Source organism: Cobetia sp. MB87, from assembly GCF_011319755.1.
In the GTDB taxonomy this organism is placed as follows: Bacteria; Pseudomonadota; Gammaproteobacteria; order Pseudomonadales; family Halomonadaceae; genus Cobetia.
Map to the genome: position 1 here is coordinate 340,398 of NZ_VFBC01000008.1, position 115,343 is coordinate 455,740.

General features: G+C 63.7%; 78 protein-coding genes and 2 tRNA genes (2 of these 80 cut by a window edge). 47 read left to right on the forward strand and 33 right to left on the reverse strand.

Features of this window, described 5'->3' with window-relative positions; all coding sequences use genetic code 11:
- Positions 1-143, forward strand: the 3' portion of a protein-coding gene (locus CDPAHKCJ_RS10945) for a hypothetical protein (protein ID WP_054555349.1). It extends 85 nt beyond the left edge of the window; the window shows 143 of its 228 coding nt (coding positions 86-228); its start codon lies off the left edge, out of view; the stop codon is at positions 141-143.
- 130 nt (positions 144-273) lie between these two features.
- Here CDPAHKCJ_RS10945 and CDPAHKCJ_RS10950 read toward each other — a convergent pair whose 3' ends face one another.
- A complete protein-coding gene (locus tag CDPAHKCJ_RS10950; RefSeq protein ID WP_240916763.1) occupies positions 274-1,887 on the reverse strand; it encodes a peptidoglycan DD-metalloendopeptidase family protein in 1,614 nt (537 codons plus the stop codon).
- Positions 1,888-2,396: 509 nt separating this feature from the next.
- Between CDPAHKCJ_RS10950 and CDPAHKCJ_RS10955 the strand changes: the two genes are divergently transcribed.
- Together CDPAHKCJ_RS10955 and CDPAHKCJ_RS10960 are read left to right on the forward strand one after the other, a co-directional pair.
- Positions 2,397-3,302 carry a LysR family transcriptional regulator gene (locus tag CDPAHKCJ_RS10955; RefSeq protein WP_166019802.1) on the forward strand — a complete coding sequence of 302 codons (906 nt, stop codon included), beginning with the start codon at positions 2,397-2,399 and terminating at the stop codon, positions 3,300-3,302.
- 158 nt (positions 3,303-3,460) lie between these two features.
- Positions 3,461-4,471, forward strand: a complete 1,011-nt coding sequence (locus tag CDPAHKCJ_RS10960) for a glutathione S-transferase family protein (RefSeq protein ID WP_166019803.1) — start codon at positions 3,461-3,463, stop codon at positions 4,469-4,471.
- Positions 4,472-4,527: 56 nt separating this feature from the next.
- Here the strand turns inward: CDPAHKCJ_RS10960 and CDPAHKCJ_RS10965 are convergent, their stop codons facing one another.
- Positions 4,528-5,049 carry a YaiI/YqxD family protein gene (locus CDPAHKCJ_RS10965; RefSeq protein WP_205700848.1) on the reverse strand — a complete coding sequence of 174 codons (522 nt, stop codon included), beginning with the start codon at positions 5,047-5,049 and terminating at the stop codon, positions 4,528-4,530.
- Positions 5,050-5,640: 591 nt separating this feature from the next.
- Between CDPAHKCJ_RS10965 and CDPAHKCJ_RS10970 the strand changes: the two genes are divergently transcribed.
- From CDPAHKCJ_RS10970 to CDPAHKCJ_RS10980, 3 genes are all read left to right on the forward strand, one after another.
- Positions 5,641-7,347 carry a DEAD/DEAH box helicase gene (locus tag CDPAHKCJ_RS10970; protein WP_166019804.1) on the forward strand — a complete coding sequence of 569 codons (1,707 nt, stop codon included), beginning with the start codon at positions 5,641-5,643 and terminating at the stop codon, positions 7,345-7,347.
- Positions 7,348-7,538: 191 nt separating this feature from the next.
- Positions 7,539-8,111 (forward strand): hypothetical protein, encoded by a 573-nt coding sequence (locus CDPAHKCJ_RS10975; protein WP_166019805.1) that lies wholly within the window; start codon positions 7,539-7,541, stop codon positions 8,109-8,111.
- Positions 8,112-8,164: 53 nt separating this feature from the next.
- Positions 8,165-8,932, forward strand: a complete 768-nt coding sequence (locus CDPAHKCJ_RS10980; protein ID WP_166019806.1) for an endonuclease V — start codon at positions 8,165-8,167, stop codon at positions 8,930-8,932.
- Positions 8,933-8,938: 6 nt separating this feature from the next.
- Here CDPAHKCJ_RS10980 and CDPAHKCJ_RS10985 read toward each other — a convergent pair whose 3' ends face one another.
- Positions 8,939-12,457, reverse strand: a complete 3,519-nt coding sequence (locus CDPAHKCJ_RS10985; RefSeq protein ID WP_166019807.1) for an AAA family ATPase — start codon at positions 12,455-12,457, stop codon at positions 8,939-8,941.
- Entirely contained in the window at positions 12,454-13,854 is a 1,401-nt protein-coding gene (locus tag CDPAHKCJ_RS10990) for an exonuclease SbcCD subunit D C-terminal domain-containing protein (RefSeq protein ID WP_166019808.1), read from the reverse strand. The genes CDPAHKCJ_RS10985 and CDPAHKCJ_RS10990 overlap by 4 nt, the downstream gene beginning before the upstream one ends.
- Positions 13,855-14,275: 421 nt before the next feature.
- Between CDPAHKCJ_RS10990 and CDPAHKCJ_RS10995 the strand changes: the two genes are divergently transcribed.
- The 8 genes from CDPAHKCJ_RS10995 to CDPAHKCJ_RS11030 all read left to right on the forward strand — a co-directional run bounded on the left by CDPAHKCJ_RS10995 (position 14,276) and on the right by CDPAHKCJ_RS11030 (position 31,595).
- Complete coding sequence (locus CDPAHKCJ_RS10995; protein WP_043333122.1) at positions 14,276-14,695, forward strand: DUF1499 domain-containing protein; 420 nt, start codon at positions 14,276-14,278, stop codon at positions 14,693-14,695.
- 584 nt (positions 14,696-15,279) lie between these two features.
- The gene (locus tag CDPAHKCJ_RS11000) at positions 15,280-16,617 is read left to right on the forward strand and encodes an MFS transporter (protein ID WP_166019809.1); all 1,338 of its coding nucleotides are present in this window, start codon (positions 15,280-15,282) and stop codon (positions 16,615-16,617) included.
- Between the two features lie 205 nt (positions 16,618-16,822).
- Positions 16,823-20,890, forward strand: a complete 4,068-nt coding sequence (locus tag CDPAHKCJ_RS11005; RefSeq protein ID WP_166019810.1) for an exodeoxyribonuclease V subunit gamma — start codon at positions 16,823-16,825, stop codon at positions 20,888-20,890.
- Positions 20,887-25,179: a UvrD-helicase domain-containing protein gene (locus CDPAHKCJ_RS11010; protein ID WP_166019811.1), complete on the forward strand. Its 4,293-nt coding sequence runs from the start codon at positions 20,887-20,889 to the stop codon at positions 25,177-25,179. The genes CDPAHKCJ_RS11005 and CDPAHKCJ_RS11010 overlap by 4 nt, the downstream gene beginning before the upstream one ends.
- Positions 25,172-27,316 (forward strand): exodeoxyribonuclease V subunit alpha, encoded by a 2,145-nt coding sequence (recD, locus tag CDPAHKCJ_RS11015; RefSeq protein WP_166019812.1) that lies wholly within the window; start codon positions 25,172-25,174, stop codon positions 27,314-27,316. Before CDPAHKCJ_RS11010 ends, recD begins: the two co-directional genes overlap by 8 nt.
- 112 nt (positions 27,317-27,428) lie before the next feature.
- The gene (gene nosP, locus CDPAHKCJ_RS11020) at positions 27,429-28,619 is read left to right on the forward strand and encodes a nitric oxide-sensing protein NosP (protein WP_166019914.1); all 1,191 of its coding nucleotides are present in this window, start codon (positions 27,429-27,431) and stop codon (positions 28,617-28,619) included.
- Positions 28,609-30,039, forward strand: coding sequence for a hybrid sensor histidine kinase/response regulator (locus CDPAHKCJ_RS11025; protein ID WP_166019813.1), 1,431 nt, complete (start codon positions 28,609-28,611; stop codon positions 30,037-30,039). Before nosP ends, CDPAHKCJ_RS11025 begins: the two co-directional genes overlap by 11 nt.
- A 239-nt stretch (positions 30,040-30,278) precedes the next feature.
- The gene (locus CDPAHKCJ_RS11030) at positions 30,279-31,595 is read left to right on the forward strand and encodes an Nramp family divalent metal transporter (RefSeq protein WP_240916764.1); all 1,317 of its coding nucleotides are present in this window, start codon (positions 30,279-30,281) and stop codon (positions 31,593-31,595) included.
- Between the two features lie 50 nt (positions 31,596-31,645).
- Here the strand turns inward: CDPAHKCJ_RS11030 and CDPAHKCJ_RS11035 are convergent, their stop codons facing one another.
- Complete coding sequence (locus CDPAHKCJ_RS11035; RefSeq protein ID WP_166019814.1) at positions 31,646-32,443, reverse strand: response regulator transcription factor; 798 nt, start codon at positions 32,441-32,443, stop codon at positions 31,646-31,648.
- Between the two features lie 364 nt (positions 32,444-32,807).
- Here CDPAHKCJ_RS11035 and CDPAHKCJ_RS11040 point away from each other — a divergent pair, with 364 nt between their 5' ends.
- A complete protein-coding gene (locus tag CDPAHKCJ_RS11040) occupies positions 32,808-34,328 on the forward strand; it encodes an aldehyde dehydrogenase family protein (RefSeq protein ID WP_166019815.1) in 1,521 nt (506 codons plus the stop codon).
- A gap of 305 nt (positions 34,329-34,633) precedes the next feature.
- On the forward strand, positions 34,634-35,662 hold the full coding sequence (adhP, locus tag CDPAHKCJ_RS11045) for an alcohol dehydrogenase AdhP (protein ID WP_205700850.1): 1,029 nt from the start codon (positions 34,634-34,636) through the stop codon (positions 35,660-35,662).
- 180 nt (positions 35,663-35,842) lie between these two features.
- On the opposite strand, the gene CDPAHKCJ_RS11050 is transcribed toward adhP, so the two are convergent.
- From CDPAHKCJ_RS11050 to CDPAHKCJ_RS11065, 4 genes are all read right to left on the reverse strand, one after another.
- Complete coding sequence (locus CDPAHKCJ_RS11050) at positions 35,843-36,334, reverse strand: pyridoxamine 5'-phosphate oxidase family protein (RefSeq protein ID WP_166019816.1); 492 nt, start codon at positions 36,332-36,334, stop codon at positions 35,843-35,845.
- Positions 36,335-36,525: 191 nt separating this feature from the next.
- Complete coding sequence (locus tag CDPAHKCJ_RS11055) at positions 36,526-37,017, reverse strand: CreA family protein (RefSeq protein ID WP_107335524.1); 492 nt, start codon at positions 37,015-37,017, stop codon at positions 36,526-36,528.
- 73 nt (positions 37,018-37,090) lie between these two features.
- Positions 37,091-37,432, reverse strand: a complete 342-nt coding sequence (locus CDPAHKCJ_RS11060) for a DOPA 4,5-dioxygenase family protein (RefSeq protein ID WP_166019817.1) — start codon at positions 37,430-37,432, stop codon at positions 37,091-37,093.
- Positions 37,433-37,546: 114 nt separating this feature from the next.
- A complete protein-coding gene (locus CDPAHKCJ_RS11065) occupies positions 37,547-38,317 on the reverse strand; it encodes a sulfite exporter TauE/SafE family protein (protein WP_233593414.1) in 771 nt (256 codons plus the stop codon).
- A gap of 257 nt (positions 38,318-38,574) precedes the next feature.
- Here CDPAHKCJ_RS11065 and CDPAHKCJ_RS11070 point away from each other — a divergent pair, with 257 nt between their 5' ends.
- Positions 38,575-39,600, forward strand: a complete 1,026-nt coding sequence (locus CDPAHKCJ_RS11070) for a succinylglutamate desuccinylase/aspartoacylase family protein (protein WP_166019818.1) — start codon at positions 38,575-38,577, stop codon at positions 39,598-39,600.
- Between the two features lie 144 nt (positions 39,601-39,744).
- Here the strand turns inward: CDPAHKCJ_RS11070 and CDPAHKCJ_RS11075 are convergent, their stop codons facing one another.
- On the reverse strand, positions 39,745-41,142 hold the full coding sequence (locus CDPAHKCJ_RS11075) for a peptide MFS transporter (protein WP_166019819.1): 1,398 nt from the start codon (positions 41,140-41,142) through the stop codon (positions 39,745-39,747).
- A gap of 418 nt (positions 41,143-41,560) precedes the next feature.
- Entirely contained in the window at positions 41,561-42,568 is a 1,008-nt protein-coding gene (dusA, locus tag CDPAHKCJ_RS11080; RefSeq protein WP_166019820.1) for a tRNA dihydrouridine(20/20a) synthase DusA, read from the reverse strand.
- 152 nt (positions 42,569-42,720) lie between these two features.
- Here dusA and CDPAHKCJ_RS11085 point away from each other — a divergent pair, with 152 nt between their 5' ends.
- Positions 42,721-43,893 (forward strand): DUF4263 domain-containing protein, encoded by a 1,173-nt coding sequence (locus CDPAHKCJ_RS11085; RefSeq protein ID WP_166019821.1) that lies wholly within the window; start codon positions 42,721-42,723, stop codon positions 43,891-43,893.
- Positions 43,894-43,963: 70 nt separating this feature from the next.
- On the opposite strand, the gene CDPAHKCJ_RS11090 is transcribed toward CDPAHKCJ_RS11085, so the two are convergent.
- A complete protein-coding gene (locus tag CDPAHKCJ_RS11090; RefSeq protein ID WP_166019822.1) occupies positions 43,964-44,569 on the reverse strand; it encodes a TetR/AcrR family transcriptional regulator in 606 nt (201 codons plus the stop codon).
- Between the two features lie 293 nt (positions 44,570-44,862).
- Between CDPAHKCJ_RS11090 and CDPAHKCJ_RS11095 the strand changes: the two genes are divergently transcribed.
- From CDPAHKCJ_RS11095 to CDPAHKCJ_RS11105, 3 genes are all read left to right on the forward strand, one after another.
- Positions 44,863-45,417, forward strand: a complete 555-nt coding sequence (locus CDPAHKCJ_RS11095; protein ID WP_166019823.1) for a carboxymuconolactone decarboxylase family protein — start codon at positions 44,863-44,865, stop codon at positions 45,415-45,417.
- Positions 45,418-46,344: 927 nt separating this feature from the next.
- Positions 46,345-47,406, forward strand: coding sequence for a magnesium/cobalt transporter CorA (gene corA, locus CDPAHKCJ_RS11100; RefSeq protein WP_166019824.1), 1,062 nt, complete (start codon positions 46,345-46,347; stop codon positions 47,404-47,406).
- Between the two features lie 440 nt (positions 47,407-47,846).
- Positions 47,847-48,746: a LysR family transcriptional regulator gene (locus tag CDPAHKCJ_RS11105; RefSeq protein WP_166019825.1), complete on the forward strand. Its 900-nt coding sequence runs from the start codon at positions 47,847-47,849 to the stop codon at positions 48,744-48,746.
- 20 nt (positions 48,747-48,766) lie between these two features.
- On the opposite strand, the gene CDPAHKCJ_RS11110 is transcribed toward CDPAHKCJ_RS11105, so the two are convergent.
- The 3 genes from CDPAHKCJ_RS11110 to cydD all read right to left on the reverse strand — a co-directional run bounded on the left by CDPAHKCJ_RS11110 (position 48,767) and on the right by cydD (position 53,350).
- Positions 48,767-49,579: an SDR family NAD(P)-dependent oxidoreductase gene (locus tag CDPAHKCJ_RS11110; protein ID WP_166019826.1), complete on the reverse strand. Its 813-nt coding sequence runs from the start codon at positions 49,577-49,579 to the stop codon at positions 48,767-48,769.
- Between the two features lie 61 nt (positions 49,580-49,640).
- Positions 49,641-51,515 (reverse strand): thiol reductant ABC exporter subunit CydC, encoded by a 1,875-nt coding sequence (cydC, locus tag CDPAHKCJ_RS11115; protein WP_166019827.1) that lies wholly within the window; start codon positions 51,513-51,515, stop codon positions 49,641-49,643.
- Entirely contained in the window at positions 51,512-53,350 is a 1,839-nt protein-coding gene (gene cydD / locus CDPAHKCJ_RS11120) for a thiol reductant ABC exporter subunit CydD (protein ID WP_166019828.1), read from the reverse strand. Before cydD ends, cydC begins: the two co-directional genes overlap by 4 nt.
- Positions 53,351-53,607: 257 nt before the next feature.
- Here cydD and gltX point away from each other — a divergent pair, with 257 nt between their 5' ends.
- The 3 genes from gltX to CDPAHKCJ_RS11135 all read left to right on the forward strand — a co-directional run bounded on the left by gltX (position 53,608) and on the right by CDPAHKCJ_RS11135 (position 55,450).
- Positions 53,608-55,083, forward strand: a complete 1,476-nt coding sequence (gltX, locus tag CDPAHKCJ_RS11125; protein WP_166019829.1) for a glutamate--tRNA ligase — start codon at positions 53,608-53,610, stop codon at positions 55,081-55,083.
- A gap of 197 nt (positions 55,084-55,280) precedes the next feature.
- Positions 55,281-55,356, forward strand: a tRNA-Ala gene (locus tag CDPAHKCJ_RS11130).
- A gap of 18 nt (positions 55,357-55,374) precedes the next feature.
- Positions 55,375-55,450, forward strand: a tRNA-Glu gene (locus tag CDPAHKCJ_RS11135).
- A 529-nt stretch (positions 55,451-55,979) separates the two neighbouring features.
- On the opposite strand, the gene CDPAHKCJ_RS11140 is transcribed toward CDPAHKCJ_RS11135, so the two are convergent.
- Positions 55,980-56,867, reverse strand: a complete 888-nt coding sequence (locus CDPAHKCJ_RS11140) for an NAD(P)-dependent oxidoreductase (RefSeq protein WP_166019830.1) — start codon at positions 56,865-56,867, stop codon at positions 55,980-55,982.
- 244 nt (positions 56,868-57,111) lie between these two features.
- Positions 57,112-58,398 carry a citrate synthase gene (gene gltA / locus CDPAHKCJ_RS11145; RefSeq protein ID WP_166019831.1) on the reverse strand — a complete coding sequence of 429 codons (1,287 nt, stop codon included), beginning with the start codon at positions 58,396-58,398 and terminating at the stop codon, positions 57,112-57,114.
- A 391-nt stretch (positions 58,399-58,789) separates the two neighbouring features.
- On the opposite strand from gltA, the gene sdhC reads away from it, so the two are divergent.
- The 10 genes from sdhC to CDPAHKCJ_RS11195 all read left to right on the forward strand — a co-directional run bounded on the left by sdhC (position 58,790) and on the right by CDPAHKCJ_RS11195 (position 71,374).
- Positions 58,790-59,167 carry a succinate dehydrogenase, cytochrome b556 subunit gene (gene sdhC, locus CDPAHKCJ_RS11150; protein WP_043333108.1) on the forward strand — a complete coding sequence of 126 codons (378 nt, stop codon included), beginning with the start codon at positions 58,790-58,792 and terminating at the stop codon, positions 59,165-59,167.
- Positions 59,161-59,508 carry a succinate dehydrogenase, hydrophobic membrane anchor protein gene (sdhD, locus tag CDPAHKCJ_RS11155; RefSeq protein WP_043333107.1) on the forward strand — a complete coding sequence of 116 codons (348 nt, stop codon included), beginning with the start codon at positions 59,161-59,163 and terminating at the stop codon, positions 59,506-59,508. The genes sdhC and sdhD overlap by 7 nt, the downstream gene beginning before the upstream one ends.
- A gap of 3 nt (positions 59,509-59,511) precedes the next feature.
- Positions 59,512-61,284 carry a succinate dehydrogenase flavoprotein subunit gene (gene sdhA, locus CDPAHKCJ_RS11160; RefSeq protein WP_166019832.1) on the forward strand — a complete coding sequence of 591 codons (1,773 nt, stop codon included), beginning with the start codon at positions 59,512-59,514 and terminating at the stop codon, positions 61,282-61,284.
- 157 nt (positions 61,285-61,441) lie between these two features.
- Positions 61,442-62,146, forward strand: a complete 705-nt coding sequence (locus CDPAHKCJ_RS11165) for a succinate dehydrogenase iron-sulfur subunit (protein ID WP_043333105.1) — start codon at positions 61,442-61,444, stop codon at positions 62,144-62,146.
- A gap of 227 nt (positions 62,147-62,373) precedes the next feature.
- Positions 62,374-65,208 (forward strand): 2-oxoglutarate dehydrogenase E1 component, encoded by a 2,835-nt coding sequence (locus tag CDPAHKCJ_RS11170; RefSeq protein WP_166019833.1) that lies wholly within the window; start codon positions 62,374-62,376, stop codon positions 65,206-65,208.
- Between the two features lie 51 nt (positions 65,209-65,259).
- Complete coding sequence (gene odhB / locus CDPAHKCJ_RS11175) at positions 65,260-66,831, forward strand: 2-oxoglutarate dehydrogenase complex dihydrolipoyllysine-residue succinyltransferase (RefSeq protein ID WP_166019834.1); 1,572 nt, start codon at positions 65,260-65,262, stop codon at positions 66,829-66,831.
- A gap of 113 nt (positions 66,832-66,944) precedes the next feature.
- Positions 66,945-68,384, forward strand: coding sequence for a dihydrolipoyl dehydrogenase (gene lpdA / locus CDPAHKCJ_RS11180; protein ID WP_166019835.1), 1,440 nt, complete (start codon positions 66,945-66,947; stop codon positions 68,382-68,384).
- A gap of 108 nt (positions 68,385-68,492) precedes the next feature.
- On the forward strand, positions 68,493-69,659 hold the full coding sequence (gene sucC, locus CDPAHKCJ_RS11185) for an ADP-forming succinate--CoA ligase subunit beta (RefSeq protein WP_043333999.1): 1,167 nt from the start codon (positions 68,493-68,495) through the stop codon (positions 69,657-69,659).
- Positions 69,659-70,531 (forward strand): succinate--CoA ligase subunit alpha, encoded by an 873-nt coding sequence (gene sucD / locus CDPAHKCJ_RS11190; RefSeq protein ID WP_043333998.1) that lies wholly within the window; start codon positions 69,659-69,661, stop codon positions 70,529-70,531. Before sucC ends, sucD begins: the two co-directional genes overlap by 1 nt.
- A 300-nt stretch (positions 70,532-70,831) precedes the next feature.
- Complete coding sequence (locus tag CDPAHKCJ_RS11195) at positions 70,832-71,374, forward strand: DUF302 domain-containing protein (RefSeq protein ID WP_166019836.1); 543 nt, start codon at positions 70,832-70,834, stop codon at positions 71,372-71,374.
- A 146-nt stretch (positions 71,375-71,520) separates the two neighbouring features.
- Here the strand turns inward: CDPAHKCJ_RS11195 and glpQ are convergent, their stop codons facing one another.
- From glpQ to CDPAHKCJ_RS11230, 7 genes are all read right to left on the reverse strand, one after another.
- Entirely contained in the window at positions 71,521-72,681 is a 1,161-nt protein-coding gene (gene glpQ, locus CDPAHKCJ_RS11200; RefSeq protein WP_205700851.1) for a glycerophosphodiester phosphodiesterase, read from the reverse strand.
- Positions 72,682-72,815: 134 nt separating this feature from the next.
- On the reverse strand, positions 72,816-73,820 hold the full coding sequence (locus tag CDPAHKCJ_RS11205; protein WP_166019837.1) for a lysylphosphatidylglycerol synthase transmembrane domain-containing protein: 1,005 nt from the start codon (positions 73,818-73,820) through the stop codon (positions 72,816-72,818).
- A gap of 63 nt (positions 73,821-73,883) precedes the next feature.
- The gene (locus CDPAHKCJ_RS11210) at positions 73,884-74,726 is read right to left on the reverse strand and encodes a polysaccharide deacetylase family protein (protein ID WP_166019838.1); all 843 of its coding nucleotides are present in this window, start codon (positions 74,724-74,726) and stop codon (positions 73,884-73,886) included.
- The gene (locus tag CDPAHKCJ_RS11215; RefSeq protein WP_166019839.1) at positions 74,719-75,843 is read right to left on the reverse strand and encodes a glycosyltransferase family 1 protein; all 1,125 of its coding nucleotides are present in this window, start codon (positions 75,841-75,843) and stop codon (positions 74,719-74,721) included. The genes CDPAHKCJ_RS11210 and CDPAHKCJ_RS11215 overlap by 8 nt, the downstream gene beginning before the upstream one ends.
- 713 nt (positions 75,844-76,556) lie before the next feature.
- A complete protein-coding gene (locus CDPAHKCJ_RS11220; protein ID WP_166019840.1) occupies positions 76,557-76,934 on the reverse strand; it encodes a hypothetical protein in 378 nt (125 codons plus the stop codon).
- Between the two features lie 291 nt (positions 76,935-77,225).
- Positions 77,226-79,172, reverse strand: a complete 1,947-nt coding sequence (locus CDPAHKCJ_RS11225; RefSeq protein ID WP_166019841.1) for an exoribonuclease II — start codon at positions 79,170-79,172, stop codon at positions 77,226-77,228.
- Between the two features lie 184 nt (positions 79,173-79,356).
- A complete protein-coding gene (locus CDPAHKCJ_RS11230) occupies positions 79,357-80,022 on the reverse strand; it encodes an NAD(P)-binding oxidoreductase (RefSeq protein WP_166019842.1) in 666 nt (221 codons plus the stop codon).
- A 286-nt stretch (positions 80,023-80,308) separates the two neighbouring features.
- Here CDPAHKCJ_RS11230 and CDPAHKCJ_RS11235 point away from each other — a divergent pair, with 286 nt between their 5' ends.
- A complete protein-coding gene (locus tag CDPAHKCJ_RS11235; RefSeq protein WP_166019843.1) occupies positions 80,309-81,460 on the forward strand; it encodes an oxidoreductase in 1,152 nt (383 codons plus the stop codon).
- Positions 81,461-81,591: 131 nt separating this feature from the next.
- Here CDPAHKCJ_RS11235 and CDPAHKCJ_RS11240 read toward each other — a convergent pair whose 3' ends face one another.
- The 7 genes from CDPAHKCJ_RS11240 to CDPAHKCJ_RS11270 all read right to left on the reverse strand — a co-directional run bounded on the left by CDPAHKCJ_RS11240 (position 81,592) and on the right by CDPAHKCJ_RS11270 (position 92,538).
- A complete protein-coding gene (locus tag CDPAHKCJ_RS11240) occupies positions 81,592-82,782 on the reverse strand; it encodes a TIGR01620 family protein (protein ID WP_240916765.1) in 1,191 nt (396 codons plus the stop codon).
- Positions 82,779-84,266 carry a YcjX family protein gene (locus CDPAHKCJ_RS11245; RefSeq protein WP_240916766.1) on the reverse strand — a complete coding sequence of 496 codons (1,488 nt, stop codon included), beginning with the start codon at positions 84,264-84,266 and terminating at the stop codon, positions 82,779-82,781. Before CDPAHKCJ_RS11245 ends, CDPAHKCJ_RS11240 begins: the two co-directional genes overlap by 4 nt.
- Before the next feature lie 115 nt (positions 84,267-84,381).
- Positions 84,382-85,587 (reverse strand): MFS transporter, encoded by a 1,206-nt coding sequence (locus CDPAHKCJ_RS11250; protein WP_166019921.1) that lies wholly within the window; start codon positions 85,585-85,587, stop codon positions 84,382-84,384.
- A gap of 166 nt (positions 85,588-85,753) precedes the next feature.
- Complete coding sequence (locus CDPAHKCJ_RS11255) at positions 85,754-86,590, reverse strand: DUF2927 domain-containing protein (protein WP_166019844.1); 837 nt, start codon at positions 86,588-86,590, stop codon at positions 85,754-85,756.
- A 158-nt stretch (positions 86,591-86,748) separates the two neighbouring features.
- A complete protein-coding gene (locus CDPAHKCJ_RS11260; RefSeq protein WP_136938999.1) occupies positions 86,749-88,341 on the reverse strand; it encodes a solute:sodium symporter family transporter in 1,593 nt (530 codons plus the stop codon).
- A gap of 515 nt (positions 88,342-88,856) precedes the next feature.
- Positions 88,857-90,452 (reverse strand): solute:sodium symporter family transporter, encoded by a 1,596-nt coding sequence (locus CDPAHKCJ_RS11265; protein WP_166019845.1) that lies wholly within the window; start codon positions 90,450-90,452, stop codon positions 88,857-88,859.
- Between the two features lie 376 nt (positions 90,453-90,828).
- Positions 90,829-92,538, reverse strand: a complete 1,710-nt coding sequence (locus tag CDPAHKCJ_RS11270; RefSeq protein WP_240916767.1) for an alkaline phosphatase D family protein — start codon at positions 92,536-92,538, stop codon at positions 90,829-90,831.
- A 235-nt stretch (positions 92,539-92,773) separates the two neighbouring features.
- On the opposite strand from CDPAHKCJ_RS11270, the gene CDPAHKCJ_RS11275 reads away from it, so the two are divergent.
- The 4 genes from CDPAHKCJ_RS11275 to CDPAHKCJ_RS11290 all read left to right on the forward strand — a co-directional run bounded on the left by CDPAHKCJ_RS11275 (position 92,774) and on the right by CDPAHKCJ_RS11290 (position 98,228).
- Positions 92,774-93,379 carry a DUF924 family protein gene (locus CDPAHKCJ_RS11275; protein ID WP_166019846.1) on the forward strand — a complete coding sequence of 202 codons (606 nt, stop codon included), beginning with the start codon at positions 92,774-92,776 and terminating at the stop codon, positions 93,377-93,379.
- A 98-nt stretch (positions 93,380-93,477) separates the two neighbouring features.
- Positions 93,478-93,723 (forward strand): GlsB/YeaQ/YmgE family stress response membrane protein, encoded by a 246-nt coding sequence (locus tag CDPAHKCJ_RS11280; protein WP_043333988.1) that lies wholly within the window; start codon positions 93,478-93,480, stop codon positions 93,721-93,723.
- Between the two features lie 277 nt (positions 93,724-94,000).
- Positions 94,001-96,247 carry a catalase HPII gene (gene katE, locus CDPAHKCJ_RS11285; RefSeq protein WP_166019847.1) on the forward strand — a complete coding sequence of 749 codons (2,247 nt, stop codon included), beginning with the start codon at positions 94,001-94,003 and terminating at the stop codon, positions 96,245-96,247.
- Positions 96,248-96,701: 454 nt separating this feature from the next.
- Complete coding sequence (locus tag CDPAHKCJ_RS11290) at positions 96,702-98,228, forward strand: catalase (RefSeq protein WP_166019848.1); 1,527 nt, start codon at positions 96,702-96,704, stop codon at positions 98,226-98,228.
- Between the two features lie 125 nt (positions 98,229-98,353).
- Here CDPAHKCJ_RS11290 and CDPAHKCJ_RS11295 read toward each other — a convergent pair whose 3' ends face one another.
- Positions 98,354-100,465, reverse strand: coding sequence for a prolyl oligopeptidase family serine peptidase (locus tag CDPAHKCJ_RS11295; RefSeq protein ID WP_166019849.1), 2,112 nt, complete (start codon positions 100,463-100,465; stop codon positions 98,354-98,356).
- Between the two features lie 268 nt (positions 100,466-100,733).
- On the opposite strand from CDPAHKCJ_RS11295, the gene CDPAHKCJ_RS11300 reads away from it, so the two are divergent.
- The 3 genes from CDPAHKCJ_RS11300 to CDPAHKCJ_RS11310 are packed head-to-tail and all read left to right on the forward strand — an operon-like array spanning position 100,734 to position 104,379.
- Positions 100,734-101,258 carry a hypothetical protein gene (locus CDPAHKCJ_RS11300; RefSeq protein ID WP_166019850.1) on the forward strand — a complete coding sequence of 175 codons (525 nt, stop codon included), beginning with the start codon at positions 100,734-100,736 and terminating at the stop codon, positions 101,256-101,258.
- 60 nt (positions 101,259-101,318) lie between these two features.
- Entirely contained in the window at positions 101,319-103,493 is a 2,175-nt protein-coding gene (locus tag CDPAHKCJ_RS11305) for a vWA domain-containing protein (RefSeq protein WP_166019851.1), read from the forward strand.
- Positions 103,486-104,379, forward strand: coding sequence for a class II glutamine amidotransferase (locus CDPAHKCJ_RS11310; protein WP_166019852.1), 894 nt, complete (start codon positions 103,486-103,488; stop codon positions 104,377-104,379). The genes CDPAHKCJ_RS11305 and CDPAHKCJ_RS11310 overlap by 8 nt, the downstream gene beginning before the upstream one ends.
- A 121-nt stretch (positions 104,380-104,500) precedes the next feature.
- On the opposite strand, the gene cysK is transcribed toward CDPAHKCJ_RS11310, so the two are convergent.
- Entirely contained in the window at positions 104,501-105,466 is a 966-nt protein-coding gene (cysK, locus tag CDPAHKCJ_RS11315) for a cysteine synthase A (protein ID WP_166019853.1), read from the reverse strand.
- 519 nt (positions 105,467-105,985) lie between these two features.
- On the opposite strand from cysK, the gene CDPAHKCJ_RS11320 reads away from it, so the two are divergent.
- From CDPAHKCJ_RS11320 to CDPAHKCJ_RS11340, 5 genes are all read left to right on the forward strand, one after another.
- Positions 105,986-107,746: an AMP-binding protein gene (locus CDPAHKCJ_RS11320; protein WP_166019854.1), complete on the forward strand. Its 1,761-nt coding sequence runs from the start codon at positions 105,986-105,988 to the stop codon at positions 107,744-107,746.
- A gap of 220 nt (positions 107,747-107,966) precedes the next feature.
- A complete protein-coding gene (gene hrpA / locus CDPAHKCJ_RS11325; protein WP_166019855.1) occupies positions 107,967-112,130 on the forward strand; it encodes an ATP-dependent RNA helicase HrpA in 4,164 nt (1,387 codons plus the stop codon).
- Between the two features lie 400 nt (positions 112,131-112,530).
- Positions 112,531-113,715, forward strand: coding sequence for a beta-ketoacyl-ACP synthase III (locus CDPAHKCJ_RS11330; RefSeq protein ID WP_166019923.1), 1,185 nt, complete (start codon positions 112,531-112,533; stop codon positions 113,713-113,715).
- Positions 113,716-113,850: 135 nt separating this feature from the next.
- Complete coding sequence (locus tag CDPAHKCJ_RS11335; protein ID WP_166019856.1) at positions 113,851-114,612, forward strand: VacJ family lipoprotein; 762 nt, start codon at positions 113,851-113,853, stop codon at positions 114,610-114,612.
- Positions 114,613-114,727: 115 nt separating this feature from the next.
- A protein-coding gene (locus CDPAHKCJ_RS11340) for a PP2C family protein-serine/threonine phosphatase (protein WP_166019857.1) crosses the window boundary here: on the forward strand, positions 114,728-115,343 show its 5' portion. The gene runs 536 nt beyond the window's last position; the window shows 616 of its 1,152 coding nt (coding positions 1-616); the start codon lies at positions 114,728-114,730; its stop codon lies off the right edge, out of view.

The window sequence follows — 115,343 nt, forward strand, 5'->3', positions numbered from 1 at the left end:
ATCCCGATGACAAGGTGTTCTGTGCATCCTGTGGCACCTACGTCTGCCTGTATGCCGATGTGGCCAAGATGCGAGAGGAGGGCGCGAGCAGCGAAGCGGAAGAGCTGCTGGAGCAGGCGTCCAACAAGGGCATGAAGAAGTGACCTGATTCTCGGCATGAGACACCGACAAACGAAAAGGCCCCCACCGTGAGGTGAGGGCCTTTTCGTTTGTCGGGTGCATTTCATGTCAGGCGCAGACCCTGAGCTGGTAGGCCCGCGCCCGGGGTCGCGTCTAGCTCTCGTCACCCTGGCTCGGGGTAGAGGCCTTGGCGATGGCGCCAGTGTTGTCGGCGGCTTCCAGCTTGGCCAGCATGTTCTCTGACTGACGCTTGAAGTTGGCGAGCGCCTTGCCGGACAGAGACTTGTTGTTCGGCAGCTGAACGCGCATGGCATCGACCTGGCGGTTGTTGACCATCACCTCGTAGTGCAGGTGCGGGCCGGTGGAGCGGCCGGTGTTGCCTGACAGGGCGATCTTCTCACCCATGGTCACGCGCTCGCCTTTCTTGACCAGCGGGCGTGACAGGTGCAGGTAACGGGTCTTGTAGCCGTTGTCCATGCGCAGCACCAGATAGCGACCGGCCAGCGGGTGGTTGCCGACCAGCTCGACGACGCCATCCGCGGTGGAAAGTACCGGCGTGCCGACACGCACCGCGAAGTCAGTGCCCTTGTGCGGGCTGATGCGTCCGGTCACCGGATGGCGACGGCTGAGGTTGAACGGCGAGCTGATGCGCGCCTTGTGCGCCAGCGGATAGCGATTGAAGGCCGGGTCGAGGCCCTTGCCATCAGGGGTGTAGTAGCGGCCATCACTGTTGTTGCGCACCACGGTCAGTGACTTGCGAGACCCTTCGTAGCGTGCGGCGAGGATGCGGGAGTCCATGCTGGTGCCGTCGATCATGTCGGACTCGACCAGCACCTGGAACTTGTCACCCTTGCGCGTATCGCGACGGAAATCGATCTTCTTGCCCAGCACCTGGGTCAGCTGGCTGACTTCCGCGACGCCCAGACCAGTGGCTTCCGCCGACAGGGAGAAGCTGCCAATGACCGTACCGGCGAACATGCGCTGAGTGGCCTGGGTCGCCTTCTCGATCTTGGCGACATTGAAGCTTTCACCGCCGGCCTCACGCTTGACCATGAAGCCGCGACGCGCGTCCTTCATGATGCGCAACGCCAGCAGGTTGCCGTCTTCATCCAGCTTGTAATCGAAGTTGTCGCCGATGCGCCAATGCGTCAGCACGCGCTTGTCAGGCAGCGCCTTGAGGATGCGCGTGGTTTCGCTGTAGCCAAGCCCCAGCGAGCGCTCCGCCATCACGGCAAAGGTGTCGCCGGCCTGCACGGTATAGGTCTGCCACTCGGGCACATAGACTTCCTTGGCCGCCAGTTCGGTCTGCAGCGTCGGGCTTTCACCGAGCTCGACCGGGTCGACGGAAAGGTCGTCATAGGAGGTGCCGCCGGCCTGTTCGTCGGTCGCGGTGCCGATGACGGCTTCTGCGGTCTTCACCGCCGCCGGCGCCAATGCCACGATCGGGCCTGCTGTCTGGTCGTCGGGATGATAGTTGGCATCCGTCAGCAGCGTCGGCATGTCGAAATCGATGGCGACGATCTCGCTGGGCGTCAGCGCTGCCAACGGGATGTCACCGGAGGCCGAGCTGACCGGAGTCTGATCGCCGAGCTGCGCCGGGCTCAGGGGAGACTGAGTGTCATCGGCGGCAGCAATCGCCAGCGGCAGTCTGGCTGGGGTACTGGAATTCGCACTGGCCAGGTCGATGGCGATGGACTGTGAGGCCGTAGAGACATCAGGAGAATCGAATGTTTCGAGAAGCTTGTGAGCACCCAGCACGGTAACCATGGTGGCAACAGGTAAAAGAAGATACTTGTGCGCGCGAGGGAGCGAATGAAGGATTCGCAGCATATGTGACCGATAAAGTTATGTGAAATGAAAAGATGGCAACAATGAGGCATTCGAACCTTAACCAAGGTTCCCATCGTTCGATAGGCTGGACGCATGTCCAGTATGAGTAATTCAACCCTGTTTAGATCATTGACGGCGCAATTGGCGGTACCGGCAACATGAGGTCTGGCGAAAATAGCGCCATTTTTGCTTAGGAAACGCTGTTCAGGCAGTAAATCCTGCTTGGTGTTAAATTTTGTAAAGTTACGCAAAATAGCGTATTTGGCCTCCTTCATTTCAGAGGATGCCGACCTGATGTCCGAGGATTGCGACCAGATGTCGGGAGTCTGACAGCACAGAATGCTCTTTTGCTCCCGTCGGGTTGCAGTATCAGGTGTCTGGTTTTTTGCGTCTGGCATGTCAGGATTGCCCCGTGCATTCCCGCACGCCCCGCAAGAGGAACCCCGATGTCGTCACGCGTGACACTGGCCCAGTGGCAGATGCTGGCCGCCGTGGTGGACCACGGCAGCTTCGCGCGCGCGGCGGCCGCGATCCACAAGAGTCCCTCGACCCTGAATCACGCCGTGCATCGTCTCGAGGCCTTGCTGGGCGTCCAGGTGCTGGAGCCGGTCGGGCGCAATGTCCGACTGACCGAGGCGGGTGAATTGCTGCTGCGCCGGGCGCGTCAGCTGATCGAGAATGCGCAGGCACTCGAGAATGTGGCCGATGCGCTGTCGGCAGGCATGGAGAGCGAGATCGCCATCGCGGTGGATCAGCTGTTTCCGTCGGATGTGCTGGCACGGGCGCTGGAGGCCTTCTCGACGGCCTACCCTCAGGTGCGCGTCCAGCTGCATGAGACGACGCTGACCGGCGGGCGCGAGCTGTTCGAGGAAAAGGAAGCGGACCTGTTGATCAGCGGCCTGATGCTGGATGGCCATCTCGGCACCCCGTTGTTGCGTGAGACCTTCATCGCCGTGGCGGCGCCGGGGCACCCGCTGCATGCCCTCGGGCGACCGCTGGATCTGCGTGACCTCGTGCAGCATCGACAGCTGGTGGTGCGTGACAGCAGTCGTTCAAGCGGCATGGATGCCGGTTGGCTCAAGGCCGAGGCGCGCTGGACGGTCAGTCATCTGGCCACGTCAGTCGATCTTGCCGAACGCGGGCTGGGCTTCGCCTGGTTGCCCCGTACCCGCATGAGCGATGCTCTGGCTCGGGGGCGGCTGCTGCCACTGCCGCTGGCCAATGGCGGCGAGCGCGAAGTGTCACTGATGCTCTATCTGCCGGACGATGATCGCGCGGGCCCTGCCGTTCGGGCGATGAAGGCGCAGCTGCACGCTGCCGTCGAGCAGGACGCCAGCGAGCGGCGCTCCTGAAAGCGTATAGGGTCTGAAAAGCGTGAGGGCTTGAGAAGAGCGCACAATGTGATCGTTCGAGAAACTCGATCGTTGCCACGCAGTGAATTCGCTTGCGCTGTCGCGCTCGACTCTTAGGCTGGGGGCATCCCCCCCAAGCCATATAAGGAGCGTGCAAGATGGGCTTACTGGTCGACGGCAAGTGGCAGGATCGCTGGTATGACACCGACAGCACCGGCGGTGAATTCAAGCGCGAAAGCGCGCGGCTCAGAGATTGGGTCGTGGCGCCCGATGCCCCGCTCGAAGGGCCGCAGGGGCAAGCGGCCGTGCCCGCCAGCGCGGACCGCTTCCACCTCTACGTCTCGCTGGCTTGCCCGTGGGCGCATCGTGCGCTGATCATGCGCTCTCTCAAGGGGCTCAAGCCGCTGGTCGGCATGTCCTACACCAGCCCGTTGATGCTCGAACATGGCTGGAGCTATCTCGAGGAAGAAGGCTCCAGCGGTGATCCGATCAATGACGTGCGCTATCACCATCAGCTCTACACCCTGACCGACCCGCACTACACCGGCCGTGTCACCGTGCCCGCGCTGTGGGACAAGCAGACCGGTCGCATCGTCAACAACGAGTCGGCGGAGCTGGTGCGCATCTTCAATGACGCCTTCGATTCGCTGACCGGCAATGATCTGGACTTCTATCCGCAGGACCTGCGCGGCGAGATCGATGCCATCAATGCCGAGGTCTATGACAAGGTCAACAATGGCGTCTACAAGACCGGCTTCGCCACGCGTCAGGAGGTCTACGAGCGTCATTTCGCGGCGCTGTTCGAGTGCCTGGATTCACTCGAGCGCCGGCTGGCCGACTCGCGCTATCTCACCGGTGAATGGCTGACCGAAGCCGACATCCGCCTGTTCACCACCCTGATCCGCTTCGATGCCGTCTACTTTGGGCACTTCAAGTGCAATCAGCGCCGTATCGCCGACTATCCCAATCTCTCGCACTATCTTCGCGAGCTGTATCAGTGGCCGGGCATCGCCGAGACCTGTGATCTTGCGCATATCAAGACCCACTATTACGCCAGTCAGCAGACCATCAATCCCACCGCCATCGTGCCGGTCGGCCCGAGCCTGGCGCTCGACGCTCCCCATGATCGCGAGCGGCTGCCGGGTCAGGGCATTCGTCGTCACGCCTGAGGTATTGAAGTCTGAGTTGATCAAGCCTGAATTGATGGCGAGCAGCGGCGATTGGATCAGGTGCGCGGTGTCGGGCGTCTGATCTTCGCCAGCCAGCGGTCCAGTGCATTGCCGAAGTCGCGTTGCTCGCGCTGACCGTAGGCGGACGGACCGCCGGTGTGCTCGCCGCTGGAGCGCATGCTCTCCATGAAATCGCGCATCTGCACCTTGGCGCGGATGTTGTTGCTATCCAGCGCTTCGCCGCGGGTCGTCATCACCAGCGCGCCTTTCTCGATCGCCTCCAGCGCCAGCGGCAGGTCGGAGGTGATCACCATGTCGCCGGGGTGGGCGCGCTCGACGATCAACTGATCGGCCGCGTCCGCACCCGCCGGGACCGACAGCGCCTTGACGTGCATCGAGCGCGGCAGCGGCACCTGATGATTGGCGACGAACCAGGTGGGGGTCGCGGTGCGTTCCGCCGCGCGCACCAGGATGTCACGCGCGGCGCGCGGACAGGCATCGGCGTCGACCCACAGCGTGATGACATGCTCGGCGGGATCTTCTGGAGAGGGGGCGTCATGGTCTTGCGCGTCAGTCATGCAGGCTCCTGTCAGGTGGCTGTCTAGCGAGTCGTGATGGCGGGGCGCATGTCTGCCCGAGGACGGGTGGCCTGCGACCAAGGTCAAAAGAAAGGATGCAGAATGCGCGAGAGGCTGCTAGAATGCCAGCTCCTCGCATGTAGTGACCCACCATCCTGAGTAGCCGAGCCCGACGTGATCGCCGTTTCTTGTGGCCATCAGCCGGTATTTCGCGCCTCCCGGACCGCGTGGCGTAGCTTGCCCCAGCCATCCGTGACCCCTCGATTCGATCGATGTCCGGCCGCCGCGATGCAAGACCCGTCCCTGTCCACAGTGTGCATGATGGAGCGCCCCGAGACTTTGAGTAGAAGAGCCTCTGGTTGCTGTACGGTCGCCGCAGCGTTGTGCCTGAAAGTGGAATTGCGTTCACCTTCAGAGCAACCCGGGCCCGTCCATGCCAAGACGTCCAGCACTCGTACGTTTTTTCTGATGATGCCAGCGCCTCGTGCCTGACTGCATCGCCAGACGGAGCCCTTACGCTTCGTGTCGGTTCAACCCGACCCATTCTTCAGCTGCAAGCCTTACTTGTAGCCATTTAGGTGTGAGATATACATGACCACGACTTCCGTCGTCGATCGCTTCAGCGATCTTGCCCTGCTGCCTGCCGTCCTGACCTCTCTCGAGAAGCTGGGCTACGAAACTCCGTCCCCGATCCAGGCTCAGACCATCCCGAGTCTGCTCGAAGGCCGTGACATGATCGGCCAGGCACAGACGGGTACCGGCAAGACCGCTGCCTTTGCACTCCCGCTGTTGACCCGTCTGGACCTCGACCGCCGTGAACCGCAGGTTCTCGTGCTGGCCCCGACCCGTGAGCTGGCCCAACAGGTCGCCGTCAACTTCACACGTTACGGTCAGTTCATGCGTGGCCTGGAAGTGGCCACTCTCTGCGGTGGTCAGGACTACCGCGAGCAGATGCGCAGCCTCAAGAGCGGCGCGCAGATCGTCGTCGGCACCCCGGGTCGTGTCATCGACCACCTGGACCGCAAGAGCCTGAACCTGAACGGCCTGAAAGCCCTCGTGCTGGATGAAGCCGATGAGATGCTGCGCATGGGCTTCATCGATGACGTCAAGCGCGTCGTCGCCGATACCCCGAAGGAAGCGCAGCGCGTCTTCTTCTCCGCGACGCTGCCGACCGAGATCGAGCGTATCGTCAACCGCTACCTGGTTGATCCGGTCAAGGTTGCCATCAAGTCCGAATCGCGTACCGCTTCCACCATCGAACAGATGATGGTGCGTGTCGAAGGCGGCGCCAAGCTGGAAGCGCTGTCCCGTCTGCTGGAAGTCGAGACCGTCGATGCGGCCATCGTCTTCGTGCGTACCCGTGCCGCCTGTACCACTGTCGTCGAACAGCTGATCGCTCGCGGTATCTCCGCGGCAGCGCTGTCCGGTGATCTGGACCAGTCCCTGCGCGAGCGCACCGTGACTCGCCTCAAGCGTGGCAAGGTCGACGTGCTGGTCGCGACCGACGTCGCCGCTCGTGGTCTGGACGTGGCGCGCATCACCCACGTCTTCAACTACGACCTGCCGGGTGACAGCGAATCCTTCGTCCACCGTACTGGCCGTACTGGCCGTGCCGGTCGTGAAGGTCGCGCCATCACCTTCGTCAGCGGTCGCGAAATGCGCAAGGTTCGCTGGATGGAGCAGGCCCTGGGCCAGCGCATCACCGAACGCCAGCTGCCGAGCGAAGAAGAGATCCGTGGCCACCGTGACGCCGCCTTCCGTGCTCGCGTCGTCGAAGCCCTGGGCAGCAGCTCCAACGGTCACCGCGCTCTGGTCCAGAGCCTGGTCGAAGAAGGTCACGATCCGGTCGAGCTGGCCGCTGTCTTCGTCAAGATGGCTCGCGCCGAAGAGACGCCGATCCAGTCTCTGCCGAAGCCGGGTGCGCGTCGCAACGAGCGTTCCGAGCGCGGTGAGCGTTCCGAGCGTCCGGAACGTGGTGAGCGTCGCAACTCCGCGCCGGTCGCACGTGAAGGCATGAAGCTTTACCGTGTGGCCGTCGGCCACCGTGACGGCGTCAAGCCGGGCCAGCTGGTTGGCGCTCTCGCCAACGAAGGCGGCATCGAAGGGTCACGCATCGGTCGCATCGACATCCGCAACACGCACAGTGTCGTGGAACTGCCGAGCGGTCTGCCGACCAGCATCGTGTCCAAGATGGCGCGTGCTCGCGTCGCTGGCCGCCCGCTGGAACTGGCAGAAGACGGTGCGGGCGCTCGTCCGCAGCGCCGTGAAGGTGGCAACGACGACCGTCGTCGCGCCTGATCAGGCCTGGGGCACGAGCTTGAGCCTGGCCGGTACTGATCGCAGTGCTGGCCACGGCTTCTGAAAAGACCGGTATCTCTCACGAGGTGCCGGTTTTTTTGTGCCTGGACGAAAGGCGTCACCGGGGCTGGTATCCTGTGCTGTCATAGCGGTGGAGCGTCCACCGTCCATCATTTCCCGAGGATGCACAGATGATCTCTTCACTCGATGCCCTGCGCCGTGGCCTGCAGGCCACGCCTGCCCGCCAGCTGATGCTGTGTGCTCTGCTGGTGTCACCATGGGGGCCAGTCACGACGGCCCACGCCGAATCCGATATCCCGGCCAGCCATGCCACGCCGGAAATTCGCGTGCCCTTGGTTTCGCTGGAGGCCCTGCGTCTGGCGCCGGTGGTCTCACCGCAGGGCGAAGCCCTGGGCAAGGTCGAGGATGTGCTCAGTGACACCCGTGGTCAGATCCATCGCCTGCTGATTCGTCCTGATGGCGGCGACAAGGCGGCCAGCATCGATTTCGCGCGCTTCACTCGTGAGGCGGTCAGTGACCCGCTGGCGGCTGCGGCGCCCGGCGACATCCGCTACCGACTGGTGCTCGACATGACGCCGGAGCAGCTGCTGGCACGCGCGGACCAGCCGCTGTCCAACCGGTTGTCGCGTCAGCTGGAACGCAGCATGGGGGAGGTCGGCAACGGACTGGATACCTTCCGCAATCAGGCGGCGGAGGTGCTGCGTTCACTGGGCAAGCAGCTTGAAGGTGAGGGCGATCGATAGCATCTGAGGGAGAAAGACCCGCAACCGCCGTGAGGGAATGCATGAGTAAGTGCATGAGTGAGTGGACGACAGCACTGCATGATTGGAATCTCGACCCTGCCGCCGCCGTTGCCAAGCAACGCGAAATGGCCACTCGACTGACGCTGACGCCGCCCTGGGGTACAAGCCTCGACGAGTGGCCAGCGACCATCACGGGGGTCGATATCGGCTTCGAGGATGAGGGCGAGGTGACACGTGCGGCGGTGGTGACGCTGGATCTGGCGACGCTCGAACCCCTCGAGCAGCAGCTGACCCGTCAGCCGACCCGTATGCCGTATATTCCGGGCTTGCTGTCGTTTCGGGAGCTGCCTGCGGCCATCGCTGCCCTGGAGTCACTGGAGCGTGCGCCTGAATGTCTGATGGTGGACGGCCACGGCATCGCCCATCCACGCCGCCTGGGTGTAGCGGCGCATCTCGGCCTGTGGTGTGACCTGCCATCCTTCGGCGTGGCCAAGAAGCGTCTGTGTGGCAAGCATGGCGAACCGGGCGATGCGCGCGGTGACTGGGTCGCGTTGACCGATCGCGTGCGTGAAGCGGATGGCGAGCTCGGCATCATCGAGAATACCGAGCTGCCCAAGCGCGAACAGCGCAGCCAGCTGGGCGCCGTGCTGCGCTCACGCGCGAAGGTCAAGCCGGTGTTCGTCTCGCCGGGCCAGCACATGAATCTGGACACGGCGCTGGCGATGACCCTGCACTGTCTGGGCAAGACCAAGCTGCCCGAGCCGACCCGACTGGCGGATCAGCTCGCCAGCCGCCGCCTAAAGCGGCTTCGCGATGCCTGACCGCCGCTAGCCTTCGATCTCCAGTCGGCTCTGGCCGTTGCCCGAGGGTCGCACCGCAATACGTACCGGAATGCGTTCGTGCATCTCGGCCACATGCGATATCACGCCGACGCGACGGCCGCTGGCCTGCAGGCCATCCAGTGCCTCCATCGCCAGGGCCAGCGAGTCCGGATCAAGGCTGCCGAAGCCTTCATCGATGAACAGCGATTCGATGCGTAGCTCGCCGGAGGCCATGCCCGCCAGACCCAATGCCAGCGCCAGCGAGACCAGGAAGGTCTCGCCTCCGGACAGCGAGTGCACGCTGCGCAGCTCGTCACCCATCTCGGTATCCACCACCACCAGTCCCAGCGGGCTGGCGCCGCGGGCCAGACGATAGCGGCGTACCAGGTTGGCCAGATGCAGGTTGGCATGCTCGATCAGGCGTTCGAGATTGAAGGCCTGGGCGATGGTGCGGAACCTGGCGCCGCTGGCACTGCCGATCAGCTCCGACAGTGCTCCCCAACGCTCATGGACTGCGCGGGCGCGGGCCAGCTGCTCGCCGAGTTCAGCGCTGCCACTACGACGTTGATCATCATTGAGTATCGCGGCCTGCGCTGCCTGATGAGCTTCTCGCACCTGGTTGAGCGGTGTCTTGAGCGCCGCGATCAGGCTGGCGAGCAGACTTGCAAGCTCCGTCAGGCTATCGCCGTCAGGGGCTTGTTCTGCTGCTTGCTGACTGCGGGAAGACAGCAGTTGCGACTGTAGCTCAATTGCCTGCCTGGCCTGAGCACGAATGACGCCTGCCTCCTCAGCCCCCGTTGCACTGTCCTCCGCTGTGCCTTCTCCCGCTGTGTCCTCTCCTGGCCCGCCCACGGCGGGCGCTGCCAGCTGTTCGAGTACCGTCTGCCAGCTGGAGGTCCGGGCGGCCTGCCAATGGGTGAGCTGACGCGCATTGCGCTCCTCACACAGGGCATCCGCCCGTGCGACTCGCTCATGGGCGCTACGGAGTTGCTGGCGCAGTGCCTGCAGCTCGTGATCCTCGATGGCCAGCAACTCCGCGATGCGCGCGTCATCCAGGCCGGGATTCGCGGCCTGCCAATGCGCGCGTTCGCTGTCGAGCGAGTCTTGCTCCTCGCGCAGCTCCGTCTGGCGTTGCTGCAGATTGGCTTGCTGCTGCGTCAACTGCTGCTGCTGATCACTCAACTCCTGCAGGGCCTGCCGCGCATCCTCTTGCTCGTTGCGCATCCGGGTGGTCAGCGACTCGATCCAGTCGGACCAGTCGCTGACGCTGGCATGCTGTCGCTTGGGGTCTGCGCTCAGCTGCTGGGCAAGCGTGGCGCTCAGTTGCTCGATCTCGCTCGCCAGCGCAGTGATCTGCGTCTCGCATTGTTGAAGCTGAGTTTCGCCATGCTGACATTGCGTCGTCAGAGTGGCGTGGCGTGTTGCCAGTGCCTGGCGTTGCTCGCGCAGCGGCGTCAGCTGACGCAGCGTCGTCACCAACGTGTTCTGGTGGGCGTCCAGTTCCCCAAGGCGCTGCTCGATCAGTTGCAGTGCGTGGGCAGCAGGCAACTGCGGTAATCGTGCAAGCTGGGGCTGCTCCGACAGCGAGTGCCGAGCCAGAAGATCTGTCAGGTTCGTCTGGCAGCTCTGCGTCTGCTGCTGCAGGCGTTGCCGCTCCGTATGCAGCTGGGTCTGTTCCTGCTGCAGAGAGCCGAGCTGCTGCTCGAGGCGCGCGTGCTCGTGACTGGCCGCCTCCATGGCTTGCTGCGCGGTGGCCGTGGCCTGCCGGCGCTGGTCAAGGCGTTCGCGGGCCTGCTGTTCCAGCTGAGCGATCAGCGCCTCGGCCGGCGCGGCCTGGCCGGCGGCGGGGTGCTCGTGGCTGCCGCACACCGGACACTCCTCGCCATGCACCAGTCCGCGGCGCAGCGCCATCACGTTGTCGCTGCGTGCCAGACGCTCCTGCTCCTGATGGCGGCGCTCGGCGTCTTCCTCATGGCGCGCCTGATCGCGGGCCTGCAATGCCTGCGCCTGACGGGCAGCCACATCGCGCAACGCCTGTTGCTGTCGGGGCAGCTGCTGCTCCAGTTCGACAAGACGCTGCTGTACCTCATCACGGCGGGCCAGGACACTGATCTGTTCGCTGAGCACGGGCTTCAGTTCCAGCAACGCATCGCGCTGACGTTGCAGCTGGTCACGATAGTCTTCAGCATCGCGCAGCGGTTGGCCGGACTCGTCGACCAGCGTTGTCTGCAGCTGCTGAAGTTGCTGCTCCAGCTGCTGGCGCTGGCGATCCTGAGTCTCCAGCTCCTGCCGATGTTGGTCGAGCATTTCGCGCAGACGTTGCTGTTCACTCTGCTGGCTGGCGTGTGCTTCGCGTTGCTGCGAAAGACGCGAGGCCACCTGACGTGCCTCTTCAAGCTTCGGCAGTTGCTCGCCACGCCAGGTCTCGCAGCGCTGCATACGTTCATCGGCGGTGTGCCTGGCGGTTCGGGCCTGCTCAACTCTGGGCGACAGAGTGCCGAGCTGCTGCTCCAGCTGGGCCAGTTGCGTGACCAGCTGCGCATGCTGCGGCGCGATCGCCTTGAGGCGCAGCAGGGCAGGGCGAATCGGCGCGAGGGCTTCCTGGGCGCTGAGTTGCTCGCGCTGATGGGAAAGCGCATCGCTGGCGGCGTGGGCCTCGGTCTGTTCCTGCTGCGCCCGACGCAGGGCCTGTTCGAGCTCGCCCGCCGTGGTGGTCCACTGGTGATAGGCTGTCAGCGCATCATGCTGTTCGCTGAGCCGAGTCATGGCCGTCTGACGCAGGCGGACTTCCTCCTCGAGCGCCTGGCGTTCCTGCGGGCTGGCCGGCAGCTGGCCCTCCAGCTTGCGCTCCAGTTCATTGACGGTCTCGCGGGCGGCGCGCTCGCGCTCATGGGCCGCCACCGAGATCTCGGAGTAATGGCCGGTATCGGTCAGCTTCTCCAGCAACTCCGAGCGTTCATTGTCATTGGCGCGCAGGAAGGCGCTGAACTCGCTCTGCGCCAGCAGCACGGCACGGGTGAACTGCTCGAAATTCAGCCCGAGCCTGTCGATGATCAACGCCTTGGCATCATTGCTGGTGGTGTTGAGGGTCTGAGCCGTCTGGGTGCCATCGTCAGGCGTCAGCAACTGCAGATGCTGCTTGGCATTCTGCAGGCGTCCACCGGGCTTGCCGCGTGCGCGGCTGATCGTCCAGCTGGCGCGATAGCGCAGGCCATCGCGGCCGATGAAGTCCACCTCGGCCTTGCCTTCGCCGCAGCCACGTCGGAGCAGGCTGCGCGGGTCCTTGAGGGTCAGCTGATGCTCGCCGACATCCTCCAGCTGGCCGCCACTCGGCGTCTGGCGCAGGCGCGGCGTTGTGCCATAGAGCGCCAGGCATAGGGCATCGAGCAGCGTGCTCTTGCCCGCCCCGGTAGGGCCGGTGATGGCGAACAGGCCGGCATCGGACAGCGGCGCCTTCTCGAAGTCGACTGCATGTGCGCCGGCCAGTGAGGCCAGGTTGTCGAGGCGCAGGGCGAGAATCTTCATGCCTGACCTCCCTTGGCCTTGTCTGTCGAAGCCGTCTTGTCTGCCTTGCGAGTGGGCCGGGTGGCCGACTCACCTTCGAGGCGCGCCTCACGCGCGGCCTCGACTTCCTCGAGCAGCTGGGCGAAATCCTCGATCAGCGTCGGGTCTGGTTCACTGTCATAGGTGGCACGATAGTGGCGCTCGAACAGCCCCATCGGTCCCAGCTCATCAAGTTTCACCCCCTTCGGCTGGCGATTCTCGAGACTGGGTTTCGGGTAGCGGGTGACCAGCTTGATCAGGCGCAACGGAGCATCTTCCAGCAGTGCCTCGATGCGCGCACGCAGGTCGATCACGGGCGCTTCCAGTTGCACGGTCACTTCCAGCCACGGCCAGCGTGCCTGTTCGAGTTCACGGTCTGCCTCGGCGGCCAGCGCCGTGAGCCGGGTCGTGATCTCGCTCAGCGGTGCAGGGCCGATGCGCGTGAGCGCGACATGGCAGGGCACTCGATGCTCCTCGACGCCCGCGAGCGTCTCGTCTTCGAGAGTGATCTCCAACACGCGATGACCGTAATCGACCTCGGAGAAGTCCATCGCCAGCGGCGTGCCGCAATAGCGGATACGCTCCTGGCCGCCCACGCGTTGCGGGCGATGCAGGTGGCCCAGCGCCACATAGGCGATGTCGTCGGGGAACAGGCTGGTCGAGAGCGCCTCTTCGCCCCCCATTAGGATCGGACGCTCGCTGTTCTCGGAGACCTCGCCGTCACGCATGTGCGCGTGACCCATGGCGATCAGCGCCTCGCCGGGCAGGCGGGCGGCACGCGCCGCGCTGACCAGCTGCTCGTGCACACGGGCCACGCCGTCGCGGTAGGCCTCGCTGCGGGTGCGTTCGGCCTTGTCTGCGGCTTGTCCTTCCTGTTCGGCTTGCTCGCCGCTGCTCAGGCCGGTGACCTCGGCCGGGCGCAGGAAGGGCACCGCCAGACACAGGGCGCGGCGCTTGCCGTCACGATCATGCAGCGGTACCAGCAGATGCTGGCAGTCGAGGCTGTGGGCATCGCCGCCGTCGGCGGAATCATCCACCCAGCGCACGCGACCCAATGCATGGGTCTTGAGACGTGCCAGCAGGGCAGCCGGAAGCTCGATGCGCGAGCCGGAGTCGTGATTGCCGGCGATCATCACGATCTCGAGCGCCGCGTCCTGCTCGTGGGCGCGCACGATGAAGTCGTAGAGCAGCTCCTGAGCAGCCAGGCTCGGATTGACCACATCGAACAGGTCTCCGGCGATCAGCAGCGCATCCGGCGCCAGAGTCTTTAGCTGCCCGAGCAGCCAGTCGAGAAAGGCAGCGTGCTCGACGTGTCGGCTCTGGCCGTGAAAGCTCTGGCCGAGATGCCAGTCGGAAGTGTGCAGAAAGCGGAAGCTCACGATGGGGTCCTTGCGAAGTCGTCTGGCCGGCGGCTGGGGCTGGAGCTGCGTATGGGACAAAGCCGGGCCGGGTGAAATGCTGCCCAGTGTACGGTCTGGCTTCGCTGGGGCGGAAGAGGGCACGGCCTCAAGCCGCTCAAGGTGCGGCGCATTATCAGGCAGATGATCTGGATCAAGGCCTTCCACGGGCAAAATCGACAAAAGTCGCTACGCTGAAAGTCGAGGCCCTTGTCATTCACCGACAAGCCCACGCGATGGCAGCGTGTGGGAGTTGCCTCAGCGAATCACATCAGCGGAGAAGCCCGCATGAGGCTTTCTTGCGCACAGTCTTCGCAACGTCTTCAAGCTGACTTGGATAACAATCAGGCTGGTGACAGAGGATGCTGTTACCGACGCCCAGAGATGACAGGAAGGATTCGAAATGCGCCAAGGTCTTTTTGCTTCACCTCGTCCCGACAATCTCGGCCTGCATGATGGCATGCTGGCTCCGGCCCCCAGCACCCCCAACGGGGTCAGTTCCCAGGCCACTGACAGCAAGCATTATGTCGCGCCACTCCCGATGCCGCAGGATTGCTGCGTCAGTGCGATGGAGAAGTTGCACGGCATCATAGAATCGATGGGGCATGCTGAAATCGTCAGCGAAGATGGCGGCTATCTGCACGCCGAGTTCCACACCCCCGTGCTGGGCTTCGTCGATGATGTGGAAATCGTCTGCAATGAAGAGGAGGGGGTCTGTCATGTGCGCAGCGTCTCGCGCAGAGGGCATTCCGATCTCGGCAAGAACCGCCAGCGGGTCGAGGACATTCGCCAGCGTCTGGAAGGCTGGGGCTACTGCAGCTGACGCTGTCGATGAACCTGAGCCTGAGCCTGAGCCTCGGGCATCGCCCGGCAGGCGAGGGAAGATGACTCACTGTATGACGCCCACCACGTCCCTCATTGCTTGAACTAAGTAGAATGACGTCCACCACCCCGGTCCGCCTTGTCGAGGCACTGGGGTTTTTCATGCCGACTCTTGCCAAGGTTTGGGTGATTTCCCGCAAGACCCCTGCCAAACAGTGAGCGAACGCTACCCAGCCAAGGTCGCCTTTGCTACTCTGGACGCGATACATGAGACGCATGATTGCATCGACCTGTATTGTGTTTCTTGCAATGCAGTGATGCGTCGTACGCTGGCAGGATTCCGCGTGATCGCCACGCCTCCGGGGCAACCCCGGTGCTTTCAGTCATCATCAGCACGATTCCCGCTCCGTGATCGATGATGTCTCTCGATTCGATGATGTCTCTCGTTTCGATGATGTCTCTCAACAGGATGATGTCTCCCGACAGGATGATGTCTCCCCGACTGAAAGCCTCCAAGACAAGATGTGCGACGCGTGAATCACCCTTGACCATCGCTGGACACCAGCCCCCGCTAAACAGAGATCCATGAACGATTCCGTCCCCGCAGCGGGCTCCGCCTCCGCTGCCTACGATTTGCCCAACGAACATTCGCTCAAGCGCGGTGACATCAAGGTACTCGGTCTGTCCGCTCTCGGCGGCGCCCTCGAGTTCTATGACTTCGTCATCTTCGTGTTCTTCGCCACCGTCGTCGGCCAGCTGTTCTTTCCGCCCGACATTCCCGAGTGGCTGCGCCAGGTGCAGACCTTCGGCATCTTCGCCGCCGGTTATCTGGCGCGCCCGCTGGGTGGCATCATCATGGCCCACTTCGGCGATACGCTGGGCCGCAAGAAGATGTTCACGCTGTCCATCTTCATGATGTCGCTGCCGACCCTCCTGATGGGCATGCTGCCGACCTATGCCGTCATCGGCATGTGGGCGCCACTGCTGCTGATCATCCTGCGCCTGTTCCAGGGCGCGGCGGTCGGTGGTGAGGTGCCGGGTGCCTGGGTGTTCGTCAGCGAGCACGTCGCACCGCGTCACAATGGCCTGGCTTGCGGCACCCTCTCGATGGGTCTGGTGGGCGGCATCCTGCTCGGCTCGCTGATGGCCAGCGCCATCAACAGTGTCTATACCCCGCAAGAGGTCAGTGATTTCGCCTGGCGGATTCCGTTCATCATCGGTGGCGTCTTCGGGCTGTTCTCGGTCTATCTGCGTCGCTGGTTGCACGAGACGCCGGTATTCGCCGAGATGCAGCAGAAGAAGGCGCTGGCCGCCGAGCTGCCCTTGAAGATGATCCTGCGTGAACAGCGTCCGGCGATTGCCGTGGCGATGGCGGTCACCTGGATTCTGACCGCTGCCATCGTGGTCGTGATCCTGATGACGCCGAGCCTGATCGCGGAGCTCGAGGGCCTGACTCGTGCCGCCGCCTTCTCCGCCAACAGTCTGGCGATCGTGGCGGTGTGCATCGGCTGCATCGTCTCCGGTTACATGGTCGATCGCATCGGCGCCGGCGTCACGCTGGTGCTGTGGAGCGCCTTGCTGGGCATCACCTATTGGGTCTTCCTCGCCACCATGCATTCAGACCCCAGCCTGCTGGTGCCGCTCTACTGCCTGACCGGCTTCAGCGTCGGCATCGTCGGCGCGGTGCCGAGCATCGCGATCCGCGGCTTCCCGCCGGCGGTGCGCTTCACCGGCCTGTCGTTCTCCTACAATGTCGCCTACGCCATCTTCGGTGGCTTCACACCGATTCTGGTTTCGCTGATGATGACCGTCTCTCCGCTGTCGCCGACCTGGTACGTGGCGGCGCTGTCACTGATGGGCGTGGTGCTCGGCCTGTGGCTGGCGATCAGCCCGCGCGGCCGCGAACTGATGCGCATCGTCTGATCAGCGTATTCGGCATCGCAGGATGAGAGGCAGGCCCTTGTGGCCTGCCTCTGCCTGAAAACGCGCATCACCCTCAGGGTGGTGCGCGTTTTTCGTTTGGGCCGGCGCCACGGCGACGCTAGGATAGAGCCATTCATTGTCTCTTCCGCGCAGCGGCTTGCCACGGCCACGATGGCCGAGTTGTCACTCCCAGCAGGATGCCCGCATGTTTACCGTTCTTCACGCCAATCACCTCGAGGACCTGCGCGATCTGGCCCTCAAGGTGATCAAGGCCGCGCCTCAGCCTCCGCTGGTGCCGGAAACCTTCCTCGTCCAATCCAACGGCATGGCCCAGTGGCTGAGATTGTCATTGGCCGAGGCCGATGGCATCGCCGCCTCGGTGGATTTCCCACTGCCCTCAAGTTTCGTGTGGCGTGCCTATCGCGGGGTATTGGGTGGCGTGCTGGGCGACGAGATACCGGAGCTGTCGCCCTTCGACAAGGGTCCGCTTGCCTGGCGTCTGCTGCGCCTGCTGCCGGGGCTGCTGGCCGATGAATCCCAGGCCGAATGCTATGCGCCGCTCAGGGATTACCTGTGTCGCGACGAGCGTGGCCAGTTGATCGAGGCGGTCGGTGAGGACGCCTTGCCAGCGCTGCCCGAAGGCCCCGAGGCCGAACGTCAGCAGTGGCAGCTGGCTTGCCAGCTGGCGGACCTGTTCGATCAGTACCTCAACTATCGCCCCGAGTGGGTGCGCAGTTGGGAGAGCGGGCTGGAAGACGACAACTTCCGGGATGCCTTCGCGCGCCAGCAGGCCGCAAGCGAGCTGCCGGCCAATCTGCTGCCCGACAACCTGCCGGACAGTCAGCAGTGGCAGCCGGCACTGTGGCGAGCGGTACTGGCCGATGCGCCATCCAGCAGCCGCCAGCATCACCGCGCCGCCCTGCATGGTCGCTTCGTCGCGGCGGCGCGCGCGCTGGAGACACTGCCCTCGACCCGCCGTCACCCGCTGCCGCCACGGCTGTTCGTGTTCGGTATCTCGGCGTTGCCGGGCCAGACGCTGGATGCGCTGCATGCGCTGTCCGGGGTGATGGACATCTACCTGATGATCACCAATCCCTGCCGCCATTACTGGGGCGATATCGTCTCCGACCGCGAGGCCGTGCGGCGTAGTTCGCGAGTCGACAGCCAGCGCATGGACAGCGAGCGCCTCGCGCAACAGCGTGCCCGTCACCCCGAGGCGCCGGCGCTGATCGGGCTGGCGGAGGAGGAGCTGCACCTCAAGGCCAACCCGCTGCTGGCAGGGCTTGGCGCACAGGGGCGTGACTTCATCGTCAGCCTGTATGAATTCGAGAGTGCGCTGTCCGGGCGCGACAGCGGCTTCGATCTCGAGCTGGACGTCTTCGTACCGCGCATCAGCGAGGACACGCCGCCCGAGCAGGCGCCACTGCTGCAGCAGATCCAGGACGAGATACTCGAGCTGGTCCACCCCGGCGAGCGCGTTCTGGCCGAAGGTAGCCTGCGAGCCCTCGCCGCCGAAGACGACTCCATCAGCCTGGTCAGCGCCCACTCGGCGCTGCGCGAGGTCGAGATTCTCCATGACCGCCTGCTGGCGGCCTTCGAGCGGGCCCATGAGGCCGAGAAACGAGGTGAGGGTGAGCCGCTGCGGCCGCGCGACATCCTGGTGATGGTGCCGGATATCGACCGATATGCTCCCTATATCGAGGCGGTCTTTGGTCAGCTGCCGCCGGGCAATCCGCGCCATATTCCCTTCACCATCGCCGACCGGGTGGCCAGTCAGGCCAATCCGCTGCTCGGACTGGTCTTGATGCTGCTGGAGCTGCCGGAGCGCCGCCTCGGGGTCAGCGAGGTGCTGGATGCACTGGATGTCGCCGCCTTCCGGCGTCGCTTCGCCATCGAGGAGGGCGAGCTTGAGCGCCTGCGGCGCTGGCTGGCCGACAGCGGCGTGCGCTGGGGGCTCTCCGGTGAGCACCGTGAGCAGCTTGGTTTCATGCCTCTCGACGAGAACAGCTGGCGCTTCGGGCTCGAGCGCATGCTGCTGGGCTACGCCACCGGCGCCCCGGCGGCCGGCGCCCCGGCGGTCGGCTCCCCGACGGCTGGCGCTCCGACTTATGGTGAGCTGGGTGAGGGGCATAGCGACGGCCAGATAAATGATCTGATGGACGGCCTCGTTGACATGAACGGCCTGAGCTTCGACGGCGTGGTGCCCTTCGATGAAGTGGCCGGTCTCGAGGCCGAGCTGGCGGGCAAGGTCGGCGAGCTGATCGAGAGCCTGGATCGCTGGCGCCGCTGGCTGGACACCTCGCGTACGCCAGCGGACTGGGCGACTACGCTTCAGCGATTGTGGGAGGAGAGTCTCAGCCCGGACAGTGCCGAGGAATTCGACATTCTGGCACGCCTGCAGGCGGCGCTCTCGCGCCTCGACAAGGGCTGGCAGCAGGCCGGTTTCGAGGGCTGCCTGTCGCTCAAGGTGGTGCGCGAGGCGCTGCGTGGCGAGCTGGACAGCGGCGGTCTCGCCCAGCGCTTCCTCGCCGGGCGGGTCAACTTCGCCACCCTGATGCCGATGCGTGCGATTCCCTTCCGCGAAGTGCACCTGCTGGGCATGAACGATGGCGACTACCCGCGGGTGCGCATGCCGCAGGATTTCGACCTGATGGCCAGCCGCCCGCAGGCGGGCGATCGCTCACGGCGCGACGATGATCGCTATCTGTTCCTGGAAGCGCTGCTGGCGGCGCGGGACCGCCTGTCGATCTCGTGGGTCGGGCGTGACCAACGCGACAACGGCGAGCGACCGCCTTCGGTGCTGGTCGGTGAACTGCTCGACTACATCGAGCTGGGCTGGGAGCCCGAGCAGTCGCACTCTGCCAAGCGCTCACGGGAGGCGGCACTGCGTGAGCGCCTGATCACCGAGCATCCATTGCAACCCTTCTCGCGGCGCTACTTCCATGCCTGCCAGGCGGCGGCCATCGATCTGTTCAGCTATGACGCCAGCTGGTCGAGCCTGTATCGCGCGGCGAGTCAGGCTCCAACCTCAGGGGCCTCCCCGGCGAATCAACGCGAGGCCAGTCAGGCGAGCGCGGCCGCCTTGAAGCAGCTGGTGGAGCAGGCGCCGGAGTCCCATCTGCGCCTCGGCGCGGACTCACTGGCGCGCTTTCTGCGTCGCCCCTGGCAGCTGGGGCTGGACCGCGTCGGCGTGCGCTTCCGCGATGCCGAGGTGCCGGATGAGGACAACGAACCCTTCGCCCCCGATGGGCTGGAGAACTTCACCCTGACCCGCGAGCTGCTGGATGCCGCGCTTGCCGGGCAGTCACTGCCGCTGGCCGCCGAACGTCTGCGTCGGGCCGGGCGCCTGCCGGCGCTGGGCTTTGCCGATGCCTTGATCGAACCACGCCTCAAGCGCCTTGACCAGCAGCTGGCCAGCTGGCGTGATCAGCTCAGCGATGCCATCTCGCTGCCGCCGCGCACCCTCGAGGTACCGCTGGTGATGCAGGATGAAGGCGGCGAGATGCTGCGCGTGACCCTCACCACGCGTCTGATCAGCCGTCAGCAGCTGCGCGATGACGCCGAGGGCGAAAGCCGCCTGCTGGCCACGCTGGAGGCGACCCACTTCGGTACCCTCAAGCCCGGCAAGGAAGGGCGCTACAAGAAGCTCGGCAAGCCGCATCGTCTGCTGGCCGGCTATCTCGACTGGCTGATGGCCAACGCGCGTCCCGGCCTCGGGGAAGTGGCGGGTAATCAGGGTGCAAGCCGTGAAGGCTATCAGTGGCTTGCGGTGTTCGAGGACCGCTGGCTGCTGTTCCCCGCGCTGCGCATCGAGCAGGCCGAGGCCGCGCTGCGCCACCTCGTCAAGGCCTATGCCCAGGGCTGGCAGGCGCCGCTGGCGGCCGCGCTGGAACTGGCGACCACCCTCTGGGAGGTGGTGGGCGAGGAGGATCGCAATGCCCTGTTCGGCGCGCTCAAGGCGCAGGCCGCTGACGGCAGCGCAAACCTTGAGACGGCGCTGGCCGCCATTCACAAGCCCTGGCTTGGTGAGAGTCTGACGCGCGCCATGGAAACCCGCTTCAGCGAAGATATCTTCAAGGGCCCCCAGGCGCTCAGGCGTCAAGAGGGCGCGCTGGGCGAGCTGTGGCCGGAGTTCGAGGCCTTTGCACAGGCCGGCGGCGTGCTCAACAGCGTGCAGCTCTACCAGCCGCTGATCGAGAGCATGATCGGCGTGCGACAGGGCATTCTCGGCGAACGCGCGGTGGAGCTTGCCACCGGGAAGGCGCAGTCATGAGCGATACCAGAGTGGAATGCATGCGCGGTGTGGAGAGTGGCGTGAGGAGTGGCATCGCTCATGACAAGGAAGCGGCAATGAGTGACGAGATGGATCAAGTCGTGCAGGGCCAGGCCCTCGATATACCGACGCTGCCCCTGCTCGGTCAGCATCTGATCGAGGCGAGTGCCGGCACCGGCAAGACCTTCACCCTCGCCGCGCTTTACGTGCGGCTGGTGCTCGGGCCCTTGCCCTGCCAGGACGCGGGCGTCTGCTATCCGCGCCCGCTGACGCCACCGGAGATACTGGTGGTGACATTCACCGAAGCCGCCACCGCGGAGCTGCGTGACCGCATTCGTGCGCGCCTCAAGCAGGCGCGTGAGGCGCTGCTGGAGCGTGCCAGTCCTGATCCGGTGCTGGCCGAGTTGCTCGCGCCGCTGCTGACACCCTCACCTGCCGAGGACGCATCGCGCCTCAAGGCCGCGGCGGCGCGGCGCCTCGATCAGGCCGCACGCCTGATGGATGACGCCGCCATCTTCACCATCCACGGCTTTTGTCAGCGCATGCTCAGTCGGCATGCCTTCGATGCCGGCGGACGCTTCGGTGCCGAGCTGCTACAGGACGGCCAGTCACTGCTGACACGTTGCGTCGAGGATTACTGGCGCTGCGAGTTCTATCCGCTGGCCCGCGAGTGGCAGGCCTTGATCCGTGGGCGCTGGGCCGGCCCGGAAGCACTGGGAGAGGAGCTGCGCGGCCTGTTGCGTGACGGCACGCCACGCCCGCTGTATCGCGACGGTGAATGTCTTGAGGCCCCGCATGACCTGAGCGAGCTGCTCGGCAATGCCGAACAGTGGCGTCAGCAACAGGAGGCCGCCCGTCGCGCCGTCGAGGAAAGCTTCGATGAGCCGGCCATCCGCGACGTGATGAGCGAGGCCTTCGCCAGCAAGGCGCTCAACGGCAACAGCTACAAGGAGGCCGAACTCGAGCCTCGCCTGGCGGCGACGGCCGCCTGGCTGGCCAGCGGCGAGCACGACTTCGCCGCCGACATGCTCGACAGCAAGAAGCTGTGCTGGCTGAGTCAGGCCAAGCTCGAGAAGGGCACCAAGAAGAATTGCCAGACGCCGCGTCACCCCTTCTTCGCGGCGCTGGACCTGCTGGCCGAGGTACCGGCACCGGACGCCGTGCTGCTGGATCAGGTCGCCGTGCACGCGCGTGACAGCGTCGCCCGCGCCCTGATCTGCGAGAAGCGCCGCCGCGGGCTGTGGGAATTCTCGGACCTGCTCAATGATCTCGATCACGCGCTGGACCCGACGCTCAATGGTGAGGCCAGCCAGCGTCTGGCGCGCCAGATTCGTCAGGAGCTGCCGGTGGCGATGATCGACGAATTCCAGGACACCGACCCGGTCCAGTACCGCATCTTCCGGCGCATCTATCCGCAGACCGCGGGCGATGGCCCGACCGACGACGATGACTTCAGCAGTGATGCTGTCAATGGCAATGCTGACGAGGCGCCCAGCACGCTGTTGATGATCGGTGATCCCAAGCAGGCCATCTATGCCTTCCGCGGCGCCGATATCGACACCTATCTGGCGGCGCGCAAGGTCACCAGTTCGCGCTTCACCCTGCCGCGCAACTTCCGCTCCAGCGCCGCGATGGTATCCGCGGTGAATGCGCTGTTCGCCCAGCATCAGGCGCCCTTCGGCAGTGAGGACATCCCCTTCCAGCCGGTCGAGGCCCAGGGCACGCGCACTCGACTGGTGCTGCGTCATCCGGATGGCCGCGAAGAGGCCGCCTGTGCGCTGAATCTGTGGTGGGCCAGCGGTGAGCGCCTGAGCGCCGATGACCACCGTCGCGCCATGAGTCGCGCCTGCCGCACCCAGATCCAGACACTGCTTGAGGGCCAACAACGCCTGGCGGCGGGCGAGCCGGGGTTGGTGTTCATGGATGAAGGGGATGCGACGCCGCGTGGCGTGGCCGCCAGCGATATCGCGGTGCTGGTGCGCAATGGGCGCGAGGCTGCAGCGGTGCGTGGGGCGCTTGCCGAAGGCGGTATCCGCAGCGTCTATCTGAGCGAGAAGAGCTCGGTGTTCGATACGCCGGAGGCCTTCGAGTTGCTGCAGTTGTTCGAGGCCGTGGCCCATCCGCGGGATGACCGCCGTCTGCGCGCGGCGCTGGCGACGCGCCTGTTGGCGGATGACCTCTCGCTGGTCGAGCGCCTCGCGGTGGATGAGCTGGCCTGGGAGCGCGAGGTCGAGCGCTTCGATGGCTACCACCGCGACTGGCAGCGGCGCGGTGTGCTGCCGATGCTGCGCGGCGTGATGCGCGACTTCCGGGTCGGTGAGCGGTTGGCGGCGCGCGCCGGGGGCGAGCGCGCCTTGACCGACGTGCTGCACCTTGGCGAGCTGGCCCAGAATGCCGCCCAGCGTCTCGATGGCGAGCAGGCGCTGCTGCGCTGGTGGCATCAGGCGCTGGAATCCGGCCATGAAGCGCTGGACAGCGACAGCCTCAGTCAGCGACTGGAAAGTGATGAGGGGCTGGTGCGCGTCGTCACCATCCACAAGTCCAAGGGGCTTGAGTATCCCATCGTGCTGCTGCCGTTCATGGCCAGCTTCCGCGCCGCCGAGCCGGACAGGAATTTCGGCCTGCTGACGCTCAAGCAGCGCTGGCTGGCTTCGGCTGACGTGGGAGGTGATGACCAAGGAGGTGATGCCCAGGGAGGTGATGACAAGGAAGTGCCTGCTCGGGGAGTCGATCAGGAGGATGACGCGCTCGATGACAGCATCCTGGTCAAGAAGCCCTCCAGGGAGGCCATCGCGGCGGCCGACCATGCACGCCTTATGGAAGACGTGCGTCTGCTCTACGTGGCGCTGACACGGCCCAAGTTCGCCTGCTGGCTGGGACTGGCGCCCATCGGCAAGGGCGGTTTCAGCAAGCAGCTGAGCCTGCCGTCCACCGCCGTCGGCTACCTGCTTGGCCTGAGTGATGCCCCGGACATCGAGGCCAGCGCCATCGAGGCCGCGCTGCATGGCTGGTGTGATCAGCAGTCTGCCGGCCTGGCGAGCGTTTCCGGCCTGCCCGCGCCAGCAGGCCATGAATATCAGCCCCCGGCGGAGCGCGATCAGCACTTCCACGGCGCACGCCACTTCGCGGGCGGCATCGAGGATGACTGGTGGATCGCCTCTTACACCGCCTTGCTCACCGATGCCCGTCAGGTGACGGCGGCACTGGAAGACACCGGCGATGCCGAGGATGACCGCGTGCCCGAGGGCGCCACCGAGATCGCGCTGGAAGAAGGCGAGCAGGGCCTGACGCGGCCGGACCGCGAGGTGGCGGGCCAGTTCGGCCCGCTGCTGGCTGGCGGACTGCCGATGACGGTGGGCGAGATCCACCTGCATGACTTCCCGCGCGGACCGCGCCCGGGGACCTTCCTGCACGGCCTGCTGGAGGCGGTGGATCTCGATCGTCTCGGCGCGGATGACTATCGCGGCGAGCTTGAGCGGCTGGTGGGCTCGCGGCTGCATTTCGGTGGCTTCGATGCCAGCTGGCAGCCGCGCCTCACCGACTGGCTGGAGCAGGCGCTGACCCGCCCGCTGCAGGGCTTCGAGGGTGAGCCTATCCTGCTCAACCGTCTGGAGGCCTGGCTGCCGGAGCTGGAATTCTGGCTGCCGGCCGTGCACGCACGCAGTCTGCCGCTGGATGCCGTGGTCACCGCGCTGGAGCCGTTGCCACGCTCGCGGCCCAGGCTCGCGCCACGCCGCATGCACGGCATGCTCAAGGGCTTCATCGATCTGACCTTCCAGTCCGGCGGCCGCTGGTATGTGCTGGACTGGAAATCCAACTATCTGGGCGAGCGCCCCGAGGATTATCTTGGCGAGTCGCTGGCCCGCGCGATGGTCGAGCACCGCTACGACCTGCAATACGTGCTCTACACCCTCGCGCTGCATCGTCTGCTCAAGGCGCGCCTCGGCGACGACTACGATTACGAGCGCTGCATGGGCGGGGTGCTGTATGTCTTCCTGCGCGGCCTGGATGCCGGCGGTGACTCACCCGCGCTTGCGGTGGATGAAGCCACGGCGACCCCCGGCCAGCCCTTTGAAGAGACAGCGACGCCCGGCAGGCCCTTTGAAGAGACAGCGACGCCCGGCGTGGCGACGCCCGGCGTCTTCCAGCGCAGGCCATCACAGGTGCTGATCGAGGCGCTGGATCTCTGGCTGGGCGGCGACAGCTCCGCATTGGACAGCCTGCTCCTCAACACCACCGACACCTCGCCACTTACGCAAAGCGGCCAGCAGGGGGCCTTCGATGTCTGACGTCACGCCTTTGGAAACGCAGCAGCTCAGCGCTGCCCCTGACGCCCCGACTGCCGACACCCTGCTTGCCACGCTCGGCCTATGGGTGGAGCTGGGCTGGCTCAGGCGTGTCGATGCCCATCTGGTGCGCTTCATGGCGCGTCATGTGCCTGAGGCCCCGGCCAGCGTGTTGCTGGCGGCCGCGCTGGCCAGCCACCAGCTGGGGCGCGGACATGTGTGCCTGTCGCTGTCGCGGGCGCTGGCCGAGCCACGCGCGACCCTGTCGCTGCCACCGCTGGAGCAGTCCGAGGCGCATCTGGCCGAGGTCAGCGTGGCCCTGCCGGAGGCCTTCCTGGCGGATCTCGATGCCGGCCGCTGGGCCGAGCAGCTGGCGGCATCGCGGCTGGTCAGCGTGCTGGCGCAGGCCGATTCCCCGGCGGGGCATCTGCCGCTGCGCCCGCTGGTGCTGGTGGGTGAACGCCTCTATCTGCGCCGTTACTGGCAGGCCGAGCGGGAAGTCGCGGCGGGGCTGCGTGCGCGGATGGGGCCGAGCGAGGAGGGCGAGACGCGGGTCAGCGATGCGCTGGGCGAGCGTCTGCGTGAGCTGTTCGCCAGCAATCAGCCGGACCCGCATGGCGAGCCGGACTGGCAGAAGCTGGCCTGCGCCCTGGCGTTGCGTCAGCGCCTGACGGTGATCTCCGGCGGCCCCGGCACCGGCAAGACCACCACCGTCACGCGGCTGTTGGCGTTGTTGCAGGCGCAGGCGCTGGCGGGTGGCGCTGACGGTGTAGAGGGCGAGGTGGAGAGCGCTGAGACAGTCCAACCGCAAGAGCGGCGGGCGCTGGATATCCGCCTGGTCGCCCCGACCGGCAAGGCGGCGGCGCGGCTGTCGGAGTCGATCCGCGGCGCGGTGGCGAAGCTCGAGGTGCCAGATGAGGTACGCGCGGCCATCCCGCGTGAGGCAAGTACCGTGCACCGCCTGCTGGGCGCGCGTCCGGATTCGCGCCACTTCCGCCATCACGCCGGCAACCCGCTGGCGCTGGATCTGCTGGTGGTGGATGAAGCCTCGATGGTCGATCTCGACCTGATGGCGGCACTGCTCGGCGCGCTGCCTGCCCACGCCCGCCTGATTCTGCTCGGCGACAAGGACCAGCTGGCCTCGGTGGAAGCCGGCGCCGTGCTGGGCGATCTCTGCGAGCATGCGCTGCCGCCGCGCTACTCACCGGCGCTGTGTGACGATCTCACCCGCCTGACCGGCGAGACGCTGGAGCAGGCCATCGCCGCGCCTGATGGCCAGGACCTGGAGGAAACCTCAGCGACGCGCGGCCGACTCGCCGATCATGTGGTGGTGCTGCAGAAGAGTTATCGCTTTTCTGCCGACAGTGGTATCGGCGCCTTGGCACGTGCCAGCAACGCGGGGGATCGTCAGGCGCTGCGCGCCGCCTGGAAGACAGGCTACAGCGATATCGCCTGGCTCAAGCTCAGTGGCCCGGAGGACCGCGATCTCGAGAAGCTGGTAGTCAACGGCTATCGCCCGGCGTTGGAGGCCGTGCGTGAGCGACGTCCGGCGCGTGAGGTGATCGACCTGCTGCTCGAGTTCCAGTTGCTGTGCGCGTTGCGCCGTGGCCCCTACGGCGTCGATGGCCTCAACCAGCGTGTGGCGCGGGTGCTGATGCGGCGCGGCCTGATCGCCGACGAGCGCGGCTGGTACGCCGGTCGCCCGGTGATGGTGACGCGCAATGATCGCGCGCTGGGGCTCTACAACGGCGATGTCGGCATCACCCTGCCGGACCCCGCCGCCGGCGGGCGCCTGCGCGTGTTCTTCCCGGTCGAGGAGGAGGTGTCGTCAGACGCCGAGCGTGATGGGCAGGACACCGAGATCCAGCGCTTCCACCGTGGCGTGCGCGCGGTATTGCCGTCACGTCTCGAGGCGGTGGAGACGGTCTTTGCGATGACGGTCCACAAGTCGCAGGGCTCCGAGTTCCGCCATGTGGTATTCGTGTTGCCTGAGGGAGCCAACCCGATTCTGACCCGCGAGCTGGTCTACACCGGCATCACGCGGGCCAAGTCGCGGGTCACGCTGGCGGGCACCCGCCGCGAGACGCTGGAAGGCGCCATTGAACGATGCGTGGTGAGAGCCAGCGGGCTGGTGCTCTAGACCGGACGCCGACGGATGATCGTCAGGTCAGGCCCCGCTGCGCTCGACAGGAGGAGGGGACATGACGGATGTCAGCAGTCGCGTGAAGGGAAGGCCGCAGCCACAGAGCGAGATGATTTCCGTACCGCTGGCCACAGCGGCCAGTCACCTCAAGGACCCGCAGGCGGCGGTGGCCGAGCTGGCCCGAAAGCTTGATGACTCGCTCGGTGGCCGCCAGCGGCTCGGCGGGGTGCTGTTCTTCTGCTCGGCGGATTACCCCCTCCCGGCACTGGGTCAGGCGCTGGCCGATGCCTTCGGTGAGGTAGCGGTGAGTGGCTGCACCACCGCCGGCGAGATCACGCCCGAGGGCTATGCGCGCGGCTCCATCACCGCCATCGGCCTGGCGCGCAGCGACTTCGCGCTGGCGCAGGTGTTGATCGATGATCTGAGCGGCTTCGACCTTCCGCGCGCCCAGACGTTGAGTGATGAGCTGCTGGCGCGCTGTCGCGAGCAGGCCGTGGCGCCGGTGATGGGCAACAGCTTCGCGCTGACGCTGCTCGACGGGCTCTCGAGCAGTGAGGAGCAGGTACTGGCGACGCTGGATGCGGCGCTGGGCAGCATTCCCGCCTTCGGTGGCTCCGCCGGGGATGACAATCGCCTGTCGCACACCTATGTCTACGCCGATGGCGTCTTCCATGATCAGGCGGCGGTCGTGGTGGTGGTCAACACGCGGTTGCCGTTCGAGGTCATCAGCACCCATCACCTCACGCCGCTGGCCGATAAGCTGGTGGTGACGGCGGTGGATCGTGATTCGCGCCGCGTGCTGGAGCTGAATGCCGAGCCCGCCGCCGAGGAGTACGCCAGGCTGGCAGGCGTTGCGCCCGAAGCGCTGGAGGAGGCAGTCTTCGCGCGTTGTCCGCTGGCGGTGCGCATCGGTGAGGCGCATTACGTGCGTTCCATCCAGCGCGTGAATGCCGATGCCAGCCTGAGTTTCTACTGTGCGGTGGAGACCGGCATCGTGCTCACCGCCATGCAGGCCACGCCGATTCTCGCGCAGCTCGAGCAGCGACTGGCCGAGGTGGAGGCGCGACTGGGGCCGCCCGCGCTGACCATCGGCTGTGACTGCTTCCTGCGGCGCATGGAGATCGAGGCGCTGGGGCTGGAGGATGAGGCCTCGCGTCTTCTCAGACGTCATCAGGTGATCGGCTTCAATACCTACGGTGAGCAGCATCACGGCATGCACATCAACCAGACCTTCACCGGCGTGGTGATCGGCCAGCGCCGTCTCGCGGGCGATGGCACGGGAGGGCAGGATGGCGCCTGATACGCCGCTGACAGATTCCCGAAAGGACGGCCTGAGCGCTGAACTCGCCGCCCTCAAGGCGCGCAATCGCCAGCTGGAGAAGATCAACGCTGCCCTGATCGAGCGGGTCGAATCCAGCAGCCCCTCGCCGAGCGGGCCCTACGCCGCCTTCGAGCACGCCGTCCTGCTGGCGGATCAGGTACGCGAGCGCACCGATGCCCTGCACCGCACCCTCGATGAACTGGGGGCGCTCAATCGACGCCTCACCGCCGCCAAGGCCGCCGCCGAGGCGGCCAATCACTCCAAGACCCGCTTTCTCGCCGCCATCAGCCATGATCTGCTGCAACCCCTGAATGCGGCGCGGCTGTTCGCCAGCGCCCTGGAAGAGCAACTGGCGAGGCTGGCGCTGGATGATTCCACGTCGGGTGTCTCCTCGCCGGGGGAGCTGGTGGCGCGGTTGGGGCGCTCGCTGGCAGATGTCGAGAGTCTGCTGGGCACCCTGGTCGATATCTCGCGGCTGGATGCCGGCGTGCTGACGGCGGATGTCGCCGTCTTCCCGGTGCGGGAGCTGCTGGATGTGCTCGCCGAGGAATACCGCCAGCTGGGCGCTGCCCGTGGGCTCGAGCTGCATTACATGGCCAGTCACCTGAGCGTCGAGTCGGACCTGCAGCTGCTGGCGCGCGTGATACGTAATTTCCTGAGCAATGCGCTGCGTCATGTGCCGGATGGCTCGACGCGCGGACGCGTGCTGCTGGGGTGTCGACGCCGCGGTGACTGGCTGGAGATTACCGTGGCCGACAACGGCCCCGGTATCGCCGAGCATCAGCGGGAGGTGGTCTTCCAGGAGTTCCGGCGCTTGGCGCCGCGCCAGGACAACGAGCAGCGCGGCCTCGGGCTGGGGCTGGCGATCGTCAAGCGCATCACTGGCCTGCTTGAGCATCCCCTGTCGCTGACCAGCACCCCGGGGCGCGGCGCCGCCTTCGCGGTGCGCGTGCCGATTCGACAGCCTGCCAATGTGGTGATGGCTGCGGCTGACGCTTCATCCCCTGGACAGCCCTGCACGTCACTGCTGGCGCCACCGCTGCTCGATACCGTTATCTGGGTGATCGAGGATGACGAGGATGTCTGCGCCGGCATGCGATCCTTGCTGGAGGGGTGGGGCGCGAGTGTCCACTGCGCCGGTGATGCCGAAGTGCTGCTGCAGCAGGCGCTGGCTGCGCCGCAGGTCTTGATCGTCGATCATCAACTGGGCGACGGGCAGCCCGATGGCCTGGCGCAGGCGTTGCGGCTACGTGAGCGTTGGCCGGGCCTGCCGGTGGTGGTGATCAGCGCGGACCACTCGGCACCGCTCAAGGTCAGGGCACGCGCGCTGGGCTTCGGGTTCCTGCTCAAGCCGGTCAAGCCGTTGCGTCTGCGTCAGCTGTTGGTCAATCATCGCTGAGTTCCTGTCGCTGAACTTTCTTCGCTGAGCTTTCTTCACTGAGTGATCGGCATTCGGAAAAAGGAGGATCGGGGCATTGAGGCAATGTGCAGAATTGAAGGAGGCTATCAGGGGGCGTGGTAAATTTTAATGAGAATTGATCGTATTTAGTGTGTATGCTCACATCATAGCGTCCCGCCTCGTCATTCTTCTGTTCGCGGGCCATTGATCTGGCAGGTTTTCCCCCCATGCTGAATATCATGTCCGATAAATCCGTACGTCATGCCGCCAGCATGTCGCTTGGCAGTGAAGGCGAAGCCTCCTCTGCCGGTGGTGTGCGCACCGCATCCCCCATTCAGCTTGCAGGCCGCCTGCGTCGTGTCCTGCCTTTCCTGGGCCCGGCGATGATCGCCGCCGTCGCCTATATCGATCCCGGCAACTTCGCGACCAACATCGAGGCCGGCTCCCGTTATGGCTACGCCCTGTTGTGGGTGGTGCTGTGGGCCAATCTGATGGCGATGCTGATCCAGACCCTGTCCGCGCGGCTGGGGCTGGCCACCGGCAAGAATCTGGCCGAGGTCATCCGTGAGCGCTTCCCCCGCCCGGTGGTGTGGGCCTTCTGGGTGCAGGCGGAGATCGTCGCCATCGCGACCGATCTGGCCGAATTCCTCGGCGCGGCACTGGCCTTCAATCTGCTGTTCGGGCTCAGCATGCTGGAAGGGGCGCTGCTGACCGGTGCCATCACCTATGCCGTGCTGGTGATGCAGCGCTTCGGCTTCCGCATGATGGAGATGATCATCGGCGCGATGATCCTGGCGGTCTCGGCGGGCTTTCTGCTCGAGATCGTGCTCAGTCGTCCGCCGGTGGAACCGATCATCTATGGCCTGTTGACGCCGGACTTCCCGGACAGCCACGCCATCTTCCTGGCAGCGGGCATCCTGGGTGCCACCGTGATGCCGCATGTCATCTATCTGCACTCCGCCCTGTCCCAGAATCGCATCCGGGTGCGTGACAGCGGTCAGCGCCGCCGCGTGATGGGCTACTACCGTGTCGATGTCATCCTCGGCATGGCGCTGGCCGGGCTGATCAACATGGCGATGCTGGTGCTGGCTGCCAAGGTCTTCCATGACAATGGCGAGACCGGCGTGGCCTCCATCACCGAGAGCTACAAGTTGCTGTCGCCGCTGATGGGCCAGGATGCGGCGAGCCTTATCTTCGGCTTCACGCTGCTGCTGGCAGGGCTGTCCTCCTCCATCGTCGGCACCCTGTCCGGTCAGGTGGTGATGCAGGGCTTCGTCAATTTCCGCATTCCGATGTGGCTGCGTCGCGTGATCACCATGGCACCGGCCATCGCCATCATCCTGATGGAGCTGCCGGAGCAGCAGGTACTGGTGGCAAGTCAGGTGGTACTGAGCTTCGGGATTCCCTTCGCGCTGGTGCCGCTTCTGATGTTCACCGCCAATCGCCGTCTGATGGGCGATCTGGTCAATCGCCACTGGGTGACGGCCATCGGCATGCTGGTGGCGGCGATCATCATCCTGCTCAATGGTTATGTGCTGGTCGGGGAGCTGATGTAGGAAGAGCCACTCTGTTGTGACACTTGATGGACGACGCCCCGGTTCGCGCCTCATTCATGAGCGCTGGATCGGGGCGTTTCGCGTCGTGGGGTGGCGGAGGTCTCACTCGGGCCCGACATGGCAGGCAGGGCGTGGCTGGCCAGCAGGATCGCCTGCACCCGGCTGGCGACCCCCAGCTTGTGCAGGATGGCGGAGACATGTGACTTGACGGTGGTCTCCGCCACGCCCAGCTGCCAGGCGATCATCTTGTTGGACTCGCCCAGCACCATGCGCTCCAGCACGCCGCGCTGCTTGGTGGTGAGGGTCTGCCAGCGCCGCGCGAATTCCGCCTCGCTGAGGCTCGGCGCCAGTTGAGGCGCTGGCGCTGGCGGTGGCACTGGTACCGATGATGCTGATGCAGAGGATGCCGAGAGCGGCGCTGCACGTGGCGCAGCGCGCATCAGCTGGGCAGGCACATAGACCTCCCCGGCCAGCATGCGCGCGAGGGCCTCGCGCAGGACGTCTGCCGGGCTCGACTTGGACAGATACCCCACTGCGCCCAGCGCCAGTGCCTCGAGTACCGTCTCGCGCGCCTCGTGGGCGGAGAGAATCGCCACCGGCAGCCAGTCCGCTTCCGCACGCAGGCGTGCCAGTCCTTCCAGTCCGTGGCTGTCGGGCAGGTCGAGATCCAGCAGCAGTAGATCGAGGCTATCGGCGTGTGACTCGATGAGACTGAGCGCCTGAGCGAGGCTGGCGGCCTGCAGCAGCTCGTATTCTGGCGTAGAGCCGTCAGCGACGGCCAGATTCAGGGTGCGACTGATGGCATCACGGAACAGCGGATGGTCATCCGCGATCAGCAGACGGTGCATGGAGGCTCCTGGCCGGTGGCGGGCGATATCCTGAGCATAACGTCATGGCATGGTGTCGTGCCTTGCGGCCTTCGCGGTATGGCCGGTCTTTCCTGTCCCCATCTGTCTGCCTTTTCCATCTCTCTTGCCTGCCGGGTTTCTCCCTTTTCTCCTCCCAAGGGATGAGACGATTTCCGCCCATGGGCGCATGTCGGGATCGGCGTGAGTGAACAAGACTGTAAGAGTCGTCTGATCAAGCAGTCATTGATGCAGTCATTGACGGTCAGGCGATGGACAGGAGCGCCACCTCCTGTTCAGGGCACCGACAACAACAGGTCGTCGATCACGAACGCCACTCGTGAATCCGACCCCACAGGAGTTCGCCATGATCTACGCCTCTCCGGGCAGCGCCGATGCGCTGGTCACGTTCAAGGACATCTACGGCAACTATATCGGCGGTCGCTTCGTCGAGCCGGTCAAGGGGGAATATTTCGACAACGTCAGCCCAGTGACGGGCGAGGTGTTCTGCCGTATCCCGCGCTCGAGTGCGGAAGACATCGATCTCGCGCTGGACGCCGCCCACAAGGCAGCCCCCGCCTGGGGCAAGACCTCGGTGCAGGAGCGCTCCAACATCCTGCTCAGGATCGCGGATCGCATCGAGCAGAACCTCGAGATGCTGGCGGTCGCGGAGACCTGGGACAACGGCAAGGCGGTGCGCGAGACGCTGAACGCCGATATCCCGCTGGCGGCGGATCACTTTCGCTACTTCGCCGGTTGCCTGCGCTCCCAGGAAGGCACCGCGGCGGACATCGATGCCAATACCGTCTCCTATCACTTCCACGAGCCGCTGGGCGTGGTGGGGCAGATCATCCCGTGGAATTTCCCGATCCTGATGGCGGCCTGGAAGCTGGGCCCGGCGCTGGCGGCCGGCAACTGCGTGGTGCTCAAGCCGGCGGAGCAGACCCCAGCCTCGATTCTGGTGCTGGCGGAGCTGATCAATGACCTGCTGCCGGCAGGGGTGCTCAACATCGTCAATGGCTACGGCGCCGAGGCCGGTCAGGCACTGGCGACCAGCAAGCGCATCGCCAAGATCGCCTTCACCGGCTCCACTCCCGTGGGATCGCACATCCTCAAGTGCGCGGCGGAAACCATCATCCCCTCCACGGTAGAGCTGGGCGGCAAGTCGCCCAACATCTACTTCGCCGACATCATGAATGCCGAACCCGAGTTCATCGACAAGGCCGCCGAAGGCCTGGTGCTGGCGTTCTTCAATCAGGGCGAGGTGTGCACCTGTCCGTCACGCGCCCTGATCCAGGAAAGCATCTACGACGACTTCATGGCCCGGGTGATGGAGCGCGTGAAGACCATCAAGCGCGGCAACCCGCTGGACACCGACGTACAGGTCGGCGCCCAGGCTTCCCGCGAGCAGTTCGACAAGATCATGTCCTACATGGATGTCGCCCGCGAGGAAGGCGCCGAGGTGCTCACCGGCGGCAGCAGCGAGCAGCTGGAGAACGAGCTGGCCAACGGCTATTACATCCAGCCGACTTTGCTCAAGGGCAACAACGCCATGCGTGTCTTCCAGGAGGAGATCTTCGGGCCGGTGGTCGCCGTCACCACCTTCCGTGACGAGGCCGAGGCGCTGGCCATCGCCAATGACACCGAATTCGGTCTCGGCGCCGGTGTCTGGAGCCGCGACATGAACGTCGCCTTTCGCATGGGCCGTGGCATCCAGGCCGGTCGCGTGTGGACCAATTGCTACCACCAGTATCCCGCCCATGCCGCCTTCGGTGGCTACAAGAAATCCGGTGTCGGTCGCGAGACCCACAAGATGGCACTGGAGCACTACCAGCAGACCAAGAACCTGCTGGTCAGCTACGACATCAATCCGCTCGGCTTCTTCTAGGCCTGTCAGGCAGTGCCGCCGGAGCTGGCGGCGCTGAACCCACCACTCGCATCGTCTTCTTGACACATGACCTCAATGCCCGCGCCAGATCCGATTGCTTGATCTGGCGCAGGGCAGGGAGCGCTGCGTCTGGTTTCAATGGAGAGGCAATCCCCTGGGGCACGAGCACGACCTCTCGCTCACGCCCGGGCAGTAACGTTCTCTCTGCCTGATCTCTGGCTCGCCTTTCCAAGGTTCGTCTTTCGACAATGAATTCGTCTTTCGACATCGAATTCGTCATTTTGACAATGAATGAGGAGTCCATCATGGATAGCAGCATGAAAGCCGCCGTGGTACGTGAATTCGGTGCACCGCTGGTGATCGAGGAAGTCACGGTGCCGCGCCCGGGGCGTGGCGAGATTCTGGTCGAGGTCGCCGCCTCCGGGGTCTGTCATACCGACCTGCACGCCGCGCATGGCGACTGGCCGGTGAAACCCAACCCGCCGTTCATTCCCGGCCATGAGGGCGTCGGCACCATCGCGGCGGTGGGCGAGGGTGTGACCCACGTCAAGGAAGGCGACCGGGTCGGGGTGCCCTGGCTCTACTCGGCCTGCGGCCACTGCGAGCATTGCCTGGGGGGTTGGGAGACGCTGTGCGAGAGCCAGCAGAATACCGGCTACTCGGTGAATGGCGGCTTTGCCCAGTTCACGCTGGCGGACGCCGGCTATGTCGGCCGACTGCCGGACAGCGTGGGCTTCGTGGAGATCGCGCCGGTGCTGTGTGCCGGGGTCACGGTCTACAAGGGCCTCAAGATGACCGACACCCGTCCCGGTCAGTGGGTGGTGATCTCGGGCATCGGCGGCCTGGGCCACATGGCGGTGCAGTATGCGCGCGCCATGGGGCTGAACGTGGCGGCGGTGGATGTGGATGATGCCAAGCTGGATCTGGCCCGCCGTCTGGGCGCGACCGTGACCGTCAATGCCATGAAGGAAGATCCGGCAGCCGTCATCAAGCGCGAGATCGGCGGCGCGCACGGCGCGCTGGTGACGGCGGTATCACCGAAGGCCTTCGATCAGGCCCAGAACATGCTGCGCCGTGGTGGCACCCTGGTGCTCAACGGCCTGCCGCCGGGTGACTTCCCGCTGCCGATCTTCTCCACCGTGCTCAATGGCATCACGGTACGTGGCTCCATCGTCGGCACGCGTCAGGACCTGCAGGAGGCGCTGGACTTCGCCGCGGAAGGCAAGGTCGCGGCCACCGTGCAGACCGGCAGGCTAGAGGACATCAACGACATCTTCGGACGCATGATCGACGGCAAGATCGAGGGGCGCATCGTGCTCGACATGAAGGCCTGAGGCGTTCGCTGTCCTGAACTTGAACCTTCTCCACCGACGGCAGATCTTCGGGAATCGGCAGGACTCTAGACACGACAACGCCAGCCCTCGGGCTGGCGTTGTCGTATCTGGCATGGCCGTGTGCGTGAAGCGTCACGCGGGCACTTCGAAGAGCTCTCCATGACGAGCTCGGGCTTCTGTTCATACCGTGCCGAATTTCTCGTTCTCGCCCATGTCCGGGGTGTGGTCCTTGTCGAGGTTGGCGCGCGCAATCTCATAGAGTTGATACGCCTTGCTCTCCTTGGCCTTCCAGTGTTCGCCGGATTGCACCTTGATCTCCAGCAGGGTGACATCGGGGTCATCCTTGCCTTCCGGGAACCAGGCGGCCACGAACGGATTCCAGAACTTGTCGATCAGGCCCTGATCGCGGTGCAGGTTGGCATGACCGCTCAGCGACACGTAGACGCCATCATCCTGATCGGAAAAGCTCAGGCAGACCTCGCTGTCCTTCTTCGCTTCAAACACCTTCTCTGCGCTGGCACGGGTGAAGAACCACAGGGTGCCATCGTAGTCATCCTGCACCAGATGCATCGGGCGGGCATGTGGCATGCCGTCGCCTTGCGTCACCAACATGCCGACCTTCACATCTTTGATCAGCTTCCAGATCTTCTGCTTGTGCTCCGGGCTCGACATCGTGTGTCACTCCTTTGCGTCATGCGAATGAAAATCCGACTGGCTAGCCGTTGATCAAGACCTTGGAGTGATACTCCACAACTTCAAGGGATGATGGTGAAGCTTTCGCTTGATGAGTCAGGGCTTGTTGAGTCAGTGCTTGATGAATCAGCGCTTGATCAATCGGGGCTTGATTCAGGCGCCCGGGCGGCTCACTGCGCTGCCGGTGCCTGCCAGGCGTCGCTGCCCCACAGCGGCACGCTGCTCAGCGCATGCTTGAAGCTGCCGCTGGTTTCCTTGGTGCTGTAGGCGATGTAGAGCAGGCTCTGGGAGTCGCGATCCAGAATGCGCCGGATCTTGAGGCTCTTGAGCAGCACGCTCTTGGACTTGCGATAGACCTCCTCGCCACTCTTGGAGGTGTCGATGTCGGCGATCATCTCCGCCGTGATCGGGCCGGTCTGGCGGCAGGCGATGCTCATGTCGGAGGGATCGGAGAAGTCGAGGTCCGCCTCGATGTTGCTCAGGTGGCAGGTCACGCCCGGCACCTTGGGGTCGATCAGGCTCTCGATCTTGATGTCCTTGGTGGTGAACAGGCCAAGCGAGACATCCCCGACCTCGTTGTCATCACAGCCGGCCAGCAGCAGGCCTGAGGCCATCACACCCAGCAGGGCAGCACGAGGGGATAGGCGACGCAGTCGAGTCATGGGGTCATCCTTGAGTCAGTGGGTAAGGCGAAGGCGGCAAGGCGATAATAGCGTGTCAGGCGACGTCCGGGCGTCAATCCTTGTTGAAGGCTGCCAGATTCAGCGTATGCGAGTTGCCCAGCCACATCACGCCCTGGGTGTGATCGAAAAGGTCATCGCCGGTGCCGACATGAACGAAGATATCCAGTGAGCCGCGATTGAGCGCCAGCCACGGGATGATGCGGCCGAAGTCTTCCGGGGCAAATGACAGCTGGCAGCTCCACAGTGGGTGCGGGCCCACTTGCTTCTCATGGAAGCGACCGAGCCGCAGCGGAAACTGCCGTTCGGCCTGGTCCGCCAGCTCGCGAGCGGCGGCCAACCCCTGCTCATCGGCGTAGTAGAGATGGGCGTGGTAGTAGCTGATGCGGCTTGTCATGGCGTTGTCTCGATCGTTCTCAAGGGGGCTCCAGCGCTCGGCCTCAAGGGTCGTGGCGGGAGTTTTCGAAGGCTGGCGGCAGTGGTCGTCAGGGTGTGATGAGCCTTGCGGTTCCTAGCCCCAGGCCTTGTAGATCAGCTGCACGCCCACCAGCGCCATCGCGAGGATGATCAGACGGAAGAACAGCGTCTCGTTGACGCGGGATTGCAGCCACAGGCCGCTTCTGACACCTGCCCAGGCCACCGGCACCAGCAGCAGCGAGGTGGAGAGGCTGGTGAGGTTGATCTCGCCCAGCGCCACGTAAGGGCCCAGTTTCATCAGGTTCATTCCCGCGAAGATGATCACCGTGGTGGCGATGAAGGTCTCCTTGGGGTGCTGGCGCGGAATCATGTACAGGTTGTAGGGCGGGGCGCCGGCGTGAGCGAAGAAGCTGGTGAAACCGGCGGTGGCCCCGGCAGGAACGGCCAGCCAGCGCGGCAGCGGCTTCCTGGCTGTCGGTTTGAACAGCATATAGGCGGCGAACAGCAGCGAAATGACGCCCAGCAGGCCGCGAATCATGTTCTCGTCTAGCTCGTCGAACAGCACCACGCCCACCGCGATGCCGATGGCGGCGCTGGGCAGGATGATGCGCACCTCCGACCACAGCTGCTTGCCCCACCAGGCACGGGCACTGAGAAAGTCCATCACGATCAGCAGCGGCAGCAGGATACCGGCGGCTTCCAGCGGCCCGATGGCCAGCGCCATCAGCGGGACCGAGAGTGACCCGAACCCGCCGGCGAAGCCGCCCTTGGAGATGCCGGTCAGGTAAGTGGAGAAGATGATCGCGCTCCATGCCAGCGCGGAGTAATCAGGCAGTGTCAGCAGGGAGTCGAGAAGATCGGTCACGGGCAACTCTTGTCAGTGGCAGTCAGGACATGACGGGGTCAGGTGTCGTCACACCCTCGGCATCATGCCATTGTTGAACAAATCCGGCCGGTCTTCATCCCGACACGCTGCAATGAAGTCTTTCCCTTGGCGCACCAATGCGCTAAAAGGCGCATGTCGCACAGTGTTTTCTTTCGAGACACTGGGTGGGCAGCCCGGTCTGGCAGGCGTTGTCGCAATGCCTGTCGCTCGTTGGTCGAACAATCTCTGAGGTGGCGATGTCACGCGCTCCATTTGAAATCAGCGGTACCCGCATCGCGCCGGGAACGCGGGCCCAGGTCGATGTGCCTGTCGCCAAGCTCTACACTCATGCGCCGCTGCATATCCCCGTCGAGGTGGTGCATGGCCGTCAGCCCGGCCCGGTGCTGCTGGTATGCGGTGCCATCCACGGTGACGAGATCAACGGTGTCGAGATCGTGCGGCGGCTGCTCAAGAGTTCCAGCCTTTCGCGGCTGCGCGGCACCCTGATCGCGGTGCCCATCGTCAACGTCTTCGGCTTCGTGCAGCACACGCGCTATCTGCCGGACCGCCGTGACCTCAATCGCTGCTTCCCGGGCAGCGAGAGCGGCTCGCTGGGCTCGCGGGTAGCGGCGCTGTTCCGTGAGCAGATCGCCGATCAGGCCACCCACATCATCGACCTGCACACCGGTGCGATTCACCGCACCAACCTGCCGCAGATTCGCGCCACCATGAGCGGCAGCGACGCCACGCGTCAGATGGCGGATGCCTTCGGTGCGCCGGTGCTGCTGAATGCCGAGCTGCGCGAGGGCAGTCTGCGCGCCTATGCCAGCGAGCGCGGCGTACCGGTCATCACCTATGAGGCCGGCGAGGCGCTGCGCTTCGATGAGTGGGCGATTCGCCCGGGCGTCAGCGGCGTGAAGCGCGTGATGCGCGCCATCGGCATGCTGGCCAAGGACCGCGACCGCAAGCCCAGCTCGCGGGCGGTGGAGATGTCCAACGGCTCCAGCTGGGCGCGTGCCTCCATCGATGGCATCGTCCAGAGCCGCGTCGGCCTGGGCGACCGCGTCGAGAAACATCAGGTGCTGGGCATCGTCGCCGACCCTTTCGGCAACAGCGAAAGCGAGGTGCTGTCGCCCGCGGATGGCATCATCATCGGCATGGCCAATCTGCCGCTGGCCAATGAGGGCGAGGCGCTCTATCACGTGGCGCGCTTCCATGCGATCGACGATGCCGAGAGCGCCGTCGACAACTTCCAGCAGCTGTTCGTGCCGGACTCCATCTAGGCGGTCTATTTCACTTCAGGCCCCTTCATGGCCCTGTTGCTGGCAGTGATAACGCAAACGCCCCGCTCAATGAGCGGGGCGTTTGCGTTGCAGCAGTCTGTCGTCTGGTCGACAGCGTCAGCGATAGTTACCGTCACAGAGCACTCAGCCGTGGCTGGTCTGGGTCTCGAGCGGGCCGTCATGACGCGCTTCCGCGCCGTGCATCCAGTCCACCAGCTTGCCGGCGAACACCAGCAACAGCAGGCCGCCAAGCACGCCGGTGATGGCGATGCCGCCGAACACGCTCATGGCACCGGCTTCGCCGACCAGCGAGCCGATCATCCCGGCCAGGTAGTTGGCCAGCGCCACGAAGGCGAACCAGGCGCCCATCATCAGCGCGCCCATGCGCACCGGTGACAGCTTGGTGACCATCGACAGCCCCACCGGCGACAGGCACAGCTCGCCGAGAGTGTGGAAGAAGAAGGCACCGACCAGCCAGATCATCGAGGCGCTGCCTGCGGCTTTCTGTTCAAGCACCGCGCCGATCATGCACACGAAGCCGATGCCGAGGGCGATCAGGCCGAAGGCGAACTTGACCGGCGAGCTGGGCTCGCGGTTGTCCATGCGTGTCCACAGACCCGCCAGCAGCGGCGAGAGCAGGATGATGAACAGCGGATTGAGCGACTGGAACCAGGCCGCCGGCACTTCAAAGCCCATCAGCATGCGGTCGGTGTAGTCCTGCGCATACAGCGCCATCAGGCCGCCGCCCTGCTCGAAACCGGCCCAGAACAGGATGGTGAACAGCCCAAGCACCATGATGACCTTGATGCGATCACGCTCTTCGCGGCTCAGCGGTGTCTTGCGGTTGCTGCTCTTGCTCAGGCGTGCCTCACGGCGGGCGCTGGGTTCGACCCCCAGATCACCCAGATGGCGCGGTGCGAAGATCAGCTGGATGGCGACCGCCAGCAGCATGCCGATACCGGCGACCAGGAAGCCGGCGTTCCAGCCATAGCCTTCGGCCATGGAGCCCGCGATGATGCCTGACAGCAGCGCCCCGATGTTGATGCCCATGTAGAAGATGGTGAAGGCGCCATCGCGGCGGTGATCGCCCTGTTGATAGAGGTCACCGACCATCGTGGAGATGTTGGGCTTGAACAGGCCGTTGCCGACGATCAGAAGGCCGAGGCCGATATACAGCAGCATCTCGGGGTTGAGGCCGCTCATGGCCGGCGGCACGGCGAGCACGAATTGCCCGGCCGCCATGATCAGCCCCCCGATCAGGATCGCACGGCGGGCACCCAGCCAGTTGTCGGCCAGCGCTCCGCCGAACATCGGCGTGATGTATACCAGCCCCGTGAAGATGCCGTACAGCTGCAGGGCGTCGCCCTGATTCCAGCCCAGACCGCCACTGGTGACGGCATCGGTGAGATAGAGCACCAGCAGGGCGCGCATGGCGTAATAGGAGAAGCGTTCCCACAGTTCCGTGGAGAACAGCAGATAGAGTCCGGCCGGATGCCCGAACAGCTCACGGCTGTTGGCTCCGGTAGGGGAGTGTGTGGACATGGAACCTCGAGGAAGTGTCAGCAGAAGCAGCGCAGCCCGGATGACGGGACTGCATGGACCGGCCCACAGGTCTGCAGAGGAGGACTGTGGAGGAATCGCCGATGACGGAGCAGTTGTATGGCTGACATCACGCGAGCATGGCGTGACGATGTCGAGACCTGTTGTTGTCCGTATGGTCAGCCATTCTGCGCGAGATGGCTTTGTCAGACAATCAAACGAAAGTCATGCATGTTGTTGGTATTTAAGGGGTTATTAGCTTAGATGGCGACGCAGGGTTGCGTCAGATGTCATGCCTGACAGTGCCGTATCGTCATTTTGCTGACTGCCGAGACGACGACACCCGGCACATGGGCCGGGTGTCAGTGGACGATCTTCTGGAAATGCTGCGTTCCTGAGGAAAGGGGCAGAGGCTGCTGGATCAGGCCTGTTCGACCTGTGCCTCGGGCCGGTGCTCCGGCACGCGCGCCATGGCGTCATCGATCACCTCGATGCCGGCGCCAGGCTTGTGGGCGTTCTCGGAGACATGACGGCGGAACTGGCGGCCGCCCGGCTGCCCCTGGAACAGCCCCAGCAGATGGCGGCTGATGTGGTTGAGGCGCACGCCCTCGGCGAGACGCTTCTCGATGTAGGGGCGGAAGGCACGCAGCGCATCATGGCGGCTGGTGTGCGGATTCTCGGCCTCGCCGTACAGCTCGCTGTCCACCGTCGCCAGCAACCAGGGGTTGTGGTACGCCTCACGGCCGACCATCACGCTGTCGACATGCTCCAGCTGCTCGTGCAACTCATCCATCAGCTTGAGGCCGCCGTTGATGCCGATATGCAAGGACGGGTGCGCCTGCTTGAGACGGTGCACGCGGCCGTAGTTCAGCGGCGGCACATCGCGGTTCTCCTTCGGCGATAGGCCCTGCAGCCACGCCTTGCGCGCATGCACGCTGAAGGTGTCGCAGCCAGCATCGGCCACGGTGGTGATGAAGCGCTCGAGATCGGCGTCCTCATCCTGATCATCGATCCCGATGCGGCACTTCACCGTCACCGGAATCTTCACCTGCGCCTGCATCGCCGCCACGCACCTGGCCACCAGCTCCGGATGGCCCATCAGACAGGCACCGATCATGTTGTTCTGCACGCGATCGCTCGGGCAGCCGACATTCAGATTCACCTCGTCATAGCCCCAGCTCTCGGCGATCGCCGCACACTCGGCCAGCGCCTGCGGGTCGCTGCCGCCCAGCTGCAACGCCAGCGGATGCTCCGTCTCGTCGTGGCCGAGGAAGCGCTCGCGGTCCGGATTGAACAGCAATGCCCCGGTGGTCACCATCTCCGAGTACAGCAGCGTACGACGGCTCAACACGCGCGCGAAGGCGCGGTAGTCACGGGTCGTCCATTCCATCATCGGCGCAACGGAAAAGGTGCGGTCAATCGGTGTCATCGGCATGGCAGTCATATCGGCTGGTGTGGGCTGTTGGGCATTCTAACACTTATTTGTGAATTATACATAGTTCGTATGTAATGTCGTGTGTATGAGTATATTATTTTAGTTATTATGGAAATGCCGGACAGATAAAGTCTAGGGAGGGATTTATGCTATTTGAGAATTTTGTCGCCGAGTCAAAAGAATTTTTCAATAGTTACTATTGTTATCTTTCTACACAGTTACAAGAGGGAGTGCTATCTATTGATGATAATGTTGTGATCTATCCTAGTATGGCTCTTTTTTGCCAGTGCGGAGATTATTATATCGTAGAGCTTTTAGGTGCTACAAACACTTATGATGGTTTGATATCTAAAAGGCATAAAGAAAAGTCCATTCATAGATATTTGAGTCAATTTGAACTTGAGGATCACCAGTCGTTAGTGCACTTGGATGGTAGTAATAACGGTTTTATCAATTTATGTATGGCGCAAGAGTATGACGTAGATGAAGTAGCACGAAGATTCCCTTTATTAGAATTATATCCAACCAAATTGGTTCGAGTAGGCGGTAGCGGGTCACCTATCTCGTTTGGAGATAATTTTAGTTCTTTCTTTATGAGCAATTGTGTCTTGGTAAACGTTAATGATGGTCTATTTCGTTGTAAAAATATATTAACAATGTTCGTAGTAAGAAAATCTATCAATAAGCGAGAGCTACATGATACTTTTAAAGACTCATTGAGCGATAAAAGACTTAAGTTTGTTCATGTAGCAAGTGAAGCTCGGGAGAAAAAACTAATAGTAGCTGGACAATTGCAAAGTATTTATCTTTTCCCAAGTCTACATGAGACGACAATAGGCGAGTTCTTGAAATTGCATCCTAAAATAATAGAAGATGCTTTTAAGGCGACAAAATTTATATACGAGCCATATCTAGAGTGGAAAGAGCACGATGGCACTTGCGAGGATACTGCTATAAACCCGGATCTCTTGCTAGAAAGGGAAGACGGGAATTATGATATTTATGATCTAAAGACTGCTCTTTTAACTAAAAAGAGCTTAACAAAAGCTGGGCGTAGCCGCAGAAGGTTTATAGACTATGTCGAAGAGGGTGTGGCGCAGTTGGCAAACTATCGTGAATATTTTTCTTATAGCCTGAATGTTAAGCACGCCTATGAAAAATATGGTATTAAGGTGAGTTTACCTAAGCTAGTTCTTGTTGTTGGTAGTTGGGAGAATGCGCCCATTGAAGAAGTCAAGCAGGCTAGAAGAAGATACCCAGATGTTGAAATTATTGATTATGATACTCTATGTCACCAATTCATAGGTGTCGAAGGTTAAGGTTTGATTTACTGGCAGCTGATAATAAACCTGCCAGTATAAAATCAATGCTATTAAACTGTAACGTGTTCTAGATCTTCAGAGCTTCGATATCCTGGGCGATGTCTTCGGCGAGCTGACGGACGGCTTCGCTTTCGCCTTCTCGCTGGGCGTAGGCGCGCAGGCCCATGACTTCGGCCTGCAGGCGGCGACCGAGGCGTTCCGGCTGGTGCGCGGGGCGCTCGGGGTCGATGAGTTCACCGGCGTCGCGGGCGTCCGCGAAGGCCTGGCGGAAGCGGGCTTCCATGTTGGCGAGCAGGGTCTCGACCTTGTCGCGGGCGGCCTGTTCGCGCTCGCCGAGTTCCAGCAGGCTCTTGGCCAGCATGCAGGCGCGGGACGGCACCTCGCAGTCGCGCAGTCCGCCGAGCTTGCGGATATAGGTGGCGAGGGCGGTCAAGGGCGAGTCGTGACTGGCCATCAGGCTTTCCATCTCGCGCAGGCTGCGCGCGGAGTAGCAGTCCAGCGCTTCCTGGAAGAGGCCATCCTTGCTGCCGAAGGTGGCGTAGATGCTGCCGGGGCGCATGTCGAGCGCGCGCTCGATGTCCTTCAGCGAAGTGGCATGAAAGCCCTTCTGCCAGAAGAGATTGAGCGCCCGTTCGAGGGAATCCTGGCGGTTGTGCAAGGTCGCGCGTGGCATGGCTGTCCTGACGATGGGGCTCGCGAGCGACGCCTTTATTCGCGCGGCATGGCGAAGCGGGCGGTCTGCAAGGAGCAAGGTATTGAGTGAGTACTCAAGTTTAACTTGAATGATCGCTCAAATCCAGCTAGTGTGTTCCCCGACAACGCAGTGCAGCGGATGGTCAGGCTTTATTTTGAGCGTTTGCTCATATCTTGCCCTGCATCTTCAGGGGCGCCGCTGGAGGCTTCATGTCACTGACTGACAGCCCCTGAGGTTCCGCGCATCTCGCTCATCATTCCGAAGGAGTTCTCATGACAGATTTCACACTCTACACCGCCGACAATGCCCCGCAGGACAGCAAGCCGCTGCTCGGCAAGTCCGTCGAAGCCTTCGGCATGGTGCCGGGCCTGCACGCCGTGATGGCGGAAGCACCGGGCCTGCTGGAAGGCTACCAGGTGCTGCACCAGCTGTTCCTCGACAGCAGCTTCAATGATGAAGAGACCACCGTCGTGTGGCAGACCATCAACGTCGAGCACAACTGCCACTACTGTGTACCGGCGCATACCGGCATCGCCAAGTCGATGAAGGTGGATGACGCCATCACCGAAGCGCTGCGCAACGAGACGCCGCTACCGACCGAGCGTCTGGAAGCCCTGCGCACCTTCACGCTGGCCGTGGTGCGTGAGCGTGGCTTCGTCGATGACGCTACCGTGCAGACCTTCCTCGATGCCGGTTATACCAAGCGCAATGTGCTGGAAGTGATTCTTGGTCTGTCCCAGAAGGTGATGAGCAACTACACCAATCACCTGGCCGAGACGCCGATTGACGAGCCGTTCAAGAAGTTCGAGTGGCATAAGCAGGGCTGAAGCTGAGGTGAGAGGGCGCGGTAAGTGCCTGTCTCTCCAATGCTAATGAAAATATTTCTCATTAGTGTTGACGTCTGAGCCTGCGGGTCATATTCTGGGGTCATCGCTTCCCCGCCATGGGTAGCGGTGTCCCGGCCAGCGGAGTCAGGCCCCTGTCCGGGAGGCTTCTCATCAGACAGTTTTACGGTCCTTGCCAGCGGCTCATCCTACGGGGTGGGCCGCTTTTTTATGCGCAAAAAAAGACGCCTCCTTCGCTTGCACGAGGGAGGCGTCCGGAAGCGCTTCTCGAGTCATTCGCTTTCCGTCTGCCAATGACAGGGAGGAAGGCTTGCGAGTCGAGCGGTGCTTCGTGCTCACCAGATTTGGATGTCAGGTCCCTGGCAAGCGTCTCATCAGGCCAGTCACGACCTTGATATTCTGGCGCCATGATACGTCAGCCGGTGAGGGGAGGCCAGCGGCGCGTGAGATAAACGCTGACTCAATGTTAATGAAAATATTTCTCATTAGTATTGACGGCGTCAGCCGGAGAGCATAATCTGGATTCATCGCTTCCCGCCATGGAATGCGGTAGCCAGAACAGCGGAGTCAGGCCCCTGTTCGGGTTTCTCCTCATCAAGCTAGTCACGGTCTTAGGGCGACTCTCACGGGTCGCCTTTTTTCGTGTCTGGCGCTTCTCCATTTCGTGTCTGGCGCTTTTTCTCGATTTTCCTTCCGTCGCTCTCCCGCTTGCCTCCTCATCTACGCCTGGTGCGCCCCGTCGCTCTGCCTCCGCTGGCGCGCCATCTCGTTTAGAATGACGACATCCTATTCCCACGCCGCCAAGGTGCCCGGGTTTCGCTGCTTTTTCAGAGGGTTGGCCATTGCGGTCAATCATTGTCATCAGTCAGGGCACGGGCGCGACCCGCGGGGCTTTCCGAGGAAGTCATCATGATCACACTCTATCGACTGCACGATGATGGGCGCCTGCGCGGTGAACATATCGTGTTGCCCGACCCGCAGCCCGGCCAGCCCGATACGCCGCCGCGCCTGGCGGACAGCGCTGAAGAAGCGGCAGCCCTGCATGCCGGGTTGCTGGCCGATGACGAGCTGGCGCCACCGATTCTGGTGCGTAGCGATGTGCTGTGGATCGATCTCTGTGAGCCGGATGAGCAGGAAAAGCGCTGGGTGAGCGAACAGTTCATGGTGGAGCTGCCTGATGTCGAGGAGCTGGAGGAGATCGAGTCGTCGTCGCGCTTCTATCTGGAAGGCGATGGCATCCACGTCGTGTCGCTGTTTCCGCATCGCAAGGGGCGCGAGCCACAGACGGCCAACGTCGCCTTCCATCTGCATGGGCGCCAGTTGATCAGCATGCGCCACGAGGATATCGGCCTGCTGCGGCTGTTCCGCAATCACCTGCGTCGCCAGCGGCTGAGTCCGGAGGATGGCTGGGAGGTGCTGTTGGCACTGCTGGCGATGAAGGTCGATTACCTGGCCGATGAGATCGAGGATATCTACCGGGCACTCGAAGCGCTGGGCAAGCAGGCGGTGCACCCCGAGGCGCTGGAAGACACCCTGCACGGCATCCTGTTGCAGGAGCGCTACAACGACAAGGTGCGCCAGTCGCTGCTGGACAGTCAGCGCCTGTTGCGTCAGCTGACGCGCCACCTGCCTTCGGCGCCACGCCAGAAGTCGCGACGTCAGGAGATTCGCGACATGCTGCGCGACATCGACTCGCTCAATCCGCACACCACCTTCATTTTCGACAAGGTCAACTTCCTGCTCGATGCCTCGATCGGTTTCACCAACCTCGATCAGAGCCGCATCATCAAGATCTTCTCGGTGGCGGCGGTGGTCTTCATGCCACCGACCTTGATCGCCAGCATCTACGGCATGAACTTCCACTGGATGCCGGAGCTGGACGAGGACTGGGGCTATCCCTTCGCGCTGTGCCTGATGGGGGCCTCGGCGCTCTCGACCTATCTGTTCTTCAAGTGGAAGAAGTGGCTGTAAGTCACTGAAGACAGGCATAAAAAAGCGCCTGGCGTCGTGAGACGACCAGGCGCACAAGAAACTTGCATTACAACACTGAAGATCGCCACCGAGGCCCGGGATGGGCCGACAGCGAAACCGCGCGTGGGGGCGTCGCCATGCAGACCAGTCACCGGGAATCGGTGGGATGAGCAGTGCAACTACCTGAGCGCGAACCTGGACGGTCGGGCTGCGCCACGCAGGCCCGGCCGTCGTCGGTCTAGTCCGGAAGCAGGCGGCCGATGCCGCGGCGCACCTGCTCCCGCATGTTCGTGGCGCACAGTATAGGGTGCCGCGCTTTGGAGAATAAGCGCGTACAATCGAAAACTAGGGTTTCCGTATTGGAAACCTTAAGGATTGATGGGGTGTCTGGCCGTGTTCAGGGGGCCATGGCGGTTGCAGAGCGAGGGTAAGGAAGACACATGGCGACACTTGATGCATTGCGCGTATTCGTCGAGGTCGTGCGCGCGGCCAGTTTCACGGCGGCGGCACGCCGACTGGGAATTTCCAAGTCGCTGGCGTCCAAGCGGGTGGCGGCACTGGAAGAGCAGCTGGGCGTCAGCCTGATCAATCGCTCGACCCGCAAGCTGCATCTCACCGAGGCGGGGCGCATCTATTACGAGCACGGCCTGCGCATCCGCGAGGAGCTGGAATCCGCCGAGGCTCGCGTGCAGTCCGTCACCTCGCAGCCGATGGGCCAGCTCAAGGTGTCGGCGCAGGTGTCGTTCGGCTTCATGTATCTGGCCGCACCGACCACTGCCTTCATGCGCCGCTACCCGGAGGTCAGCGTCGAGATTCTGCTCGAGGATCAGCGCTTCGAGCCCATCGATGAGTCGGTGGATCTGGCGATTCGCATGGGGCCGCTGCCGGATTCCTCAATGGTCTCGCGCCCACTGTGCAAGGTGGTCTACGGCCTGTACGCCGCGCCGGACTACCTGGCGCGGGTCAATTCACCGCCGGTGCAGCCCCAGGACATCCGCGCCTTCGATACCATCTTCTACGGCAATTACGACCTGGGGGCCCATTGGCGCTTCACGCTCAACGGGCAGCCCTTTGATGTGGAGCCGGAGTCGCGGCTGGTGATCAACAATCTGCTCGGCGTGGTGGAGGCGGCCAAGGCCGGTTTCGGTCTCGCCTATCTGCCGACCTTCTCGGCCCGCGCGGCAGTGGAAAGCGGTGAACTGGTGCCGCTGTTGCAGCCCTACTGGAACGAGCATGGCTCGATGGTGGTGCTGTTCCGCTCACGCAAGTACCTGCCCGACAAGACCCGCGCCTACCTCGACTTCATCACGGAGTGGTTCCAGGAGCATCTGCAGCTCTGACGTCGCCTCTACCGAGAGGGTTACCACTCGATGGCCTGGCCGGCCCAGTCGTAGAAGCCGCCGCTGGCGGTGGGCGGGAGTTCAGAGGCGACGCGCAGCAGGCGGCGCGCCACGAAGCCCGTCGTGAACAGTTTCCCCTCGGGCACGCGGGCCTGGAAGGGCGTCGACAGCTCGGTGTCGGTGGTACCGGGATGCAGGGCGACCAGGAGCGCCTCGGGATTGCGCCGCGCGATCTCGATGGCGGCGGTCTTGAGCAGCATGTTGTGGCTGGCCTTGCTGGCGCGATAGGCATACCAGCCACCGCTGCGGTTGTCGGAGATCGAGCCGACCCGCGCCGACAGCGAGGCGAAGATCACCGGCGTGCGTCGGCGCAGGCGTGGCGCCAGCATCCCCAGCAGCAGGGCCGGGGCAAAGGCGTTGACCTGGTGCAGGCGCGTCAGGGCCGCCAGGCTCAAATCCTCTAGGCGCTTTTCGGGCCATAGCTGCTCGCGCTCGTCATGCAGCAGGCCCAGTGCGTTGAGTATCAGCGCCGGTGGCTGTCCCGCCTCGTGCTCCCCATCCAGTTGCTGTGCCAGCCACTCCTCGAGGCGTGCGGTGCCCTGCTCGGTGGTCAGGTCGGCCTCCAGCGTCTCGAGCTCGGGATGCGCTGGCAGGCATGAGACATCGCGACTCACCGCCAGCACTTTTCCACAGTGCGGATGGGCGAGCAGCTCATCGATCAGCGCCCGCCCGATCCCGCCGCTGGCACCGGTGACCAGTGCACGGAAGCCCTGTGGCAGACGCGCGAAGGTGTCCGCTGCCAATGGCTGATCTTCCAGTCTGCTGTCTGCCATGCGTGCACCCCTCTGTAGTGGCCGAATCAGTGGCCGAATCAGTGGCCGAATGTGACTGTCGTCAGGCAGTGTGTTCCATCAGCCTGGCGAGACGGGAATCGCTGCTCAGCGTGGTCGGGGTGGCGTCTTCCTGCAAGCGGCCTGCCTCCAGCAGTGCCAGACGTGCAAAACGCTCCAGCCCCAGCGGCTGGTGGGTGATCATGATCAGACTGCGGCCCTCGCAGGCTGCCAGAATCGCGCTCATCACCTGCTCGGCACTGGCGCGGTCCAGCCCTTCGCAGGGCTCATCGAGCAGCACGATCGGCGCTGGTGACAGCAGTGCGCGTGCCACGCCGAAGCGGCGCAGCTGGCCACCGGATAACGAGCGCCCCCCTTCATCCGGGAAACCGGCCAGTCCCTGTGGCTGGCGGGCCAGCCAGTCGCCGAGGCCAAGGCTTTCCAGCATTCGCGTCAGTGCCTCATCGCTGGCCTCGGGAGCGGCCAGGCGCAGGTTGTCGGCGTAGCTGGCACAGAACAGATGGGTGTCCTGCGGGCAGACCGCGAAGCTTGCGCGCAGCGTGGCCTCGTCGAGCGAGTCCAGCGCCACGCCACCCAGCGTGATGTGTCCGGCACTGGGGGCATGGAAGCGACTGAGCACGTCCAGCAGGGTGCTCTTGCCGCTGCCGGATGGGCCGAGCAGTGCCAGATGCTCGCCTGCGGCCAGCGTCAGTGACAGCTCTTCAAGCACTGGTGTGTCGCCATGCGCGACACTCAGGTCATGGATCACCAGTTCATGTCCGGCAGGCGTGACGGCGGAGTCCTTCGGAAACTGTGGCGCTGGTGTATTGGTCTGCACGTTATTGAGGCGAGCGGCTGCCGACAGACAGCGACCGAGCCCCTGCCAGGCCAGCGGCAGTGGCGCCAGCGCCTCGAAGGCACCGAGCACGGCCAGCAGGAACAGTGCCAGCAGGCGACCATCGAGCAGCTCGCCAGAAGGCATCGTCATGTCGTTGTTCGAATCTGGCGCCATCTGGATCACACCGAGCAGGGCGACCGCGGCCAGCGTCAGCCCCAGCAGACTGTGGCTCAGCCAGCTGGCCAGTGCCTGACGGCGTGCCTGGGCGCGCTCGATGCGGTCCCGCTCGGCCTGTTGCTCGGCCAGGCGCTCAAGCTCCTCATTCCAGCGGCCATAGATGACCAGCTCCCCCAATCCCTGCAATCGTTCCAGCAGACGCGCCCGCAGGCGACTGGCCGAGGATTGATGACGCATGGCATCGCCGCTGCCACGCCACCATGCAAGCCACGGCACCAGACCACCGGTCAGTGCCAGGCCAATGACGGCGATCAATGCCAACGTCGGCGCGAAGATGCCGATCAGCGTGCCGGCGGCGAGGATGGCGCAGACGGCTACCAGCGAGGGAATCAGCACGCGCACGTAGAGACTGTCGAGGGCGTCGACATCCGCGCCCAGGCGAGTCATCAGCTCACCTTGACCGGCATGTTGCAGGGCGGCGGGGGAGAGCGGCTCGATTGCCTCGAACAGGCGGCGACGCAGACTCGCTAGCAGACGCAGCGTGCCTTCATGGGTGGTGACGCGCTCACCATAGCGCCCGGCGGTGCGCGCCAGGGCCAGCCCGCGAACACCTGCCGCCGGGGTGAAGAAGTTGAAGGCCTGGGTGGCGGCGACGCTCACGCCAGCCACGGCGGTGGCGGAGAGGAACCAGCCCGACAGCGCCAGCAGTCCGGTAGCGGCCAGCAGGGTGATCAGCGCCAGCAGCGCACCGATGCCCAGCCAGCCGCGATGCTCACGCATCAGGGCCAGATAGGGCGTCAACTCGCGTAGACGCGGGCGCTGCTCGCTATACGCTTCGCCCAGTGCTGGCGCGCTTGTTGTGGCAGGCGTAGACGCGACAGATGCGGGCGTGTCAGGCGCTGGCTTGCGGATGGCGCGGCTCATGCGTCACCTCGCGGCGCTGGAAGGGGAAGCGGGCGGTCCTGCACCAGTTGGCCATCGTCCAGGTGAATCAGGCGCTGGCACAGCGTCAGCAGCTCTGGCCTATGGGTCAGCAGCAGCAGAGTGCGGCCCTCGCCAAGACGCTTGAGCGCGGCAATCACGCGCGCTTCGCTGTCGGCGTCCAGGCTGGCGGTGGGTTCATCCAGCAGCACCAGCGGCGCGTCATGCAAAAAGGCGCGGGCCAGTGACAGGCGGCGTGCCTGACCGCCGGACAGCGCCTGACCGCCCTCGCCAAGGCGCGTCTCGAGTCCACGCGGCAGCTGCTGGTACCAGTCAAGCAGGTCGGCATTGTCCAGCGCCGCTTCGAGTTGGGCGTCACTGGCGTCAGGTCTGGCCAGACGCAGGTTGTCGGCCAGCGAGCCGGACAGGACCACCGTCTCCTGACCGACCCAGGTCGCCATGCCCGGCGGCAGACCGTGGCTCAGCGGATGGCCGTTGAGATACAGCAGGCCGTCACTGGCCGCGACGAAGCCCAGCAGCAGATTGAGCAGCGTCGACTTGCCGGAGCCGGAGGCGCCGGTCAGCGCGACACGCTCGCCCTGGGTGATCCGCAGGGTCAGCGGGCCGAGTGCCGGCGGGGTCAGCGTGCTGCTCTGGCGGGTCCACTGGCTGGGGTAGCGCACACAGACCTCTTCCAGCATCAGTGAGTGCAGCTTGCGAGTCTGGGGACGTGCCAAGGGCAGGGGGGTATTGTGCGCCTGTGCGGCAGCCTCACCATCCGCCTCTTGGGTGAACGGGGAGCTGCCGACGATGGGGGCGAGGTCACTGGCGGCAGCCTCGGCCTCGGCCTTGGCGTGGTAGTGCACGCCAAGCTCGCGCAGCGGCTGATAGAACTCGGGCGCCAGCACCAGAATGAAGAGCGCGGTCTGCAGGGTCAGCGGTGAGTCGCCCCAGGTGCCGAACTGCAGATGACCGAGGAAGTGGAAGCCGAGGTAGACCGCCAGCAGCGCGATGGATACTGCGGTGAAGAACTCCAGCACCGTGGAGGACAGGAAGGCCAGGCGCAGCACGCGCATGGTGCGCTTGCGAAAGGCATGGCTGACCGCCTCGACCTGGGGGCCGCGCCTGGCGCTGCCGAAGAGCTTGAGGGTCTTGAGGCCGGTGAGCAGGTCCATGAAGTGGCGGCCCATGCGGTCCATCTCCCGGAACTGCTCCTGCGAGCGCTTGCGCGCCGCGATGCCGACCAGAATCATGAAGATCGGCACCAACGGTGCGGTGGTGGCGAGAATCAGGCCGGCCGCCCAGTTGAGCGGAAACACCACGCACAGCAGCATCAGCGGAATCAGCCCCGCGAGGCGTGTCTGTGGGCGGAAGTCGGCGTAGTAGCCGTGCAGTGACTCGACCTGGTCCCAGACGCGGTTGGCCAGGCTGGCGCGATGCTGGCGACGCACCCACAGCGGGCCGAGTTCGGCGAAGCGCTGCAGCAGGCGCTCGCGCAGGCGGCGGCGGATCTGCTGGCTGGCGCGGGTGCCGGCATAGCCACGTAGGCCAGTGAGCGCGCCACGCAGCGAGAGACTGGCGGCGAGCACCGCGATGGCCGGCCACAGTGTCGCCAGGCCTTCGCGATCGATCGCGACGCCCTGGGCCAGACGGGCGATGGCCCAGGCCTGGGCGAGCAGGACCAGTGTCGAGAGCAGGGCGCACAGGATGGCGAGCTGGGGCCAGCGGCCGCCGGCACGTGCCAGTGTCTCCAGCCAGCGGCGTGGCACGAATTCTGCCGATGCAGTGGCATCGGTGGGGGAGGGTGAAGCATCGGGTGCAGCGGCAGTTCGGGGCATTCATGCTCCTGCCGGTCGTGGCAGAGATAGTTGCAGGGAGGCGCTGGCGTCACGTCTCAAGGCAGAGGATGACGTATCTGGCGCAAGCTTACCGCCGAGAGAGCGTTGGTACACGGCGACGCACTGTCGCACATCTTCACCTTGCGTATAATATGCCCCAGCACTTGCTGCTGAGACAGCAGCGTGATTTCACGGCCCGGCAGTCAGTCATTGCCGAGACGCTTGTTGCCCTCTCTTCTCGAACTACTGGACTCCACATGACCGTTCGTACGCGCATCGCACCGTCGCCGACTGGTGATCCCCACGTCGGCACCGCCTACATCGCCCTGTTCAACCAGTGCTTCGCTCGTCAGCACGGTGGCGAGTTCATTCTGCGCATCGAGGATACCGATCAGACGCGTTCCACCGGCGAATCCGAGCAGATGATCCTCGACTCGCTGCGCTGGCTGGGCATCGAATGGGCCGAAGGCCCGGATGTCGGCGGTCCGCACGGCCCGTACCGTCAGAGTGAGCGTGGCGACATCTACGCCAGGCACTGCCAGCAGCTGATCGATGCCGGCCATGCCTTCAAGTGCTATCGCACCAGTGAAGAGCTGGACGAGCTGCGCGAGTCGCGCAAGGCCGAAGGTCTGCACATGGCGCTCAAGCCGTCCGATCTCGCGCTGCCGGCTGAAGAAGTGGCACGTCGTGAAGCGGCGGGCGCACCCTTCGTCATCCGCATGAACGTGCCGGAAAGCGGCACCTGTGTGGTCAAGGACATGCTGCGCGGCGAGATCGAGGTCGAGTGGGCCCAGGTCGATGCGCAGATCCTGCTCAAGTCCGATGGCATGCCGACCTACCACCTGGCCAACGTGGTGGATGATCACCTGATGGAGATCACCCATGTGATGCGTGGCGAGGAGTGGATCAACTCGGCGCCCAAGCATCAGCTGCTGTATGAGTACTTCGGCTGGCAGATGCCGGAACTGTGCCACATGCCGCTGCTGCGCAACCCGGACAAGACCAAGCTGTCCAAGCGCAAGAACCCGACGTCGATCCTCTACTACCGTCGCATGGGTTACCTGCCGGCGGCGGTGATCAACTATCTCGGTCGTCTGGGCTGGTCCATGCCGGACGAGCGCGAGAAGTTCACCCTGAGCGAGATGCAGGAGCACTTCGATATCCAGCGTGTCTCGCTGGGCGGCCCGGTGTTCGATGTCGAGAAGCTCAGCTGGCTGAACGGTCTCTACATCCGTGATCTGTCCGAGGACGAGCTGCTGAGCGAGCTGCGTCAGTGGGCCTTCAACGAGTCCTACGTCAAGCAGATCCTGCCGGAAGTGAAGCCGCGCATCGAGACGCTGTCCGAGGCGATTCCGCTGGCCGGCCACTTCTTCTCCGGTCTGCCGGCCATCACGCCGGACGACTTCGCCAAGGCGAAGCTGGAAGGCGAAGACCTGGTGCGTCAGATGCAGTTCCTGACCTGGAAGCTTGAAGCCGTGAGCCGCTGGGACAAGGAGCACCTGCTGGCGGAAGTGAAGCTGCTCTCCGAGCACTTCGGGCTCAAGATGAAGGACTTCCTGGCACCGGTATTCGTGGCGGTGACCGGCTCGGCGACCTCCACCTCGGTGATGGACGCGATGGTCATTCTGGGCTCCGACATGACGCGCGCGCGTCTGCGTCACGCCGTGGCCGTGCTGGGCGGCGTCTCCAAGAAGGCTGCCAAGCGCTTCGAGAAGGAATATCGCGACCTGTAAGAATATCGCGACCTTCGTGAGTGTCTGCGATGTGCCGCTGATGGCCCCCATGACCTATGCCGTCATGGGGGCCATGTCTTTCAGCAGGTCGCTGAACAGCGCTTTCAGTGCTGAGCAGTATCACGATGAGAATTGTGTGAAAAAGAAGTTGACGACCTCGAGGGTTATCAGTAAGATACGCCTCGTTCTTGAGAGACGGGGCCTTAGCTCAGCTGGGAGAGCGCAACACTGGCAGTGTTGAGGTCAGCGGTTCGATCCCGCTAGGCTCCACCAAGTTTCTCAAGCGACTGCGTCCCATTCGTCTAGTGGTCCAGGACACCGCCCTTTCACGGCGGTAACAGGGGTTCGAACCCCCTATGGGACGCCACTCTTCAGACATCTCGAGTCACCTTTCAGGTCTCGTGAAGTCAACAAAAAAGCACACCTTGCGGGGTGTGTTTTTTTTGTCCCTGATTCTGGCTTATGCACAGCCTGTGTGTCGGCAGAAAAGCATGTTATCCCCAAGTCGCCCTTGACAGGCCCCGTGTCTTGTCCACTGTTGCGCGCTGCCACATCTCCCCCTGCATCTCTTCCCAAAGTGCGGCCCCAGCGGCTGGCGCTTACGTCGTGTTACCAAAAATTTCTTTTATATCAATGGTTTATGCGCTGGTTAAATTTTGTGCAATCTGTTGGTAAGCCCGCTGTCATGCTGGTTCGCCGCGCTTGTCTAGGGGTTATCAACGAGGTTATCCACAGATAGTGTGGAAAAGCATGCCGAGCGCCGCTGCTGTGTGGGATGTTGCGCTGCGGCAAGAAAAAACGCCTCATTCCCGCGTCCATAGGGCGTTGGAATGAGGCGTTTTCAGTGCGAGGCCGTGTGATGCGATTCAGCTCGCTCGCATGTGTTCAGTCCCGCTTCATCTGGAGAGGCGCTTGAGCAGCGAGGAGGTGTCCCAGCGATTGCCGCCCATGGCCTGCACGTCGGCATAGAACTGATCGACCAGCGCCGTCACCGGCAGGCTGGCATCGATGCGGCGTGCTTCCGCCAGACAGATGTCGAGGTCCTTGCGCATCCAGTCGACGGCAAAGCCGTGATCGTACTCGTCCTTGATCATCGTGGCGTGCCGGTTCTCCATCTGCCAGGAGCCGGCGGCACCCTTGGAGATCACCTCGATCACCGCCTCGCGATCCAGTCCTGCCTGCTCGGCGAAGTGCAGGCCCTCGGAAAGCGCCTGCACCAGCCCGGCAATGCAGATCTGGTTGACCATCTTGGTGGTCTGGCCGGCACCGGTCTCGCCGATGCGCTTCACCATGCGACCGTAGTGCGTCAGCACCGGCGCGGCACGCGCGTAATCCGCCTCGCTGCCGCCACACATGATGGTCAGCACGCCATTCACGGCGCCTTGCTGGCCGCCGGACACCGGTGCGTCGACGAAGCCGATGCCGGCCTCGCCCGCGGCGGCGGCCAGCTCGCGGGCCAGGTCGGCGCTGGCGGTGGTGTGGTCCACCAGCAGGCTGCCGCTCGTCATGCCGGCCAGCACGCCGTCGTCGCCGTAGGTGACACTGCGCACGTCATCATCATTGCCCACGCACATCAACACGATATCGGCGCCTTCGGCGGCTTCTCGCGGGGTGGCGTGATGGCTGCCGCCATACTCCTCGCTCCACTGCTCGGCGCGTGCACCTGTGCGGTTGTAGACCCGCACCTGAAGGCCGGCGCGTTTCAGATGGCCGGCCATGGGGTGACCCATGACACCGAGTCCGATGAAGGCGGCGGTACGTGGCGTTGCGTGTGTGTCTGACATGCTAAGGGCTCCTGGTCATCTGTCAGCGAAAGGCGGTCTTGCTGGGCATGACGGCGGTGTCGGTACCGCGTGACATTACGCTAACACGTATGGCGTGGTACGAGGGGCTGTATATGACGGATGGCTTGTGCAGGAGTGGTGGCAGGGGATGTGAGGCGGGCGAGAAGAGGTGGGGACGGCGGTCAGCAACGAAAAAACCGCCTCCTGAGAGGCGGTTTCGGTCGGCTGCCGAGTGCGACGTGGCTTACTTGGCCGGATAGTCGCGCTGCGGGTGGCCGGTGTAGAGCTGACGCGGACGGCCGATGCGGTGACCGCCGGCGATCATCTCGTTCCAGTGGGAGATCCAGCCGATGGTGCGCGACATGGCGAAGATGACCGTGAACATGTTGGTCGGGATGCCGATCGCCTTGAGGATGATGCCGGAGTAGAAGTCGACATTCGGGTACAGCTTGCGCTCGATGAAGTACTCGTCTTCCAGTGCGATCTGCTCCAGACGCTTGGCGATCTTGAGCTGCGGGTCGTCGGCCATGCCCAGCTGCTCCAGCACTTCGTCACAGGTTTCCTTCATGACCTTGGCGCGCGGATCGAAGTTGCGATAGACGCGGTGACCGAAGCCCATCAGCTTGAACGGGTCATCCTTGTCCTTGGCCTTGTCGATGAAGCGCTGGATGTTCTCTTCGGACTCTTCACCGATCTCATCGAGCATGTTGAGCACGGCTTCGTTGGCACCGCCGTGTGCCGGGCCCCACAGTGCCGCGATACCGGCGCTGATGCAGGCGAACGGGTTGGCACCGGTGGAGCCGGCCAGACGCACGGTGGAGGTCGAGGCGTTCTGCTCGTGGTCGGCGTGCAGCATGAAGATGGTGTCCATCGCCTTGGCGAACACCGGGTTGATCTTGTACTCCTCACACGGGTTGCCGAACATCATGTACAGGAAGTTCTCGCCGTAGGAGAGGTCATTGCGCGGGTACATGAACGGCTGGCCGATGTTGTACTTGTGGCACATGGCCGCAAGGGTCGGCATCTTGGCGATCAGGCGCACCGCACTGACGTAGCGTTCCTTCTCGTTGTTGATGTTCAGGTTGTCGTGGTAGAAGGCGGCCAGGCCACCGACGACACCGCACAGGATCGCCATCGGGTGGGCGTCGCGACGGAAGCCCTTGAAGAAGTTGACGATCTGCTCGTGCACCATGGTGTGGTTGCCGATCAGCTGGGCGAACTTGTCGTATTCCTCGTCGCTCGGCAGCTCGCCGAACAGCAGCAGGTAGCACAGCTCGATGTAGTTGGAGCTCTTGGCCAGCTGGTCGATGGGGTAGCCGCGGTGCAGCAGGACGCCTTTCTGGCCATCGATGAAGGTGATGGATGATTCGCAGGCGGCAGTGGAAACGAAGCCCGGGTCGTAGGTGAACATGCCTTCGGCGGTCAGGCCGCGAACGTCGATGACGTCCTGGCCGAGTGTGCCGGAATAGACCGGGAACTCGATGCTCTTGTCGATACCGTCTACTGTCAATGTCGCTTTCTTGTCAGTCATGCCGACCTCCTCATTATTCGCGTAACTCTTTGACTTGCTTGCCATGCCGGGCTTGCATCAATCCCGCCCACTATAGAAGCCCGCGAAGGATTGTCAATTCGCCACACGGCGTAGAGACGCACGCCATGCTGCTGTGCGTCAGTTCTCCGACGTTTACGTATCCCGTGGCGTCAGGTCGCGTCCTGTTCACTGCATTTTGTGCAATCCGTGGTTGCGGCCCTGCGACGTCATGCCATTTGTCATGCCAATGGCCAACCCCTATAATCCTCCGTCGCGCGACTGGCGGGAAATTCGGCTCGGTACCGTGGATGGCCTGCGCCCGAGACCCTTCCTCAAACCACCGCCCCTGCGGGCTTGCGTCCGTGTTGGGCCAAGAGAGTGTGTAAGAGCCGTGAATAGCAAACGACCCGTAAATCTCGATCTGACGACGATAAAATTCCCTCTCCCTGCGCTGACTTCAATCACCCACCGTATTACCGGCGTGATTCTGTTCGTGGGCCTGGTATTTGCGCTGTGGGCACTCGATGCCTCGCTGTCCTCCCCGGAAGGGTTCGAGGCGGTGCGTGATACCCTGGCGACCAACTTCCTGGCCAAGATCGTGGCCTGGGGCCTGCTGTCTGCCCTCGGTTTCCACTTCGTGGCTGGTATCAAGCACCTGCTGATGGACATGGATATTGGTGTCGAACTGGAAAGTGCTAATCGCAAGGCGCAGGTCACTGTCGTGATCAGTGCTGTTCTCGTGGTCCTGGCGGGAGTCTGGGTATGGTAAACAACATCACCAATTTCAGTCGCAGCGGTCTGTCCGACTGGGTGCTGCAGCGTGTTTCTGCCGTGATTCTGGCAGTCTATTCCGTGTTCATGGTCGGCTACCTGCTGCTCCATCCGAACCTCGACTACACCACCTGGAGTGGTCTGTTCGAGAACACGGCAATGCGCATCTTCTCTCTGATGGCATTCATCTCGATTGCCGCACACGCCTGGATCGGTCTGTGGACCGTGGCGACCGATTACATGAAGCCGACCGCACTGCGCTTCGGTTTCCAGGTCTTCGTCATCCTTGCGTTGTTCATCTTCTTGGTCTGGGGCGTTCAAGTCCTGTGGGGAGCCTGATACATGTCCACCATGCGTAGCCTGACATTCGACGCGATCATCATCGGCGGCGGCGGCGCTGGCCTGCGTGCCGGTCTCGAACTGTCCCAGTCCGGCAAGAAGACCGCCGTGCTGTCCAAGGTCTTCCCGACCCGCTCGCATACTGTCTCTGCCCAGGGCGGTATCACCTGTGCCATCGCTTCTGCTGATCCGAATGATGATTGGCGCTGGCACATGTATGACACCGTCAAGGGTGGCGATTACATCGCTGATCAGGACGCTGCGGAATATATGTGTACCGAAGGCCCGAAAGCGGTCTTCGAGCTTGAGCACATGGGTCTGCCGTTCTCCCGTTTCGACAACGGCCGCATCTATCAGCGTCCGTTCGGTGGCCAGTCCAAGGACTTCGGCAAGGGCGGCCAGGCGGCACGTACCTGCGCCGCGGCTGACCGTACCGGCCACGCCCTGCTGCACACCCTCTATCAGGCCAACCTGAAGAATGGCACCGTCTTCCTCGACGAGTGGTATGCCATCGATCTGGTCAAGAATGCCAACGGCGATATCGTCGGCGTGATTGCCCTGTGCATCGAGACCGGCGAGACCGTGGTCGTGAAGTCCAAGGCTACCGTTCTGGCCACTGGCGGTGCGGGCCGTATCTACGCCTCCACCACCAATGCCCTGATCAACACCGGCGACGGTATCGGCATGGCACTACGTGCCGGTCTGCCGGTCCAGGACATGGAAATGTGGCAGTTCCACCCGACCGGGATTCACGGTGCGGGCGTTCTGGTCACCGAGGGTTGCCGCGGTGAAGGCGGCTACCTGGTCAACAAGGACGGCGAGCGTTTCATGGAGCGTTATGCGCCGAACGCCAAGGACCTCGCGGGCCGTGACGTCGTCGCGCGCTCCATGGTCATGGAGATCCTGGAAGGCCGTGGCTGTGGCGAGAATGGCGACCACGTCTTCCTGAAGCTGGATCACCTGGGCGAGGAAGTGCTCAACAAGCGCCTGCCGGGTATCTCCGAGCTGTCCAAGACCTTCGCGCACGTCGACCCGACCAACGCGCCGATCCCGGTCGTGCCGACCTGCCACTACATGATGGGCGGCATCGCCACCAACGTGCACGGTCAGGCCATCGCACAGAACGAAGACGGCAGCGACCGCATCGTCAACGGCCTCTATGCCGTGGGTGAAGTGGCCTGTGTGTCCGTTCACGGTGCCAACCGTCTGGGCGGCAACTCGCTGCTGGATCTGGTCGTCTTCGGTCGCGCCGCGGGCAAGTACATCGAAAGCGCGCTCAACGAAGGTGTCGAGTACCTCGAGCCGACCCAGAGCGACATCGATGCTGCCCTGGTGCGCCTGAACCGCTGGAACGAGTCCGAGAGCGGCGAGTCCGTGCCGGAACTCAAGCGCGAACTGCAGCAGATCATGCAGAACTCCTTCGGTGTCTTCCGTCAGGAAGACAAGATGGAAGAGGGCGTCAAGCAGCTGTCCGAGCTGCGTGAGCGTATCGCCAAGGCGGGTCTGTCCGACAAGTCGCAGGTCTTCAATACCGCGCGTATCGAAGCCCTCGAGCTGGACAACCTGATGGAAGTGGCGGAAGCCACTGCCATTGCGGCCCTGACCCGCAAGGAAAGCCGTGGTGCTCACTCCCGTTACGACTTCCCGGATCGTGATGACGAGAACTGGCTCAAGCATTCTCTGTTCTTCCCGAACGAGAAGCGTGTCGGCAAGCGTGACGTGAACTTCGCGCCGAAGACCGTCGAGCGTTTCGAGCCGAAGATTCGTACCTACTGAGTCTGAACCGAAGGCGCGTGTCGACCCGATCGGGACGCCGCGTCTTCCTTCAGACCAAGTTCGCACTCGCTCGAGTTCACGCTCGCTTGAGTTCGCCGTGATCGAGGTGCATGCAGGTCACCGCATGCACCTGACCCGTTTGCCCGGAGGGGAAACCATGCTTCAGGTATCCATATACCGCTACAACCCTGAAACCGATACTGCGCCGTACATGCAGGAGTTTCAGGTCGACACCCAGGGTCGTGACCTGATGGTGTTGAACGTGATGGAAATGCTCAAGGAACAGGACAGCTCGCTGGCCTATCGTCGCAGCTGCCGTGAAGGCGTCTGTGGTTCGGACGGCATGAACATGAACGGCAAGAACGGCCTGACCTGTGTCACCGCACTGTCCGAAGTCGTCAAGGACAACAAGCTGGTGCTGCGTCCGCTGCCGGGCCTGCCGGTCGTGCGTGACCTGGTCGTCGACATGAGCATCTTCTACAAGCAGTACGAGCGCATCCAGCCGTACCTGCTCAACGACACGCCGGCACCGGCCATCGAGCGTCTGCAGTCGCCGGAAGACCGTGACAAGCTCGACGGTCTCTACGAGTGCATCCTGTGTGCCTGCTGCTCGACTGCCTGCCCGTCCTTCTGGTGGAACCCGGACAAGTTCGTCGGTCCGAGCGGTCTGCTGCAGGCCTATCGCTTCCTGGCGGACTCGCGTGACACCGCCACCAAGGAGCGTCTGAGCGAGCTGGATGACCCGTTTGCCGTATTCCGTTGTCGCGGAATCATGAATTGTGTCGCGGTTTGCCCCAAGGGTCTGAACCCGACACGTGCCATCGGCAAGATTCGTGAGCTTTTGCTGGCAAACGCCACTTAAAAGCCGCGCCTTAGCTTGCTATGATGCACGTCAGCTGCGGCAGGGTGTCACACCTTGCCGCAGCGCACAGCTTGCTGAAGCCGGTGCCTTGTGCACCGGCTTTTGACGATAAAAGAAGACTCAGATGGTGAAGGCCTCCATGGTTTCGCCATACAGGGCATAATCGAGTGACGCCGACAGCGCTTGTCAGGCGCCTACCCCACCCCATCAGTCAGGGTGACCGAGAGATGCAAGAAGGCACAATGGAGTTGATGTGGCGCACTTCCCATATGAGCGGGGGGAATGTCCACTACGTAGAAGATCTCTACGAGCGTTATCTTGTCGACCCGAATGAGGTTCCCGACGAGTGGCGCAACTACTTTGATACTCTGCCGCGTCATGACGGCAGCCCCTCCCAGGATGTCCCGCTGACGCCGATCCGTGATCAGTTCTATGAGATGGGTCGCAACAGTCGCCGCCCGGTGGCTGTCTCTGCGGGCGAAAGCAGCGAGAACAAGAAGCAGGTTCGTGTTCTCCAGCTGATCAACGCCTACCGCTTCCGTGGCCACCAGAAGGCGGATATCGATCCCCTCGGTCTGCGCAAGCCGGCACCGGTTCCGGACCTCGAACTGTCCTTCCATCAGCTGTCCGCCGCTGACATGGACGTCGAGTTCCAGACCGGCTCGCTGTTCCTCGGCAAGGATGTTGCACCGCTCAAGGAAATCCACGCCGCGCTGGAGCAGACCTACTGCCGCAGCATCGGCGCCGAGTTCATGCACATCGTCAACACGGAAGAGAAGCGCTGGCTGCAGCAGCGTTTCGAGTCCGTCCGTTCCAAGCCGAACTTCTCACGCGATGTCCGTCATCACGTGCTGGAACGTCTGACCGCCGCCGAAGGCCTCGAGAGCTATCTCGCCAGCAAGTACCCGGGCACCAAGCGCTTTGGTCTGGAAGGCGGCGAATCCTTCATTCCGATGATGGATGAGCTGATCCAGCGCAGCGGCAAGTACGGTACCAAGGAAGTCGTGATCGGCATGGCCCACCGTGGCCGTCTCAACCTGCTGGTCAACCTGCTGGGCAAGAGCCCGTCAGAGCTGATCGAGGAATTCGATGGCAAGAAGCAGATTGCCAAGGGTTCCGGCGACGTGAAGTACCACCAGGGCTTCAGCTCGAATGTCATGACCCCGGGCGGCGAAGTCCACCTGGCGCTGGCGTTCAACCCGTCGCACCTGGAAATCGTCTCTCCGGTGGTGGAAGGCTCCGTGCGTGCCCGTCAGGACCGTCGCGAAGACAGCGAAGGCGACAGCGTACTGCCGATCTCCATCCACGGTGACGCGGCATTCGCCGGTCAGGGCGTGGTCATGGAAACCTTCCAGATGTCGCAGACCCGTGCCTACAAGACGGGCGGTACCGTGCATGTCGTCATCAACAACCAGGTGGGCTTCACCACCTCGCGTGCCGATGACGCTCGCTCGACCGAATACTGCACCGACATCGCCAAGATGGTTCAGGCGCCGATCATCCACGTCAACGGAGATGATCCGGACGCCGTGCTGCATGCCGCTCAGGTCGCCATCGACTACCGTCAGCAGTTCAAGCGTGACGTCGTGATCGACCTCGTGTGTTACCGCAAGCGCGGTCACAACGAAGCCGACGAGCCGTCCGGTACCCAGCCGCTGATGTACGCCAAGATCAAGTCCCAGAAGACTGCCCGCGAGAAGTATGCGGACCGTCTGGTCGAGGAAGGCGTGCTCAGCGCGGAAGAGACCAAGCACCTGGTCGATCAGTACCGTGCCGACCTGGATGCCGGCAACCACGTTGCCAATGCGCTGGTGAAGCAGCCCAATACCGGTCTGTTCGTCGATTGGACGCCGTATCTGGGCCACGAGTGGACCGGCGTTGCCGATACCTCTATGGACATGAAGCAGCTGCAGGCGCTCGCCAACAAGATGTGCGAAGTGCCGGACGGCATCTCGGTCCAGCGTCAGGTCAACAAGATCTACGAAGATCGTCGCAAGATGGCCGCTGGTGGCATGCCGCTGAACTGGGGCTTCGCCGAGACACTGGCCTACGCCACTCTGGTCGATGCCGACCATCCGGTGCGTATCACCGGTCAGGACGTGGGTCGTGGCACCTTCTCCCACCGTCACGCGGTGGTGCACAACCAGAAGGATGGCGACACCTACGTGCCGCTGCAGCACATCAAGGATGGTCAGGCGACCTTCACCATCCATGACTCCTACCTCTCCGAGGAAGCGGTGCTGGCCTTTGAATATGGCTATGCCACCACCATGCCCAAGGCATTGGTCGTGTGGGAAGCCCAGTTCGGTGACTTCGCCAACGGCGCCCAGGTGGTGATGGACCAGTTCATCTCCTCCGGCGAGAGCAAGTGGGGCCGCCTGTGTGGTCTGACCATGCTGCTGCCGCACGGCTATGAGGGCCAGGGCCCGGAGCACAGCTCCGCACGTCTCGAGCGTTACCTCCAGCTGTGTGCCGAGCACAACATGCAGGTATGCATGCCGACCACGCCGGCGCAGATCTATCATCTGCTGCGTCGTCAGGTCATCCGCTCGCTGCGCAAGCCGCTGGTCGTGCTGTCGCCCAAGTCTCTGCTGCGTCACAAGGAAGCGACTTCCACCCTCGACGAGCTGGCCGATGGCCGCTTCGAGATGGTGCTGTCCGACAAGGGCAACCTGGAAGCTTCCAAGGTCAAGCGTGTCGTGCTGTGTGCAGGCAAGGTCTACTACGACCTGGCCGCCTATCGCGCCGAGCAGGGCCGTGAAGATGTTGCCATCATCCGTGTCGAGCAGCTCTATCCCTTCCCGAAGGAAGAGCTCCAGGCCGCCATCGCCGACTACGAGAATCTCGAGCAGGTGATGTGGTGTCAGGAAGAGCCGCTCAACCAGGGTGCCTGGTACCAGAGTCAGCACCATATGCGTCAGGTCGCTGAGCAGCACCGTCAGGGGCTTGGCATGAGCCTGGACTTCGCCGGACGCCCGGCCTCTGCGGCACCTGCCGCGGGCTACATGTCCGTTCATAACGAGCAGCAGCGCCAGCTGGTCGACGACGCCTTCAACAAGTAAAGGCTCGCGACCCGCAAGGGCACCGAGAGAGAATTGAGTTAAGGAACTCCAATGGCTATCGATATCAAAGCGCCGTCTTTTCCGGAATCCGTCGCCGAAGGCACTGTGGCGACCTGGCACAAGCAGCCCGGCGACAGCGTCGAGCGTGACGAGCTGATCGTCGAGATCGAGACCGACAAGGTCGTGCTGGAAGTCGTCGCACCGCAGGACGGCACCCTGGGCGAGATCAAGGTTCAGGAAGGCGACACCTGCGAGTCCGAGCAAGTGCTGGGCTCCATCGGTGATGCAGACGCCGCTGCGTCTTCTGACGCCAAGGACGACTCCGCCGCTGAGAGCAAATCCGAAAGCAAGGATGACGCCAAGGCCGAAAGCAAGCCGGCCGCCGGTGGCGAAGGCAAGACGCTGGAAGTCAAGGCGCCGAGCTTCCCGGAATCCGTCGCTGAAGGCACCGTCGCCACCTGGCACAAGAAGGTCGGTGAAGCCTGCGAGCGCGACGAACTGATCGTCGAGATCGAGACCGACAAGGTCGTGCTGGAAGTCGTGGCTCCGGCCGATGGCGCCCTGAGCGAGATCAAGGTGCAGGAAGGCGATACCTGCGAGACCGAAGCCGTGCTGGCGCTGTTCAGCGCTGGTGCTTCCGGTGGCGCTGCTCCGGCCGCTGAGGCAAGCGACGACAAGTCCGGGTCTGATGAAGGTCAGGACGAGAAGGTCGGCGACAAGATCCTCGCCCCGGCAGCCCGCAAGATGGTCGCCGAGCACGATCTGGACGTCAGCAAGCTGGTCGGTACCGGCAAGGGCGGTCGCGTGCTGAAGGAAGACGTGGCCAAGGCCGTCAAGGAAGGCACTGCGGCCAAGTCCGCTGCCAAGCCTGCCGCAGCCAAGCCGGCTGCTGCTCCGAAGGCCGCTCCGGCCTTCGAGGGCGAGCGTCCCGAGAAGCGCGTGCCGATGAGCCGCATGCGTCAGACCATCGCCAAGCGTCTGGTCAATGCCCAGCAGACCGCTGCCATGCTTACCACTTACAACGAAGTGGACATGAGCGCGGTGATGGAACTGCGCAAGCAGTACAAGGACACCTTCCAGAAGGTGCACGACACCAAGCTCGGCTTCATGGGCTTCTTCGTCAAGGCGGCCACCGAAGCGCTCAAGCGCTTCCCGGACGTCAATGCCTCCATCGACGGCACCGACATCGTCTACCACGGTTACCAGGATATCGGTGTTGCCGTGTCTTCCGACCGCGGTCTGGTCGTGCCGGTGCTGCGTGATACCGACAGCATGAAGCTTGCCGATGTCGAAAAGACCATCGTCGACTTCGGTCAGCGTGCTCGCGCCGGCAAGCTGGGCATCGATGAGATGCAGGGCGGTACCTTCACGATCACCAACGGCGGCATCTTCGGTTCCCTGATGTCCACCCCGATCCTGAATCCGCCGCAGACCGCCATCCTGGGCATGCACAAGATCCAGGAGCGTCCGATGGCCGTGAACGGTCAGGTCGTCATCCGTCCGATGATGTATCTGGCACTGTCCTACGATCACCGCATGATCGATGGCAAGGATGCAGTCCAGTTCCTCGTCGCCATCAAGGACCTGCTGGAAGATCCGGCTCGTTTCCTGCTCGACGTCTGAGACCGCAATGTCTCACGCCCTTGAGGATCTCGAGGGCGTGAGCGGCCCCGGCGGGTGGCACTGACACTCGCCGGGTTGCCAACCCGAATCGAACTGCACCAACAGGAAGAGACATGGCCGATAAATTTGATGTGATCGTCATTGGCGCTGGCCCTGGTGGCTATGTTGCCGCTATCCGCGCTGCTCAGCTGGGTCTGAAGACCGCCTGCGTCGAGAAGTGGGTCAACAAGGAAGGCAAGGTCGTTCACGGCGGTACCTGCCTGAACGTCGGCTGCATTCCGTCCAAGGCATTGCTGGAAACCTCGCACAAGTACGTCGAAGCGCGTGATGAGTTCGCCGAACTGGGCATCAAGGCTGACGGCGTCGAGATCGACGTGGCCAAGATGATTGAGCGCAAGGCGCAGATCGTGAAGAACCTGACCGGCGGTATCTCCGGTCTGTTCAAGGCCAACGGTGTCACCGCGCTGGAAGGTACCGGCAAGGTGCTGCCCAACAAGCAGGTCGAAGTGACCGATCACGACGGTGGCAAGACGACCTACGAAGCCGAGAACATCGTCATCGCGTCCGGTTCCGTGCCGGTCGAGATTCCGCCGACGCCGCTGACCGAAGGTCTGATCGTCGATTCCACCGGCGCGCTCGAGTTCGACGAAGCGCCGAAGCGTCTGGGTGTCATCGGTGCCGGTGTCATCGGCCTCGAGCTCGGTAGCGTGTGGAGCCGTTGTGGTTCTGAAGTCACCGTGCTGGAAGCGGTCGACAGCTTCCTGCCGATGGTCGATGCGGCCGTCGCCAAGGAAGCCCAGAAGCTGCTCAAGAAGCAAGGGCTGGACATCAAGCTCGGCGCCCGTGTGACCGGTTCCGACATCAAGGACAGCGAAGTCGTCGTCAAGTACACCGACGCCAACGGCGAACAGGAACAGACCTTCGACAAGATCATCGTCGCGGTCGGCCGTCGTCCGTACACCCAGAGCCTGCTCGACAGCGATGTCGGCATCAATCTGGACGAGCGTGGCTTCATCCACGTCGATGACCAGTGCGCGACCAGCGTGCCGGGCGTCTACGCCATCGGCGACGTGGTGCGTGGCCCGATGCTGGCGCACAAGGCCTCTGAAGAGGGCGTGATGGTTGCCGACATCATCGCCGGCCACAAGGCCGAGATGAACTACGACGCCATCCCGAGCATCATCTACACCTTCCCGGAAGTGGCGTGGGTCGGCAAGACCGAACAGCAAGCCAAGTCCGAAGGCATCGAAGTCAAGACCGGCAGCTTCCCGTTCGCGGCAAGCGGTCGTGCCATGGCCAACAATGCCACTGAAGGTCTGGCCAAGATCATTGCCGACGCTGAGACTGATCGCGTCCTGGGCGTTCACATCATCGGCCAGCATGCCGGTGAGCTGATCGCACAGGGTGTGACTGCCCTCGAGTTCGGCGCAAGCGCCGAAGACCTCGCACTGATCTGCACGGCTCACCCGACGCTGTCGGAAGCCGTGCACGAAGCCGCGCTGGCCGTTGACGGGCATGCGATTCACATCGCAAACCGCAAGAAGCGCAAGTAAGCGTCCTTCCGAACAAGAGGCGCGTCGCCCCGGCCAGGCCGGGGCGAACGGTGGCAGTGGCATCTCGCGACTGCCGTTCGAGTCTAATGCAACCAATGGCATGACACGATGAACCTTCACGAATATCAGGCAAAACAACTTTTTGCCGACTATGGCCTGCCGGTGTCCAAGGGCTTTGCCGTTGACACCCCGGAAGACGCTGCTGAAGCGTGCAAGAAGATTGGCGGCGACAAGTGGGTCGTCAAGGCACAGGTCCACGCAGGTGGCCGCGGCAAGGCTGGCGGCGTCAAGCTGGTCGACAGCGCACAGGCTGCTTCCGACTTTGCGACCCAGTGGCTGGGCAAGAACCTGGTGACCTACCAGACTGACGAAAACGGTCAGCCGGTCACCAAGATTCTCGTCGAGAACTGCACCGACATCGCCGAAGAGCTGTACCTGGGCGCCGTCGTAGACCGCACCACTCGTCGCATCGTCTTCATGGCTTCCACCGAAGGCGGCGTGGAAATCGAGAAGGTTGCTGAAGAGACGCCGGAAAAGATCCTGAAAGCCGAGATCGATCCGCTGGTCGGCGCACAGCCGTACCAGGCGCGTGAACTGGCCTTCAAGCTGGGTCTGAACCCGACCCAGATCAAGCAGTTCACCAAGATCTTCCTGGGTCTGGCGAAGATGTTCGCCGACAAGGATTTCGCGCTGCTGGAAATCAACCCGCTGGTCATCACCGACGAAGGCAACCTCCACTGCCTCGACGGCAAGATCAACATCGACGCCAACGCCGTCTACCGTCACCCGGACCTGCAGGCGATGCACGATCCGTCTCAGGAAGACGAGCGTGAAGCGCATGCTGCCAAGTTCGAACTGAACTATGTTGCCCTCGACGGCAACATCGGCTGCATGGTCAACGGCGCAGGCCTGGCGATGGGCACCATGGACATCGTCAACCTGTCTGGCGGCAAGCCGGCCAACTTCCTCGACGTGGGTGGCGGTGCTACCAAGGAACGCGTTGCAGAAGCATTCAAGATCATCCTGTCCGACGACAACGTCAAAGCTGTTCTGGTGAACATCTTCGGCGGCATCGTGCGTTGTGACATGATCGCCGAAGGCATCATCGGTGCCGTCGAGCAGGTCGGTGTCAACGTGCCGGTCGTGGTGCGTCTGGAAGGTAACAACGCTGAACTCGGCGCCAAGAAGCTGGCCGAAAGCGGTCTGAACATCATCGCTGCTACCAGCCTGACTGACGCGGCGCAGCAGGTTGTCAAAGCTGCGGAGGGCAAGTAATGAGCATTTTGATCGACAAGAACACCAAGGTGATCTGCCAGGGCTTCACTGGCGGCCAGGGTACCTTCCACTCTGAACAAGCCATCGCCTACGGCACCAAGATGGTCGGTGGCGTGACGCCGGGCAAGGGTGGTCAGACTCACCTGGGCCTGCCGGTGTTCAACACCGTCGCTGAAGCCGTTGCCGAGACTGGCGCTGAAGCGTCCGTCATCTACGTGCCGGCACCGTTCTGCAAGGATTCCATCCTTGAAGCGGCCAATGCAGGCATCAAGCTGATCGTCTGCATCACCGAAGGCGTGCCGACTCTCGACATGCTGGAAGTCAAGGTCAAGTGCGACGAGCTGGGCGCGCGCGTCATCGGTCCGAACTGCCCGGGTGTCATCACTCCGGGTGAGTGCAAGATCGGTATCATGCCGGGTCACATCCACCAGCCGGGCAAGGTCGGTATCGTGTCTCGTTCCGGCACCCTGACCTACGAAGCCGTCAAGCAGACCACTGACCACGGTTTCGGTCAGTCCAGCTGTGTCGGTATCGGCGGCGACCCGATCCCGGGCTCCAACTTCATCGACATCCTCGAGATGTTCGAGAAGGACCCGAAGACCGAAGCCATCGTCATGATCGGCGAGATCGGCGGTTCTGCTGAAGAAGAAGCAGCTGCCTACATCAAGGCGAACGTCACCAAGCCGGTCGTCTCCTACATCGCTGGTGTGACTGCGCCTCCGGGCAAGCGCATGGGCCATGCAGGCGCCATCATCTCCGGCGGCAAGGGTACTGCCGACGAGAAGTTCGCGGCTCTGGAAGCGGCTGGCGTCAAGACTGTGCGTTCCCTCGCGCAGATCGGCGATGCCATCAAGGAAGTCACTGGCTGGTAAGCCATTGACCTCCTGACAGCGATCGGCGCCAAGCGGATCGCATGTCACAGAAAGGGCAGGCCCACAGGGCCTGCCCTTTTTTCGTTTCTGGCCGCCGCCAGTCGCTCCCGAGTGTATGTCGGCGGGTTTACTACCTGCGGCCGGTGGTACAGGCGAGGGGAGAGGTGTCTTACAGGTGCAGGCGCGACAGGTGCGTTCATATCAAGCAGTTGCTAATCTGATGGTTGTTCATTGGCACCTGACCAAGCGACACGTGCAGATGCCCCACGGCGCAACACGACTCACTGATAAGGATGTTCCATGCTCAAGTCATTCCCCGCCCTCACGCGCTCCGCGCGCCTGCTGGCGCTGCTCTCCCTGCCGTTGGCTGCTGGTGTACCGCTGTCTGCCAGTGCAGATTCCGGCGCGGCGGCAGCCTCCGCCCCAGAAGCGTCAGCGAGCATGCAGGTGCCCGCCAAGGGCATCGAGTCGGTGACCAGCCGTGATGACGTCGCCAGCGTCCAGGCGCGTCTCGAGACGGCGCTCGAGGCCAAGGGGCTGACGCTGTTCAGCGTCATCGATCATGAGGCGGGTGCAGAGAAGGTGGGCATGGAGCTGCCCGCGACGCATACCGTCATCTTCGGCAATCCCAAGGTGGGCACCTTGCTGATGCAGTGCAACGGGACGGCCGCCCTGGACCTGCCGCAGAAGATGCTGATTCGCGCCGTGGAGGGCGGCAGCGTGATCGAATGGAATGATCCCCAGTACATGGCCAATCGTCATGATCTCGGCGACTGCAAGCTGCCACTGGACAAGATCGCAGGGCTGCTCAAGGGGCTGGCCGCCGAAGCGGCGGGTCAATGAAGGCAGCGCTCATCACGTATCGATGCTGATATCGTGCACTGACAGCGGGTACTGACAATCGAGCGCTGACGATCAGACAGGACGAAAAAGCCGGACTCCTCACGGAGTCCGGCTTTTTGATGTCCCCCTGCTGGCTGCTGGATGTCCTATAGGGCGTCGCCATTGTTCTTGAGCCACTGCACGGCGCGGTCCGGGTAGTCCGTGAAGACACCATCGACCTTGGCGTCGACGAAGAAGGCGCGCAGCATGTCGTCGTAATCGCTGGCCCAGTCCGGGATGCGGCCTTCATCGAGTCGGAAGGTGTAGGGCATCACGATCAGCCCCTGCGCATGGGCTTCCTCGACCAGCGGCGTGACCTTGATGTCGTCCCGAGTCGAGCTGTCCTCGATCACCATCGGCTTCCACGGCCCGATGCCATCGGCGTAGGTGGCGATGCGCTGCATGCCGCCCTCCTGATACATCCAGTCATAGTCATAGGGCTCAAGCTTGCCATCCGCATCCGGCTGGAAGGTCATGTCCCAGCTGGTCTCGCCCATCAGCTGCACCAGACGCAGGTCCATCTCCAGTTCGGGCTGCAGCGTGTCGTGGATGCGCTTGAGGCCATTGGGATCGAAGACCTGCACGACGGCGTTGTCATCATGCGCGACGTAGCCGTATTGCTTGAGGGTCTCGAGGACCGCACGCGAGACCTGCTTGCCTTCCGACTGGTGGAACCAGGGCGCCTTGATCTCCACATACAGGCCGACATCGCGCCCGGTGGAGTGATTCAGTCCCTGGATCATCTCGATCTCTTCACTCAGGGTGTGCAGGCCGAAGTGGGACTTGCCCAGCGGGAAGCGCTCGGGGTAGTCAGCGACCTGCTCGCCATCCTGGACGGTGAAGCCCTCGCTGAACGACAGCTTGCGCAGCTCGTCCAGCGTGAAGTCGATGGCGTAGTAGCGGCCATCGTCACGCGCACGCTCGGGGAAGACCTCGGCGACATTGGTCACGCGATCCAGGAAGCGGTCGTGCAGCACCACCAGCTGGTCATCCTTGCTCATCACCACGTCCTGCTCGAGGAAGTCGGCGCCCTGGGCGTAGGCCATCGCCTTGGCGGCGAGTGTGTGCTCCGGCAGGTATCCTGAGGCCCCCCGGTGGGCGACCACGACCTTGTCTGTGCCATGGCCGGGGTCGATGCTGCGCAGCGGGCTGTCATCAGCGAGTGCCGCTGAGGTCGAGGTGGCCAGCAGCGAGCCGACCACGCCCATCATGACCAGCGGGCGGCGAATGCGGGCGGAAGTCGGGTGACGCTGGGAAGGATGCGGCATGTGAGATCACCTTGAGCTGTGGTTATTGTATGTTCGTTCAATAAAGACGCCTGCCAACATAACAAACTCTTATTCATATGGCGATGGTCAAGTGTTTTTCATGATGATGTCTGCAGCGCTGCTCGGTCGTCCTGTCATGTGGTCGCCGAGCGACGCTTGAGCAAGCTTCCCAGCATGCTGCGTCCCGCCATCACGAAGAACACCGGGGCGCCGGCGATCAGGTAGAAATAGAAGGTCACCGCACGCCAGATCACCACGGCCGCCGCGGCACTGGCGGCGCCGATCATCGGGCTGAGCAGGGCAGTGGAGGACAGCTCCGCGCCTCCGGCACCGCCGGGCAACAGCGTCAGCTGGCCCGCCGCCAGCGAAAGCATCTGCACGATGAAGGTCCAGCTCCAGTCGATGTCCTGCCCCAGTCCGGACACGGCCAGATAGAGGATCGAGTAGCGCAGCAGCCAATGGGCACAGCAGAGCAGGAAGATCAGGCTCAGCGTCAGGCGCGGCAGGGCGAGTGTCTCGACCAGCGCATGGCGGAAGTGGATCAGGCTCCGCGCCAGCTTGACGCGTGAGCGATGGCGCACCTTGAGCCAGCGCAGCAGGCGTCCGCTGGTCTTGAGCAGGCGCCGGTGATGCTTGCCCAGTGCGGCCAGCAGGCCAAAGCCGATGATCAGCAACAGCGCCGGCACGGCCAGCATCCACCCCAGGCGCAGGTCGATGGTATGCGAGAGGGCATAGAGCCCGATGCTGGCCAGCGCCGAGAGGAAGAACAACATGTCGGTGATCTGATCGACCGCGAATACCGCCGTGGCCTGTGCCGGGCGCACCCCCTGACGTGACAGCAGCCCCATCAGGGTGAGCGGACCGCCGCTGCCGCCAGGGGTGGCGCTGATGGCGAATTCGGTGGCCATCACCATGCCGACGGCGCGGCGCTGCCCCAGATGACCGCCCCGGCCGGCCAGCAGTAGACGCAACCGGCCGGCGTTCAGGTTCCAGCACATCACGATCATGCCCAGCATCAAGAGGAAGGTGTCGAGGGGGAACTGGCGCAACTGGCCACCCAGTCCGCTGCCACCCAGCACCAGCGGTATCGCGATGACCATCACAAGGCCAGCACCCAGTAACCAGAGGGCACGATTCATGGCAGATTCCCGCAGCGGGTTGTCACAAGGCCCATACGACGGGACTCATCCGGTGGGTGGGTATCAGGCAGCACTGTGAGCCGCCTGGTGCGAGTTCAGTTGCGTCGTATCAGATGTGGCGGAGGGGAGCAGTCCCCGCTGCGTCAGCCAGCCGATCTTGGTCATCGGCAGGCGTCCCTCATCGAGCAGGCGCTCGACCAGCGTCAGCCAATACTGGCGTGAGCGTTCATGACGCATATCGACCGGATGCAGGCCCAGACGCAACACCGGCGCCTGTTGCTCGCGGCTCAGCTTGCGTTGCGTCACCCACTGCGACATCAGGCGGCGTGGCGCGGAGCGTGCGCTCCACACGAGCCCTGGCGCATCGATGACCTTGAAGTCAGGCAGCCGATAGAGATGTTGGGGATCGCTGGTGTAGCGGAAGTCGAGAGATTTCAGGGCCTGACGAGTGCCGTCACTCATCAGCCAGGCGGGAGCCACGAAGCCGTCCAGCGGCCAGCCGAGACGCTTGAAGAGTGCGGCGCCTTTGAGCAGGCGTCGTCTGGCTTCGGCCTCATCGAGGGGATAGAACTCGCCCTCCCAGGTCAGTACGCGGCGCATCAGGTAATCACGCGGGGTGCGGGGGGCTGGCGCGTCATCGCAGTGATGGAAGCCATGCAGGGCAAGCTCGTCTCCCTGTTGACGGCGGGAGTCCAGGAGGGCGATGAATTCCGGAGCGTCTTCCAGGGCGCTGCGATGATGGAAGTCAGGCACCACCAGCCAGGTGATCGGGCAGGGATGATTCAGGCGTGCCTGGCAGAGGGCGTCCACCTCGGCGACGAAGTCCCGATAGTCGGGCCAGGTCTCTGGCGCGATATCATGGAGGACCAGCAGGAAGTGCTGCTTGGCAGCAGACGACTCAGCCATGGGTCACCTCTTCGAGTACCGGTTGCATGCGAGTCCCGGTGACCGTGTGATAATGGCCGAGCAAGCCATCCACGACACTGTCCCAGGCATGGTGCTTCTCGACATGACGACGCGCCTGGCGACCCAGGGCGGCGGGGTCATTGGCGAAGACTTCCTGCACGGCACGCGCCATGGCATGCGGCGAGTGCGGGTTGCAGAGCTGACCACAGCCCAATGGCACATTCTCGGCCAGCGCGCCGGCACGAGCCGCCACCACAGGCGTGCCGCAGGCCATGGCCTCCAGCACCACCAGACCGAAGGTTTCCTGGGTGCCGGCATGCAGCAGCACATCCACCGAGGCCACCAGGCGCGCCACTTCGGTGCTGCTGCAGAAATGTCCGGTCACGCTGACATTGTCAGGAAGATGCCGTGGCATGCCCGAGCCGATCAACAGCAGATGGTAGTCGGGGCCGAGCAGGCGGGCGGCTTCCAGCAGCTCATCAAGATTCTTCTCGCGTGAGCCGCGCCCGGCGAAGGCCAGCAGGCGCACGTGGTCTTCCAGGCCAAGCTCGCGGCGCAGGCCCTCATCGCGGCAGTCAGGGTGGAAGGTGGTGAGATCGACGCCCAGTGGCTGGATATGAACGTTGTCGATGCCGAGCCGATCGAGCCGGTCGGCCATCACTTGGCTGGGGGCCAGCACGCGATCAAAGTGGCGATAGAGGCGTTTGACGTAGCGGTCGACATTGGCCCCTGACCACTCGCCGAGGCGATTGGTGATCAGGCGGGGGAGGTCCGAGTGATAGAAGCCCAGTACCGGGACATCGAGCTTGCGACCGGCATCGAGTGCCGCCCACGCCGTGACGTAGGGGTCGCCGGCCTCGATGACATCCGGCTGCAGTGCCAGCAGCGTGCTGACCCAGCCGCCTCGGCGCAGTGGGAAGCGATAGCCGTTGCCGAACGGAATGGGCGGTGCCGGCACGCTATAGAGGTCATCACTGACGCTGGTGGTCTCACCGGGGACCAGCAGGCTGTGACGAACATCGGGCCGCGTCCGCAGACGTCGTCGCTTGGCTTCCAGGTAGGTTCTGACGCCACCACTGGAGGGGGCATGGAACATGGTCATGTCAGCGATATGCACACGGACTCCTCAAGACCGCTTTACCGGTCGTGCGCGATGAAGATGAATCCCGACGTCACTGCCCGCCATGGCTGCCTTGTCGTGCTTCCGGGTGCTTTGGAAAGACGCAATCGAGCACGCAGGTTCCAGCAAGCCAGTGGCAATGATGAACGAGCCTCTGGTCAAGTCATGGGGGGAACCCGACGTGAAACCAAGGGCACGCGGCATGACATGCGGTGTCGCGCGTGACGAGACGCCTCGCCAGGCGATGTTCCACACTGCGGCTGGCAATGACGTTACATCAGGAGATGACTGGTCTGTGTGACAACAGGGAACAATGTTGGTGCGATGCGCTCCCGCTCTCGGACATCTGTCATCAGGTCCCTGGCATCACGCCCCTGGCATCTGGTTCACTACCAGGGGGAGAAAGGCGTTTCGCCATGCTGGCGTGCTCCAACAGGGAGTGCGGCAGCTGGCTTCTGCCCAGCGCCGCGCAAGAAAAGCCCGCGACAGGTAAAAGACAGGCAAAAGACAGGCAAAAAAAGACCCTGTCCGGAGCCACCGGACAGGGCAAGTGCGTGCACTACAGGAATACAGGGGGGCGACAGGGAGGGTCGCCGGGGGCATTGCAGGGTCTAGCAGTGGATCGACTCAGTCATGTCTGGCATCCGTGCCTGGTGCTGCATGGGGTCCTGGCATCGCTATCCGTCTTGATAGAGGGTGATCGGGTGTCATCACGCCAATCCATGCTGGGACAGGTGCAGGGCGCTGGGCATGGCCTGGCCAAGTTCCTGCGAGAAGGCGGCTTCCGGTTCGGCCGGGCGCTGGCTGGCGAGCAGCACAAGGCTCAGCAGCAGGCCGGCGGCCAGCAGCAGACGGTTGCGGGTCCGGCGACGATCACGTTCCAGCAGCATCGCGACATGTTCCATCGCTTCACGTTGAATCTCACGCTGGCGCTCTGGAGAGGTGGAGCTGCCTTCCGAGCTTCTGCCTGAGCTGCTGTCTGCCCCAGCGTCGATGCGGGCATAGCTCATGGCTGGATGACGAACGATGGCGGCATGCTCGGCCAGGTGACGCAGTGAGGTAGCTGCAGTGGAGCGATGAGTTTTCATTTCCGGGTCCTCGCATGGACGAACTTCATCAGGGACAGGCTTCAGTCATTCGCGCTTGGGTCAATCCAGTAACGCTGCAGCAGTCAAAGCAGATGTCGTGTGTCGATGTGAGGAGTATAGCGTGAGCTTCTGTTTCACAAAATTACAATTTCTCACGCTTGGTACACGCATCGTATACGCAACGCACAAGAACGAAAAACGCCCCGGGCGCAGAGCGCTCCGGGGCGTAGATGGCCGTGGCAATTGCCCGTGATGACAAGGCAGTTACATACGGCAGTGGTGGCTCGCGGCTTATTCGGCCGGGCGACCCACCAGTGAACGACGCTCTTCACGGGCTTCGGTCAAGGAGACCTTGATGATGTCGCCCAGTGAGTAACGCAGCTCGTCTTCGATGCGCACGCGGCCTTCCTTGTCATCGATCGCTACCTTCTTGCGATCGCTGTGGATCAGCGGTGCCGGAATGAAGACGCTGGCGCCATTCTCTTCCAGACGCACGCGCATGCCGCCACGACGGATGTCGATGATCTCGCCAGTGAAGACCTGCTGTTCTTCGGCGGCCTTGGTCAGGTAGCGCACGTAGAGCCAGTCCTTCACATCGCGCTCCGCCATGCGGTTGAGACGACGACGTTCGCTGAGGTGCTCGGTCAGCTGCTCGGTGGCTTCCGCCGGCACGTCCTGGCCGAGAATCACGCGCTTGATCAAGCGGTGGTTGACCATGTCGCCATACTTGCGGATCGGCGAGGTCCAGGTCGCGTAGGCTTCCAGACCCAGTCCGAAGTGCGGTCCCGGCTGAGCGGACATCACGGTGTAACCCTGGAAGCGACGCATGCGCACGTCCAGCCAGGTGTCTTCGCGGCTGTCCAGCTCCTGACGGATCAGGCGGTAGCCTTCCAGGCTACCCAGCTGTTCCGGCGTGGCGGTGATGTTCTGACCAGCCAGGAACTCGATGGTGTCGTCGTACTTCTCCGGCGCGAAGCCCTGGTGCACGTTGAAGATACCGTGACCGATGTGCTTGGAGAGCAGACGTGCGCAGCTCAGGTTCGCGGTGATCATGGATTCTTCGATCATGCGGTTGCTGATGCGGCGGTGGTCGGCACGCACGTTGAGCACGTTGCCTTCCTCATCCAGCTCGAACTCGAAGTCCGGGCGCTCGCGGAAGACCTGCGAATTGCGTGCACGCCAGGCGATACGCGCCTGGGTGAAGGCTTCCAGCTGACGCAGACCTTCGGCCAGCTCTTCGGTTTCCGGCTTCCAGCTGCCTTCCTGGCCTTCGATCCAGTCAGAGACGTTGTCGTAGGTCAGGCGGTGGTGGGAGCGCATGGTGGCCGCGAAGAACTTCGGCTCGCCGATCACGCCATCGGTATCGATGTCGACGATGCACATCAGCGTCGGGCGGTCTTCACCCTCCTTCAGCGAGCACAGATCATCGGCCAGGATTTCCGGCAGCATGGTGACGTTCTGGCTCGGCAGGTAGACGGTGAAGGAGCGCGTGCGCGCCTCTTCGTCGACACGGCTGCCTTCCGGCACGTAGGCTGTCGGGTCCGCGATGGCGATGCTCAGGGTCCAGCCGCCTTCCGGGCGCTCGACGATGTGCAGGGCGTCATCCATGTCACGCGTCTTCTCACCATCGATGGTGAAGAAGGGCACGTGGGTCATGTCTTCGCGAGTCAGGCCTTCCTCGAGCAGCGGCCAGTCATTGCCGCCCTCCGGAGAGGCCTGTTCCAGCGCGTGACGCGCCAGGGTGACGCGCCACGGCACACGCGGGTTGTCCACGGTGGCGATGACTTCCTCGATCTGGGCGAAGAAGCTGCGGTCATCCTTGCGCATCGGGTGACGCAGCAGACGAGCCACGACCCAGTCGCCATCATTGAGGGCTTCCTCATTGATGCCACGCTTCACGCGCGCTTTCATGCGCGTGTTGATGGAGGGATGATCCGGCATCACGTTCAGGCGGCCATCACGCTTGCCGACACGAGCGACGAAGCGATCGACACCCGTCTCAATCAGCACTTCCGGCTGTACGGACTTCTTCTCACCTTCCACCTTGACGGTCGCTTCGACGGTATCGCCGTGCAGTACCTGCTTCATGGCGGGTGGCGGCACGAAGTAAGACTCGCCGTCCTCACACTCGAGGAAGCCGAAGCCCTTGTCGGTGCCTTTGATCACCCCCGTGACACGGGGAATTTCCTGGCGGATTTGATCTTTCAGCTGCGCCAGCAGCGAATTGTTCTGCAGCATTTCGGAAGTTCTGTTGGCGGGGTCAGTGGCTCACTATACGGACATGGAGCATGGGGGGAAAGCTACCAGATGGCCCAACGCCCGCGCGGGCTGCGCGCAGGCGTGAATGAGCGGCAGGTCAAGCGTGGGCAAGCCTGGCGAAAGCGGCCTGCCAGTGCACTTCGCCACAGGCTCGGGCGCGCGCTCAGTCGGCGTTCGTCGTGGCATTCAGCAGGCCGGATACCGGCGTATCACCGTCGAACAGGGTGAAAATGGGCGCCTTGCGATGACGGCCACCGATCTCGCGGGCCTTGATCAAGCCAAGCAGGAACTCGGCGACATTGGCGCGCGAGACCTGCATCTCGTCGGAGTCATCGGCATTCTGGGTCAGCTTGCCGCTGCCGCTCTCGTTGGTGAGACGGCCGGGCTTGACGATGACATGACGCAGGCCGCTCTCGGCGAGATACAGATCGGCCGCCTTCTTGGCCGCGAAGTAGGGGCGCATGGCCTCTGGTCCTGCCAGCGGTGTCTCGGAGCGGATCGAGCTGACCTGGATCACGCGCGACAGCCCGAATTCGGCGGCCAGCTCCGCGGTGCGCATCGCACCGTGCAGGTCGATGGTCAGTGTCTTGTCCGGGCCGGTATTCGGGCCGGAGCCCGCGACGAACACCGCCTGATCGCAGCCATAGAAGGCCTGGCGCATCTCGCCTTCCAGATCGCCCAGAACCGTCGGGATGCTGCGTTCATGGAACCAGCTCTGCTGCTCGGTCGAGCGGATCATGGCCACGACGGGTTCGCCGTCGGCCTGAGCCTTCTCGCAGAGTTGACGACCGATCTTGCCGTTGGCACCGATGATGAGCGTCTTGCGCATGCTGTCTGCTCCTTCGTGAGTCTGATGGCGAGGTGGTTGACGAATGACATTCCCGCTCACTGCCATGCCCCTCCTTGTATCGATAGGTCTGCGGGCTGAGTCACATGACTTCAAGGGGACTGCTGGCCGATAGCGGGCATTACGCGGCGACTCGCTCGCGGGATGAAGTCTGCGATGATCAAGTATCAAAGGCGGCTGTCATCTCTGTCTGTGGCTCGGGAGCCTTGCTAGGATGGCGCTGCCAGGCACCACTCCCTCAAGATTGCGCCAACGACAAGGATGCCCGATGAGCCGCATAGCCCACCCCGACACTGATGATCATGACGACACCGCCGCATGGCACGGCGCCGCCTTCCCCTCCGAGAGCGCGATTCGGGTCGGGCTGATCGGTTATGGCATGGCGGTGCGCACCTTCCACGCGCCCTTGATCGAGGCCACGGACGGGCTGGCGCTGGTGGCGCTGTCCACCTCGCGGCCCGAGGTCGTCAGGGCCGAGCGTCCGCAACTGGAAGTGGAGGCCACTCCTGAGGCCTTGCTTGCGCGTGACGACATCGACCTGATCATCATCGCGACGCCCAACGAGACCCACGCCCCGCTGGCCTCTGCGGCGCTCGCGGCAGGCAAGCATGTGGTCGTCGACAAGCCCTTCACGGTGACGCTGGCGGAAGGTGAGGCCTTGGCCCGCCAGGCCGAACAGGCCGGACGGGTGCTGGCGGTATTTCACAATCGGCGCTTCGATGCCGACTTCCTGACGCTGGCGGAATTGATCAACGACGGCACCCTGGGGCGCATAGCGCATCTGGAATCCCACTTCGACCGCTTCCGCCCGACGGTGCCAAACCGCTGGCGTGAGCAGGCACTGCCCGGCAGCGGCCTGTGGTATGACCTTGGCCCGCACCTGCTGGATCAGGCGCTGTGCCTGTTCGGTGAACCAAGCGCCATCCAGCTCACGCGTCGCGTACAGCGCGAGGGCGCGGTGACCGATGATTTCTTCCACGCCGTGCTCGATTACGCCCACCATCCAAGGCACCCCGGCCTGGTGGTGGAGCTGCATGCCAGTGCACTGACGGCGGCGCCGACGGCACGCTTCGCCGCGCACGGTACCCGTGGCAGCTATGTGGTGTTCGGGCTCGACCCTCAGGAGGATTGCCTCAAGGCCGGTGACTGGCCCTCGCGTGACCCGCAGGAGCGCCAGGCGCGCCAGTGGGGGCGGGATGCGCGTCCCGGAATGCTGACCGTGCTGGAGGCCGCCCCGGATGGCGCCGAAGGCGAGCAGGTACTGGTAGGGGGCACCCATCAGGGCCGCGATGGTGACTATCCGGCCTGGTATGCGGGCCTGCGCGACTGCATTCGCGGCCAGGGCGACAATCCGACCCCGCCCCACGAGGCGCTGCGCGTGATGAAGTGGCTGGAGGCCGGCATCGCCAGCGAAGGCTGAAATCCTCGAAGGCTGAAACCATCAAAGGTGAAATGACTCACGAAAGACGCGCGCCCTGAAGGCCCCAATGGCCAGCTATCAGAGGCGCGCGTCTTGTTTTCAAGGTAGTGGCAGGGGAGGTCGCGGCCTGCTCAGGACGCCTCGTCCTCGCCCTTGTCGGCCTTGCGCATGCGCGAGAACAACTCCGCGCGCAGCTCACCGATGCGCGGTACCTCCTCGGCATGGAAGGGGATGGGGCGCAGCAGGCGCATGGCGCGCAGGCCGAGGCGTGCGTTCATCAGGCCACTGCCCAGCCCCTGACCGGCCTTGGTGGAGAGACGGCCGGCCAGATTCATCGACAGCAGGTCCATGCTGGCCTCGGCGGCCAGTTCGCTGGCACCGGCGAAGGCCATCGACGCCAGCACCTCCTTGAATAGCCGCAGGCGGCTGGCGTAGCCCAGCTCCAGCCCGTAGAGGCGCGACAGGCGCTCCATCATGCGCAGTCCGCGCCAGGCCACCAGGCTCATGTCGACCCAGGTCAGCGGCGAGACCGCCACCATTACCGCCGTCTCGCCACTCATGCGCGAGATCAGACGCCGCGCCTCACGGTCCCGCGGCCCGAGCACGTGGAAGGCGAACAGCTCGCGGCGCTCCGACGGGGAGTGATGCGCTTCGCAGGCGGCGCGCCAGGCGCGCACGCCGGCATCATCATCGCCGAGCTTCATCTGACGGCGCAGCTGTTCGAGCAGGTCTTCCTGCTGGCTGTCGGCCTTGCCGCCTGCCTTGCCCGAGTCCTCGTCAGGCGTGGCCAGCGCATCACCGCGCTGGCCAAAGCCTCCTTGACCAAAGCTCTCCGGACCAAAGTCATCTTGCTGATGTTCTTCCAGCTCGGCGCGCAGCGCGACGTGCTTGCGCAGGTGACGCAGACGGAAGAGCTCCTTGCCCAGCGCGCGGGCGCCGATCCCGATGGCGCCAAGGCCCAGCAGGCCCCAGGCGCCGGCGATCAGGTCGCCGCCCATGGCCGCCTGATAGAGCGCATGACCGGCTTCGACACCCCCGAGGGTCAGGGTGCCGAGCAGCAGCCATTTGAGGCCGCGATGACGTGGCTTGGCGCTCAGCGTCGCATCGAGTCCCGGTGTAGCGGGTTCCGGTTCGGCCGCCGCCAGTGGCTGGCTTTCCATCTCCGGCGAGAAGTGACGCGCGCCGCGCAGGGACTCTGCCGTGCTCTCTGCCGCGCTTTCGGTGGGGCGCTCGGCATAAGTGGTCGAGGTGGCATCGGCCTGCGCTGAATTGGGGCTCGTGAAGCGTTTGCCCGGGCGCGGATGGCGGGATTCGGTGGTCATTTCAGGTGGTCTCCCAGCAGCCAGTCGAGCACGGCGTCCATGCGAATGTGAGGTGGTGCCTTGCCGTCGACCTGCGGCGGCGCGAAGTGGGGGAAGTCGAAGCGGCTTTCGGCCCAGAAATTCGGATCGGGCAACCGTGAGGGCACTTCACCCGGGAATAGCAGCACGGACTCGCGGCCAGCGCCTTGCGTGTCTGGGTCGCTCGTCCCTTCGTGCTCGCCGAGCAAGTGTCCCGCCAGTGCCGGATGACGCTGACCGTTCTCGACCACTTCACGCGCCTCGCTGGCGCGGATGGCAGCGATGGTGAAGGCCTTGAGCGGCACATCACGATAGCGCAGGCGCTTGAGCGGGTCCGCCAGCAGCTGCTCGAGCAGATCGCGCATCGCGCCATGTTGCTCCGGCGTGACGTGGTCGGCCTTGGTGGCGGCGATGGCCAGGCGGTCGATGCGGCGGTCCATCAGGCGCGCCAGCAGATGACGGCGGCCATAGGCGAAGCTGTCGAACAGCTTGTCCAGCGCGCGGCTCAGGTCGCGGAACGGCGCCGGGCCGGCATTCAGCGCACCCAGCACGTCGATCAGCACGATCTGGCGGTCAAAGCGCCGGAAGTGGTCGTGATAGAAGGGGCGCACCACGCGGCGGCGATAGTGATCGAAGCGCCGCGCCAGGGTGCGGTACAGGCTGGCTTCCGGCAGGGCGGCCAGCGCATCGGCTGTCCACTCGCCGAGCCCCGGCAGCGGGAAGAACTGCAGCACCGGTGCCTCATCCAGCTCGCCGGGCAGCAGGAAGCGGCCTGGTGTCAGGTCGACGAAGCCCCCCTTGCGGCGTGCGGCGTGCAGATAGTCGGTGTACAGGCTCGCGATCTCGGCGAGGCGGTCTTCATCCACTTCGCTGTCTGGTGTCAGGCCCTCGATGGCCGCCATCCAGTCCTTGGCCCAGTCGCCACGTCCGTCAGCCAGCTGTGTCTCGCATTCGCTGCTCCAGGTGGTGAAGTCCTGTTCCAGCATCGGCAGGTCCAGCAGCCATTCGCCGGGATAGTCGATCAGGTCCAGTGTCAGGGTGGCACGCTGGCTGTCGAGCATGCGGGCGGCGCGTGAGGTGGGGCGAAAGCCGATCTTGAGGCGAAGCTCACTGATGCTGCGGGTCGGCGTCGGCCATTCGGGGCCATACGGCGAATGCTGGCCGGACAGCGAGCGCAAGCCGGCTTCCAGCGGGAAGCGCGGGACGGAGAGGTCCGGCTGGCTGACGCGTTCCGCGCCGAGCAGACGGCCATCGCGGGCGGCAGGCAGCAGTTCCAGGCGCGCGCCGAGTCCGGCATGGCGAAGCTGCTCGATCAGCGAGACGAGAAAGGCGGTCTTGCCGGCACCGGAGAGGCCCGTGACGGCGAGCCGCAGCTGGCGGTCGAGACCGCGTTCCAGCAGGTCATGTGCTTCGCGGCCCACATCGCGGGCAAGCTGGCGGGCGTTGCGGGTCATGGTGTTGAACATCAGGCATTCCCTGTCAGTGGGGGCGAGGCGGCGGCGCGACGTGATGGCGTCCTGGCAGCTGATGATGAGCCGGGTGATGGTCGGGACCTGTCAGCGTGCGCCGCACGGCTCGCCATCAACCCTCTATCTGCGGGCGATCGGCGCGCAAGGCAAGCTGACGCCACGCCAGCAGGGCGATGGGCAACAGGCAGGCGGGGATCAGCAGCAGGTTGAGCAGCGCCCAGCCCAGTGTACTGACCAGGGGGCCGGCCAGCAGCGCCGTCACCGCTCCGGTGGTGAAGACGAGGAACTCGTTGGCGGCCTGGGTGCGGGCCTTCTCGCTGGGGCGATGGCAGTGGGTCAGCAGCGTGGTGGCGGGCAGGAAGGTGAAGTTCCAGCCGATGCCGAGCAGGATGAGACCGAGGAAGAACCCCTGGGTTCCCGTCAGGTAGTCGGCGGCCAGCAGCTGCGCGGTGGCAAGGCTTGCCAGCAGGAAGGCGCAGCCGGTCACGATCATGGTGCCCGCCCCGAAGCGGGCGACCAGCCGCCCGGTGAAGAAGGACGGCAGGAACATCGCCACCACATGCCATTGGATGGTGGTGGCGACGTGATCGAAGCCGTGTCCGGCATGGGCCATGGCCAGTGGCGTGGCCGTCATCGCCAGATTCATCACTCCATAGCCGACCATCGCGCTGAGCACGGCCAGCAGAAAGATTGGCTGACGCAGGATCACGCCCAGTGGACGGGGCGGCGCCACTGCATCATCGCCGACGGTCTGGCCGCTGCCTTCACTGGACAGGCGGATGAAAGCCAGCAAGAGAAGCGCCACCAGATAGAGCGCCCCCAGCCCGATGAAGCTGCCCAGGAAGGGCGTGTCGGCCAGCGCATGACTGGTGCGGGCAAGCCAGGGCCCGAAGAAGGCTGCCAGCACGCCGCCACCCATCACCAGCCCGATGGCGCGCTCCCGCTGCTCCGGGGGCGCAGCTTCCATGGCGGCGAAACGATACAGCTGGCCGAAGCCGATCCCGATACCCACCAGCCAGGTGGAGAACAGGAACAGCCCGAAATGCTGAAGATGCAGCGCCAGCACGGCCAGCCCCGCGCCTGCCAGTCCACACAGATTGCCGAGCACGAAGCCGCGGCGTCGTCCGAGGCGTGCGGTGATCAGCGAGGCAGGGATGGTGGCGCACATCAGGCCCAGCCATTGGGTCGCGACCGGCGCGGTCGACCAGCTGCTCGAGGCAAGCTGGGCACCGATCAGCGGCGAGACCGCGATCAACAGGATGTTGCCGCTGACCAGCAACGCCTGACATAGCGACAACAGCGTGACGGCCAGTGGCAGGCGTGCCCGACCGCCAGTGGAGGGTGAGGATGACATGATGACGCAGCTCCGACGGATTGCGGCGCCCGGTGCGCCTGTCCTGATTATGCCTGTGCTCCGCTCAGGCGTTCCAATCCTCCATCAGGCGTCGAGGAGTCCGGGGCGGGTCGCGTGATGACTAGCATGCCTACTCTCCCGCCCATTCCCGCAGGCTGTCCCGGCGCACGCGGCGAATGGCATGTGACAGCTCGCCCTGCTCGGCAAGTCGCTGGATGACCGCAGGCAGCGCGGCGCGGACCTCATCGGCTGACATGCCGGGGGAGAGCTCAGGGGCATAGAGCATCTTGAGCAGCACGTAATCCAGTGGACTCAGCCAATGATCCACCGTGACGTCGCTGAAGATGGAGGGAAACACCCTGTCCGAATCATTGGGTAGCCCCATCAGCTGGGCGGTCTCCTCGACGACGCAGTCCACCAGGCGCGCCTTCTGGCGGGCGTAGTCGACCGGAATCAGGATCAGCCCACTGGCGATGGCCTGATCGGCCCCGGTCTTGAACAGTGTCAGGCAAACGCCTTCCCGCAGTGCCTTGCGCATGCCCGGTGTGCTGGCCTGCTGCTTGCCGAGGTAGGCGGTGGCCTCGCGCGTCATGTGGTCCCGGGCGATGAAGGCGATGCGCAGATTGGCCTCTCTGGCGGAAGGCACGAAACTCAGCGGTTGGCCGGTGATGGTAGATAGATGACGAAACTGGACCTCGCTCATCTGTCGCTGCAGATGTGAGTCGCCCAGCTGCGAGTCGACCCAGACCTTGATCGGTGCCTGCCAGCGGGTCAGCGAGGCAGGGTCGCCGGGCTGATACTCCCGCTTGAGCGCCACCTCCACGAAGCTGTCCGTCAGCACATCGGCGCGCTGCCAGCGCTCGGCGGCCTGGCTGACCGGCACCGACATCAGTGAGACGAGCAGGGAGACCGACAGTGACAGCGCCTTGAGGCGCGGAAGACAGCTACGAAGGCGGTAGCGGGACATGGAATACCTCGGTGATTAGCGACTCGTCCAGCATGCCTGAAAGCGGTGCAGCAAATGCACAAATGCACGAATGCCCCGCCTGTCCGGGGAGACAGGGCGGGGCATTCGTGTCATGGCGGATATGCTGCTCGCAGGGGCGAGTCAGCAAACGGCGTCGGTCAGATGAAGGCCAGATAGATGGCGATCACCAGCACGACCAGCAGCAGCGCGCAGACCTTGGCACCTTTCCAGGGCGTCATGTCGATGGCGCCGACATCCTGCTGGATCCACGGCTCGTCACGCGGTGCCAGCTTGCCGATGATCAACATCATCGCGATCAGCAGCACGAACACCAGGCCGACGAAGTGGAACTCGTGGATCACGTCGAGCACACCGGAGAAGGCCGGCACGAAGTAGACCACGCCAATCACGCTGCAACCGATCAACAGCGCCAGATTGGCGGCGATGGTCGGCACGCGACGCGTCAGCAGCCCCATCAGCACCACGGCGAAGATCGGGATGAAGTAGATGGCATTCATCTTCTGCAGGTAACCGAACAGACTTTCCTGTCCCGCCAGCAGCGGCGCGAGGGTCATGGAGGCGATCGCCAGCACCCAGCCGAAGCCCTTGGAGACCTTGACCACTTCCTCGTCGCTGGCATCGCGTCGCAGATGCGCCTTGTAGATGCCGGTGGAGAACAGCGTGGTGGTGGCGTTCAGCGCCGAGTTGAAGGACGACAGGATCGCACCGACCATCGCGGCGGCGAAGAAGCCGGTCAGCGGCGCTGGTAGCACATCGAACACCAGCTGGCCGTAAGCGCTGTCCGCCTTGACGCCGGAAGAGGCATACAGGTGATAGGCGATGATGCCGGGAATCACCAGATACAGCGGGCCCAGCAGCTTGAGCGCGCCGGTCAGCAGCACGCCTTTCTGGCCCTCGGCGAGGGTCTTGGCGGCGAAGGTGCGCTGGATGATCTGCTGGTTGGTACACCAGTAGAAGAAGTTGATGATCATCACGCCGGTGAACAGGGTCGAGAAGGGCACCGACTGGTCTTCACTGCCCATGGAATTGAATTTCTCCGGATTGGCGGCGGTCAGCGTGTCCCAGCCAGCCATCACGCCCTGGCCGTCGCTCACGGCATCGAGGCCGAACCAGACGATCAGCATGCCGCCGATCAACAGGCCCACGCCGTTCAAGGTGTCGGAGATGGCGATGGAGCGCATGCCGCCGAACAGGGCATAGATGGCACCGATGATGCCGACCACCCAGATGGTCATCCACAGCAGTGCATTGGGCGAGCTGATACCGGTCAGCGAAGGCAGGTCCAGCATGCCCTGCAGGCCGATGGCACCGGAGTAGAGAATGATCGGCAGCAGGATCACCGCGTAGGCGAACAGAAAGATCAGGTTGGTGATCAGCTCGGTGCTGCGCCCGTAACGCAAGGCCAGCAGCTCGGGCAGGGTGGTGATGCCGCTCTTGAGGAAGCGTGGCAGGAAGAACAGCGCCATGACCACCATCGCCAGCACCGCCATGACCTCCCAGGCCATCACCGACAGACCATCGGTGAAGGCGGCGCCATTCAGGCCGACCATCTGTTCGGTGGACAGGTTGGTCATCAACAGTGAACCCGCGATCAGCGGGAAGGTCAGACTGCGTCCGGCGAGGAAATAGCCGGTGGAATGCGAGGTGTCATCGCGATGTGTCCACCACCAGGTCAAGGCGGCGACCAGGCCGGTAAAGAACACGAAAGAAACAAGTGTCAGGGCATGCATGGGGGAGGATTCCTTTAGGCGTGCGGCGACGAATCATGAGGCGGTGGGCAGGTGACCCGGGTGGCGATTCGACGCCGATCCAGCCGTGGCGATGCAATGCACACAGCAAGCTGTGTCATCGTCCGTGAAGAGACTCACCGGTAACATTCACGGCAAGACTGGCGATAGTGTAGGTATCTCCCGATTTCCTGCTATCCGCCATTTGTAGAACATACGTTGGTTTTGAGGTGCAGCTGGCGTCGACTGAGCGTTGAGAATGAACAGGCGGTCATTGCTTCTCAGTCTCTGGTATCAGGCCTTGATCGCAGTGTCGTAACAAGACGCATGTCGCGACTTTCATCGCGCATTGCGGGTCATCCTTGATGCTCGATCAGAGACGCCAGCGCCCCGCCATCGGTAAGGATGACGAGGCGCTGGCGTGCTCGTGTCATACGCTCATGTCGTGCGCTTATGTCATAAGGTCATGGCGATGACGATGACAAGTGGCGTGCAGTCGCGCTGGGCGAGTGGGGCGATCAGCCGGCGAAGGCCAGATAGATCGCCATCACCAGCACCAGCAGCACGATGCTGGCGATACGCGTGCCAGCCCAGGGGGTCATGTCGATGGCACCGACGTCCTGCTGGATCCAGGGTTCGGCGCGCGGTGACAGCTTGCCGATCACCAGCATCATGACGATCAACAGCACCAGCACGATGGCGATGAAGTGGAAGTTGTGCACCCGATCGACCAGCTCGGAAAGCGTCGGCACGAAGTAGAACAGGCCGATGACCGCGCAGCCGAGCACCAGTGCCAGATTGGCGGCGATGGCCGGCACGCGCCTGGACATCAGTCCCACCACGATCACCGCCAGCAGCGGGATGTAGTAGATGGAGTTCACCTTCTGCACGTAGACGAACAGGCTTTCCTGGGTCGCCAGCAGCGGCGCGATGGCCATCGCGGCGGCGGCCATGATCCAACCGGCCCACTTGGACGCCTTGACCACCTCTTCATCGCTGGCTTGCGGCTTGAGACGCGCCTTGTAGACATCGAGACTGAACAGCGTGGCGGTGGAATTGAGCGCCGAGTTGAAGGACGACAGGATCGCGCCGACCATCGCCGCGGCGAAGAAGCCGGTCAGCGGTGCGGGCAGCACATCGAAAACCAGCCGGCCATAGGCGGCGTCGGCCTTGATGCCATCACCGGCGTAGAGCTGGAAGGCGATGATGCCCGGCAGCACCAGATACAGCGGCCCCAGCAGCTTGAGAGCACCGGTCAGCAGTACGCCCTTCTGGCCCTCGGCCAATGTCTTGGCGGCGAAGGTACGCTGGATGATCTGCTGGTTGGTGCACCAGTAGAACATGTTGAGCAGCAGCACCCCGGTGAACAGGGTCGAGACCGGTACTGACTGGTCATCCCCGCCCAGCGAATTGAGCTTCTCCGGGTGGGTCTCCTTGAGCGTCTCCCAGCCGGCGAGAATGCCATTGCCGTCACCGACACGGTCCAGCCCGTAGTAGACGATGATCATGCCGCCGATCAGCAGACCGATGCCGTTCAGGGTGTCGGAGATGGCGATGGAGCGCAGGCCACCGAAGAGGGCATAGATGGCGCCGGCGATACCGACGGCGATCACGGTGCCGGTCAGCAGTACCATCTGCGAGTCGATGCCGGTCAGGGCACGCAGGTCGAGCACGCCCATCAGGCCGAGGGCGCCGGAGTAGAGAATGCTGGGCAGCAGGATGATGGCGTAGGCCAGCATGAAGATCAGGTTGGCCAGCAGCTGGGTGGTGCGATCGAAGCGCAGCGCCAGCAATTCCGGCAGGGTGGTGATACCGCTCTTGAGGAAGCGTGGCAGGAAGAACATGGCCATCGCGACCAGCGAGACCACGGCCACCACTTCCCAGGCCATCACGGAGAGGCCGTCGGTGAAGGCGGCGCCGTTGAGGCCCACCATCTGCTCGGTGGAGAGATTGGTCATCAGCAGGGAGCCTGCGATGATCGGGAAGGTCAGACTGCGCCCGGCAAGGAAATAGCCGGTGGAATGTTGATGGTCGTCACGACGGGTCAGCCACCAGGTGATCACGGCGACCAGCCCCGTGAAGAACACGAAGGAGCTCAGGGTGAGGGCGTTCATGGCGTTATCCTTGTTGAACAACAGGGCTCGGAGGCCTGCCTGCTCAGCTGCCCATCGTCTGCAGAACATGCCTCACCGTTGGCGCGCGGTACCACGAGACACGCTGTCAGCGACCGACATCTAGCGTGCCGATCAGTGTCAAAGAAATGCCTGACCCTCACCATTGATAATTTGTCTGACATTTTTCTGCAATTGTCTGATTCGTGCAGACATAGCCCGCTAGCGGCTGTCGACCTGTCGCCATGACCAGAACGCCCCGCCTCTTGCATGTCGGTCGACAGCAGGAGGCGGGGCGTTGTCGTTGTCAGAAGCTGGTATCGGAAGCCGCCAGTCAGCAGCGAGTTTCAGAAACGGGTGTCAGAAACAACAATTACTGTCAGGCGCTGGCGACGGCGGGGGTCAGCACCTGCTGGTAGAGCGAGGCGCCGTGGATGTCCTTCAGCGTCACGGTCAGCGCTTCGCTCTCGGGATCGAGATCCACCTGGCCGAAGAACTGGAAACCCTCGCTGGGCGACATGTTGGCCCGCCCCTCAGGCGGGGCCTTCACGAATTCGAGTCTCGGCCCGAAGGTGTTGTCCAGCTCACCGGGGCCGTAGGTGCCGGCATGGATCGGCCCGCTGACGAATTCCCAGAACGGCGTGAACTCCTTGAACACGGCGCGCTCGGGCGAGTAGTGGTGCGCGGCGGTGTAGTGCACATCGGCGGTCAGCCAGACCAGATTCTGGATGTCGTGATCGCGCACGAACTTGAGCAGTTCGGCAATCTCCTGCTCGCGCCCCAGCGCCTCACCATCGCCATTGGCGCCATTCTCGAAATTGTCGCCGTCACGTACCAGCAGCCCGATCGGCATGTCGGAGGCGATGATCTTCCAGGTGGCGGTGCTGGCCTTGAGCGACTGCTTGAGCCAGGTGAGCTGATCGCGCCCCAGGAAGTCGGTCTCGGGGCCACGCCCGGACTGGCGATTGGCGGAATTGGGGCCGCGGAAGGTACGCATGTCGAGCATGAACATCTCGAGCCCCGGGCCGAAGCTGAAGTTGCGGTGGATGCGTTCCGGCGCGGCAGGGCCGGTACGCAGTGGCATGTTCTCGAGGAAGGCACGACGCGCATTGGCGGACAGCACGTCGAGATTCTTCTCGGTGTAACGGTCATCCTCGAGAATCTCGCCCGGATACCAGTTGTTGGTGGTCTCGTGGTCATCCCATTGGGCGAACATCGGCACTTCGGCATTGAAGCGGCGCAGGTTCTCATCCATCAGGTTGTAGGCGTACTGACCGCGATACTCGTCCAGGGTCTCGGCGACCTTGGACTTGGCCGGCGTGACGATATTGCGCCACAGGCTGCCGTCATGCTGGGTGACGCTCTCCTCGATCGGGCCATCGGCGTAGATGGTGTCACCGGAGTGGAGGAAGAAGTCCGGCTGGACCTGACGCATGGTCTCGTAGAGGCGCAGGCCGCCGAAGTCCGGATTGATGCCCCAGCCCTGGCCGACGGTGTCGCCGGACCATACGAAGCGCAAGGCGCGCGGTCGCTGGGCACTGGGCGGCAGTACCAGGCGTCCGGCGGTCGCCTCGCTGATGGCACGATGGTCGTCCAGCGCCGCGTAGCGTACCCGGTAGAAGACCTCGCCCTTGGCATTGGCTCGGGAGTTGATGCGGGTCAGGTCCAGCTTGCTGGTCAGGCCGTCCGTCGGCAGTGCCACCGGGCCGCGTACCTGGAAGGCGCCGCGCATCTCGATGTTGTCGGCCAGCTCGATCAGCATGCGGGCCGGCTTGTCGGTCTGGCTCCACAGCATGGCGCGGCTGGCGGTCACGTCGCCACTCATCACGCCGGAAGGCATTCGTGGGCGACGTCCTTCCGCCATTACGATGGCCGGTGCGCCCAGCAGGCCTGAGCTTGCCAGCAGGCCCACGCCGGCACCCTGCAGGCCACGGCTCAGCAGACGTCGGCGGTCCATTCGCGAAGGTGCGCCGGCGCGTGCGGCATGCGAGTCACCGGGGCTCGCGTTCGCGTCGTCCTGCGAGGTGGGCGAGGCAGGTGTCGTGCGCGAGGAGCGGGAAGGTAGCAGATCAGACAGACGGCGGGACATGAAGGGCTTCCTTGTTACGGTCTGGCATCAGGATGGCAGCGGCGGCGAAGGTGCCGCGATGGCTGACAGGGCTCACGGGAGAGGCTACTTTCCACGCTCATGATGACGATCAGGTGTCAGAACCATGATCGCCCCGAGGCGATCGGTGCCTGTCGCCGGGCGCGGCTGCGCGATGGAGTGTGTGCAGCAGTGTCATTCCGTGCCTTTCTTCCGACCTCCCATCAGGACACCCTCCATGCCCCCCTCAACCCCCTCGGATTCCCCGCAACCTGATGCCGCCAGGCTGATCGCGGATAGCCATCCCCAGGCACGGCAGGTGCTCGATCATTGGTTCACTCAGCTGACGCCCAAGGACTGGTTTCGCAAGAGCGAGACCCTCGATGCTCAGCTGCGCGAACGATTCGCGGAGCTGCTCGAGCAGGCGCAGGCCTGTGAACTGTGGGAGTGGCGCACCACTCCCGGTGGGCGGCTGGCGGAAATCCTGCTGCTGGACCAGTTCGCGCGCAACATCCATCGCGGTACCCCGCGCGCCTTCAGTGGCGACAATCTGGCACTCGCGCTCTCCCAGCAGGCCGTCGCGCTGGGCGATCTGGACCGCCTTCCGCTGGCCTGGCAACCCTTCGCGATCATGCCGTGGATGCACAGCGAATCGTTGCGCATCCATGAACACGCCGAACACTTGTTCGCACGCCCCGGCCTCGAGGACACCCTGCGCTATGAGCATCTGCATGCGGACATCGTGCGTAGATTCGGCCGCTACCCGCATCGCAACGCGATTCTCGGTCGTGAGTCCACGCCGGAAGAGATCGCCTTCCTGGGCCAGCCCGGCTCTTCATTCTGACGAATGAAAGATCGCCCCCTTTTAATTGTGTGACGTCGTCTCCAAGACTTGTACAGCGGCGCCAAGCGCCTGTACATCAGCATGGAAGGAGACAGCAGATGGGTATCATTCTCGGGTTGATCATCGGTGGTCTGGCCGGCTGGATCGCAGGCAACATCATGCGCGGCGGCAGCTTCGGCATTCTTGGCAACATCGTCGTCGGTGTCGTCGGCGGTCTGCTGGGCAGCGTCATCTTCAAGCTGCTGGGGTTGGCCTCCACCGGCATCATCGGCTCGCTGGTCGTCTCGGTCGTGGGGGCGGTGGTGTTGCTGTGGATCGTCTCGAAGGTCAAGTCCAAGGCCTGACGGCGCGTCATGGAGCTACCGGCAAGCCAGGGTCGGAGGTATTCCATCGAGCAATGTCTGGCATGCAGCAGAAGGGACAGGAGTTCCTTGCGGGTGTCTGGAGGGAGCCATTCGGACACTCGCCCATCAAGGTCGCCCGTCATCGGTTGCCCCTGACGCCCACGTGATTCACATGACCGTGGCAAGGCAGTCGGACAGGGTGATAAAGAGGCCGAATCATCCGTCAGTCATTCCGGATGACGTGTTGCAGATTTAGCGAAAACAGGAGCGTTTGAGCATGGCGAGCAATGAACACGATTCAGCACCTTCTTCCCAGTCGAATGCCGACAGCGCGAAGTGCCCCTATCACGAGGGTCAGAACCGCTCGGCAGAGGGAGAGAACCCCTATACCCATCCCAACCGCAATGGGCCGCACGACACCAAGCCCAATGCCGGTGACGGTCATGCCAAGGACGAGGCGCTGGAGACCTATCGCGCCGACGCCGAAGGGCATGACCTGCGTACCAACCAGGGGCTGCGCATCGCGGACAATCACAACTCGCTGAAGGCGGGGGAACGCGGTCCGACCCTGATGGAAGATTTCATCTTCCGCGAGAAGATGAACCACTTCGACAATGAACGTATTCCTGAGCGTATCGTTCACGCGCGTGGCGCGGCCGCACACGGGTATTTTCAGGCCTACGACAATGCCGCCAGATATTCCAAGGCTGGCGTGTTCAGCGACCCGTCCAGGAAGACGCCGGTGTTCGTGCGCTTCTCGACCGTGCAGGGCTCGCGTGGCTCCAACGATACCGTCCGTGACGTGCGCGGCTTCGCGACCAAGTTCTATACCGATGACGGCAACTGGGACCTGGTCGGCAATGACATCCCGGTCTTCTTCATCCAGGACGCCATGAAGTTCCCCGACTTCGTGCATGCCGTGAAGCCGGAGCCGCACAACGAGATTCCCCAGGGACAGTCGGCGCACGATACCTTCTGGGACTTCGTGTCACTGATGCCGGAAACCACTCACACCGTGCTGTGGACCATGTCGGACCGCGCCTTCCCGCGCCATTACCGCAACATGGAAGGCTTCGGTGTGCATACCTTCCGTCTGATCGATCGTGAAGGCGTGTCGCGCTTCGTCAAGTTCCACTGGAAGCCGGTGGCCGGTACCTGCTCGCTGATCTGGGATGAAGCCCAGAAGCTGTGGGGACGTGACCCGGACTTCAACCGTCGCATGATGTGGGATGACATCAAGAACGGTGCACCGCTGGAGTGGGAGCTGGGCATCCAGGTGGTCGAGGAGAAGGATGAGCACAGCTTCGACTTCGACATTCTCGACCCCACCAAGCTGATCCCCGAATCGCTGGTACCGGTGGTGCCGATCGGCAAGATGGTGCTGGACCGCAATCCGGACAACTACTTCGCCGAGACCGAGCAGGTCGCCTTCAATCCGGCCAACATCGTGCCGGGCATCGACTTCTCCAATGACCCGCTGCTGCAGGGGCGTCTATTCTCCTATCTGGATACCCAGATGCTGCGTCTTGGTGGGCCGAACTTCCACGAGATCCCCATCAACCAGCCGGTGTGCCCGTTCCACAACAACCAGCGCGATGCCCAGCATCGTCAGACCATCAACACGGGTCAGGCGTCCTACGAGCCGAACTCCATCGATGGTGGCTGGCCGGCCGAGACACCGCCGTCCAACGACGCCCATGGGGGTTTCGAGCCGTATCATGAGCGCATCGAGGCGCACAAGGTACGTGCGCGCAGTGCCTCCTTCGGGGATCACTATTCCCAGGCCACCCTGTTCTGGAACAGCCAGACTGACGTGGAGAAGGAACACATCATCGCGGCCTATACCTTCGAGCTTTCCAAGGTCGAGCGTCCGTGGATCCGTGAGCGGGTGATCACCGAGATCCTGCCCAACATCGATCTGGAACTGGCACGTCGCGTCGGTGAGAATCACGGTATCGAGACACCGACCAGCAAGCCCGCGCCGGACGGTGAACTGGGCACCAGCCAGGTCGACAGCGACCCGGCGCTCAGCCTGATGGCGCGCCTGCCGGACTCGATCGCCACCCGCAAGGTCGCGATTCTGGCCGCCGATGGCGTCGCCATGGAAGATGTTCGCTCGACCAAGGAGCAGCTGGCCGCCGAGGGTGCCGAAGGGTTGTTGATCGCCCCGAGCATGGCACCGATCAAGGCCGGAGACGGCACCATGCTGTCGCCGGATGCGATGCTCAATGGCCTGCCGTCCGTGGCGGTGGATGCCGTCGTCGTCGCTGGCGGTGTGGGTAGCGTCGAGGCGCTGAGCGGCTCGGGCCTCGGACTCTATTATGTCCAGGAAGCCTACAAGCACCTGAAGCCCATCGTGGCGATCTGCGAAGGCAAGGAGCTGCTGGCCGCCGCACGCGTGCCGGTCGAGGAGGGCGTGATCCTGGTGGATGATGTGCTCGCCGCCAGCCTGCCGCTGCGTGATGCCCTGATGGCTCACCGGGTGTGGTCGCGTGATGCGCGTGCCAATCAGATGCCAGCATGAGGCGCTGACGTCCCACAAGGTATGATGTGACTCACCAAGCCCCCTGACCTGCGAAGGTCAGGGGGCTTTTTCATGGTCATGATGCGGTCATCTGTGGACGTGAAGATGGGGTGGCGGTGATAAGGTGTAAACAGGGTTGGTGATGTCGTCGGGTTGAGTGCCGTCCCGCGGTTCACGCCGCTGAGAGGGGCTGATAGGCTCGGTGATAGGGGCTGATTATCAAAGGCATGCTGGTAATTGATTATCGCTGGATGCATCAGGTGCGTAAGGTAAGCAGGCATCAAGGGGCCACAAGCCAGCACATGCCGGGCAGGCATCGGCCCCGATCCGATTCGACAATGGGCTGCAGGCTTTCACATCAAGCAGCGCATGAAGAAAATGTGACATCAGCAGCATCTGGCCTTGCCAGTCGAGTTTGATAGCGCTTTTTTCTACCTGACAGGAGAACGTCTACATGTCCCAGACTCCACGCTATACCACTGGTAACGGCGCCCCGGTGCCTCACGATGACATCAGCCAGACAGCGGGCCCGAATGGCTCACTGACCTTCGACAACTGGCGTCTGTTCGAGAAGCTGGCGCACTTCAACCGTGAGCGCATTCCGGAGCGTGTCGTCCACGCCCGCGGCGTCGCCGCCTACGGCACCTTCACCCTGACCCGTGACCTGTCTGATCTGACCATCGCCCGCTTCCTGCAGGGTGTCGGCAAGCAGACCCCGTTGCTGGCGCGTTTCTCCACCGTGGCCGGTGGTCAGGACAGCGGCGACAACACTCGTGACGTGCGCGGCTTCTCCCTGAAGTTCTACACCGAGGAAGGCAACTGGGACATGGTCGGCAACAACACGCCGGTGTTCTTCATCCGTGAGCCGTCCAAGTTTCCTGACTTCATCCATACCCAGAAGAAAGACCCGCGCACCAACATGGTCGACTGGCAGAACCGCTGGGAATTCTGGGCCAACCATCCGCAGGCGCTGCATCAGGTCACCATCCTGATGTCCGACCGCGGTATCCCCAAGTCGCTGACCACCATGAACGGCTACAGCTCGCATACGCTGAGCCTGTGGAACGACAAGGGCGAGCGTGTCTGGGTCAAGTGGCACTTCAAGACCGACCAGGGCCACGAGACACTGACCGATGATGAAGCGGCACAGGTCGCACCGGACTTCCACCAGCACGACATGTTCACCCGCCTCGAGCGTGGCGAGCGTCCGAGCTGGACCGTCAACCTGCAGGTGATGACTGAGCAGCAGGCGCGCGACTACCACATCAACCCGTTCGATCTGACCAAGGTGTGGCCGCACGGTGACTTCCCGCTGATGGAAGTCGGCAAGATGGAACTCAATCGCAACCCGGAGAACTACTTCGCGGAAGTCGAGCAGTCCGTCTTCTCGCCGTCCAACTTCGTGCCGGGTATCGGCGCCTCGCCGGACCGCGTGCTGCAGGCACGTCTGTGGGCCTACGCCGATGCACACCGCTACCGTGTCGGTGCCAACGCCGAGCAGCTGCCGGTCAACCGTCCGGTCTGCCCGGTCAACCACTACCAGCGTGATGGCGTGATGGCGGGCATGTGCCCGGTCACCGGTCACGGTGGCGGTCCGCTGGGCGGCCAGGTCGGCCAGGGCGTGCCGGGAGAAACGAAGGAAGGTGGCCAGTACTCACGCACCAACTTCTACCCGAACGAGCGCGCAGACCAGGGGGCTCCGGTGCCGGATGCCACCGTCGCCGAGCCGGCGATGCCGCTGGAGCAGAACGCCTGGATGGGCTATCACGACAACAGCGATGAGGATAACTACAGCCAGGCCGGCAACCTCTATCGCCTGTTCGACGAAGGCCAGAAGACGCGCATCACCGACGTCATCGCCGGCACCATGGTAGGCGTCAGCCACGTGGTCCAGGACAAGATGATCGCGCATCTCCGCCAAGCGGATGCCGACTATGGCGAGCGTGTCGCCACCAAGCTGGCCAAGCTCGATCCGCGCTGAGTCAGTCATGCTGCACCCTTCGTCAGGTCAGCAGTGATTCCATGAACTGACGAAAACCTCAAGGCCCCCGCCGGTGAACCGGCGGGGGCCTTGTCGTATGCGTGAAGCGGAAAACAGATCGCGCCTCAGCCGTCGTCGCGGAGGGTGTCTTGCGCGTTCGCCGTGTCACTCATCCCCAGCGCCCACAGCAGGAAGGCATCCTGACGCGCATTGTCCCGCCACGCCTTGAAGCGACCCGAGGCACCGCCGTGTCCGGAGCTCATGTCGGTGCGCAACAGCACCGGATGCGGCGTGCAGTCCATCTGGCGCAGACGCGCATACAGCTTGGCCGGTTCCCAGTAGGGCACGCGGGTGTCATGCCAGCTGCCCTGCAGGAACAGCGGCGGATAGGGCGCGGCACTCAGGTTGTCCAGCGGCGAATAGGCGCGGATGCGGCGGCGTGCCTCGTTCTCGTGCGGGTTGCCCCACTCGGTGTACTCCGCCGTGGTCAGCGGCAGCTCAGGGTTTTCCATGGTGCGCAGCACATCGACGAAGGGCACATCGAGCACCGCGGCGCAGAAGGCCTCGGGACGCTTGTTGAGGCTGGCACCGACCAGCAGACCACCGGCGCTGGCACCGTAGGCGGCGATGCGATCCGCGGCCCCGACGCCTTGCTCGACCAGCGCATCACGCGCGGCAAGGAAGTCGTTGAAGCTGTTTTCCTTGTGCTCCAGCTTGCCGGCCAGATACCAGGGCTCTCCGCGATCACCGCCGCCACGCACGTGGGCGACCGCGAAAGCCACCCCACGTGTCAGAAGCTCAAGACGGGCAATCGAGAACCAGGGGTCCAGCGTCTCGCCGTAGGCACCATAGCCGTAGAGCAATACCGGCAGCGGGGCGTGAGGGCGGCCTGTGTCGTCACATAGATCGCGCCGCATGACCACCGAGACCGGCACCTGCTCACCATCGTCGGAAGTCGCCCACAGGCGGCGGCTGATCAGCTGCTCGGGCGCGAGATCGCCATGCACGGTCTGACGCTTGAGCAGGCGGCGCTCACCCGTGTCGAGGTCCAGCTCGATCCAGCTCGGCGGCGTGGTGAAGCTCTCCTCGCGGATGCGCAGGCGGCGAGCGTTGAAATGTGGGCAATCGCCCAACCCCTGACTAAGGGGCTGTTCAGGCAGCGCGAGACGTTCGTCACGCTGGATGACGCCGCTGTCGTCGAATTCCACGACGCGCAGCCAGGCCTGGGCCTGCCGGTGATCGCGTTCATCGACCATCAGCCCCCAGCTGAAGGCCTCGACGCCTTCCAGCGTCACTTCATCGCGGGTAGCGATCAGCGGCTGCCAGTCGCCGGGCGCATGCTCGGCGGCGATATCGAGCTGGAAATGCGGCGCTTGCCTGTTGTGCAGCACATAGAAGTGGCCGGGGCGGTGGTCGACGCCGTACTCGACGCCGGTCTCGCGGGCGCGCACCAGACGCCTCTCACCCAGCGGGGCGTCGGCCTTGAGCAACCAGGTCTCGCTGGTGTCCTTGGAGGCGGTCTCCAGAATCAGCCAGGCGCGTGAGCGGGTCTTGCCCATGCCGACCCAGAATTCGCTGTCTTCCTCGCGATAGAGCAGCGTCTCGGCGCGGCTCGCCACATTCAGACACCAGATCTCGAAGGGGCGCTGGGTGTTGTCATAGCGCGTGAACAGCAGGTGCTGGCCGTCCTCGGCCCACACCAGATCCGGCCCGATATCCTCCAGCAGACACTCGTCATCGTGACCGGCGTTGCGTGAGTCGCCATTCGTCGCGTTCAGTGTTGCAAGACGCAGGCTGAACACCTCGTCGCCGCTGGTGTCCAGAGTCCATGCCAGTTGCTGTTCATCCGGGGAGATGGCCATCTCGCCCAGCTCGACGAAGTCGTGATGGCGCGACAGGCTCTGCAGGTCCAGCAGGCATTCGTGCTGGCGGGTATCGGCGGGGTCGGCACCGATCGCATGGCGCCACCAGACTGGATAGTCGGCGTCAGCGGCGGTCTCGCTCCAATAGATGTAGTGATCCAGCGCCTCGGCCAGGCTTGAGACGGCCAGTTCGCGGCGCGCAAGATGGCCGTGATAGAGAGCATCGCTCAGCGGCGCGAGCGGGGCGAACCAGCGATCGCTCTCGGCGTTGGCCGCCGTGAGAAAGGTGGTGACCTCTGGCGTGTCGCGTTCTTCAAGCCAGTGCCATTCGGGGTCATCGGCACGATAATGGCGCTGGACGGGGCTATCGGGCATGGCTACCTCGTGAAAGTCGGGTGCTCGAGTGTGTCGGGCGGGCATGGAGTGTAACATTGAGCCTGTCCCACAGCGTGCGCAAGCCCTTGCCTCATGGGAGGCATCGCCGCCGTGAGAGATGAACGCGCAGCCTCTGGTGCCATACAGACGTGTGGCCCCGATGATGGGATGACTCGATGGCTGAACTGAGGTGCTGGGTGCTTCTGCACCCAACAGGCAACCCTCAGAATGTCAGTCTCGACAGGATGTTATGACAGGAGTGAAGGGCATGATGATTTCCGATTCGCTGCCGCAGATGTGGCTGATCTATTTTGGCCTGGCGGCGGTAGTGCTGTTTACCGGCTATATGGCGGTGCGAATACTGCCGCGTTTTCTGCGCTGGATCCTCGTCGGCGGCATCGCCGGCATGATCGCCGTGCCGACCAGTTTTCACGTCACGGCCAGCGTCGCGGAAGATGCCTATACCGGCCTTGCGCCAGCCATCGTGGCCTTTGCCGTCAGCGTGGTACAGAAGGATGGTGGTGGCATGGCCTCGGCCTTCGGCATGCTGGTACTGGGCATCGGGGCGGGCGTGGTGCTGGGCCTGGTGATCTGGTGGCTGGGTCGCGGGCGTGAACAGCGTCGTCGCGCCGTCCAGCAGCGCCGTCAGCCTCATGCCCACGAGCAGGAGGATGAGGAAGTGGGCGAAGGCCACGCCGCTGGCGCCAGCTTGCGTAGCGAGAAACGTGGCACCCCGGCTCGTGCGTCGGCGCGTACCCGCGCAGGCCGTGACCGTCAGGAACCGTCGCTCTGATCGAGCGTCGTTCGATCAGCGCCAGCCGTGCATTGTCCTAGCGTGGACTAAGGATCTGTCATGCCCCGTGATGTAGCTGTCACTTCATCTCATGAGCCAGCCTGTTCATCAGAGCTTGCGTCCGGCTCTCTATCGAAAGTTGCGGGGGCGCGCTGGCTGGCTGCCCTGATGCTGGCGGGCATCAGTCTCGCGTCGCCCTCGGCCTTCGCCGAGCAGGCATCGTCAGCGGACAACGCCTCGGCCAGCGAGCCGATGAGTGGGTCGGTAAGTGGGCCGGTAGATGAGTCGCCAAGCGAGCAGGCTGAGCAGATGCCGTTCGTGGCCCGGGATGTCGCGAGTGACGCGGTCGCCGTGGGTGGCTCGGCGCGCGACATTGCGCCTGACCTGCGCATGGCGATCGATGTCTCCGGCAGCATGAAGCACAACGACCCGACCAATCTGCGCGCCAGTGCGCTGGACCTGCTGGTCACCTTGCTGCCGGAGCGCTCGCGTGCGGGGCTGTGGGGCTTCGGTGAGCAGGTACAGCCCCTGCTGGCACTGGGCGCGGTCGATGCGGGCTGGAAGCAGGCGGCCCGCGGGCTGGAAGGGCGGCTTGACGATTACGAGCAGTACACCGATCTCGAGGCGGGTCTGCGTGCCGCCGCCGAAGGCGCCGATGCGAGCATCGATGGCCAGGGGCCGCGTCAGATCATTCTGCTCTCCGATGGCATGGTCGACCTGCGTGAGCCGAGCAGCGAGAAGGCCGCCTCGGACAGCGCCTCACGTCAGCGCATCACCGATGAACTGACGCCACAGCTTGCTGCGCACAACATCACGGTGCATACGGTCGCGCTGTCGCGCAATGCCGATATCGATCTGCTGCAGCAGGTCGCCGATGGCACCGGTGGGCTGGCGACGGTCGCCGAGACCCCGGAAGATCTGCTGCGTGCCTTCCTCGGGGCGCTCGACCGAATCGTGCCCGGCGAGCTGGTGCCGCTCGAGGACAAGCGCTTCACCATCGATGGCAGCGTCGAGGAATTCACGGCGCTGGTCTTCCACGGCCCCGATGACAGCGCACCGGTGTTGATCGCGCCGGATGGCCAGCGCTATTCGCTGGCCGACAAGGCCTCGTTGCCCGAGGGTGTGCGCTGGGAACATCAGCCGCGCTATGACCTGATCACCGTGACCGATCCCGAGGCCGGGCAGTGGCGTATCGAAGGGCAGGTGGGCGTCGATAGCCGTATCACCGTGGTGTCAGACCTGGCGCTGGTATCGCGCCCGCTGCCCGCCACGCTGTATCGCGGCTTTGGCTATTCTCTTGCGGCTTCGCTGGTCGACGGCGCACGCGATGTCGCCGAGCAGGATTTCCTGGCGACGCTGGACGGCAATGCACGTCTGGTGCCGGAAAACGAGGGTGGCGCGGATGCCAAGGAAGAGAGCGCAGCACGTTCAGCCGGCATGGCAGCAGACACGGGTGTCGTGACCACCGCCCAGCAGCGCGGCCTTGAGCGTGACGGCGCAGAGTTCAGCGTCAACATGCCGCCGCCGCAGCAGCTGGGTGGCGCTCGCCTGACGCTCACCATCAAGGGGCAGCGCGATGGTGCGCCCTTTGCGCGTCAGTTGAGCCAGCGCACCAGCGTGGTCGACCCGCTGCTGGTCGAGCCTATCGGTGGCAATGCGCAGAATGCGACGCCGCCGAGCGCGCTGGAGGTCAGCGCGCGCCATCCTCTGCTCAACACCGCCAATACCCAGCTGGACGCGACGCTGCAGGGCGAGCCGTTGAGCGTGGCGGAAGCGGGCGAGACTCGCTGGCGTATCGAACTGCCGCCGCTGGAACGTGACGTCAGTGCCGATGTGCAGATCAGTGCACGCATCGCGCTGGGCGGGAGTTCGCGGGTGATCGACCTGGCGCCCTATACCCTCAACGAGAATGCGGCGCGGCGTGCCGCCAATCTGGACCGCTCACCCATCGAGGGTGAGTCATTCGGTGAGATTCAGGGCCTGGATCAGGCGGTAGAGGAGAAGGAAGACCTCAATGATCTGCTGATGAAGGGCCGCCTGCCCATCGACAAGGTGCCTGCGTTGATCAGTCAGTGGTTCGAAGGGGCTTCGGACTTTGCCCGGCGTGAGGCAGAATCACCGCAAAGCCGCATGATCGCTTACGCCGTGGCCGGTGTGATCGGCCTGCTGGTAGTGATCATGTTGGTGCGTCGCATGACGCGCAAGCCGACTCAGCGGGAGGAACCCCATGTGTGAACTGCTCGGCATGAGTGCCAATGTGCCGACCGATATCTGCTTCAGCTTCGCCGGTTTTCTGCAGCGAGGCGGTGGTACTGGTCCGCACCGCGATGGCTGGGGAATCGCCTTCTATGAAGAGGGCGGTTATCGCGAATTCCGTGACCCGCATCCGTCGGTGGATTCGCCCATCGCGCGCATGATTCTCGACTATCCGATCAAGTCGCAGATGGTCATCAGCCATATTCGCCAGGCCAATGTCGGCCAGGTGACACTGGCCAATACCCACCCGTTCACGCGCGAGCTGTGGGGCCGGCAGTGGTGCTATGCCCATAATGGTCAGCTGGCGGACTGGCAGGCACTGCCCCTGCCGTACTATCGCCCGGTGGGCAGCACGGACAGCGAGCACGCCGCCTGTTTCCTGCTCGGTGAGATCCGGAGGGCCTTCCCTGAACCGCCCTCTCGCTGTGAAGACCTGTGGCGGCATCTGCACGCCCAGTGCGAGCGTCTGCGCGGGCTTGGCGTCTTCAATCTGCTGCTCTCCGATGGCGTGCATCTCTACGCCTACTGCTCCACCAAGCTGGCGCACATCACGCGCCGCGCTCCTTTCGGGCAGGCGAGCCTGACTGACTTCGAGATGAGCGTCGACTTCCAGCAGCACACCACCGATGCCGATGTGGTCTCGGTGATCGCCACTGATCCGCTGACCGACAACGAGCAGTGGCAGCGGCTGCTGCCGGGGCAGCTGGTCGTGTTCCGCGAAGGCGAGCTGGTCGCCAGTCTCGGCGGTGAGTTGCCGCTGAGCCAGGAAGAGCCAGGGCAGGAGCCGGCCGAGAGCGGCGCGGTCGATCGCACCGCGACCGCGCGCCGCAAGCCCGACTGGCTGGCTTCTGACTTGAGTTGCTGACGTTTGGTGATCTGCGTCGCTGACGCTGAGTGACGGAGAAAGAGCTTGAATGCCAGACACACGAAGGGCCGCGATTGCGGCCCTTCGTGTGTCTGGCTGTTGTCTGGTCTACGTGTGAGACTCAGCCTTCGACGTCGTCGAACATGCCGGCGAACATCGGCGAGGACAGGTAGCGCTCGCCGCTGTCCGGCAGGATGACGACGATGGACTTGTCGGCGTAGGCGGGGTCTTCTGCCAGACGCAGTGCCGCGGTCATCGCCGCACCGCAGGAGATGCCGCACATGATGCCTTCTTCCTGCATGATGCGACGCGCCATGGCCATGGCGTCTTCACTGGCGACGGGTTCGACGCGGTCGATCAGCGCCAGGTCCAGGTTGTCGGGAATGAAGTTGGCGCCGATGCCCTGGATCTTGTGCGGGGCTGGCGTGATCGATTCGCCCTGCATGCGCTGGGTAATGATGGCGGATTCCGCCGGCTCCACCGCCACGGCTTCGAGTGACTGGCCGCGCACCGTCTTGAAGTAGCGGGCGATGCCACTGATGGTGCCGCCGGTACCGACGCCCGCGACCAGCACGTCCATCTCGCCATCCAGCGCGTCCCACAGCTCTGGGCCGGTGGTCTCTTCGTGGATGCGCGGGTTGGCCGGGTTGGAGAACTGCTGCGGCAGGAAGTAGCGTTCCGGCTCGGCCTTCTGCAGCTCGCAGGCCTTGTCGATGGCGCCCTGCATGCCCTTGGCCGGATCGGTCAGCACCAGGTTGGCGCCGAGGGACTTCAGCACCTTGCGGCGCTCCATGCTCATCGAGGAAGGCATGGTCAGGGTGACGGGGTAGCCACGCGCCGCGCCGACGAAGGCCAGTGCGATACCGGTGTTGCCGGAGGTCGGCTCGATGATCTCCATGCCCAGCTTGAGTGCGCCGCGCTCTTCGGCGTCCCACACCATGCTGGCACCGATACGGCACTTGACCGAGAACGCCGGGTTGCGGGCTTCCACCTTGGCGTACAGGCGTGGATGGCTGCTGAGGCGGTTGATCTTGACCAGCGGTGTATTGCCGATGGCTTGCGAGTTGTCCTGATAGATCTTGGCCATGCGAGGTCCTCTGGATATCTGGCGGCTAGACAGCGAGCAGGCCCGCTGCTTGAGTGAAGTGATGACGCTCAGCAGCGGCTGTCGCGACTGTATGAGCATAAGGTTAAGGGCTAGCCTGGCGCGACTCAAAGGCCTGAAGCGCATAACGACATGGCAAGGTTGCCAGTCGCGGTCAGCCTCTGACCAAGGTCGTACAAGAGTAGTGATCTGATTTGACGAGACTTTTCAGAATGTGAACGATGGTTTCAATCGGTCGTTTTACATCGTTGGCCTGACTGGTTAAGGTGAAGTGCGGCGGCCCTGGAGGTTCTCGCCAAGGTGTCGCCGGTGCGTTGCCGGCACCTGCGCGCGCGCTGTCGCGCCGTCCTTTTCCCATCACGCCGCCATTCATGTCATTGTTCACATGTGGGCGTGACGCCCTGATAACAACAAGTGCTGAATTCTCGCCTGTGGCTGTCAGTGAAAGACTCCGCGCCCGGCCACGATCCAGCAGACGAATGCAGTCATGGAGCCCAAGCCATGCATGATGCCAATCCTGCCAACGCCTCGGCAGACCCGGAAGCCGACAAGGCGTCTGATCACGCTGGCCCCGTGACCGGGGACGCCAACCTGATCGTCAGTGGTGAGCCGTTGTCCGGCCTCGAGGATTACCCCTCGATTCTCGAGGTCTTCGAGGCCAGCTGCGCCAACTATGCCAGCCGTCCGGCCTTCAGCTGCATGGACAAGACGCTCAGCTACGCCGATGTGGACCGCCTGTCGCGCAATTTCGCCGCCTGGCTGGAACACGAGACCGGCCTTGAGCCCGGGGATCGCATCGCCATCCAGCTGCCGAATCTGCTGCAGTTCCCGGTGGCCGTGTTCGGCGCGCTGCGCGCCGGTCTGGTGGTGGTCAACACCAACCCGCTCTATACCGAGCGCGAGATGCAGCACCAGTTCCATGACTCCGGCGCCCGCGCCATCGTGATTCTGGCCAACATGGCGGACAAGCTCGAGAAGGTGCTCAAGCGCACGTCCATCGAGGAGGTCATCATCACCGAGATCGGTGACCTGCATGACTTTCCCAAGCGCCCGCTGATCAATCTGGCGGTGCGCTACGTCAAGAAGATGGTGCCGAAGTACCACCTGCCCGACGCCCACTCGCTGCGCAGCGTGCTCAAGCGCGGCGCGGGGCTCTCGCACACACGTGTCACGCGTCAACCCGAGGACATCGCCGCGTTGCAGTACACCGGCGGCACCACCGGGGTTGCCAAGGGCACCATGCTGACCCACCGCAATCTGGTCGCCAACATGCTGCAGGCGCGCGGCGTGATCAGTGATGTGCTCAATGAAGGCCAGGAGGTGTTGATCGCGCCGCTGCCGGTCTATCACATCTATACCTTCACGGTGAATTGCCTCTACAGCATGGAGAGCGGCAACCACAGCGTGCTGATCACCAATCCGCGCGACATCGACGGCTTCATCAAGACGCTGGCCAGGACGCCGTTCACCGCCTTCGTTGGCCTCAACACGCTGTTCTCGGCGCTTTGCCAGCGTGATGATTTCAAGGCGCTGGACTTCTCCAGCCTCAAGCTGACCATCTCCGGCGGCATGGCCCTGACGCGCAGCGCAGCTGAACGCTGGGAAGCCGTCACTGGCTGCCCGATCGCCGAGGGCTACGGCATGACCGAGACCTCGCCCATCGTCAGCTTCAATCCGCCGCGCGAGCTGCAGCTGGGCACCATCGGCAAGCCGGTGCCGGGCACCGAGCTCAAGGTGGTGGATGCCGATGGCGTGACGCTGGGGCGTGATGCGCCGGGCGAACTGTGCGTGCGCGGCCCCCAGGTGATGAAGGGCTACTGGCAGCGTGACGATGCCACGCGTGAGGCGATGGATGACGAGGGCTTCATCCGCACCGGCGATATCGCGGTCATCCAGCAGGACGATTTCGTGCGCATCGTCGATCGCAAGAAGGACATGATCATCGTTTCAGGCTTCAATGTGTTCCCCAACGAGATCGAGGACGTGGTCAGCGGGCATCCGGATATCGTCGAGGCCGCGGCCGTGGGCGTGCCGGACGAGCAGAGCGGCGAGGCGATCAAGCTGTTCGTCGTGTCCAGCAACCCGGATCTGGATCGCGACAGCCTGCGCAGCTGGTGCAAGGAGCAGCTGACCGGCTACAAGGTGCCGCGCTTCGTCGAATTCCGCGACGAACTGCCCAAGACCAATGTCGGCAAGGTGCTGCGTCGTGAGCTGCGCGACAGCGAAGAGAGCGCTGGCAATACGCCGGTACGCGAGCACTGAGGGCAGCGCTGAGCCGGCGGCGTGGCAGGAGACAAGCGCCGCCAAGGTTGGGCGCGGCTACGTGCAGGGCTACAATGGACGGCCCGTCACTTGTTGACGGGCCGTTTTGTCATTCAGGCATCATGGCTTGCTGCCCCGTGCAGGCGAGAGTGAGGCTGAATTCCCGAGAGTTTCCGGCTGCGCGCGTGGCGTGTGGTCGCTGGTTGAGAAGAGGCAGTCCTTGAGCGACACCGCTACCGCACCGTCCGAACATGCGCGTCTTGAAGCCCTCGCGGCTCGCCTTGAACGCGCCCTGAGCCGTGATCAGCGCGAGCTGGGCAAGCGCCTGGCTGGCCTGCGGCGGCGTCTCAAGGAAGGCAAGCCGGTCGATCGTGCCATCAACGACATCGAGAGCCGCCTGGAGGCGAGCATCGCCCAGCGCACTGCACGCGAGACGGCGCTGGCGCGCTGGCAGACCCCCGCCGCGCTCAACTATCCGCCGGAGCTGCCGGTGGTGGAACGTCGCGAGGACATCCTCGCCGCGCTTGCCGAGCATCAGATCGTGGTGGTCGCCGGTGAGACCGGTTCGGGCAAGACCACCCAGCTGCCCAAGCTGTGTCTGGAGATGGGGCTGGGGCGCAATGGCCTGATCGGTCACACCCAGCCACGCCGTCTGGCGGCGCGTTCGGTGGCGGCACGTCTGGCCGAGGAGCTCGAGACGACACTCGGCGACACGGTCGGCTATCAGGTGCGCTTCAATGACACCACCGGCCCGTCGACGCTGATCAAGCTGATGACCGACGGTATCCTCCTGGCGGAAACCCAGCATGACCCGGACCTGAGCCGCTACGAGGCAATCATCATCGATGAGGCCCACGAGCGCAGTCTGAACATCGACTTCCTGCTCGGTTATCTCAAGCGTCTCACCGCGCGCCGTCCGGACCTCAAGATCATCATCACCTCGGCGACCATCGACGTGGAGCGCTTCAGTCAGCACTTCGCGGCCCAGGATGGCACGCCGGCGCCCATCGTCTCGGTCAGCGGGCGCAACTTCCCGGTCGAGACCCAGTACCTGCCGCTGGTGCGCGATGCCGAGGATGAGGAAGACCTCAGCCTGCAGGAAGGCATCCTGCGCGCGGTGGAAGAGCTGTCAGTGATCGAGCGTGAGAAGGGCTGGATGCAGGGCCCGCGTGACGTGTTGATCTTCCTGCCCGGCGAGCGCGAGATCCGCGCTACCGCGGACACCCTGCGTCGCGCCCAGCTGCGTGATACCGAGGTGCTGCCACTGTACGCGCGCCTCTCGAACGAAGAGCAGAATCGCGTCTTCCAGCCGCATCGTGGCCGTCGCATCGTGCTGGCCACCAATGTCGCCGAGACCTCGCTGACCGTGCCGGGCATCCGCTACGTGATCGATCCGGGTCTGGTGCGCATCAGTCGTTACAGCTATCGCTCCAAGATCCAGCGACTGCCGGTGGAACCGATCAGTCAGGCCAGCGCCAACCAGCGCAAGGGCCGCTGCGGGCGTATCGCCGAAGGCCTGTGCATCCGCCTCTACAGCGAGGAGGACTTCCTCGCGCGTCCGGAATACACCGAGCCGGAAATCCAGCGCACCAACCTGGCCTCGGTGATCCTGTCGATGCTGTCGCTCAAGCTGGGCGACATCGAGAAGTTTCCCTTCGTCGATGCGCCGGATTCGCGCTTCGTCACCGATGGCTTCCGCCTGCTGCGCGAACTGGGCGCGGTGGATGAACACAACCGCCTGAGCCGTGATGGCCGCACCCTGGCGCGTCTGCCCATCGACCCGCGTCTGGCGCGCATGGTGCTGGAAGGCGCCTCGCGCGGCTGCCTGCGTGAAGTGCTGATCATCGTCAGCGCGCTGTCGATCCAGGACCCGCGCGAGCGTCCCGCCGACAAGCGCCAGCAGGCCGATCAGATCCACCACGAGTGGGATGACGACAACTCCGACTTCGTGAGCTGGCTGAACCTGTGGGAAGGCTTCGAGCTGGCGCGTGACGCCTTGGGTGCCAACCCGCTGCGCCGCTGGTGCAAGGCGCGCTTCCTCAACTACCTGCGCCTGCGCGAGTGGCATGACACCTTCCGCCAGCTCAAGCAGCTGACGCGTGACCTGGGGCTGGAGATGACCAGCGCCCAGCACGAGCGCGACGCCGAGGCGCAGGCCGAGGTCACCGCGCGGGTATTGGCCTCACCGGGGCAGGGCCGCCGCCCGTCGGTGGCCATCGATCACGAGTCATTGCATCGTGCGCTGCTGACCGGGCTGCTCTCCAATCTCGGCCTCAAGCAGGAAAATCGCGAGTATCTCGGCGCGCGCAACCGACGCTTCTTCGTGCACCCGGGTTCCGGAGTGGCGAAGAAGTCGCCCAAGTGGGTGATGGCGGCCGAGATGGTCGAGACCACCAAGCTCTACGCGCGTCAGGTCGCGGCGATCAAGCCCGAGTGGGTCGAGCCGCTGGCCGAGCATCTGGTCAAGCGCAGCTACAGCGAGCCGCATTGGGAGATGAAGCGTGCCCAGGTGGTCGCCAGTGAGCAGGTGACCCTGTTCGGACTGCCCATCGTCACCGCACGCAAGGTGCATTACGGCCCGCTGGCGCCACAGGAGTCCCGCGAGCTGTTCATTCGCCGCGCGCTGGTCGAGGGTGAGTTCCAGACCCGTGCGCCGTTCTTCGCCCACAATCGCGGCCTGATGGATGAGGTCGGTGAGCTTGAGGACCGCGCGCGCAAGCGGGACATCCTCGTCGACGAAGAGACGCTGTTCGCCTTCTATGCCGAGCGCATTCCGGAAGGCATCTACAACGGTCGCAGCTTCGACAAGTGGCGCAAGGAAGCCGAGCGCGACAAGCCCGATGTCCTGCATCTGAATCTCGACGACCTGATGGCGCGCGATGCCGAGGAAGTCACCGCCGCGCGCTACCCCGAACAGCTGCACCACAATAGCGTCGCTTACCCGCTGAGCTATCACTTCGCGCCCGGTGCGGTGGATGACGGCGTCACGATGATTGTGCCGGCGGCGATGCTCTCGCAGCTGCCGCGCTATCGCATCGAATGGCTGGTGCCGGGGCTTCTGCGTGACAAGGCCATCGCGCTGATGAAGTCGCTGCCCAAACAGTACCGCAAGCAGGTGGTGCCGATTCCCAACTGGGTCGATGCCGCACTCGAGGCGCTGACCCCGGACGACGTGCCGCTGACCGATGCACTGGCCGAGTTCATGCGCGTCAATACTGGCCTGCGCCTGCCGCAGGATGCCTGGGCGCCCGAAACGCTGGAACCGCACCTGAAGATGAACCTGCGCATCGTCGATCAGGACGGCAAGGTGCTGGGCGAAGGGCGGGATCTCGAAGCGCTGGAGGCTCGCTTCAAGGACTCGGCCGCGGCCGCCGCGCGGGCGATGGCCAACCGCAGCCGTGAAGCCGACAGCGAAGTGCTGGAAGATCTGCCGGAAACGCCGATCGCCACCTCGCATAGCACCACCCAGGCGGGCATCCGCGTCGAGGCCTACCCGGCGCTGGTGGTGAAGGCGGCGCCTGCCGACAACGGCATGAGTGCCAAGCAGCGCAAGCTGGCGCGCAAGACCGGCAAGAACAGCGCGCCGTCCAGCCATGCGCCTGCCAGCGCGACGGCTCAGGTCGAGCAGAGCCTGAGCGTGGAGCTGTTCGATCATCCGGCCAAGGCTGCCGCCGCGCACCGTGATGGCATCACGCGCCTGGCGATGGCACGCCTGCCGGACCAGGTGCGCTATCTGGACCGTGATCTCAAGGCGCTGGAGCGCTGTGCGCTGCTGTTTGCCAAGGTCGGCACGCGTCGCCAGCTGGCGGATGACTTCATCTACAGCGTCTTCGAGCAGGTGATGGCCGTCGAGCCGCTGCCGCGTTCGCGCAGCGAACTGCAGGCGCGTCTCGATGACAAGCGGGCCGAGCTGGTGCCGCATGCCGAATCGCTGCTCAAGCCGCTGGAAGCCGCACTCAAGCAGCATCTGGAGCTTTCCAAGCGCCTCAAGGGCAAGATCGACTTCTCGATGGCGCTGGTGGTGGCTGACCTCAAGGCCCAGCAGGCGCGCCTGATCACGCCGGGCTTCATTCAGGCCTCCGGTGAATGGTTGCATCAGCTGCCGCGCTATGTGGAGGCGATGCTGATCCGTCTCGACAAGGCGCCGCGTGAGCGCATACGCGACCAGCGTGACATGGAGGAGGTCAAGGGCTTCGAATCCCGCCTTGATGCCCGCCTGAGCAAGGCGCGTGAGCAGGGGTTGCCGGATGCGGAGCTGGAAGAGTTCGGCTGGTGGCTGCAGGAACTGCGCGTCTCGCTGTTTGCCCAGCAGCTCGGCACCCTGGAGACCGTCTCCGCCAAGCGTCTCGAGAAGCGCTGGCAGGAGCTGATGGCGCGCCGCTGATGCCCTGAGGCCGCGCTCTGTCATGGCTTAAGCTCTGTCATGGCTGAAGCTCTGCCTTGGCTGAAGCTCTACCTTGGCTGGGACCATTCCAGGGCGCTGTGTATGTCATCAGGAGCTTGCGTGACCGGTACGTGGAGGCGTGCCGAGGCGGGATGGCCCAAGCTGCAGACAGGAATTGCTGTTTAAGCATTCACTGTGGCCGCTCGACAAATGCTGACTCGGGCGTCTGGAATCGCCGAGACAGCGTACACTGAACATGGGGCATGACGACGCGGCGCCGGGTCGTGCCCCGCTCAATTCTGGTGATATCCCGCGGGATAGCACTGTCAGGAGTGGATGCATGCCAAACAATGACAATGTTCACGCTGCCGAGACGCAACACGCCAACGCCGGTCAGTCCATGAGTGCCAGCGGCAATCATCGCGTACTGATCACCGGTAGCGGGCTCTACACGCCGCCCAATGCCATCAGCAACGAGGCATTGGTGGCATCCTTCAATGCCTGGGTGGCAGCGGACAATGCCGCCAATGCCGACGCCATCGCGCGTGGTGAGCGTGAGGCGCGCACCGAGTCCAGCGTCGAATTCATCGTCAAGGCCTCGGGTATCCACAGCCGCTACGTGCTGGATGCCGAGGGCATTCTCGACCCGGAGCGCATGCGCCCACGCCTGCCGGCGCGCGCCAATGACCAGCCCTCGGTGCAGTGCGAGATGGGCGTGGCGGCCGCGCGTGAAGCGCTGGTGGCGGCGGGCGTCAACGCCGCGGACCTGGATCTGGTCATCGTGGCCTGTTCCAACCTCGAGCGCCCCTATCCGGCGGTGGCGGTGGAACTGCAGGCCGCGCTCGAGGCCGGTGGCTATGCCTTCGACATGAACGTGGCGTGCAGCTCCGCCACCTTCGGTATCGAGACCGCCGCCAACGCAATTCGCAGCGGCAGTGCCAAACGTGTGCTGATGGTCAATCCGGAGATCTGCAGTGCGCATCTCAACTTCCGCGACCGTGACAGCCACTTCATCTTCGGGGATGCTTGCACGGCCGTGGTGCTGGAAGCGGCGGATGTCGCCACGCGCACCGATGGCTTCGAGGTGCTCGGCACGCGTCTGGTGACGCGCTTTTCCAACGCGATACGCAACAATTTCGGCTTCCTCAATCGCACGGCGGTGCTTGAGGACGACGTGGCATCCGCGATGACACTCGACAGCGCAAGCCATCGTGAACAGGCCGATGACAAGCTGTTCATCCAGGAAGGTCGGCGCGTCTTCCGCGAGGTCTGCCCGATGGTGGCCGAGCTGATCACCACCCATCTGGGCGAGGTTGAGGCAGACGGCGGTGATCTTGATCGCATGTGGCTGCACCAGGCCAACCGCCACATGAACGACATGATCGCGCGGCGTGTGCTGGGACGTGACCCGTCGAGCGAGGAAGCGCCGATCATTCTCGATCGCTACGCCAATACCAGCTCCGCTGGCTCGGTGATCGCCTTCCATCTCCATCACGCTGACCTGGCGCCGGGGAGCCTGGGGGTATTGTGTTCTTTCGGGGCAGGCTACAGTGCCGGCAGTGTGCTGCTGAAACGCTGCGGTTGAAGCAGGACATTGCGCGAATCCACGTGGCCTGTGCTGGCTCTTGGCGGGCGCGGAACGTATAAAGAAGACCGGACCTGACAGCCAGGGATGTGGCAAGGACCGCTGCAGGAATCCAATAGACTTACAGGTGACGAGATGCACACGATCAAGACTTCCCTGCCGGCACTGCTGGCCATGTCTCTGCTGGCGGGTTGCGCCAGCACCGGAGACAGCGAGCCGAACCCTCAGGACCCATGGGAGGGCTTCAACCGTAACGTCTATACCTTCAATGACACCCTGGACCGCTATGCCCTCAAGCCGGTCGCGCAGGGCTATGACTATGTGACGCCGGAGCTGGTACAGGATGGCGTGGGCAACTTCTTCTCCAATCTGGGAGAGGTCAGCACCATGTTCAACTCGGTGCTGCAGTGGAAGTGGGCCAATGCCGGTGTCTCCACCGGCCGTCTGCTGCTCAACTCCACCGTCGGCATCGGCGGCCTGTTCGACCCGGCCAGCGAGCTTGGCTGGACAGTGGATGAGGAAGACTTCGGTCAGACCCTCGCCGTCTGGGGCACAGGGCAGGGGCCGTATCTCGTGCTGCCGCTGTTCGGTCCGAGTACCGTGCGTGATACCGCGGGCATGCCGGTGGATTACTTCGCTGATCCCGTCAATTACGTCGAAGACGACAAGGTGCGTTACGGCTTGAAAGCGCTGGATCTGGTCGATACCCGTGCTGGTCTTCTCGAGCAGGAGAAGCTGATCCAGGGCGATCGCTACAGCTTCATTCGTGATGCCTACCTGCAGCGCCGCAACTTCGAGATCAACGATGGCAAGCTGGGCGATGATCCCTTCGCCAGCGACAGCTTCGATGACGCCGATCTTGACGGTGCCTTCGCACCGGAAGACGACAGCCAGTAACGCGTCACCCGCAGCAGGCGACCGGTACCGTGATGGGTCAGTAGTGCCGGTCGCGAGGGCAAGCAGCATCAAGACTGCGAGTGGATGGCAGTAAGGACGGGAATGAGGGGTTGGCATGGCGGATGAGCAAGGCAAGCGTCTGTTGATCGGTCTGATTGATCTTCCCGGCTCGCGGCGTGATGCGCTGGCGAACCTGTTGACGGATGAACGCTGTGCGGTGGCGGCCTGTGATGGCATCGCGGCACTGCCCAGCGGGGTGGCGGTGGTGGTCGCGCATGTCGAGGCCGTCTCCAGTCATGAGTGGGCGCGTCTGGCCGAGCGTCTGCCGACGGTGGTAGTGGCCGAGAGCCGGGGCGATGAGTGCCTGTTGCCGGCGGTGGAGGCCGGGCTGGTCGATTACCTCATCTCGCCGCGCGAGCATGGCTCGGTATTGCGCAGTCTGCTCAAGCGGGCGGCGGAGCATCACCAGCTGGCCCATGAGCACGCCAAGGCACGCGCGCGCCTCGAGGAGCTCAACGAGCACCTGGAGACGCATCTGGCGCTGCTGCGTCAGGACCAGCAGGCCGGTGGCCAGATCCAGCAGCGTCTGCTGCCCCAGAGCGGTCAGCACATCAATGGCGTCAGTTATGAGTACTGCCTGTCGCCGTCGCTGTATCTGTCGGGTGACTTCCTCGAGTATCAGGCGATCGACGAACGCTTCAGCCTGTTCTACTTTGCGGATGTCTCCGGTC

Excerpts from the sequence above, each read along its gene's own strand:
- CDPAHKCJ_RS11005 (WP_166019810.1), top strand. The coding sequence starts at position 16,823 with ATGTTTACCGTTCTTCACGCCAATCACCTCGAGGACCTGCGCGATCTG.
- CDPAHKCJ_RS11095 (WP_166019823.1), top strand. The coding sequence starts at position 44,863 with ATGACAGATTTCACACTCTACACCGCCGACAATGCCCCGCAGGACAGC.
- CDPAHKCJ_RS11025 (WP_166019813.1), top strand. The coding sequence starts at position 28,609 with ATGGCGCCTGATACGCCGCTGACAGATTCCCGAAAGGACGGCCTGAGC.
- sucD (WP_043333998.1), top strand. The coding sequence starts at position 69,659 with ATGAGCATTTTGATCGACAAGAACACCAAGGTGATCTGCCAGGGCTTC.
- CDPAHKCJ_RS11280 (WP_043333988.1), top strand. The coding sequence starts at position 93,478 with ATGGGTATCATTCTCGGGTTGATCATCGGTGGTCTGGCCGGCTGGATC.
- CDPAHKCJ_RS11300 (WP_166019850.1), top strand. The coding sequence starts at position 100,734 with ATGATGATTTCCGATTCGCTGCCGCAGATGTGGCTGATCTATTTTGGC.
- CDPAHKCJ_RS11075 (WP_166019819.1), bottom strand. The coding sequence starts at position 41,142 with ATGTCCACACACTCCCCTACCGGAGCCAACAGCCGTGAGCTGTTCGGG.
- CDPAHKCJ_RS11205 (WP_166019837.1), bottom strand. The coding sequence starts at position 73,820 with ATGAATCGTGCCCTCTGGTTACTGGGTGCTGGCCTTGTGATGGTCATC.
- CDPAHKCJ_RS10955 (WP_166019802.1), top strand. The coding sequence starts at position 2,397 with ATGTCGTCACGCGTGACACTGGCCCAGTGGCAGATGCTGGCCGCCGTG.
- CDPAHKCJ_RS11210 (WP_166019838.1), bottom strand. The coding sequence starts at position 74,726 with ATGGCTGAGTCGTCTGCTGCCAAGCAGCACTTCCTGCTGGTCCTCCAT.
- CDPAHKCJ_RS11245 (WP_240916766.1), bottom strand. The coding sequence starts at position 84,266 with ATGTTCAACACCATGACCCGCAACGCCCGCCAGCTTGCCCGCGATGTG.
- CDPAHKCJ_RS11240 (WP_240916765.1), bottom strand. The coding sequence starts at position 82,782 with ATGACCACCGAATCCCGCCATCCGCGCCCGGGCAAACGCTTCACGAGC.
- sdhA (WP_166019832.1), top strand. The coding sequence starts at position 59,512 with ATGTCCACCATGCGTAGCCTGACATTCGACGCGATCATCATCGGCGGC.
- CDPAHKCJ_RS11035 (WP_166019814.1), bottom strand. The coding sequence starts at position 32,443 with ATGCACCGTCTGCTGATCGCGGATGACCATCCGCTGTTCCGTGATGCC.
- CDPAHKCJ_RS11000 (WP_166019809.1), top strand. The coding sequence starts at position 15,280 with ATGAACGATTCCGTCCCCGCAGCGGGCTCCGCCTCCGCTGCCTACGAT.
- CDPAHKCJ_RS11335 (WP_166019856.1), top strand. The coding sequence starts at position 113,851 with ATGCACACGATCAAGACTTCCCTGCCGGCACTGCTGGCCATGTCTCTG.
- CDPAHKCJ_RS11255 (WP_166019844.1), bottom strand. The coding sequence starts at position 86,590 with ATGTCCCGCTACCGCCTTCGTAGCTGTCTTCCGCGCCTCAAGGCGCTG.
- CDPAHKCJ_RS11320 (WP_166019854.1), top strand. The coding sequence starts at position 105,986 with ATGCATGATGCCAATCCTGCCAACGCCTCGGCAGACCCGGAAGCCGAC.
- CDPAHKCJ_RS11260 (WP_136938999.1), bottom strand. The coding sequence starts at position 88,341 with ATGCATGCCCTGACACTTGTTTCTTTCGTGTTCTTTACCGGCCTGGTC.
- CDPAHKCJ_RS11305 (WP_166019851.1), top strand. The coding sequence starts at position 101,319 with ATGCCCCGTGATGTAGCTGTCACTTCATCTCATGAGCCAGCCTGTTCA.
- CDPAHKCJ_RS11265 (WP_166019845.1), bottom strand. The coding sequence starts at position 90,452 with ATGAACGCCCTCACCCTGAGCTCCTTCGTGTTCTTCACGGGGCTGGTC.
- sdhD (WP_043333107.1), top strand. The coding sequence starts at position 59,161 with ATGGTAAACAACATCACCAATTTCAGTCGCAGCGGTCTGTCCGACTGG.
- CDPAHKCJ_RS11070 (WP_166019818.1), top strand. The coding sequence starts at position 38,575 with ATGTCACGCGCTCCATTTGAAATCAGCGGTACCCGCATCGCGCCGGGA.
- CDPAHKCJ_RS11295 (WP_166019849.1), bottom strand. The coding sequence starts at position 100,465 with ATGCCCGATAGCCCCGTCCAGCGCCATTATCGTGCCGATGACCCCGAA.
- odhB (WP_166019834.1), top strand. The coding sequence starts at position 65,260 with ATGGCTATCGATATCAAAGCGCCGTCTTTTCCGGAATCCGTCGCCGAA.
- CDPAHKCJ_RS11230 (WP_166019842.1), bottom strand. The coding sequence starts at position 80,022 with ATGCGCAAGACGCTCATCATCGGTGCCAACGGCAAGATCGGTCGTCAA.
- CDPAHKCJ_RS11195 (WP_166019836.1), top strand. The coding sequence starts at position 70,832 with ATGCTCAAGTCATTCCCCGCCCTCACGCGCTCCGCGCGCCTGCTGGCG.
- CDPAHKCJ_RS11010 (WP_166019811.1), top strand. The coding sequence starts at position 20,887 with ATGAGCGATACCAGAGTGGAATGCATGCGCGGTGTGGAGAGTGGCGTG.
- CDPAHKCJ_RS11330 (WP_166019923.1), top strand. The coding sequence starts at position 112,531 with ATGAGTGCCAGCGGCAATCATCGCGTACTGATCACCGGTAGCGGGCTC.
- CDPAHKCJ_RS10950 (WP_240916763.1), bottom strand. The coding sequence starts at position 1,887 with ATGGTTACCGTGCTGGGTGCTCACAAGCTTCTCGAAACATTCGATTCT.
- CDPAHKCJ_RS11220 (WP_166019840.1), bottom strand. The coding sequence starts at position 76,934 with ATGAAAACTCATCGCTCCACTGCAGCTACCTCACTGCGTCACCTGGCC.
- CDPAHKCJ_RS11060 (WP_166019817.1), bottom strand. The coding sequence starts at position 37,432 with ATGACAAGCCGCATCAGCTACTACCACGCCCATCTCTACTACGCCGAT.
- CDPAHKCJ_RS11165 (WP_043333105.1), top strand. The coding sequence starts at position 61,442 with ATGCTTCAGGTATCCATATACCGCTACAACCCTGAAACCGATACTGCG.
- CDPAHKCJ_RS11090 (WP_166019822.1), bottom strand. The coding sequence starts at position 44,569 with ATGCCACGCGCGACCTTGCACAACCGCCAGGATTCCCTCGAACGGGCG.
- CDPAHKCJ_RS10965 (WP_205700848.1), bottom strand. The coding sequence starts at position 5,049 with ATGACTGACGCGCAAGACCATGACGCCCCCTCTCCAGAAGATCCCGCC.
- CDPAHKCJ_RS11140 (WP_166019830.1), bottom strand. The coding sequence starts at position 56,867 with ATGTCAGACACACACGCAACGCCACGTACCGCCGCCTTCATCGGACTC.
- CDPAHKCJ_RS11055 (WP_107335524.1), bottom strand. The coding sequence starts at position 37,017 with ATGACTCGACTGCGTCGCCTATCCCCTCGTGCTGCCCTGCTGGGTGTG.
- CDPAHKCJ_RS10975 (WP_166019805.1), top strand. The coding sequence starts at position 7,539 with ATGATCTCTTCACTCGATGCCCTGCGCCGTGGCCTGCAGGCCACGCCT.
- CDPAHKCJ_RS10980 (WP_166019806.1), top strand. The coding sequence starts at position 8,165 with ATGAGTGAGTGGACGACAGCACTGCATGATTGGAATCTCGACCCTGCC.
- CDPAHKCJ_RS11290 (WP_166019848.1), top strand. The coding sequence starts at position 96,702 with ATGTCCCAGACTCCACGCTATACCACTGGTAACGGCGCCCCGGTGCCT.
- lpdA (WP_166019835.1), top strand. The coding sequence starts at position 66,945 with ATGGCCGATAAATTTGATGTGATCGTCATTGGCGCTGGCCCTGGTGGC.
- CDPAHKCJ_RS10985 (WP_166019807.1), bottom strand. The coding sequence starts at position 12,457 with ATGAAGATTCTCGCCCTGCGCCTCGACAACCTGGCCTCACTGGCCGGC.
- recD (WP_166019812.1), top strand. The coding sequence starts at position 25,172 with ATGTCTGACGTCACGCCTTTGGAAACGCAGCAGCTCAGCGCTGCCCCT.
- katE (WP_166019847.1), top strand. The coding sequence starts at position 94,001 with ATGGCGAGCAATGAACACGATTCAGCACCTTCTTCCCAGTCGAATGCC.
- sucC (WP_043333999.1), top strand. The coding sequence starts at position 68,493 with ATGAACCTTCACGAATATCAGGCAAAACAACTTTTTGCCGACTATGGC.
- CDPAHKCJ_RS11270 (WP_240916767.1), bottom strand. The coding sequence starts at position 92,538 with ATGTCCCGCCGTCTGTCTGATCTGCTACCTTCCCGCTCCTCGCGCACG.
- dusA (WP_166019820.1), bottom strand. The coding sequence starts at position 42,568 with ATGACACCGATTGACCGCACCTTTTCCGTTGCGCCGATGATGGAATGG.
- cydD (WP_166019828.1), bottom strand. The coding sequence starts at position 53,350 with ATGCCCCGAACTGCCGCTGCACCCGATGCTTCACCCTCCCCCACCGAT.
- CDPAHKCJ_RS11235 (WP_166019843.1), top strand. The coding sequence starts at position 80,309 with ATGAGCCGCATAGCCCACCCCGACACTGATGATCATGACGACACCGCC.
- cysK (WP_166019853.1), bottom strand. The coding sequence starts at position 105,466 with ATGGCCAAGATCTATCAGGACAACTCGCAAGCCATCGGCAATACACCG.
- CDPAHKCJ_RS11170 (WP_166019833.1), top strand. The coding sequence starts at position 62,374 with ATGCAAGAAGGCACAATGGAGTTGATGTGGCGCACTTCCCATATGAGC.
- glpQ (WP_205700851.1), bottom strand. The coding sequence starts at position 72,681 with ATGCCGCATCCTTCCCAGCGTCACCCGACTTCCGCCCGCATTCGCCGC.
- CDPAHKCJ_RS11085 (WP_166019821.1), top strand. The coding sequence starts at position 42,721 with ATGCTATTTGAGAATTTTGTCGCCGAGTCAAAAGAATTTTTCAATAGT.
- CDPAHKCJ_RS10995 (WP_043333122.1), top strand. The coding sequence starts at position 14,276 with ATGCGCCAAGGTCTTTTTGCTTCACCTCGTCCCGACAATCTCGGCCTG.
- CDPAHKCJ_RS10970 (WP_166019804.1), top strand. The coding sequence starts at position 5,641 with ATGACCACGACTTCCGTCGTCGATCGCTTCAGCGATCTTGCCCTGCTG.
- gltA (WP_166019831.1), bottom strand. The coding sequence starts at position 58,398 with ATGACTGACAAGAAAGCGACATTGACAGTAGACGGTATCGACAAGAGC.
- nosP (WP_166019914.1), top strand. The coding sequence starts at position 27,429 with ATGATTTCCGTACCGCTGGCCACAGCGGCCAGTCACCTCAAGGACCCG.
- CDPAHKCJ_RS11310 (WP_166019852.1), top strand. The coding sequence starts at position 103,486 with ATGTGTGAACTGCTCGGCATGAGTGCCAATGTGCCGACCGATATCTGC.
- CDPAHKCJ_RS11110 (WP_166019826.1), bottom strand. The coding sequence starts at position 49,579 with ATGGCAGACAGCAGACTGGAAGATCAGCCATTGGCAGCGGACACCTTC.
- CDPAHKCJ_RS10960 (WP_166019803.1), top strand. The coding sequence starts at position 3,461 with ATGGGCTTACTGGTCGACGGCAAGTGGCAGGATCGCTGGTATGACACC.
- cydC (WP_166019827.1), bottom strand. The coding sequence starts at position 51,515 with ATGAGCCGCGCCATCCGCAAGCCAGCGCCTGACACGCCCGCATCTGTC.
- gltX (WP_166019829.1), top strand. The coding sequence starts at position 53,608 with ATGACCGTTCGTACGCGCATCGCACCGTCGCCGACTGGTGATCCCCAC.
- CDPAHKCJ_RS11040 (WP_166019815.1), top strand. The coding sequence starts at position 32,808 with ATGATCTACGCCTCTCCGGGCAGCGCCGATGCGCTGGTCACGTTCAAG.
- CDPAHKCJ_RS11050 (WP_166019816.1), bottom strand. The coding sequence starts at position 36,334 with ATGTCGAGCCCGGAGCACAAGCAGAAGATCTGGAAGCTGATCAAAGAT.
- corA (WP_166019824.1), top strand. The coding sequence starts at position 46,345 with ATGATCACACTCTATCGACTGCACGATGATGGGCGCCTGCGCGGTGAA.
- adhP (WP_205700850.1), top strand. The coding sequence starts at position 34,634 with ATGGATAGCAGCATGAAAGCCGCCGTGGTACGTGAATTCGGTGCACCG.
- CDPAHKCJ_RS11225 (WP_166019841.1), bottom strand. The coding sequence starts at position 79,172 with ATGCTGCAGAACAATTCGCTGCTGGCGCAGCTGAAAGATCAAATCCGC.
- CDPAHKCJ_RS11030 (WP_240916764.1), top strand. The coding sequence starts at position 30,279 with ATGTCCGATAAATCCGTACGTCATGCCGCCAGCATGTCGCTTGGCAGT.
- CDPAHKCJ_RS11275 (WP_166019846.1), top strand. The coding sequence starts at position 92,774 with ATGCCCCCCTCAACCCCCTCGGATTCCCCGCAACCTGATGCCGCCAGG.
- CDPAHKCJ_RS11105 (WP_166019825.1), top strand. The coding sequence starts at position 47,847 with ATGGCGACACTTGATGCATTGCGCGTATTCGTCGAGGTCGTGCGCGCG.